Annotated in this window: 69 protein-coding genes and 1 pseudogene (1 of these 70 running past the window's edge); 40 read left to right on the forward strand and 30 right to left on the reverse strand. The window is 73.8% G+C overall.

The annotated features are described in order from the left end of the window. The 5 genes from AC067U_RS17260 to AC067U_RS17280 all read left to right on the forward strand — a co-directional run. Positions 1–384, forward strand: partial view of an AMP-binding protein gene (locus AC067U_RS17260; protein WP_478830518.1) — the 3' end only. 1,245 nt of this gene lie to the left of the window's left edge; 384 of the gene's 1,629 nt are visible here — the last part of the coding sequence; its start codon lies beyond the left edge, outside the window; the stop codon is at positions 382–384. 118 nt (positions 385–502) lie between these two features. Continuing rightward, a complete protein-coding gene (locus tag AC067U_RS17265; protein WP_478830519.1) occupies positions 503–1,396 on the forward strand; it encodes a hypothetical protein in 894 nt (297 codons plus the stop codon). 789 nt (positions 1,397–2,185) lie between these two features. Further along, the gene (locus AC067U_RS17270; protein WP_478830520.1) at positions 2,186–3,478 is read left to right on the forward strand and encodes a cytochrome P450; all 1,293 of its coding nucleotides are present in this window, start codon (positions 2,186–2,188) and stop codon (positions 3,476–3,478) included. 187 nt (positions 3,479–3,665) lie between these two features. Next, complete coding sequence (locus AC067U_RS17275) at positions 3,666–4,052, forward strand: HIT family protein (protein ID WP_478830521.1); 387 nt, start codon at positions 3,666–3,668, stop codon at positions 4,050–4,052. A 105-nt stretch (positions 4,053–4,157) separates the two neighbouring features. Next, positions 4,158–4,811, forward strand: a complete 654-nt coding sequence (locus AC067U_RS17280; protein WP_478830522.1) for a dihydrofolate reductase family protein — start codon at positions 4,158–4,160, stop codon at positions 4,809–4,811. A gap of 1,382 nt (positions 4,812–6,193) precedes the next feature. Here the strand turns inward: AC067U_RS17280 and AC067U_RS17285 are convergent. Continuing rightward, a complete protein-coding gene (locus AC067U_RS17285) occupies positions 6,194–6,913 on the reverse strand; it encodes a hypothetical protein (RefSeq protein ID WP_478830523.1) in 720 nt (239 codons plus the stop codon). Beyond that, the gene (locus AC067U_RS17290) at positions 6,910–9,210 is read right to left on the reverse strand and encodes an MMPL family transporter (protein ID WP_478830524.1); all 2,301 of its coding nucleotides are present in this window, start codon (positions 9,208–9,210) and stop codon (positions 6,910–6,912) included. Before AC067U_RS17290 ends, AC067U_RS17285 begins: the two co-directional genes overlap by 4 nt. Before the next feature lie 243 nt (positions 9,211–9,453). On the opposite strand from AC067U_RS17290, the gene AC067U_RS17295 reads away from it, so the two are divergent. The 3 genes from AC067U_RS17295 to AC067U_RS17305 all read left to right on the forward strand — a co-directional run bounded on the left by AC067U_RS17295 (position 9,454) and on the right by AC067U_RS17305 (position 13,066). Beyond that, the gene (locus tag AC067U_RS17295) at positions 9,454–10,146 is read left to right on the forward strand and encodes a response regulator transcription factor (protein WP_478830525.1); all 693 of its coding nucleotides are present in this window, start codon (positions 9,454–9,456) and stop codon (positions 10,144–10,146) included. Beyond that, positions 10,143–11,681 (forward strand): sensor histidine kinase, encoded by a 1,539-nt coding sequence (locus tag AC067U_RS17300; protein WP_478830526.1) that lies wholly within the window; start codon positions 10,143–10,145, stop codon positions 11,679–11,681. Before AC067U_RS17295 ends, AC067U_RS17300 begins: the two co-directional genes overlap by 4 nt. 146 nt (positions 11,682–11,827) lie before the next feature. Next, positions 11,828–13,066, forward strand: coding sequence for an FAD-dependent monooxygenase (locus tag AC067U_RS17305; RefSeq protein WP_478830611.1), 1,239 nt, complete (start codon positions 11,828–11,830; stop codon positions 13,064–13,066). A gap of 91 nt (positions 13,067–13,157) precedes the next feature. On the opposite strand, the gene AC067U_RS17310 is transcribed toward AC067U_RS17305, so the two are convergent. Further along, positions 13,158–13,553 carry a hypothetical protein gene (locus AC067U_RS17310; RefSeq protein WP_478830527.1) on the reverse strand — a complete coding sequence of 132 codons (396 nt, stop codon included), beginning with the start codon at positions 13,551–13,553 and terminating at the stop codon, positions 13,158–13,160. Positions 13,554–13,847: 294 nt separating this feature from the next. On the opposite strand from AC067U_RS17310, the gene AC067U_RS17315 reads away from it, so the two are divergent. Beyond that, on the forward strand, positions 13,848–17,666 hold the full coding sequence (locus tag AC067U_RS17315) for an nSTAND1 domain-containing NTPase (RefSeq protein ID WP_478830528.1): 3,819 nt from the start codon (positions 13,848–13,850) through the stop codon (positions 17,664–17,666). 39 nt (positions 17,667–17,705) lie between these two features. After that, on the forward strand, positions 17,706–18,104 hold the full coding sequence (locus AC067U_RS17320) for a DnaJ family domain-containing protein (RefSeq protein ID WP_478830529.1): 399 nt from the start codon (positions 17,706–17,708) through the stop codon (positions 18,102–18,104). Between the two features lie 22 nt (positions 18,105–18,126). Here the strand turns inward: AC067U_RS17320 and AC067U_RS17325 are convergent, their stop codons facing one another. After that, positions 18,127–19,752, reverse strand: coding sequence for an amidohydrolase (locus AC067U_RS17325; RefSeq protein ID WP_478830530.1), 1,626 nt, complete (start codon positions 19,750–19,752; stop codon positions 18,127–18,129). A gap of 72 nt (positions 19,753–19,824) precedes the next feature. Beyond that, positions 19,825–20,487 (reverse strand): TetR/AcrR family transcriptional regulator, encoded by a 663-nt coding sequence (locus AC067U_RS17330; RefSeq protein ID WP_478830531.1) that lies wholly within the window; start codon positions 20,485–20,487, stop codon positions 19,825–19,827. 80 nt (positions 20,488–20,567) lie between these two features. Between AC067U_RS17330 and AC067U_RS17335 the strand changes: the two genes are divergently transcribed. Then, entirely contained in the window at positions 20,568–22,040 is a 1,473-nt protein-coding gene (locus AC067U_RS17335) for a purine-cytosine permease family protein (protein ID WP_478830532.1), read from the forward strand. Positions 22,041–22,090: 50 nt separating this feature from the next. Here the strand turns inward: AC067U_RS17335 and AC067U_RS17340 are convergent, their stop codons facing one another. From AC067U_RS17340 to AC067U_RS17350, 3 genes are read right to left on the reverse strand one after another with little or no spacing between them, the layout of a single operon-like run. Then, positions 22,091–23,470, reverse strand: coding sequence for a cryptochrome/photolyase family protein (locus AC067U_RS17340; RefSeq protein WP_478830533.1), 1,380 nt, complete (start codon positions 23,468–23,470; stop codon positions 22,091–22,093). A 36-nt stretch (positions 23,471–23,506) separates the two neighbouring features. After that, positions 23,507–24,553: a DUF6745 domain-containing protein gene (locus tag AC067U_RS17345; protein WP_478830534.1), complete on the reverse strand. Its 1,047-nt coding sequence runs from the start codon at positions 24,551–24,553 to the stop codon at positions 23,507–23,509. A gap of 51 nt (positions 24,554–24,604) precedes the next feature. Next, a complete protein-coding gene (locus AC067U_RS17350) occupies positions 24,605–24,931 on the reverse strand; it encodes a hypothetical protein (RefSeq protein WP_478830535.1) in 327 nt (108 codons plus the stop codon). A gap of 231 nt (positions 24,932–25,162) precedes the next feature. On the opposite strand from AC067U_RS17350, the gene AC067U_RS17355 reads away from it, so the two are divergent. The 6 genes from AC067U_RS17355 to AC067U_RS17380 all read left to right on the forward strand — a co-directional run bounded on the left by AC067U_RS17355 (position 25,163) and on the right by AC067U_RS17380 (position 31,612). Further along, on the forward strand, positions 25,163–26,125 hold the full coding sequence (locus AC067U_RS17355; protein WP_478830536.1) for an STM4015 family protein: 963 nt from the start codon (positions 25,163–25,165) through the stop codon (positions 26,123–26,125). Positions 26,126–26,277: 152 nt separating this feature from the next. Continuing rightward, entirely contained in the window at positions 26,278–27,240 is a 963-nt protein-coding gene (locus AC067U_RS17360; RefSeq protein WP_478830537.1) for an STM4015 family protein, read from the forward strand. A gap of 10 nt (positions 27,241–27,250) precedes the next feature. Beyond that, positions 27,251–28,375 carry an STM4014 family protein gene (locus AC067U_RS17365; RefSeq protein ID WP_478830538.1) on the forward strand — a complete coding sequence of 375 codons (1,125 nt, stop codon included), beginning with the start codon at positions 27,251–27,253 and terminating at the stop codon, positions 28,373–28,375. A gap of 112 nt (positions 28,376–28,487) precedes the next feature. Continuing rightward, entirely contained in the window at positions 28,488–29,294 is an 807-nt protein-coding gene (locus tag AC067U_RS17370; RefSeq protein ID WP_478830612.1) for an STM4013/SEN3800 family hydrolase, read from the forward strand. Then, on the forward strand, positions 29,291–30,673 hold the full coding sequence (locus AC067U_RS17375) for an STM4012 family radical SAM protein (protein WP_478830539.1): 1,383 nt from the start codon (positions 29,291–29,293) through the stop codon (positions 30,671–30,673). Before AC067U_RS17370 ends, AC067U_RS17375 begins: the two co-directional genes overlap by 4 nt. 6 nt (positions 30,674–30,679) lie before the next feature. Then, a complete protein-coding gene (locus AC067U_RS17380) occupies positions 30,680–31,612 on the forward strand; it encodes an STM4011 family radical SAM protein (protein WP_478830540.1) in 933 nt (310 codons plus the stop codon). Here AC067U_RS17380 and AC067U_RS17385 read toward each other — a convergent pair. Continuing rightward, positions 31,563–32,189: a TetR/AcrR family transcriptional regulator gene (locus tag AC067U_RS17385; protein WP_478830541.1), complete on the reverse strand. Its 627-nt coding sequence runs from the start codon at positions 32,187–32,189 to the stop codon at positions 31,563–31,565. The two genes, AC067U_RS17380 and AC067U_RS17385, sit on opposite strands and share 50 nt — an antisense overlap. A 79-nt stretch (positions 32,190–32,268) precedes the next feature. On the opposite strand from AC067U_RS17385, the gene AC067U_RS17390 reads away from it, so the two are divergent. Next, positions 32,269–33,474, forward strand: a complete 1,206-nt coding sequence (locus tag AC067U_RS17390; RefSeq protein ID WP_478830542.1) for an FAD-dependent monooxygenase — start codon at positions 32,269–32,271, stop codon at positions 33,472–33,474. An 18-nt stretch (positions 33,475–33,492) separates the two neighbouring features. On the opposite strand, the gene AC067U_RS17395 is transcribed toward AC067U_RS17390, so the two are convergent. Beyond that, positions 33,493–34,125, reverse strand: coding sequence for a TetR/AcrR family transcriptional regulator (locus tag AC067U_RS17395; RefSeq protein WP_478830543.1), 633 nt, complete (start codon positions 34,123–34,125; stop codon positions 33,493–33,495). Positions 34,126–34,217: 92 nt separating this feature from the next. Beyond that, the gene (locus tag AC067U_RS17400) at positions 34,218–36,281 is read right to left on the reverse strand and encodes a galactose-binding domain-containing protein (RefSeq protein WP_478830544.1); all 2,064 of its coding nucleotides are present in this window, start codon (positions 36,279–36,281) and stop codon (positions 34,218–34,220) included. Between the two features lie 511 nt (positions 36,282–36,792). On the opposite strand from AC067U_RS17400, the gene AC067U_RS17405 reads away from it, so the two are divergent. Continuing rightward, positions 36,793–37,296: a hypothetical protein gene (locus AC067U_RS17405; RefSeq protein ID WP_478830545.1), complete on the forward strand. Its 504-nt coding sequence runs from the start codon at positions 36,793–36,795 to the stop codon at positions 37,294–37,296. Between the two features lie 48 nt (positions 37,297–37,344). On the opposite strand, the gene AC067U_RS17410 is transcribed toward AC067U_RS17405, so the two are convergent. Beyond that, entirely contained in the window at positions 37,345–37,860 is a 516-nt protein-coding gene (locus tag AC067U_RS17410; protein WP_478830546.1) for an N-acetyltransferase family protein, read from the reverse strand. A gap of 88 nt (positions 37,861–37,948) precedes the next feature. Between AC067U_RS17410 and AC067U_RS17415 the strand changes: the two genes are divergently transcribed. Beyond that, on the forward strand, positions 37,949–39,238 hold the full coding sequence (locus tag AC067U_RS17415; RefSeq protein WP_478830547.1) for an Nramp family divalent metal transporter: 1,290 nt from the start codon (positions 37,949–37,951) through the stop codon (positions 39,236–39,238). 64 nt (positions 39,239–39,302) lie between these two features. On the opposite strand, the gene AC067U_RS17420 is transcribed toward AC067U_RS17415, so the two are convergent. The 3 genes from AC067U_RS17420 to AC067U_RS17430 form a co-directional block, all read right to left on the reverse strand. Beyond that, the gene (locus tag AC067U_RS17420; RefSeq protein WP_478830548.1) at positions 39,303–40,511 is read right to left on the reverse strand and encodes an FUSC family protein; all 1,209 of its coding nucleotides are present in this window, start codon (positions 40,509–40,511) and stop codon (positions 39,303–39,305) included. A gap of 115 nt (positions 40,512–40,626) precedes the next feature. After that, positions 40,627–40,944 carry a hypothetical protein gene (locus AC067U_RS17425; RefSeq protein WP_478830549.1) on the reverse strand — a complete coding sequence of 106 codons (318 nt, stop codon included), beginning with the start codon at positions 40,942–40,944 and terminating at the stop codon, positions 40,627–40,629. A gap of 59 nt (positions 40,945–41,003) precedes the next feature. Beyond that, a complete protein-coding gene (locus AC067U_RS17430; RefSeq protein WP_478830550.1) occupies positions 41,004–41,513 on the reverse strand; it encodes an HPP family protein in 510 nt (169 codons plus the stop codon). A gap of 503 nt (positions 41,514–42,016) precedes the next feature. Between AC067U_RS17430 and AC067U_RS17435 the strand changes: the two genes are divergently transcribed. Continuing rightward, positions 42,017–42,931: a tyrosine-protein phosphatase gene (locus tag AC067U_RS17435; RefSeq protein WP_478830551.1), complete on the forward strand. Its 915-nt coding sequence runs from the start codon at positions 42,017–42,019 to the stop codon at positions 42,929–42,931. A 72-nt stretch (positions 42,932–43,003) separates the two neighbouring features. Here the strand turns inward: AC067U_RS17435 and AC067U_RS17440 are convergent, their stop codons facing one another. Then, positions 43,004–43,507: a hypothetical protein gene (locus tag AC067U_RS17440; protein ID WP_478830552.1), complete on the reverse strand. Its 504-nt coding sequence runs from the start codon at positions 43,505–43,507 to the stop codon at positions 43,004–43,006. A 167-nt stretch (positions 43,508–43,674) separates the two neighbouring features. Here AC067U_RS17440 and AC067U_RS17445 point away from each other — a divergent pair, with 167 nt between their 5' ends. Beyond that, on the forward strand, positions 43,675–45,504 hold the full coding sequence (locus AC067U_RS17445; RefSeq protein WP_478830553.1) for a glycoside hydrolase family 15 protein: 1,830 nt from the start codon (positions 43,675–43,677) through the stop codon (positions 45,502–45,504). Positions 45,505–45,676: 172 nt separating this feature from the next. Beyond that, positions 45,677–46,648: an aldo/keto reductase gene (locus tag AC067U_RS17450; RefSeq protein ID WP_478830554.1), complete on the forward strand. Its 972-nt coding sequence runs from the start codon at positions 45,677–45,679 to the stop codon at positions 46,646–46,648. A 27-nt stretch (positions 46,649–46,675) separates the two neighbouring features. Here the strand turns inward: AC067U_RS17450 and AC067U_RS17455 are convergent, their stop codons facing one another. The 3 genes from AC067U_RS17455 to AC067U_RS17465 form a co-directional block, all read right to left on the reverse strand. Beyond that, positions 46,676–48,007 carry an LCP family protein gene (locus AC067U_RS17455; protein WP_478830555.1) on the reverse strand — a complete coding sequence of 444 codons (1,332 nt, stop codon included), beginning with the start codon at positions 48,005–48,007 and terminating at the stop codon, positions 46,676–46,678. A gap of 147 nt (positions 48,008–48,154) precedes the next feature. Beyond that, positions 48,155–49,825, reverse strand: a complete 1,671-nt coding sequence (locus tag AC067U_RS17460) for a N,N-dimethylformamidase beta subunit family domain-containing protein (protein WP_478830556.1) — start codon at positions 49,823–49,825, stop codon at positions 48,155–48,157. Positions 49,826–50,019: 194 nt separating this feature from the next. Continuing rightward, positions 50,020–51,039 carry an ArsR/SmtB family transcription factor gene (locus tag AC067U_RS17465; protein ID WP_478830557.1) on the reverse strand — a complete coding sequence of 340 codons (1,020 nt, stop codon included), beginning with the start codon at positions 51,037–51,039 and terminating at the stop codon, positions 50,020–50,022. Positions 51,040–51,094: 55 nt separating this feature from the next. On the opposite strand from AC067U_RS17465, the gene AC067U_RS17470 reads away from it, so the two are divergent. Then, a complete protein-coding gene (locus tag AC067U_RS17470) occupies positions 51,095–52,375 on the forward strand; it encodes an MFS transporter (protein WP_478830558.1) in 1,281 nt (426 codons plus the stop codon). Positions 52,376–52,385: 10 nt separating this feature from the next. Here AC067U_RS17470 and AC067U_RS17475 read toward each other — a convergent pair whose 3' ends face one another. Then, positions 52,386–53,414: an ArsR/SmtB family transcription factor gene (locus AC067U_RS17475; protein WP_478830559.1), complete on the reverse strand. Its 1,029-nt coding sequence runs from the start codon at positions 53,412–53,414 to the stop codon at positions 52,386–52,388. A gap of 59 nt (positions 53,415–53,473) precedes the next feature. Here AC067U_RS17475 and AC067U_RS17480 point away from each other — a divergent pair, with 59 nt between their 5' ends. Then, positions 53,474–54,727 carry an alpha/beta hydrolase family protein gene (locus AC067U_RS17480; protein ID WP_478830560.1) on the forward strand — a complete coding sequence of 418 codons (1,254 nt, stop codon included), beginning with the start codon at positions 53,474–53,476 and terminating at the stop codon, positions 54,725–54,727. A gap of 46 nt (positions 54,728–54,773) precedes the next feature. Here AC067U_RS17480 and AC067U_RS17485 read toward each other — a convergent pair whose 3' ends face one another. The 3 genes from AC067U_RS17485 to AC067U_RS17495 all read right to left on the reverse strand — a co-directional run bounded on the left by AC067U_RS17485 (position 54,774) and on the right by AC067U_RS17495 (position 58,505). Beyond that, positions 54,774–55,022, reverse strand: coding sequence for a hypothetical protein (locus tag AC067U_RS17485; protein WP_478830561.1), 249 nt, complete (start codon positions 55,020–55,022; stop codon positions 54,774–54,776). Positions 55,023–55,623: 601 nt separating this feature from the next. Continuing rightward, the gene (locus tag AC067U_RS17490) at positions 55,624–56,505 is read right to left on the reverse strand and encodes an MBL fold metallo-hydrolase (protein WP_478830562.1); all 882 of its coding nucleotides are present in this window, start codon (positions 56,503–56,505) and stop codon (positions 55,624–55,626) included. Next, the gene (locus AC067U_RS17495; RefSeq protein WP_478830563.1) at positions 56,505–58,505 is read right to left on the reverse strand and encodes a serine/threonine-protein kinase; all 2,001 of its coding nucleotides are present in this window, start codon (positions 58,503–58,505) and stop codon (positions 56,505–56,507) included. The genes AC067U_RS17490 and AC067U_RS17495 overlap by 1 nt, the downstream gene beginning before the upstream one ends. 236 nt (positions 58,506–58,741) lie before the next feature. On the opposite strand from AC067U_RS17495, the gene AC067U_RS17500 reads away from it, so the two are divergent. The 3 genes from AC067U_RS17500 to AC067U_RS17510 are packed head-to-tail and all read left to right on the forward strand — an operon-like array spanning position 58,742 to position 64,886. Then, positions 58,742–61,741 (forward strand): peroxidase family protein, encoded by a 3,000-nt coding sequence (locus tag AC067U_RS17500; RefSeq protein ID WP_478830564.1) that lies wholly within the window; start codon positions 58,742–58,744, stop codon positions 61,739–61,741. A 14-nt stretch (positions 61,742–61,755) separates the two neighbouring features. Next, on the forward strand, positions 61,756–63,174 hold the full coding sequence (locus AC067U_RS17505) for a hypothetical protein (RefSeq protein WP_478830565.1): 1,419 nt from the start codon (positions 61,756–61,758) through the stop codon (positions 63,172–63,174). Next, positions 63,171–64,886: a thiamine pyrophosphate-binding protein gene (locus tag AC067U_RS17510; RefSeq protein WP_478830566.1), complete on the forward strand. Its 1,716-nt coding sequence runs from the start codon at positions 63,171–63,173 to the stop codon at positions 64,884–64,886. The genes AC067U_RS17505 and AC067U_RS17510 overlap by 4 nt, the downstream gene beginning before the upstream one ends. A gap of 8 nt (positions 64,887–64,894) precedes the next feature. Here AC067U_RS17510 and AC067U_RS17515 read toward each other — a convergent pair whose 3' ends face one another. From AC067U_RS17515 to AC067U_RS17525, 3 genes are all read right to left on the reverse strand, one after another. After that, on the reverse strand, positions 64,895–67,000 hold the full coding sequence (locus AC067U_RS17515) for a xanthine dehydrogenase family protein molybdopterin-binding subunit (protein ID WP_478830567.1): 2,106 nt from the start codon (positions 66,998–67,000) through the stop codon (positions 64,895–64,897). Between the two features lie 83 nt (positions 67,001–67,083). Then, on the reverse strand, positions 67,084–68,076 hold the full coding sequence (locus tag AC067U_RS17520) for an FAD binding domain-containing protein (RefSeq protein ID WP_478830568.1): 993 nt from the start codon (positions 68,074–68,076) through the stop codon (positions 67,084–67,086). Further along, positions 68,073–68,585: a (2Fe-2S)-binding protein gene (locus AC067U_RS17525; RefSeq protein WP_478830569.1), complete on the reverse strand. Its 513-nt coding sequence runs from the start codon at positions 68,583–68,585 to the stop codon at positions 68,073–68,075. Before AC067U_RS17525 ends, AC067U_RS17520 begins: the two co-directional genes overlap by 4 nt. Positions 68,586–68,731: 146 nt before the next feature. Here AC067U_RS17525 and AC067U_RS17530 point away from each other — a divergent pair, with 146 nt between their 5' ends. Further along, positions 68,732–70,534, forward strand: coding sequence for a serine/threonine-protein kinase (locus tag AC067U_RS17530; RefSeq protein ID WP_478830570.1), 1,803 nt, complete (start codon positions 68,732–68,734; stop codon positions 70,532–70,534). Between the two features lie 97 nt (positions 70,535–70,631). On the opposite strand, the gene AC067U_RS17535 is transcribed toward AC067U_RS17530, so the two are convergent. Then, positions 70,632–71,093: a MarR family winged helix-turn-helix transcriptional regulator gene (locus AC067U_RS17535; protein WP_478830571.1), complete on the reverse strand. Its 462-nt coding sequence runs from the start codon at positions 71,091–71,093 to the stop codon at positions 70,632–70,634. 107 nt (positions 71,094–71,200) lie between these two features. Here AC067U_RS17535 and AC067U_RS17540 point away from each other — a divergent pair, with 107 nt between their 5' ends. The 9 genes from AC067U_RS17540 (at position 71,201) to dacB (ending at position 78,772) form a co-directional block, all read left to right on the forward strand. Next, a complete protein-coding gene (locus AC067U_RS17540) occupies positions 71,201–71,752 on the forward strand; it encodes an SgcJ/EcaC family oxidoreductase (protein ID WP_478830572.1) in 552 nt (183 codons plus the stop codon). A 59-nt stretch (positions 71,753–71,811) separates the two neighbouring features. Next, a complete protein-coding gene (locus tag AC067U_RS17545; RefSeq protein WP_478830573.1) occupies positions 71,812–72,339 on the forward strand; it encodes an SgcJ/EcaC family oxidoreductase in 528 nt (175 codons plus the stop codon). Positions 72,340–72,351: 12 nt separating this feature from the next. Next, complete coding sequence (locus AC067U_RS17550) at positions 72,352–72,498, forward strand: hypothetical protein (protein WP_478830574.1); 147 nt, start codon at positions 72,352–72,354, stop codon at positions 72,496–72,498. A gap of 267 nt (positions 72,499–72,765) precedes the next feature. Beyond that, positions 72,766–73,746, forward strand: coding sequence for a GNAT family N-acetyltransferase (locus AC067U_RS17555; protein ID WP_478830575.1), 981 nt, complete (start codon positions 72,766–72,768; stop codon positions 73,744–73,746). After that, complete coding sequence (locus AC067U_RS17560; protein WP_478830576.1) at positions 73,743–74,333, forward strand: GNAT family N-acetyltransferase; 591 nt, start codon at positions 73,743–73,745, stop codon at positions 74,331–74,333. Before AC067U_RS17555 ends, AC067U_RS17560 begins: the two co-directional genes overlap by 4 nt. Next, complete coding sequence (locus AC067U_RS17565) at positions 74,317–74,574, forward strand: hypothetical protein (protein WP_478830577.1); 258 nt, start codon at positions 74,317–74,319, stop codon at positions 74,572–74,574. Before AC067U_RS17560 ends, AC067U_RS17565 begins: the two co-directional genes overlap by 17 nt. A 32-nt stretch (positions 74,575–74,606) precedes the next feature. Then, on the forward strand, positions 74,607–75,848 hold the full coding sequence (locus tag AC067U_RS17570) for a GNAT family N-acetyltransferase (RefSeq protein WP_478830578.1): 1,242 nt from the start codon (positions 74,607–74,609) through the stop codon (positions 75,846–75,848). Between the two features lie 68 nt (positions 75,849–75,916). Continuing rightward, entirely contained in the window at positions 75,917–76,930 is a 1,014-nt protein-coding gene (locus tag AC067U_RS17575; protein WP_478830579.1) for a hypothetical protein, read from the forward strand. Between the two features lie 168 nt (positions 76,931–77,098). Then, positions 77,099–78,772, forward strand: coding sequence for a D-alanyl-D-alanine carboxypeptidase/D-alanyl-D-alanine endopeptidase (gene dacB, locus AC067U_RS17580; RefSeq protein ID WP_478830580.1), 1,674 nt, complete (start codon positions 77,099–77,101; stop codon positions 78,770–78,772). A gap of 22 nt (positions 78,773–78,794) precedes the next feature. Here the strand turns inward: dacB and AC067U_RS17585 are convergent, their stop codons facing one another. Continuing rightward, entirely contained in the window at positions 78,795–79,073 is a 279-nt protein-coding gene (locus AC067U_RS17585; RefSeq protein WP_478830581.1) for a hypothetical protein, read from the reverse strand. 171 nt (positions 79,074–79,244) lie between these two features. Further along, positions 79,245–81,392 (reverse strand): hypothetical protein, encoded by a 2,148-nt coding sequence (locus AC067U_RS17590; protein ID WP_478830582.1) that lies wholly within the window; start codon positions 81,390–81,392, stop codon positions 79,245–79,247. On the opposite strand from AC067U_RS17590, the gene AC067U_RS17595 reads away from it, so the two are divergent. Continuing rightward, positions 81,391–81,816, forward strand: coding sequence for a hypothetical protein (locus tag AC067U_RS17595; protein WP_478830583.1), 426 nt, complete (start codon positions 81,391–81,393; stop codon positions 81,814–81,816). The two genes, AC067U_RS17590 and AC067U_RS17595, sit on opposite strands and share 2 nt — an antisense overlap. Before the next feature lie 153 nt (positions 81,817–81,969). On the opposite strand, the gene AC067U_RS17600 is transcribed toward AC067U_RS17595, so the two are convergent. Continuing rightward, positions 81,970–82,452: a DedA family protein gene (locus AC067U_RS17600; protein WP_478830584.1), complete on the reverse strand. Its 483-nt coding sequence runs from the start codon at positions 82,450–82,452 to the stop codon at positions 81,970–81,972. A gap of 485 nt (positions 82,453–82,937) precedes the next feature. Between AC067U_RS17600 and AC067U_RS17605 the strand changes: the two are divergent. Continuing rightward, positions 82,938–83,216 (forward strand): annotated as a pseudogene (locus tag AC067U_RS17605) (transposase); the annotation flags it as partial. Positions 83,217–83,387 lie beyond the last annotated feature (171 nt).

An 83,387-nucleotide genomic window follows, 5' to 3' on the forward strand; every position in this document is an offset into this window, starting at 1 on the left:
GGCGACCTCGCCGTGATGGACGAGGACGGCTACGTCAGCATCACCGGGCGCATCAAGGACATGGTCATCCGCGGCGGCGAGAACCTCTACCCGCGCGAGATCGAGGAGTTCCTCCACACCCACCCCGATGTCCTGGACGTCCAGGTCATCGGGGTCCCGGACGCCAAGTACGGCGAGGAACTGATGGCCTGGCTCCGCATGCGGGACGGCGCGGACCCCCTCACCGCGGACTCCGTCCGCGCCTACTGTGCAGGCCGCCTCGCCCACTTCAAGATCCCCCGCTACGTGCACGTGGTCGACGCCTTCCCGATGACCGTCACCGGCAAGATCCGCAAGGTCGAGATGCGCGAAATGGCCTCCCGCCTCCTCGCGGACGGGGCCTGACGGACGGCGGACAGCACGTCCCGGCGCCGGCGGGGGCATCGTTTGACGCCGTCGTCCGATGTGCCGGCCGCGCCGGTCCGGTCTGCGGGAATCGGGCGGAGGGGGCACAGTGGCGGGCGTGGACAGGGATCTCGACGCGGTCGCGGAGGAGCTCTACGGGCTGCCGCCCGCGGAGTTCACGGCGGCGCGGAACATCCGCGCCGCCCGTGCCCGGACGGCCGGTGAGCGCGAGCTCGCCGCGGGTATCGCGGGGCTGCGGAAGCCGTCGGTCGCGGCGTGGGCGGCCGGGCAGCTGCCCAGGAAGCGGCCCGAGGAAACCCGGCGGCTGCTCAGCCTCGGCGAGGCACTGAGGGAGGCCCACCGCACCCTGGACGGCGTACGGCTGCGGAAGCTCTCGCACGACCAGCACCGCGTCATCGGCGCGCTGGCGCGGACCGCGGGGGACCTGGCCGCGGCGGCGGGCCGGCCGGTCAGCGGGGCCGTGGTGCAGGAGGTCGAGCAGATCCTGCACGCGGTGCTGGCCGACGAGGCCGTCGCCGCGGAGTGGGCGGCCGGCCGGCTGGCGCAGCGTCCCGAGACGGCCCTGGGCTTCGCGGGCTTGGAACCGGCCCCCGGAGCCACCCCGTCCCCGGCGCCACCGCCCGCCCGCCCGGAGCCGCGGACCCGGCGGGAGAAGTCGCAGCCGCGGAAGGCGCAAGAGCGGGAGAGCCAGCGGAGGCTGCGGGCGGCGCAGGCGCAGGCGGAGCTCGTTCGGGCGCGGGCAGAGGCCGAGAAGCTGGAATCCGGCCTGGCCGCACACGAGGAGCGGCTACGGAGCACCCGCGAGGCGGTCTCCGCGGCCGAGCGGGAGCTGCGGGCCGCGACCGACCGACTGGACGCGGCCCGCGCCGCACACGCCGAAGCGGCCAGCCGCTACGACGAAGCGGCCGGCGAAGCCACGCGTGCGCGTGCTCGCGCCGAAGCCGCCGCCCGGAAGGCCGAAGCCGAGGAGATCCGTGACACGGATGAGTGAGGGTGGGGGAGGGGTGACGCCGCGGTGAGGGCGCGGGGAGAGGGCCCGCCGCTCCGTGCTACCGGCCGCCGAACGTGCCGTGGCACAGCCGGGTGATCGCCGGGTCGGTGACCCCGTGGGACGACCGGCACAGCTGGGCCATGTCGACACGTCCGGTACGGGGCGCCGGGGCCTGACGCCTGGGCTTGGGCTTGGCTTTGGCTTTGGCCTCGGTTTTGGCCTTGGGTTTCGCCGCCTTCGGCTTCGACCGGTGCTCGTGTCCATGCTCGTGTCCGTGTCCGTGCTTGTACCGGTGGTCGTGTCCCGACCGCGGAGCCTCCGGAGGCTGGTGGGAGAGGCGTTTCCGGGGCGCGGGACGAGCGCGTTCGCCCTGGGCCTCGGTCCCGGACGGGAAGGCACCGGCACCCTCACCGGTACCGTCACCTTGCGGGACCGGCCCGCCGGCGCCGACAGGCCCGGTCGCCGAGGCCGGCCTGCCCGGCGCCGGCAGCCGCGTCAGCGGCCAGGATCCGTCCGAGGCCGGATCCGTACCCGGTGCGGGCCGGGCCGCAGGCGGTCTGCCGGCCTCGACGCCGGACCCGACACCGGACACGGAGACGCACCCCGAAGCGGCCAACAGGGCGGACAGCAGCAGGAGAAGAGCGGGGCGGCGCATGCGCACACTCTGCCCCAACCGGACCGTACGCCGGGCACCGGTCGCGCAGCGATCACCACCCAGGGTGACCGGGCGGCCGGATGCTGACACCCCGCCCCGGGTGTGCGGGGGCGGCCGCCGGGTAGGCGCAGCCCATGCACCCGACCAAGGTCGACGGCACTGTCCTCCTGCTGGCCGAGGGGTACACCTGGGCCCCCGGCCTGCTCCGGCGCGCGGGCGGCGACGCCGTCCACACGCGTTTGATGGGCCGGCCCGCCGTCCTGCTCCACGGCCCCGAAGCGGTGCGCTTCTTCTACGACGAGCACCACGTACTGCGCCAGGGCGCGCTGCCGGGCCCGGTCCTCGACACGCTCTTCGGCCGAGGCGCGGTCCACACCCTGGACGGCTCCGAGCACCGGGCCCGCAAGCAGTTGTTCGTGACGCAACTGATGTCGGCCGGGAGGGTGGCCGCGCTCACCGAGCGCTTCGGGGCCGCCTGGACCGGCGCGATACCGGGCTGGGCCGGACGCCGGGTGGTGCTGTTCGACGAGGTGGGCACCGTACTCGCGCAAGCCGTCTGCGACTGGGTCGGCCTGCCCGTCCCCGACGACGCGGCACGGGAGGTCGCCGAGGACTGCGTGGCCATGGTCGACGGCTTCGCCACCGCCGGATCCCGGCACTGGCGGGCCCGGCACGCCCGCCGTCGCCAGGAACAGGCCCTCGCCCGTGCCGTCCAGGACATCCGCGGATACGGGAACCACGCCGACGGCCCCTTCGCACCCTCCCGGCACCAGGGCGTCGACCGGGCCGCGCTGACCGCGGTCGCCCTCCACCGCGAAGCGGACGGCACGCTCCTGCCCCCGCACACCGCGGCCGTCGAGCTCCTCAACATCATCCGGCCGACGGTGGCCCTCGCCTGGTACGCCGCCTTCGCCGCCCACGCCCTCCACCGCGACCCCGCACAGCGCGACCGCCTCCGCGCGGAGGGGTTCGCGTATGCGCGGGCCTTCGCCCACGAGGTGCGCCGCTTCTACCCGTTCGTGCCCTTCGTCGGCGGACTCGCCGCCCGGGACCTGCGGTTCGGCCGGGCCGAGATCCCGGAGGGCAGCCTGGTGCTGCTCGACGTGTACGGGCACCACCACGACCCCGCGCTGTGGGAGCGGCCGAACCGCTTCGACCCCGAGCGCTTCCTCGGCCGCGTGCCCGGTCCCGCCGAACTCATCCCCCAGGGCGCCGGCGACGCACGTACCGGGCACCGCTGCCCCGGCGAGGACATCGCCCTCGCCCTGCTCACCGTGCTCGCACAGACCCTGGCACACCTGGACTTCGCCGTCCCGGAACAGGACCTGTCGATACCGCTGCACCGCATCCCCACCCGTCCGCGCAGCGGCTTCCTGATGGACGACGCCCACCCGTCCCGCACCCACGCCGGGCCCGTCGCGGCATGATGGAGGTCCGACGACGGCTCGTGCATGGGGGGTTCGCATGTCCGACAGCACCGGGACTGGTACTGGCACTGGTACCGGGACCGTAACCGAGGATGGCGATGGCGCCGGCGGTTGTCTCGCCTGCGACCTGACGACCGGGGCGGCGCCCCTGCCGGGAGGCGCGATCCACCGCACCACGCACTGGGTCGTGGAACACTGCGTCGGGCCGCTGGGCGTGGGCACGGTGGTGGTCAAACCCCTGCGCCACGTCGTGCACGTGGCCGGGCTGACCCCCGACGAGTCCGCCGAACTCGGCCCCCTGCTGCAACGCGTCAGCGACGCCGTGACCGCCGTGACCGAACCCGAGCAGGTGTACGTCTGCCTCTGGTCGCACGCCGGTGCGGTGCCCGGCCACATCCACTTCGTGGTACAGCCCGCCCGCGCGCGGGACCTGGCCGAGTACGACGCGCACGGCCCGGCTCTGCAGGTGGCCATGTTCCGTGCCGACCGCCGTCCGGCCGAGGCGGAGGTGAGTGCCGTGTGCGACCGCCTGCGCGCCGTGCTCGACTCGTCGGTGCGCCGTCCTCTTGGATGAGTTCATGAGTTCCGGGTCGTTGTCGTAGTCGTACCCGTGGCCGTAGCCGTAGCCGTAGCCGTAGCCGTACGGCGGTACAACAGCACCGCATTCGAGGGAGTCGGCATGAGGAAGATCAAGTCGCAGCTGTTCATCTCGCTCGACGGCGTCGTCGAGGCACCCGACCAGTGGCACTTCCCCTATTTCAACGACGAGATGGGGGCGGCCGTCGACGCCACCCTCGGACGCGCCGACACCCTGCTGCTGGGCCGCCGGACCTACGACAGTTTCGCCGGTGCCTGGCCCGGACGGGAGGCAGCAGGCGGGGAGGACGCCCCGTTCGCCAAGCTGCTCGGCGACGCCCGGAAGATCGTCGTTTCCCGCAGTCGGCTGGACTTCACCTGGCGGAACTCGGAGCAGCTCGACGGCGAGCTCACCGGGGCGGTCGCCGCCCTGAAGGAAGAGCCGGGATCGCCCGTTTGGATCAGCGGCTCGGTCTCCGTGGTCCGGCACCTGCTTGCGGCCGGACTCCTGGACGAACTGAACCTCCTCGTCCACCCGATCGCCGTCCGCAAGGGCATGCGCCTCTTCGAGGGGTCCGACGGCTCCGACGGCTCCGACGGGTCCGACGGTGACGTGATGACACCCATTCCGTTGGAACTGGTGTCCTGTGACACCTTCGCGACCGGTGTCCTGAACCTCGTCTACGCCCCCGCTGCGGCCCCCGGCGGAGCCACCTACGAGGACGCCAAGACCCACCTGCCCCAGCGGGAGGGCTGAACCCCGGAGGGCGGGGATCCCGTCCCGCAAGACTCCGCCTCGCCTTCGGAGCCCACTCCGGCTGGGCGGCGTCTGGGAGGTGCCCGGGGGCTGCCCGTCAGTCCCAGTGTCATTACGTGCCGGCCGCCGGCGTCAAGGGCGCTCCCGTTGGTCGCGTCGGCAAGCCGATGGCCCTTCGGGCCACCCTTGACGCCGACGACCGTCACGCAACGACAAGGACTGTCGGGCGGCCCCCGGGGGATGGCATGGGAGGAGCCTTCGGATCCTTGCGCTGTGGCGTTGGCGGGCACGAGCAGCGGCTGCCGCTCGGCCGGCCGCCCTCCGGGCGGGGCGCGGTGGTGAAGTGGATCAGATCTACGTAATCCAGGGCGGTCCAGGCGCACCAAATCGCTACGCGCTCCTGTTGATCAGCGGATTCGGGCCGCCGAGGGTTGAACATAGGCCGCCCACGATCTCCGCACCCTCCTGCGGGCATGGCGGCCGACAGGCCGTCCGTGGCAGAGACGATCAAAGGGGAGAGGCGTCGGTGCCGCCGTCCCGGCGGGAGCACGTAGCGATCGCAGGCGCTTCACCCAGCCCCCGGCGGCCCGCATCCGCCGTCCGGCGGGAGCGCGTAGCGATCCGTGGCGGTCTATGTCCGGCCACCGGCGGGCCGCATCCGCCGTCCGGCAGGAGCGCGTAGCGATTTGGTGCGCCTGGACCGCCCTGGATTACGTAGATCTGATCCACTTCACCACCGCGCCCCGCCCGGAGGGCGGCCGGCCGAGCGGCAGCCGCTGCTCGTGCCCGCCAACGCCACAGCGCAAGGATCCGAAGGCTCCTCCCATGCCATCCCCCGGGGGCCGCCCGACAGTCCTTGTCGTTGCGTGACGGCCGTCGGCGTCAAGGGTGGCCCGAAGGGCCATCGGCTTGCCGACGCGACCAACGGGAGCGCCCTTGACGCCGGCGGCCGGCACGTAATGACACTGGGACTGACGGGCAGCCCCCGGGTGCTCCCTGATTCCGTCCGGGCGAAGCCTCCGCAGACCCAGGCCCCGCTCCGCCAACCGCTCCAGCTCGGGCGGGAGGTGGCTGATGCCCCGGCCCCGCCCCGCTTCATCGTCCGGCTCGGCACGGCGGTGCCCGGGGGCGGGTGGGCAACCCCCGTCCAGGCCCGGCGCAGCTCGGGGGGTGGAGCGGGCCGCAGGGCGCGGCCGGGTGAACCGCTAGGGCGGGGCGCGGTGGTGAAGTGGATCAGATCTACGTAATTTGGGCCGGTCCGGGCGCGCCAGATCGCTACGTGCTCCTGTCGGACGGCGGATCCGGCCGCCGGGGGCTGAGCACCATTCCGGCCGCTTCTGCGCCTTGGCGTCCTCGGCCGTCGGCCTTCCGGGGCCGGGCTGTCAGGCGGTGGCCGGCTGTGCGCCGAGGCGGACGTTCTCGCCCCGGAGCGTGATGTCCAGGCCCTCCTCCGTGACGCGGGCCGATTCCGCGGTCAGGCCGGGGAGGGAGGCCGTGTCGGGGTCCGCCGCCGACTGCTGCCGGCGGGCGGCAAGCCCTTCCTGCACGGCCGCGACCAGGCGTTCGGGAGCCGGGCGGCCCAGCAGCCTGGCCTCGGCGACCGTGAACGACAGCCGCCCGTCCTGCAGTTCGGGCCGCAGCAGCACCGTCGCCGCACCGCCCGGACCCATGTCGAGACGGAGCGTGCCCGAGGCCGGGTCCGTGGACACGGCGGTCACCGGCAGGGCGCGGTCGCCCTCCGTCAGGGAGGCGCGCACGGCGTTCACCGGGACCGTGATCCGGCCTTCGATCGAGTCGACGGTGCCCCTGCCGTCCTCGCCCGTGGCGATCCCGTCGAGGGTCAGGCGTACCGACGCGCCCGTGACCCGGCCGAACGACGCCTCGTCACCCCTGACCTCGGCCGTTCCGACCCGCCCCCGGGCCACCGCGACCAGCCCCGATCCGGACAGGTCCACCTCGGTGTCCCCGAGCCGTGGACGCAGTGCGTCCGCGATCCGGCCCTCGACCACCAGGTCCGCGCCGTACTCGGCGCAGCCGGTGAGCAGGACCGTTCCCATGGTGGTGCCGACGGCACCCAGGGCGAGCTTTCCGCGGCGCCTCACGCGTGCACCTCCGTCGTGCGCGGCACCTGCTTCGTCTCCGTCGCGCCGAGCCGCCCGGTCGAAGCGGCGTCCCCGCCCTCCGGGTCGAGGTGCGGCAGCAGCCGGTCCAGCCAGGCCGGGATCCACCAGTTGGCCCGTCCCATCAGGTGCATCGTCGCGGGCACCAGCAGCAGCCGCACCACCGTGGCGTCCAGGACCACACTCACCCCGAGGCCCAGTGCCAGCATCTTCACCACCGGGTCCTCCGACAGCAGGAACGCCAGGAACACGCTGGTCATGATGAGTGCGGCACAGGTGATGACCCGGGCGGTCGAGGCCAGCCCGGCCGCGACGCTCTGCTGGTCCCCGTGCCCGGCCAGCCAGTGCTCCCGGATCCGCGACAGCAGGAACACCTCGTAGTCCATGGACAGGCCGAAGACGATCGCGAACATCATCATCGGCACGTACGACTCCACCGGCACGGGCTCGTCCACCCCGAGCAGCGAACCGCCCCAGCCCCACTGGAACACCGCCACCACCACACCGAACGAGGCGCCGATCGACAGCAGGTTCAGCAGGCCCGCCTTCAGGGCGACCAGCGGACTGCGGAACACGATCAGCAGCAGCGTGAAGGCGGCGGCCACCACCAGCCCGACGACCAGCGGCAGCCGGTCCGCGAGCACGTCCCGGAAGGTCTGCTGTGCCGCGACCTGCCCGGTCAGATAGCCCGTGGCGCCGTACGGGCCGAGGGTGTCGGGCAGCGTACGGTCGGCCAGCCGGTGCACCAGGTCTCCGGTGGACCGGTCCTGCGGGGTACCGGTCGGCACCACCGTCGACACCAGGAGTGCCCCGTCGGCGGTCGGCGCGGGTAGGGTCGCCGAGGCCACGCCCGGCGTGCGCGCGAGCGCACCTTGCAGGCTCCGCGCGATCTCCGTCCGCCGCTGCGGGGTCGTCCCGTCCTTGCCGAGGGTGACCACGACGGTGAGCGGCCCGTTCGCGCCCGGCCCGAACCCGTCGGTGACCAGGTCGTACGCCCGGCGCTCGGTGGAGCCGGCGGGCGCGGCGCCCGCGTCCACGTGGCCGAGGTGCATCGACGCGGCCGGCACGGCGAGCACGCCGAGCAGCAGCGCCCCGGCCAGCAGGGCGGTCCACGGGCGGCGTCCCACCGTCGCCGCCCAGCGGTGCCACACGTCGCCGTCCCCGTCGGGTTCGTCGACGGGCCTGCGGACGTGGAAGCGGTCGATGCGGCGGCCCGCCAGGCCCAGCAGCGCGGGGGTCAGGGTGAGCGCGGCCAGGGCACCGGTGAGCACGGTCGTGGCGGCGGCGACGCCCAGCATGCCGATGAAGCCCACACCGGAGGCGAACAGTCCGGCCAGCGCCACCGTCACGGTCAGCGCCGCGACGAGCACGGCCCGGCCGCTGGTGGCCACCGCCCGGCCGGCCGCGTCCGCCGGACCGGCGCCGTCGCGCAGCAGCCGGCGGTGCCGGGTCACCAGGAACAGCGAGTAGTCCAGACCCACGCCCAGGCCCATCATCACGGCCAGGGTGGGGGAGACGGCGGCGAGACTGACCTGGGCGGCGATCAGCCCGAGCGCAGCCAGCCCCGCCAACAGCCCTATCACAGCGCTGACCAGGGGGAACGCGGCCGCGGCCACACTGCCGAAGCCGATCAGCAGGACGAGCACGGCGGTGGCGATGCCGATGACCTCCGAGGCGCGGTCCGCGCCGCCGGACCGGGCCAGCTGCCCCAGCGGGCCGCCGTACTCGACGCCGACCCCGTCCGCGCGCAGCGGGGCGACCGCCTCGTCGACCCGGTCGGCGTACGACTTCTCGAACCGGGCGGGGTTCGACTCGAACCGGACGGTGAAGTAGCCGGTGCGGCCGTCCCGGGTGAGGGCACCGGGTGTGGAGAGGGGATCGGCGACCGAGATCACCTCGGGCAGCGCCGCCAGATTCGTCCGGGCCGCCTCGACCTCCGTGCGGTGCGCGCCGAGACCGCCTGCCGTGCCGTTCCCCCGGTCGCCGGTCGACAGGACGATCTGCGCGGGGACGCCCCGGGCCGCCGGGCCCCCGTGGGCGTCGAGCAGGTCGGCGCCGGTCTGCACGGAGGTGCCGGGCAGGCTGAAGTCGTCCTCGTACGTCCCGCCGAAGGCCCGGTCCGCACCGACGGCGGCGAGCAGGACGAGCAGCCAGACGGCGATCACCAGCCACGGGCGGCGCGCGCAGCCCCGTCCGGTGCGGAACAGCAGCCCCGGGCGGGTCTGGTGGCCGGGGTGCGGTCCGGCCTCCTGCCGTCCGGCGCGGTCGGTACGTGTCATCAGGGGAAGTCCTTGGAGGGAGGGGACACGGGACGTCGCGCGTGCCTGGCCGGTGACCCGGAGCGCGCTCGTCACAGATCCTCCGCGCCGAGTGCCAGGAGATCATGAGCGGATTGTTAGGGCTCGGTAAGGATCCACCGGCACCGCTCCGCGATCCGCCGCTCGCCCGTTCCCGCTGACTAGCATGGACGGCACCCGCCCGACCCGCGGCTCCGTACCGCGCGCACTTCCCCCGGAGCCGTCATGCACCCCCACAAGGGACTCGTCCTGATCGTGGAGGACGACCGGAACATCGCCGCGCTCCAGCGCCTGTACCTGGAGCGGGACGGCTACCGCACCGAGGTGGCCGAGGACGGCCCCGCGGGCTTCGACGCGGTGCGGCGGCTCGCCCCGGCTGCGGTCGTCCTGGACATCGGGCTGCCCGGCATGGACGGGGTGACGTTCTGCCGACGCATGCGCGAACGCGGCGACTGGACGCCCGTGCTGCTGGTGACCGCCCGGGGTGAGGAATCGGACCGGATCCTGGGGCTGGAACTGGGCGCCGACGACTACCTGACGAAGCCCTTCTCGCCCGGCGAACTGGTCGCCCGCGTCAACGCGGTGCTGCGGCGCTCGGCAGGACCGGCCCGGGGCACCCCCGTCGTCCACACCCGGGGGCCGCTGCGGGTCGACCCGGGCCGCCGTACGGTCCACGTGGACGGCGTACCGGTGGAGTTCACCGCGCTGGAACTCGACCTGCTCAGTCATCTGCTCGAACACCGCGGCCAGGTGTTCACCCGCCTGCAGCTGCTGGACCAGGTCTGGGGCGACTCGGCGCACCGCGACCCGCGGGTGGTGGACGTGTTCGTCTCCCAGATCCGCGGCAAGCTCGGCGGCGCCAGCCCGATCCGCACGGTCCGCGGCGTGGGCTACAGCGCGACCGGGGACGACGCGTGACATGCGGCCGGCGCACCCTCGCCCGCGAACTCGTCCTGTTCGCGGCCTTCGTGGCGCTGGTCGCCGTCCTGCTCAGCGGAGTCACCGCCTGGTACACGGCCCGTGGCAACGCGGAGGCACAGGAGCGCGACCGGCTGGCCCGCCAGGCCACCGTGCTGAGCAGGATCCCCAGACTGTCCGCGGTGCTCGTGGAGGGCGAGCAACTGATCGCCGGCTCCAACGGGGTGGAACTCGCGGTCCTCGAACCCGCCGGCGCCCTCCGCGGCCCGGCCGCCCCGGCCGTCTCGAACGCGCAGCGTGACCTGCTGCTCGCGCGCAAGCCCCTGTCGGCGACCGGGACGCTGGACGGACGGGAGGTCATCATCGAGGGCCGGGCGCACCGCGCGGGCGGAGTGATCCTCACCAAGTCCACCACCGAGGTGGACGCGGCCGCCGCGCGAATCCGCCGCAACCTCGCCCTGCCGCTGTGCGCCGGGCTGCTCGGGGCGGGGCTCGCCGGGCTGCTCCTCGCGCGGCGCATCGCCCGCCCGCTGACCCGCGCGGCCGCCCTGGCGGGGCGCCTCGCCGCCGGAGAGCGGGGGATCGCGGGGTCCGGCGGGTCCGGTGTGTCCAGTGGGTCTGGCGACAGTAGCGAGACCGCTGAGCCCGGTGAGACGGGGGTGACCCGTGAGTCGCGTGAATCGGGCGGGTCCCGTACGTCGACCCCGTCGTCCGCGCCCGCGCCCACGCCCGCGGACACCCGCACCGGGTACGGATCCGGCCCCCTCGAAGTGGCCGAGGTGACCCGTGCCCTGGCCGTCCTGGACCGGGCCCTGACCCGCAGCGAACAACGCCGCCGTGACTTCCTGCTCTCGGTCTCCCACGAGATCCGCACCCCGCTGACCACCCTGCGCGGCTACGCCGAGGCCCTCGCCGACGGCGTGATCCCCGCCGAACGCGTCCCCGAGATCGGCGGCGTGCTCGGCGCCGAGGCGGAGCGTCTGGACCGGTTCCTCCGCGACCTGCTGGACCTGGCCCGGCTGGAGGCGGACGCCGGGGACTTCCGCATCGACCTCACCGCCACCGACCTGTCGGCCCTCGTGGCCCGCGCGGCCGCGTCCTGGCGCGAACGCTGCGCCCGCCACGGGGTCGAATTCCGCCTGGAGGAGCCCGAGCCCGGATCCGGCCCCGTCATGGTCCGCACCGACGGCTTCCGGGTCCGGCAGCTGGTCGACTGCCTGCTGGAGAACGCGCTACGGGTCACCCCCGAGGGCCGGCCGGTCGTCCTGGCCCTCGCCGCACCGCCCGAGGGCGGCGGCGCACGCCTCCAGGTCCGCGACGGCGGACCGGGCCTCACCGGCCGGGACGTCGAGGTCGCCTTCGAACGTGGCGCGCTGCACGACCGCTACCGCGGCGAGCGCCAGGTCGGCAGCGGCCTCGGCCTGGCCATCGCGCACCGCCTCGCGACCCGGCTCGCCGGCACCCTCACCGTGGTCGGCCACGGGCCGGAGGGCGGCGCCGCCTTCACCCTGGACCTCCCGGCGGATCACCCGTAAGGCGCAGTGACCGTCAATTCCCGGCCTCTTCCGGCCCATTCGGGGGTCATCTTCCGCCCGCCCCGCGCATTCCCGGTACGCCGCTCCCGACAATGGTTCGGCAGGACGGAACCCAGGGCACGTCCGGAGGGAGACACCAGGTGGCGATGCGGGGCGGAACGGTCGCGGTGGTCGGCGGGAGCATCGCGGGCTGCGCGTTCGCCTCGGCCGCGGCGCGCGCGGGCGCGGACGGGGTCGTGGTCATCGAACGCACCGGCGGCCGCCTGGCGGACCGCGGCGTGGGGCTGTGCATCCACAACGACCGGGCCGCCGAACTCGCGGCCGTCGGTACCCTGCCCCCCGGTATCGCCGCACACCGGCTGACCCGCCGCAGGTGGGTGGTCCGCGACGGCGCGGACCAGGCCGGGAGGCTGTTCTGGGAGCAGCCGTTCCCCTTCCACTCGTACCACTGGGGCCTGCTCTGGCAGGGGCTGCGCGAGGCGACGCCCGCCTCGGTGGTCTACCGGCAGGGCACGGCGGTCACCGGCGTGTCCGCCCCGCCGGCTGATCGGTCCGATGGGTCCGAACAGGCGGAGGTGGTACTGGCGGACGGCACCACCGAGCGCCACGACCTGGTCATCGGTGCCGACGGCTACCGCTCGGTGGTCCGGGAGGCACTCAGCCCCGGTTCCCGGCCGCACTACGCCGGCTACGTCTGCTGGCGCGGCAACTTCGACGCCCGCCGGCTGGACGCCGTCGGCGAGGGCCCGTGGCCCTCCGACGCGGGCGTCACCGTCTGCTGGCCCGGCGGCAGTTGCGTCATCTACCGCATTCCGGGACCTGACGGCACTCGGGTCAACTGGGTGTTGTACGCCGTTCCCCCGCAGGACGGCACCCTGCGCCTCGACGACCCGACGAGCTTCCCGCCGGGCGCCCTCACGGCCGAGCTCGCCGACCGCCTCGCCGACCTGCTCGCCCGGGAGTTCCCGCCGTACTGGGCGCAGGTGCTCGCGCTGACCGCCCCCGAGGACACCTTCGTCCAGCCCATCTACGACCTCGAGGTGACCCGTACCGCCGTCGGGCGCCTCCTGCTGGCCGGGGACGCCGCAACCGTGGTGCGCCCGCACAACACCAGCGGGGCGGCCAAGGCCATGCAGGACGCGACCGCCTTCGAAGCAGCCTGGCGGGAGGCCGCGTCCTGGGACCGCCTGACGGACGCGTACCAGGCCGTACGGGGCCCGGTCGGCCGGGAGCTGGTCGCCCTGGCCCGCCGCCTCGGCCGGGCCCAGGTGGAGCAGACCCCGGACTGGTCCGCGATGGACCGGCAGGCCGCCGAGACCTGGTGGCAGGGCCAGCTCGGCGGCGCCGCGGGCATCGGCGGCCAGGCCCTGACCACCAGGCCCTGACCACCAGGCCCTGACCGCCAGGTACTCACCGGTGCCGATGCCGGTGCCGGTACCCGCGAGCAGGGTGCCGGCACCGGCATCGGGCGGTGGGTCAGCTCTTCCAGCCGGAGCAGCCCTTGTGGTCCTCGCAGACCCGGAAGCGCTTGACGTCCACCGGGGCGTAGGTGTGGTTGCCGACGGCGTCGCTTCCGGTGCCGTCCCAGAGCCGGTTCCCGGTCTGTCCGTTCACCAGGTCGTACTCGGCGTACACGCCGTTGCCGTCACGCTCGCCGTCGAACACGTACACGTAGGTGCCGTTGACGTAGGCGTAGTCGTCGCCGTGGGCCTTGGACCCCACCACCGCCGACGCGGGGGCCGTGGCCAGGACGGCCGAAGCGCACGCACCGAGCACGACGAACGCCAGCCGCGTCCGGGCCCGCCTCGTCCTGCGGCCCGGAGCGGTGGCGGTCGAGCCGGCGGATGCGGTGGACCTCAGCAGCATGGACATGTTGATCCCTTCGTGGATGGTCGATGACCCTCCGGCTCCGGGGAGCCGGCGAGCCGCCGGAGCCGGAGGGCGGGCCGTCCCCCCGTGACGAACGGCCCGCACCGACTGCTGTCCGGCAGCAGGACCAGCTTTCGCGGCCGGTCCGTTGTTGCGCAGCCCAGGTCAGAGCACGAAACAATCCGTCCCGGGCGCACCGTGCCGACCGGGTCGGCGTGAAACGACCTTGTCCTCCTCCGGCCCGGAACGATTGGGTCGCCCTCGGCACGGTCCGTACCGAGGGCACGGGGGGCATGGGTGGGGCGTCAGGAAAAGCCGCTGGATCCAGCAGCGGGCCCGGTGGCGGAGTTCGCCTTCGCACTGCGCGAGCTGCGCCGGGAGGCGGGCGGCCCGACGTACGCCGCCATGGCCGGACGCGGGCCCTACTCGGTCGCCACGCTGTCCCGGGCGGCGGCCGGCGACCAGCTCCCCACCCTCCCCGTGCTCCTGGCCTACGTCGCCGCGTGCGGCGGCGACCCCGCCGACTGGGAGGGCCGCTGGCAGGAGGCCGCGGAGCGGCTCGCCGCCCAGGACGCGGAACACGAGGAAGCCTCCCCGTACCGGGGCCTGGCCCGTTTCGAACCCGCCGACGCGCAGCTGTTCTTCGGCCGGGACCGGCTCGTCGACGACCTCGCGTCGCTCGTTGCCGGACACCGGATCGTCACCGTGTTCGGCCCCTCCGGCAGCGGCAAGTCCTCCCTGCTCCGCGCGGGCCTGGTCCCCCGCCTCCGCCAACTCCCCGAACCGCCGGCGGCGATCCGCCTGCTCACACCGGGCCGCGATCCACTGACCGGGCACGCCGGAATCCTGCGACCGGCGGCCGGGAACGGTGACACCTGGCTCGTCGTCGACCAGTTCGAGGAGGTCTTCACCCTCGGCCACGACGCGGGCGGCCGGGCCGCGTTCATCGACGCGCTCCTCGCGGCCGGGGACCCGGACCGCCGGCTGCGCGTGGTGCTCGGCATCCGCGCGGATTTCTACGCCCGCTGCCTGGAGCATCCCGGCCTCGCCGCCGCCGTCCGGGACGCGAGCCTGCCCGTCGGCCGGATGACCTCCGCCGAACTCCGCCAGGTGATCACCAAGCCGGCGGCGGCCCGGGGGCTCACCGTCGAACGGGCGCTCACCACCCTGCTGCTGGAGGAGGCGGCGGCCCAGACCAGCGGCCTTCCGCTGCTCTCCCACGTGCTGCTGGAGACCTGGCGGCGGCGTCGGGGCCGTGCCCTGACCCTGGAGGCGTACGAACGGGCCGGCGGCATCCGCGGGGCCATCGCGCAGACCGCCGAAGCCGCCTACGGTCCACTGGATCCGGCACAGGCCGAGACCGCCCGCCGGATCATGCTCAGGCTGATCGCCCCGGGAGACGGTGCCCCGGACACCCGCCGCCCGACCCGGCGTGCGGAACTCGAAGGCATCGGCACGGGTGGCGTTGCTCCGGCCGCCGTGCTGGAACTCCTCGCCCGCGCCCGGCTGATCACCCTCGACGGGGACACCGTGGAGCTCGCCCATGAAGCCCTCATCACCGCCTGGCCGCGGCTGCGGGCATGGATCGAGGAGGACCGGGAGCAGCTCCGCCTGCACCGCTGGCTGACCGAAGCCGCCGGCGCCTGGGACGCGCTGGGACGCGACCCCGGCGTACTCGCCCCGGCGGTCCGCCTGGCCATGCTCCGCGCGTTCGCCACGGGTGGCCGACGGTCGGAACTCACCACCCTCGAAGCCGAGTTCCTCGACGCGAGTGCCGCGGCACAGAACCGTTCGCGGCGCGGCCGTCGGACCGTACGGGCGGTGGTGTCGCTGCTGGCCGTGCTGGCCGTCCTCGCGGGATCGGCCGCCTGGCAGCAGAGCCGTTCCGAGGCCCAGCGGCGGCTGGTCGGCGCCGCCCTGCGCGCCGCGGCCCTCGCCGACAGCCTGCGCGACACCGACCCCGTCACCGCCGAGCAGCTCAGCATCGCAGCCTGGGACCTGGCCCCGACGACGGAGACCCGGGCCGCTCTGCTGGGTTCGCTGCTGCCCCGGCCCCGGGTGCGGTTCAACCCCGTCGAGGGCGACACCCGGGGCTACGGCGCGACGCTCGGCCAGGACGGCCGGACGCTCACCCTGCAGAAGGGAGACCGCCTGGAGCGGTGGGACGTCGACACCGGCCGTCGCACGGCCTCCCACGTGCTGCCGGGGGCACCCGGGGCACCACCCCGCAACGCCGACGGAACGGTCAGCTCCCCGTCGTCCTGGCTCCGGGCCAGCCCTGACGGGCGGCGCGCCGCCGTCCCCGTCAACAGTGAGATGAAGCACGACGGAACGGTGGTGCCGGGGAAGGTACGCGTCTGGGACGTCGCCACGGGCGAGCAGCGCACGCTGAGCCCCGGCCCCGAGAGCGTGAACTTCCACAGCCTGACCTGGGGTGCCGACAGCCGGTGGCTGGCATGGAACCTCGACGGCACCGCCGAGCTGTGGGACACCGTCAGCGGGCTTCGGGTGTTCGCGGCGGAGGGCCATCCCGAGGCGCGTGCGGCGGCCGTCAGCCCGGACGGGAGCCGGATCGCACTGTGTGGACGGGACGGCAGGATCGAGGTCTGGTCCGTGGCCGAGCGGAAGAAGCTGCCTTGGAACGGGCGGCCGGACAGGAGCGCCGAAGGCCGCCCGGACGGCAGGCCGGACATCGACCGGCAGGCATGCGGTGAAGACCGGCTGGCCTTCAGCCCCAACGGGCAGATGCTCGCGGCACGAACGGACTCGGGGATCCTCGTCATCGACCTGACCGTCGGCAGTTCCGGCATGGCCCATGAGCAGGGACTGACCGAGTTCGCGTTCAGCGGCGACTCGGCGTTCGTCGCCGCCGTGCGGAAGGGCGCGGTGTCGGTGTGGCGGACCGACGGGCTCATCACCAGGAACGCCCAACGGTACGACGCGCCCGTCCACGTGGAGGAGCTGCCGAACGAGAACCCGACCGGCGTGGCCTTCGAGACAGCCGGCCGCTCGCTCCGTTACCTGGGTTCCGACGCGCTCACGGTCCACTCCATGGACCTCGGCCCGGTGCTGGATGCGGCCTGGACCCGGGAGCCGAACGACCTCGACCGCATCAGCCCGGACGGGCGGCACATCGTCCGTTGGAAGGAGGGCGGGGGCAGGATCGAGTTCACCCTGCACGATGTCCGGAGCGGTACGGAGCCGGCCACGCTGCCCGCTCTGGAGCCGGAGCCGGACGCGCCCGCCGAGGTGGCCGGCGCGTTCAGCCCGGACGGCCGGCTCTTCGCATACGCGCTCGCCCTCCCGCGGCGGGACAAGGGCACCGTCCATGTCTGGGACGTCATCGAGCGCCGTCCCGTCGCTGATCTCCCCCTTCCCGAAGACGGTCTCTCACTGCTGGATCTCGTGCCGTACCGGCAGGACGGTCCTTTGCGCGTGTACGCCCTCACCAACAGCCATCTGTGGGAGCTGACTTCGGGCACGAAGCGCGAAGTCGGCGACGAGGCTTGGCGGATTGCGGTCCACCCGGCAGGTCCGTTGGCCGTCCTCGGTGACGGATCCGTACGGATCCTGCCTTCCTTGAACCCCGTGACAACGCTGAAGGACCACAGCATCGGTGAGTTGGTGTTCAGCCATGACGGCGAGTTGCTCGTGACCGCCGACGCCATCGGACGCGTGACGGTGTGGAACGGTGCGACGCAGCGCCGCCTGGGCGTCATCTCGCCGGCACCGGTGGCCGCCCTCGCGGGCGGGTCCGCCATGGTCCAGGCGTTGGCCTTCTCCCCGGACGGGCGCACGCTCGCGACCGGTGACGAGCTCGGCCAGGTACGGCTGTGGGACGTCGAGACCCTCAAACCCCTCGGCGGAAGCCTGCCGGCACCCGGCGATCCGGTGCGCGCCCTTGCCTTCGGTGACGACGGCCTGACTCTGTGGCGGCTGGGGCAACACACCCCGGTGCGGGCGTACGACCTGCGGCCCGAGTCGATCGTCGCGACCTTGTGCGCACGCGCCGGCGGCCCGCTGTCGCGCGACGACTGGCACGACCGGATACCCGACGTTCCGTACCGCGCGACCTGCGGCGCCCAGGCCGGGCCAGCCGGGCGGGAGGGCCGCTGAGCCCGCCGCAGGCATTCGGCCCTTCGGTACGCTGGACGTATGACCGAGCGCAAACCTCCCGGTGTCAGCTTCGAGTCATTCGTGGAGAAGCAGATCCGCGAGGCCGAGGAGCGCGGCGACTTCCGGAAGCTGTCCGGCTTCGGCAAGCCGCTCCCCGACGACACCGCTCCCTACGACGACCTGTGGTGGGTCCGGCAGAAGCTGCACCGCGAGGGAGTTTCCGTGCTCCCGCCCGCCCTGGCCCTGCGCAAGGAGGCGGAGGACGCCGTCGAGGCGGTGGCGGAGGCCCGAACCGAGGCCAAGGTGCGGGAGATCCTCACCGCCGTCAACGAGAAGATCGCCGCCGCGGTCCGCCGGCCGCCGCCCGGGCCGCCGCTCAAGCTGAAGCCGTTCGACGTGGAGGCGATGGTGCGGGAGTGGCGCGCTTCCCACACCTGACGGCCGCCCGCCCGACGGCCGGCTACAGCTCCTGGGCCCGGTGCGTGGGCCGTCCGTCCACCACGGTGAGCAGGACCGGCACCCCGGGCAGGTCGGTCGCGGAGACCGACAGGGGGTCCTCGGCGAGGACCGTGAGGTCGCAGCGGTATCCGACGGCGATGCGGCCGGCCTCCTGTTCCTCGCCCGCCGCCCAGGCCGCGTTGACGGTCATACCGCGGAGCGCGTCGAGCGCGCCGAGGGCCTGCTCCGGGCCGTGCGGCGGCTGGGTGAGGTCACGGCCGGGGCGGCGGTGCCGGGCACCCGCCATGACGCCCAGCGGCGGGTAGGGGGCGATGGGCCAGTCGGAGCCGAGGACCACCGTGGCACCGGAGTCCACCAGGTCGCGGCAGCGCCAGGCGCGCGCGGCCCGTTCCTCGCCGAGGCGCTGCGACCAGTTGTCGGTGTGGTCGGCCCGGGTGAAGTCGCAGCAGTGCGTGGGCTGCATGGACGCGGCGACGCCGAGACGGGCGAACCGGTGCAGGGTGTCGTCGGGCACGGTCTCGATGTGCTCGATCCGGTGCCGTACCCCGTTCCGGGTTCCCGCCTGGGCCTGCTCGACGGCGTCGAGTGCGTGCCGTACGGCCGCGTCGCCGATCGCGTGGGTGGCGGTGGGCACACCCGCCCGGTGGAGCTCGGCGATGATCCGCGTGTACGCGTCGGGGTCCGGCCAGAAGGCCTGGACGGACTGGCCGTCCCGGTCGGGACGTTCCAGCCAGGCGGTGCCGTTGTCGATGGTGCCGTCCATGAACAGCTTGACGCCGTCGGTCCGCCACAGCCGGCCGCCGGTTCCCTGCAGCTCGATCAGCGCGCGTACGGCGTCGGCGTCGGCGCCGGGCTGGCACCAGGGGGCCACCCGCAGCCGCAGTGGCAGCTGCCCGGCGAGGTCGAGCTCGGCGTAGAAGGCCAGGCTGTCACCGTTCGCGTCCATGACGTGCCCGCCGGTGAGCCCGGCGGCCGCCATCGCCCGCAGGGCCTCGGCGAGCAGGAACCGCCGCGCGGCGCGCGTGGGCTGCGGGGCGACCCGCTCCACGAGGTCACAGGCGGCGTCCTCCAGCAGCAGCCCGGTGGGCCGCCCCGCGTCGTCGCACACCACCTCGGCGCTGGCCTGCTCGAAGCTCCGCGGTCCGTCGACGCCGGCGAGCTCCAGGGCCCGCTCGCTGGCCAGCAGGGAATGGGCGTCGAACAGCAGCAGCACGGCCGGTACGCCGTCCAGCACCGGGGAGAGGGCGGCGGCCTCGACCGGGCGGTCGCCGAACACGTTCGGGTCCAGTCCCCAGCCGCGCAGCCACGCTCCGGGCCGCAGGCCCCGTACCTCCCGCGCCAGTGCCTCGCGTACGGACGCGAGATCGGTGCAGCCCGACAGGTCCAGCCCGTGGGTCAGCTCGGCGCCGGAGACGGGGTGCAGGTGTCCGTCGGTCAGCCCCGGGGTGACCACGGCCCCCTTGAGGTCGATCACCGTGGTGTCGGAGTCCGCGCGGGCGCGCATCTCCCGGTCGTCCCCCAGCGCGAGGATGCGGCCCCCGCCGGCCGCCAGGGCGGTCTGCGGCAGGAACCCACCGGTGGAGGGATCGAGCAGGCGGGCGGAGAGCAGGACGAGCCGGTTGCGCACGGGGTTCCTCCAGGGAGGCGGGACAGGAAGGGAGTGGGGGTGGGGTGGGGCGGAGGATGGGGGCGCGGCGGGTCAGGCATCGGGTCCGGCGTCCGCTGACCCTTCCACGGCTGCGGCCAGGGAGCCGGGCGCCAGGCCGAGTTCACGTTCCGCCGTGGTCACGGCCATCAGGGTGACGGCGGCGGGCCGGCCGGAGGTGTCGGTGTTGGCGTGGGCGCCGAGGCCGTCCAGCACCACGAGGATCTGGATGGCGGTCACCCGCGGGTCGGCGGTGCGGAACCGGCCCCGTGCCACGCCCTCGCGGATCAGTTCCTCCAGCCGTCCGCGCCAGGCGGCCTCCTGCTCGCCGACCCGGTCGCGGAGCACCGGCCGGTAGCGGCTGAGGTGCCGCGCGTTGATCCACAGCCGGCTGATGTCGTCGTAGGCCGGACCCGTCGCACGCGCGAAGAACCGGGCCAGATAGCGCTCCGCCGTGTCCTCGGCGCGGTCGGCCGGCAGCAGGGTTTCGAGTTCGGCGGTCGCCGCGCTGCCGAACGCCTCGGCGACAAGATCCTCCACCGCGGGGAAGTAATGGCTGATCAGACCCGGTCGGACGGTGAGCTCTTCGGCGATCCGGCGCAGGGTGACGCACTCCAGTCCCTCGGTGAGGGCGACCGCGGTGGCGGTTTCGACGATCTCCGCCCGGCGGGCCTCGGGAGATTTGCGAACTCGTTTGCGTTCCATGCTTGACGACATGCCGGTGATGTTATTGAGTGTGCGACCAATAAGCAAGCAGGCGGGTAAGAGCAGCACCGACCAGCACTCCGGAGGGCACCATGGCGTCCACGAACCCCCACCCGCAGCCGGACCCCTGGCCGGGCCCCCACCCGGCCCCGGCGACACCGGCCGGCCCGGCCCCGGACACCCCCGGCCGCATCGAGGCCCACGGCATCGACCACATCACCGACGCCGAACGGCACGGCCGCCCCCGCGAGCTCTTCGCCGTCTGGGCCGCGGCCAACGTCAACTACCTCAGCCTGGTGATCGGCGGCGCGCTCGTCCTGATGGGTCTGAGCCTGTGGCAGGCCCTCGCCGTGATCGTGATCGGCAACCTGTTCTGGCTGTTCACCGGCCTCCTCGCGGTCTCGGGCCCAGCCTCCGGCACCCCCAGCGAAGTGATCACCCGGGCGATGTACGGGATCCGCGGCAACCGCGTGAACAACGCCGTCACCGGCTGGGTGATCTCCGTCTGCTACTTCGCCCTCAACCTGGCGGCCGCCGCGACCGCCGCCTCCGCCCTGATCGAGAAGGCCGGCCTCCCGCCCGGCACCGGCACCAAGGCCGCCGTGGTGGTGGTGATCGCCGTCCTCACCCTGGCCATCAGCGTCTACGGCCACGCCACGATCGTGCGGCTCTACCTGCCGATCACCCTGGTGCTCACCGCCGTGTTCGCCGTGCTCGCGGCCGCCGTGCTCGCCCGCACCGACTTCGCGTACGCCCCGGCCGAACCGCTCACCGGCACCGAGCTGTGGGCCACCCTCCTCGCGGGCGTCACCCTCATCGCCGCCGGCCCGCTCTCCTACACCACCAGCGCCGACTTCTCCCGCTACCTGCCGCGCACCACACCCCCGGCCGCGACCGCCGGCTGGACCGCCCTGGGCGGTTTCCTGCCCGGCATCATCGTCTGCTCCCTCGGAGCCTTCGCCGCCACCGCCCTCGACATGGGCGACCCGCAGACCGCGCTGGAAGGGATCCTGCCGTCCTGGTTCGGTCCCGTCTTCCTGCTCGCACTGGTCCTGGGCACCATCGCGAACAACGCCATGACCGCCTACAGCGCGGGCCTCGCCCTGCAGGCCGTCGGACTCCGCGTCCGCCGCTCGCTCAGCGTGATCGTCGACGGGGTGGTCGGCGGGTCCCTCACCCTGTACGCCCTGCTCGTCTCCGACTTCCTCGACACCGTCAGCGACGTCCTCCAGCTGACCGTCGTCCTGCTCGGCCCCGCCACGGCCGTCTACGCCACCGACCTCCTGCTGCGCCGCGGCCGCTACGACGGGCCGGCCCTCACCGACGAGCGTCCCGGCAGCCCTTTCTGGTACACGGCGGGCGTCAACCCGGCCGGTGCCGCCGCCCTCCTGGCCGGCGCAGCCGCGGCCGCACTGTGCGTCAACACCCTCTACACCGGCCCGCTCGCCGACGCCCTCGGAGGCATCGACCTCTCCCTCCCCGCCGGCCTCCTCGTCTCGTCGGCCGTCTACGCCCTGCTGTTCCGCCGCACGCCGGTCGCGGGGCCCTCGGCGGCGGGGGCCTGACCGGCGGGCACCCGGCCCGGGGGCCCCGCGACCGGCGCGTTCCTCCGGCGTCAGCCCGTCTCGCCGCCGCGGGCCCGCCGGAACCGGTCGAGGCCCTCGGCGAGGTCCACGACCGGGTCCGGGTAGTCGTACGCCGCCCGGTCCGCGCCCCGCAGCCGCCAGGGCTCGTGCACCGCGGGCCCGCGCAGTTCCGCCAGTTCGGGCACCCAGCGGCGCACGTAGGCACCGTCCGGGTCGTACCGCTTGCCCTGGAGCACCGGGTTGAGGACCCGGTTGGGGCGGGTATCGGTCCCCGTCCCCGCCACCCACTGCCAGTTGAGCTGGTTGTTGGCGAGGTCCCCGTCCACCAGCAGCGCGAGGAAGTGCCGGGCGCCCTCCCGCCAGTCGATGTACAGGGTCTTGGTGAGGAAGGACGCGGTGAGCAGCCGCCCCCGGTTGTGCATCCAGCCCTCGTGGGCCAGCTGCCGCATGGCGGCGTCCACCACCGGGTACCCGGTCCGGCCCTCCCGCCAGGCGGTCAGGTCCGCCTCGGCCGCCCGGCCGTGCCGCCACCGGTCGTGCCGGGGGCGGTAGTCCTCCACCGCGACCCGGGGGCGCGCGGCGAGCACCTGGTGGTGGAAGTCCCGCCAGCACAGCTGCCGTACGAAGGCGTCCGCGCCCGCCCCGCCCCGGGCCCGGGCCCGCTGCACGGCCTCCGTCGCCGACACCGCGCCGAAGTGCAGATAGGGGGAGAGGCGCGAGGTGGCGTCACCCGCCAGGTCGTCATGGCGCTCGCGGTACGCGTCGGCGTGCCGGGACAGCCAGCCCGTCAGCAGCTCGCGACCCACCCTCTCCCCGCCCTCCGCCAGCCCGGGGGAGACGGCGCCGGCGGCCGCCCGGCCGGGCACCTTCTCGGAGGCGGTGTCCGGCGGAACGGGCACGTGCCGGGGTGCCGCGAGGGGCGCGCGCAGCGGGGCGTCCGCCCACCGCCGGTGGTAGGGCGTGAAGACGGCGTAGTGGTCGGACCCGGCCGGGGTGACCTCCCCGGGCGGCACCGCGGTGACCACGCCGTCGTGCACGCGCAGGCCGCGCCCGTCGGCCGCCAGGGCCCGGCGCAGCCGCTCCTCCCGGGCGCGGGCGAACCCGCTGTACCCCGCCGCCACGTGGACCTCGCCGGCCCCCGCCTGCCGGGCCACCGCGCACACCTCGGCCACGGTGTCACCGGACCGCACGACCAGCCGCCCGCCGCGGGCCCGCAGCCCGGCATCGAGGTCGGCCAGGCAGTCGGCGAGGAAGGCGAGCCGGTTGGGCGCCGCGAACCCGGCCCGGTCCACGGCCGGATCCCGGACGAACAGCGGTACCACCTCGCCGCCCGGTTCCAACGCGGCACGAAGCGGCGGATGGTCGTGCACCCGCAGATCGGAGGTGAACAGGACGACGGAGACACTCATACCGCCCATCCTGGCCCCCGACGCCCCCTCGGCCCGTCAGGTCTCCCGCAGCGGCGCGTACTCGTCGGCGCCGAGCCCGAACGTCCACGCCACGCCCTGCCTGGCCGTTCCCGTGCTCGGCGGCACCCGCAGCCAGTACGTGCGGCTCGTGCCGTCCGGCTCGGGCGTGGAGTTGACGACCTCCACCATCACCACGTCCTCGTCGTCCGGCAGCGGTATCCGCCACAGCACGCCCGTCCCGTCCCGGTGGACCGGCTCGGCCTCCGATTCGCGCAGGTAGCGCTCGTAGCCGTAGTACTCCAGCATCACCCGGCGCAGCTCCGCATTCTCCTCCTCCCGGATCCGCCGCGGCGTCAGCGAGCCCAGCCCGTCCACGAACTCGGCCGGCACCGGCATGCCCCGCCACGCGTGCAGCGCGAAGCCGTCCGGGAAGGCGAGGGCCGGGCCGTCACCGCGGTCCAGCCGGCCCGCCTCGTCCCGGTGCAGCTCCACCGGGCGCTCGCACACCACGGCCAACCGCTCGAAGGGCCACCACCAGCCGGCCGAGCGGGCCACCTCGGCGACCCCGTGCAGCGGCGTGCCGGGCCCGGTGTCGAACGCGCACAGCCAGGCCGCGTCGTGCTGCCCGAGCACCGCGTCGAGCAGCAGGAGGCGTATCTCCGCCTCCTCGGCCCGGTCCTCCGCCAACTCCGCGAGCCCGGCCCGGATCCTGGCCGTCAGCCGCTCCGTGCCCGTCCACAGCCGGCCGCCCGTGGTGTGCCATCTCCGCCCCCAGCCCCGCGGGCCGAGCCGCCCCTGCAGCCGGTCCCGCTCGGCCGCCCAGGGTGCGCTGCGCACGGCCTCCCGCACGCTGTGGCCGCGCGCCGACGTGCCCCACGGCCCCTCGGTGTCGAGCAGCAGACCCACCGCCGCACGGGGCGAGTCCGCCCAGACGATCAGCTCCGGTTCCGGCAGCCCCGCCGCGTGGTAGGCGAGGCGCACACCGGCCTCCGCCTCCGGCCGGTTCGCCGGTCCGGTGGCCGCGGCAGCCCGCCGCCACGCGTCGATGCCGTTCTCGTCCAGGGTCTCGTTCGGGCTGTTCATTGCGTTCCTCCCCCTCGATGTTCCGTTCACTGGCTCCTCGCCGCGGGTCCGTCAGTCCGCCACGAGCCGCACCGAGCCCGGCACGTACTCCCGCTGCCGGACCACCCGGTACCAGCCCTTCGGCAGCGGTATCGCGGCGTGCTCCTCGTGCACCACCCGCCCCCCGTCCGGGAGGTGCAGCAGCAGCCCGCCGGGCCGGCCCGGGGCGCGCACCAGCCTGCCCGGCCCCGGCACCGCGTGCGCGTGCCCGGTGACCTCGCCCAGCGCCAGCACCATCCGCCCGCGGGCGTCCCGCGGTTCCTCCTGCCCGTCGCCTACGTGCAACGGCAGCGCCGACGCGTCGATCGGCACGATGAGCACGTCCCCTTGCCGGAACACAGGTGTCCCCCTTCCCACGCGTCGGCCCGGCGCCCCGCGTTGATCCCGAAGGTAGGGGCAGGGTCTGACAACGGCCCCGAGACCCGTGGACCCGCCCGTTGAGGTGTCGCGCATGCATGGGGCAGCCCCTGCCCGAGGGGCCGTCAGTGGCGCTTGCTACAACTTGCAGCGCATCGGACGCGGCACGGCGGCGCCGCGCAACGGACACCAGAGACGAGGAAGGGCGGAGAAATGACGTACGCGAGGAACCACCTGAAGGAGTTCCACGGGCTCCCCGTCTTCGACTTCCACGGGCCGGACGGCGGGGGGAAGACCCCGCTGCCCGAGGCGGACGCCGTGGCGTGGCGGATCTCCTCCGACACCTACGACGCGGAGGAGACCTGGCCCGAGGCGTTCGCCCGGTTCGTCGCCGCCGTCGACACCACCCGGGTCCGTGCGATCGTCGTCGGCGCGTGGGAGGAGGCGTACGACAGCGGCCCCGAGGAGATCATCGCCGCACTCCTCGCCGCGCGCCCCCGGATCCCCGCCCTGCGCGCCCTGTTCCTCGGCGACATGGAGTCCGAGCAATGCGAGATCTCGTGGATCAACCAAGGGGACATCGGCCCGCTCCTCGACGGTTTCCCGGAGCTGGAGGAGATCGGCGTTCGGGGCGGTACGGGCCTGGTCATCCCTCCGTTCAGGCACCGGCGGCTGCGCTCCCTCACCGTCCAGACCGGCGGGATGCCCGCCTCGGCCGTCCGGAACGTGGCCGCCAGTGCCCTGCCCGCGCTGGAACACCTCGACCTCTGGCTCGGCACGGCGAACTACGGCGGAGACTGCGAGCTCACCGACGTCGAGCCCATCCTCGAAGGGGACCGCCTGCCGAAGCTGCGTCACCTGGGCCTGCGCAACTCCGACATACAGGACGAGATCGCCGCCGCGGTGGCCTCCGCGCCCGTCGTGGCCCGCCTGGAGACCCTGGACCTGTCCATGGGCGTGCTCACCGACGAGGGCGGGACCGCTCTGCTCGGCGGCCAGCCGCTCACCCACCTCAAGTCCCTCGACCTGCACCACAACTACCTCAGCGGGCCGGTGCAGCAGCGTTTCCGCGATGTGCTGGAGAGCGCCGGGGTGACCCTCGACCTGGACCGGGGCCACGCCGACGAGGACGAATGGGACGGCCGCGTCTGGCGCTACGTCGCCGTCGGGGAGTAGCGGGCAGCCGGCCCTCGGGCCATGACGTGTTGCCCAGGGGCGGCGCGAGGGGTCGGCCACGGCCCCACGCCGCCACTGCCACGGGCACTGTCAGTGCCGCTTGTTACAACTGCAGGCACATCGGACGAGACAGGCGAGGAACGGCGGAACCCATGAGCTACCCGAGGCACCTGACGGCGTCGTACGGACTGCCCGTCTTCGACTTCCCGCAGCTGGGGGAGGAGGTCAAGGCCCCGCTGCCGGAGGCGGACGCGGTCGCCTGGCGGATCTCGGCCGACACCTGCCACGCCCCGGAGTACTGGCCCCAGGCCTTCGCCCGCTTCACCGAGGCCGTCGACACCACCCGCGTCCGCTCCCTCATCGTCGGCGTCTGGCGCCACACCGTCGAGTGCGGCCCCGAGCACATCATCGCCACCCTGCTCGACGCACGTGACCGGCTCCCCGCCCTCCGCGCTCTGTTCCTCGGCGACATGCAGTTCAACGAGTGCGAGATCTCCCGGATACACCAGGACGACGTCGGCCCGCTCCTCGAAGGCTTCCCGGAGCTGGAGGAGTTCGGCGTCCGCGGTGGCAGCGCCCTGGTCTTCCCCGAACTCGCCCACCACAGCCTGCGCTCCCTGGTCATCGAGACCGGCGGCATGCCGGCCGGGGCCGTCCGCGGCATCGCCGGCAGCGACCTGCCGGCCCTGGAACACCTCGACCTGTGGCTCGGCACGGACGAGTACGGCGGGGACGCGGTGATCGCCGACGTGGCACCCATCCTCGACGGCCTCCGCCTGCCGCGCCTGCGCCACCTGGGCCTGCGCAACAGCGACATCCAGGACGCCATCGCCGTCGCCATCGCCTCCGCGCCCCTGGTCGCCCGGCTGGAGACCCTCGACCTGTCCTTGGGCGTGCTCACCGACGCGGGCGGGACCGCGCTGCTCACCGGCCAACCGCTCACCCACCTCAAGCGGCTCGACCTCCACCACAACTACCTCGGCGAGCAGCTGCGGGAGCGCCTCCGGGACGTCCTGTCCGCCGCCGGGGTCGACCTGGACGTCGACCCGGACGGTGCCTCCGCGTACGACCGGGGCGACGGCGAGATCTTGCGCCACGTCGCCGTAGGGGAGTAGCGGGACGACGATGGCAGAACACCCGCCGCCCCGCTGGGCGGTCGTCGGCAACCCGGAGAACCGCCGCGCCGGCCTGTTCACCCGGGCCGTCCGCGACGCCGGCCTGCCCGCGCCCCGCGTGGTGCCCTGGGCCGCCGTGCTGCGCGACGGCGGCGCCGCGTTCGCCCCCGACGAGCTCGTACGGCTCGACTCACCCGGCGAGAACGCCGAGGTCGACCTGGCCCTGCGCGGCCTGGACGCCCCGACCCGGGTGGAGGGCGGCGCCCGCTGGTATGCCCGGTTCACCGCCGCCGTCCGCACGCTCCGCGGCGGAATCCGCCTCGACGACCCGGACGAGCTGGCCGTCCTCTTCGACAAGCGCCACTGCCACCGCACCCTCGACCGGGCCGGTGTGCCGGTGCCGCAGTCGCCCACGTCCGGCGCCGCCGTACCGGTGCGCGGCTGGGACGACGTACGGTCCCTCATGTCCGTGCACGGGATGCCGCGCGTGTTCGTGAAACCCGCCCACGGATCCTCCGCCTCCGGCGTCATCGCCGTCGAAACCGCCGGCCGGGGCCGGATCAGGGCGACCACCTCCGTGGAGACCGCCGGGGACGGCAGCCTCCACAACTCGCTGCGGCTGCGCCGGATCACCGGCGAGCCGGAGCTCGCCGCCCTGGTCGACGCCCTCGCCCCGGACGGACTCCACCTCGAACGGTGGTGGCCCAAGGCCTCCCTCGACGGCTCGGCGACGGACCTCCGCGTGGTCGTCGTCGCGGGGAAGGCCACCCACGCGGTCCTCCGCACCAGCCGCTCGCCCATGACCAACCTCCACCTCGGCGGACGGCGCGGCGACCTGGCCGCGGCGGTCGAGGCGGCGGGCCCGCACTGGGCCGACGCCCTGGAGACCTGCGAACGGGCCGCGGCCTGCTTCCCGGGCACCCTGTGCGTCGGGGTCGACCTGCTGCCCGCCGTCGGCTGGCGGCGGTTCGCCGTGGCCGAGGTGAACGCCTTCGGCGACCTGCTGCCCGGCCTGACGGGGCTCCCGGGGAGTGGTGCCGAGGGCCTCGACACCTACGCGGCCCAGGTCGCAGCCGCACCCGAATACGCTCAGCAGCTCCACGCGAGGAAACACCGTGCACCAGCACCCAGATGACCAGCCGTCCCCGGACGAGCCCGCCACCCACGAGCCCGCCGCGAACGGACCAGGCGCCGACCGACCCGGCGCCGACCGACCCGGCGCCGACGGGCCCGTCGACGGGCCCGACATGAACGAGGTCGTCGGCCGCGACGACCTCCTGCTGCTCACCCTCGACACCCTCCGCTTCGACGTCGCCGCCGAACTCGCCGCCGCCGGACGCATCCCGAACCTGGCCCGCCACCTGCCCGGCGGCGCCTGGGAGAAGAGGCACGCCCCGGGCAGCTTCACCTACGCCTCCCACCAGGCGATGTTCGCCGGCTTCCTGCCCACCCCCGCCACACCGGGACCGCATCCCCGGCTGTTCGCGGCCCGCTTCGCCGGCAGCGAGACCACCGCCCGGCGCACCCACGTCTTCGACACGCCCGACCTGGTCTCCGGCCTCGCCGCCGCCGGCTACCGCACCGTGTGCGTCGGCGGCGTCGGCTTCTTCAACAAGCAGGGCGCGCTGGGCGACGTACTGCCCGGCATGTTCCAGGAGAGCCACTGGGAGCCCGGATTCGGGGTGGCCTCGCCCACCTCCTTCGAGGCGCAGGTCGAGCGGGCCGAGCAGGTCGTCGCCGGTCTGCCCGCGGACCAGCGGCTGTTCCTCTTCCTCAACGCCTCGGCCCTGCACCAGCCCAACTGGTTCCACCTCGCCGGCGCCACCCGCGAGGCCGGGGACACCCGCGCCAGCCACGCCGCGGCCCTGGAGTACATCGACCGGCACATCGGCCGGCTGTTCACCGCGATGAGCTCCCGCCGCCGCTGCTTCGCCATCGTCTGCTCCGACCACGGCACCACCTACGGCGACGACGGCTACACCGGCCACCGCCTGGCCCACGAGGCCGTGTGGACCGTGCCGTACGCCCACTTCTTCCTGGAGCCGTCCGCATGACCGCCACCGCAGTGGACACGGCAGCCGCCCCGGACGCGCCGCACGTCCGCCCGTACCGGAGCTACGTCTACGCCTACCCGCACAAGACCGCGTACCGTCCGCTCCCCGACCGGCCCGCCCTCCGCGACCTGTGGCGCGGGGAACGCAAGGACGCCCTCTCCCTCTACCTCCACATCCCCTTCTGCGAGGTCCGCTGCGGCTTCTGCAACCTCTTCACCCGGATCGGCGCGCCCGAGGGGCTCACCGGCCGCTACCTCGACGCGCTCGACCGCCAGGCCGCCGCCGTCCGTGAGGCCCTCGGCGACGACGGCCCGGTCCGCTTCGCCAACGCCGCCTTCGGCGGCGGTACCCCGACGTTCCTCACGGCCGACGAGCTGACCCGGCTGTGCGATATCGCCGAGCACCGCATGGGGGCCGACCTGCGCGCCGTCCCGCTCTCCGTCGAGGCCTCGCCGGCCACCGCGACCGCCGACCGGCTCGCCGTCCTCGCCGATCGCGGCACGACCCGCCTCAGCATCGGGGTGCAGAGCTTCGTCGACGAAGAGGCCCGCGCGGCCGTGCGCCCCCAGCGGCGCGCCGAGGTCGAGGCCGCGCTCGGGCGGATCCGTGACGCCCGCATCCCCGTCCTCAACATCGACCTCATCTACGGCATCGACGGCCAGACCCCCGCCACCTGGCGCGCCTCCCTGGACGCCGCCCTCGCCTGGCAGCCCGAGGAGCTCTACCTCTACCCGCTGTACGTCCGCCCCCTCACCGGCCTCGCCCGGCGCACCGCCCACACCGACCGGGACTGGGACGAACAGCGCCTGGACCTCTACCGGCGGGGCCGCGACCACCTCCTCGCGCACGGCTACGAACAGGTGTCGATGCGCATGTTCCGACGCGCCGGCACCGTGCCCCGGAGCCCCGACGACCACGCCTGCCAGACCGACGGCATGATCGGTCTCGGCTGCGGTGCCCGCTCCTACACCTCCGCCCTCCACTACTCCTTCGACTACGCCGTCGACATGGGCGAGATACGGGCGATCATCGACGACTACACGGCCGGCACCGGCGCCTCCTTCGGCAGGGCCGCGCACGGCCGGTACGTCGACGGCGACGAGGCCCGCCGCCGCCACCTCCTCCAGTCCCTCCTCCAGGCCCACGGCATGCGAACGGCCGACTACCGCGACCGCTTCGGCTCCGACCCGCACGAGGACTTCCCCGCCGAACTCGCGGCCTTCGCCGCCCACGGCTGGCTCGAAGGCCCCGACGACGGCTCCGGGGAGTCCGGGCTCCTGCGCCTCACCCCCGAGGGCCTCGCCCACTCCGACGCGCTCGGCCCCGAGCTGTTCTCGCCCGCCGTACGCGCGGCCATGGCCGCCTACGAACCCAAGTAGCCGGCCGTGGAGCTGACCATCCTGTACCGCGGCCCGCTCGCCTCCTGCGACTACGACTGCCCGTACTGCCCGTTCGCCAAGCGGCGCGACACCCCCGGGCAGCTCCGTGCCGACCGGGCGGCCCTGGAACGCTTCACTGCCTGGGCGGCCTCCCGTACGGAGGACCGGCTCTCCGTCCTCTTCACCCCCTGGGGCGAGGGACTGGTCCGGTCCTGGTACCGGCGGGCGCTGACCGAGCTGTCGCACCTGCCGCACGTCCGGCGCGTCGCCATCCAGACCAACCTCAGCTGCCGGACCGGCGCGCTGGCCGACGCCGACCCCGCCACCCTGGCCCTGTGGTGCACCTACCACCCCGGCCAGACGCCGTACGCGCGCTTCCTGGCGAAGCTGCGCGAACTCGACGGCCTGGGCATCCGGCACAGCGTCGGCATCGTCGGCCTGCCCGACAACCTGGAGCACGCCCGCCGGCTGCGCGCCGACCTGCCAGGCCACGTCTACCTGTGGGTCAACGCGGCCGAGGGGCACACCTATACCGACGCCGAGGCGGACACCTGGACCACCGTGGACCCGCTCTTCCCGTACAGCCGCCACCCGCACCGCTCGGCCGGACTGCCCTGCCGTACCGGGGAGTCGGTGATCTCGGTGGACGGGGAGGGCACGGTCCGCCGCTGCCACTTCGTCCGCGCCGAACTGGGCAACCTGTACGACGGCTCCTACCGGGCGGCGCTCGCCCCGCGCCCCTGCCCGCAGACGGTGTGCGACTGCCACATCGGGTACGTCCACCTCGAGACGCTACCGCTGTACGACGTGTTCGCGGGCGGCGTCCTCGAACGCGTCCCGGCGGCCCTCCCGGCCGCCCCGGGGCCGGCCGCCCGTGGGGCCCTGCCCCTCATCCCTCCGGGGCGGCGTCCAGGGCGGCGTCGAGCATCCGGCGGGTGACGGCGGCCAGTTCGGCCGGGTCGGGGGCGGGCCGGCTGCGGGCCGTGGCCCCCGCCAGCCGTTCGAACAGCATCCCCTCCGTCCAGGAGACCAGGAGGTCCGCCGAGACCCTGGCGTCCTTCGCGCCGAGCGCGGCCAGGATCGCGGACGCGCGGTCCCGTGAGGCCAGCCCGGCGCGGTGCAGTTCCGGTGCCAGTTCGGGGTTGCGGGCGGCCTCCAGGGTGAGCTCCCAGCGGGCCAGCTGACGCTCCCGGCCGACGGTGAGCCACCGGTAGAGCAGCGCCGCGAGGGCCGCTGCGGCCTCGTCCCGGCCGGTCGGCACCGGCGGGCCGCCGTCGGTGCCAGTGCCGGTGCCGGTGCCAGTGCCAGTGTTGAAGTCCGCCAGATCGAGCTCGGCCAGCCGCTGGTAGCAGGCGCCGATGAGCGCCGTACGCGTACGGAAGTAGTACGAGGTGCTGCCCGCGGGCAGTCCGGCGGCGGAGTCGACGGCGCGGTGCGTCAGCCCGCGCAGCCCGGCGGCGGCCACGGTGGCGATGGCGGTGTCGGCGATCAGGGTCCGGCGGTCTGGGGTGGACATAGCATCACTCTACAGCTGTAGAGTGATGCTCATGCGGCTCTACATGTGTAGAGCCGGGGGTTGAGGAGAGGAGCACGCCATGGGCAAGGACGCGAAGGGCCACGCGGTCATCGCGGGCGCGGGCATCGGCGGACTGACCGCTGCGGTCGCCCTGCACCGGGCCGGCTGGCGGGTCACCGTCTGCGAACGCGCCGCCGGACCGTCCGCCGCCGGGGCGGGCATCGTGCTCGCCCCCAACGCACTCCGGGCCTTCGAGGCCATCGGTTTCGACACCGACGGCTGGGCCGGTGACGCCGTCCCCGCCGGGATGGGGACCCGCAGCCCCGACGGCCGCTGGCTGATGCGGGCCGACACCGCCGCCCTGGCCGCCCGCTACGGCCGCCCGCCGCTGGCCGTGCACCGCGCGGCCCTCGCCGCCGCCCTGGCCGCCGCCCTCCCGGCGGAAACCCTCTGCTACGGAGCCGAGGTCACCGGCGTGGACCACGCCGACCCCGCCCCGCACACCGGACCGGCCGGGCGCAGGCCCATCGTGCGGACCACCGACGGGGACCTGACGGCCGATGTGGTGGTCGCCGCCGACGGCATCCACAGCCCGCTGCGCCGCCTGTTCTTCCCCGCCCACCCCGGTCTGCGCCACAGCGGCGAGACGGCCTGGCGCACCGTGGTCTCCGGGGAGGGACTGGACCCCTCGGCCGCCGGCGAGACCTGGGGCCGCGGCATGCGCTTCGGCGTGGTCCCGCTCGCCGACGGCCGCGTGTACGTGTACGCCACGGCCAGGCTCCCCGAGGGCACCCGCCCCGCCGACGTACGGGCCGAACTGGCGCGACGCTTCGCCGGCTGGCACGACCCGGTGCCCGCTCTGCTGGACCGGATCGACCCGGCCGCCGTACTCCAGCACGACCTGTACGAACTGGCCGCGCCGCTGCCCCGCTACCACCACGGCCGGATCGGCTGGCTCGGCGACGCCGCCCACGCGATGACCCCCAACCTGGGCCAGGGCGGCTGCCAGGCAGTCGAGGACGCCGCCGTGCTCGCCCACCTGCTGGCCGGGGCGCCGGACCCGGAGGCCGTACCGGCCGCGCTCGCCCGCTACACCGCGGCCCGCCACGCCCGGACCAACGCCATCCTGGTCCGGGCCCGCCGGGCCGGCAGCGTCGCCGGCCTCACCCACCCGGTGGCCGTGGCGCTGCGCGACGCCGCCCTCCGCGCCACACCCGGGCGGGTCGCCCACCGCGCGCTGGACGGTCTGTTCGCCGGGTTCCGGCTGCCCCCGGCCGCCGCGTGACGCGCCGTGCGGGGCCACTCACCGCGCGACCACCGGCGGCACGGCGGCCGCCCCGCCCCCCGCGAGCGCGGCCACCTGGTCGGTGACCATGTCGAGGAGGGCCGCCGCGGCCTCCGGTTCGTGGCCCAGCACCAGGAAGTTCAGCGTCAGGCCGTCCGTCACGGCGGCCAGGTAGCGGGCCAGCACCGGCGCCGGCACCCGCAGTTCGAGCACCGTCGTCGAGCCGAGCTGGTCGATGAGCTCCCGGTAGATCTCGGCGTACCGCTCGTACTGGCGGCGGGCCAGCGGTTCGAACCCGGGCGTGCGCAGGGCGTACTGGGTCAGCTCGTAGGTGAGCATGTGCTCGCCCGGGTGCGCGCACACGTGCTCCCAGTACGCGCCGAAGCCGGCCCGGACCGTCTCCCGCAAGGTGCCGCGAGGCCGCAGGGCCTCCTTCACCCGCCCCACGTAGTGCGCGTGGATCGTCTCCATCACGGCCTCGATCAGGGCCTGCTTGGAGTCGAAGCAGTAGTGGAAGACGCTGAGCGACACGCCGGCCTCGGCGGCGATGGACCGTGTGGTCGTCCTGGGCACGCCGTCCCGGGTCATGGCCCGGATCGCCGCCTCGGTGAGCTCGCGGCGCCGTTCGGCGAGCGGCTTGCGGATGGTCATCGCGTGGGTCGTTCCCTTCGTGCGCGAAGACGCCGCGTCCGCCCCGGCGGTCCCCTCGGACCGACCGCCGGGGCGGACGCACGGCCGTGCGGTCAGGCGCTGTACACCCCGACCTCGTGCAGTGAATAGCCCCACCCGGTGCCCCGGACGAGGCCGTGGACGCGGACGTACCGCGCCGTGGTGCCGGCGAAGGTGACGGTGTCCAGGCCGCCGTCACCGGCCGTGGTGGACCAGGCGGTCCGCCACGTGGATCCGTCGTCGGACAGCTCGATGCGGTACGACCTGCCGTACGCCCGCTCCCAGTCGAGGGTGACCTTGCCGACCCGCTGCGCCGAACCGAGGTCGATCCGGAGCCACTGGTCGTCGCTCCACTCGCTGGCCCACCGGGTGCTCCGGTCGCCGTCGACCGTCCGGCCGGAGGCGTAGGAGGTGAACGGGTTCCACCACTGGGTGGTCGAGGCCGCCGTGGGCCGGCCCGCGGCCAGGTTCACCCCGGCCCGGTGCGCCTCGGAGCCGCCCCAGGTGTTCAGATAGGACTCGGCGCCTCGGAACATGTCGTCCACCACGCCCTGGCCGCCGACGATCCGGATGTCCTCGATCCAGTCCGGGACCATGCCGTTGTGGGCGGCGCCGTCGGTATTGAGGTCCCAGGTCCGCTGTCCGGCGGTCAGCTTGTCGATCACCGAGCCGCCGTCGGTGCTGGTGAACGGGTAGCGGACCGGGTTGGGGGTGTTCGCGCCGCGCGGGCCGGGCCAGCCGCCGACGCCGTTCATGTCGGTGCCGTAGCCGTAGCCCACGTCGTACTTCTCGCGCAGCGCGTCGGTGCGCTTGGCTTCCGCGCTGAACCCTTCGGCGCCGTTCATGTACTGGGCGATGAACCCGCCGAGCTTGTAGACCCGCTCGGACCAGGCCATGTCCATCCAACTGTGCGAGGAGATCACACCCGGGTATTCCTGGGACTCCAGGATGTCGAGCGCGCGGGCCGTGGCCTTCACGCTCATGTGGTCGATCTCTAGCATCATCTTGCGCTGCATCATCCCCCGTACCGCGTACTCCCCGAGATCGGTGAGCCCTCGGGTGTTGCAGCGGGCGTCGGAGGCGTACGACGGCACGGCCACGCCGGCCGGGAGCTCTTTCTCCGCACTCGGCGCGGCGGCGAGCCCGATGGGGTTGTCCTGTTGCGGGCCGGGGCACCTCTCGGTCCGCCAGAACGTGCCGGTGGACAGGAACTGGCCCACGTTGATGGCGGTGCCCAGGGCCCCCGAGTCGAACCGGACCCCGCACAGCGCGTTGTCGAACTTGTGGCACAGGAACATGCTGCGCACGCCCAGCCGGTGCAGCTCGTCCAGGCCCTTGTCGATGTCGGCCCGGCTGCACTGCGCCACGTCGAGGATCATCTTGCAGCCGAAGGGCTCGGAGGTCTCCACACCGAGGACGACGGCCAGTTTGCCCTCCTCGACCACCTGCCGGGCCTGCGCGCTGTCGGTGACGATGCGGAACCAGCCCTTGCCCGGGCCCCCGTACATCTTGTCGATGTAGTCCTGCATCTCGTACGTCTTCTGGGCCTGGAGGCGGATCGAGGTCATCTCGTCGCAGCTGCGGTCCTTGAAGAAGTACACCGAGCAGATCACGCCGTTGGTGACCAGGTCGTTGACGAGGACGCGCTGGCCGCCGCGCCAGGCGCGCTCCACCCAGGCGTAGTAGTTCTGCTGGTGGGTCAGCGAGTCGTGGGCGGGCCAGTCCTTGAAGGTGGGCCAGCCGGTCGGGTCGTGCTTGCCGTCGCCGCCCTTGGTGATGTAGTCGAAGACGGCGAGCGTGGGGTGCTCGGGGCAGTCCTTGAGCGCGTCGGCGACGCCGAGCTCGGAGAACGTCTTGCCGCAGATGAGCCGGCCGCCGAAGGCCTCGTTGGACATCAGGTGGTTGTGCGCGTCGACGAAGCCGCGCACCTCGCCCTTGTCGTTGGTGCCCCTGAACGGCTCGCCGGTGACGTTCACGCCGGAGTCGGGGGAGGGGCGGGCCGTCGGGTTCCACCAGTCGCCGCCGGTGTCGGCGACCGAGCCGGGCACCGGCCCGAGCAGTGCGACCAGGGAGGCGAGGAGCAGGGACAGCACGGCGAGCGGCCCGCGGCGCCGCCGCTTGTGCCTGGTACGGGTCATGGACATCACCCACGTCTTCGGTGGTGGCGGACGGCGCATTCTTGACATGCTCCGCGCAAAAGTTGTGTCCGAGAATCCCTACTGGCGCGTACGGAGTCAAGGGTCCGGGACAACCGACCTGATGGACCGTCGGATTTCCCCGGCGCTCCCGGGGCGGCCCGGCCGGGGTGCGGGGAACCGGCCACGAGCCGGCCGAACGCGGAGAGCCGGCCGAACGTGAAGAACATGCCGAACACGAAGAACCGGCCGAACGCGGAGAACTGGCCGAACGCGGAGAACCGGCCAATCGCTTGTCCTGCACCTGACAACTCAACCGGCCTGTGCGACCCTCCCTCACGTCCGGGTCCACATCCCCGCCGCTCCGTCAGACGGCGGTCACCGACCCGGGCGCGCAAGCTCTCTCCCCCCGGCTGGCGCGGCGCGAACCCGTCGCGGTGCGGGCCGGGCGCACTCCCGCGGAGCCCGCAGGAGCTCCGCGTCACCCCACAAGGACGTGGCAAGGAGGAGCACCATGAACCCCATCCACCGCATGTCCGGCATCACCGTGCTGGCGGCCGCGCTGTTCACCGCCGGGACCGCCACTACGGCCGGCGCCGCCCCCGCCGCCGAGCAGAAGCTCGACGGCAGCATCGTGGTCGCGGGCCAGACCTGCACCTGGACCAACGCCCGCACCAGCGCCAACCCGCCCGCCGCCCTGACCGTCGACCGCACCAGCATCAACGCGCCCGGCGGCAACCTGGCCTGCACCGGCGGCATCACCGCCACCCTGAACAACAACCCGGCCTTCACCTTCGACGACGCGGCCGGCACGGCCCGCACCGACGCCATCGACATCACCGGCAAGCAGAGCTTCATCTCCTGCCGCTACAAGGCCGTGAACATCGCCTGGAACCGCGAGGGGGACACCCGCAAGTACGTCAACCAGGCCTTCACCGCGACCAAGACCTCGGGCAGCTTCCTCTGCCCCGGCTCCGTCACCACCCCCGCGGGCGGCGCGAGCATGCTCTTCCGCTGACCCGACCGGTACGGCCGGTCCGCGGGCACCCCCCACCCGCGGGCCGGCTCAGCCGTCCGCCTCCGGGACCAGGTCGAGGCGGAACGCGATCCGGTCGAGCCCCGGCCCGTCGTAGTCGGGCAGCAGGTCCGAGGCCGTGAACCCGAGCCGGGTGTGGAAGGCGCGCGAGCCCGCGTTGCCGGGGCTGGTGATACAGCCGACGTGCCGCACGCCGAGCAGGCGTACGCGCTCGAAGAACGCCTCGTACAGCCGGCGCCCCACCCCCTGCCCCTGCAGGGCGGGATCCACTCCGGCGAAATGCACGTACGCCGTGCCCGGATCGGTCTGGGAGACGAAGCCGACCAGGAAGCCCGCGAGCCGGCCATCGGCGTATTCGGCCAGCGAGCTGGTGGCGGTGAAGTGCTGGAAGTAGAGCCGCGGCAGCAACAGCGCTCGCTCGCGCGAGCCCTCCGCCCCCTTGAACCCGCCCCACCAGGCGTCCAGTACGGACAGCACACGGGCGTGGTCGGATTCCGCGGGCCTGCGGAACGTCAGAACGGGGCGGCTGTGGCTGTCCTGCATCATTCGTCCATTCTTTCCCTCTTGCGCGCCCGTCACCAAAGCCGTTTTGGTGATCACGTCAGATCGGGGGCGAACGGGAAGGCGGCCGACGTTGGCGGACAGCACCCAGACCGGAACCGCGGGGAACGAGCGGGAGAACCCCGCGCCCGTGCCCCGCAGGGCGAGTTGGCGGTCCATCGGACCGGGCATGGTCGTCGCGGCGACCGGCGTCGGCGCCGGTGACCTCATCGCCACCCTGATCGCGGGCGGCAGGTTCGGCTACACCCTGCTCTGGGCCGCGGTGATCGGCTGCCTCGTCAAGATCTCGCTCGCCGAGGCCGCCGGCCGCTGGCACCTCGCCACCCGCCGCACCCTCTTCCACGGCTGGCGCAGCCTCGGCCCCTGGACCACCGTCTACTTCGCCGGCTACGTCGTCGTCTGGGGCTTCGTGTACGGGGCCGCCGCCATGTCCTCCAGCGCGCTGCCGCTCGCCGCGCTCTTCCCCGACAGCATGGACCTGAAGGTATGGGCGATGCTCTGCGGCCTGTCAGGGCTGGTCTTCGTCTGGTTCAACCGGTACGCCGTCTTCGAGAAGGTCATGACGGTCCTGGTCGGGGTGATGTTCGTGGTCACCGTCTACCTCGCGGTCCGCGTCACGCCCCGGCTCGGCTCCGCCCTCGCCGGGCTGGCGCCCGTCCTGCCGGACGGCTCGCTGCTCTACACCCTCGGCCTGATCGGCGGCGTCGGAGGCACGATCACCCTCGCCGCCTACGGCTACTGGGTGAACGCCAAGGGGTGGACGGACACGGGATGGATGAAGGTGATGCGGCTCGACAACCGCGTCGCCTACGCGACCACGGGCATCTTCGTGGTCGCCATGCTCTTCGTGGGCGCCGAGCTGCTGCACTCCTCGGGCGTGGCCCTGGCCAAGGGCGACAAGGGGCTGCTCGACCTGAGCACGGTCCTGGAGGAGCGCTACGGACAGGTGACGGCCAAGCTCTTCCTGATCGGCTTCTTCGCCACCTCGTACACCTCGCTGATCGGCGTCTGGCACGGGGTGAGCCTGATGTTCGCCGACTTCGTCGGCGCGTTCCGGCCGTCCCTCACCGCCGGGGCGCCGAGCCCGGAGAAGTCCCGGCCCTTCCGGGCCTACCTGCTCTGGCTCACCTTCCCGCCGATCAGCCTGCTCTTCCTCGACCAGCCGTTCGGACTCGTCGTCGGCTACGGGGTGATCGGCGCGCTCTTCATGCCCTTCCTGGCACTCACCCTGCTGTGGCTGCTCAACTCCGCGCGGACGCCGCCCGAGTGGCGCAACGGGCTGCTGAGCAACGTGCTGCTCGGTGCCGCCGGCCTGCTGTTCGTGGTGCTCTGCGTACAGCAGCTGTGGGACCTGCTCCGGTAGGAGCCGACGGGTGTCGCCCGTGCCCCGTTCCACCTGCGGGGCGTGTGGGGCGTGTGGGACGGGGTCACTCGCGTGAGGCCGGCCGGGGGCGGAGCATGCCGCGCAGGGAGCGCGGCCGGCGGGTACGGGCGTGGCGGTCGAGTTCCTCCATCAGGCGCTGGGTCCGCTTGTCCACGCCCAGCTCGTCCAGGACCCGGTCGATCTCGGCCAGCAGGGCGCCGTACAGCTGCCACTGGGCCGGGGTCCGGCGGATCCGGGCGAGCAGCAGGTCGGCGAACCGGTCGCGGCTGGCCCTGGCCACGGCCAGTTCGCGGGTCAGGCGGGCTTCCGCCTCCTCGGCGTTGGCGCTCACCTGTGCCGTGATCAGCTGGGCGAAGCTCATCACCGCCAGGGCCGTGTGCTCCAGGACCTCCCGCAGGGCGGCCGTGACACCGTCATCAGGGGCGGCCGGCGCCGGCCCGTCGGCCCAGGCCTTGGCCAGGTCGGTCGCGGTGCGACAGGCGACCCGGAGCACCACGGCGCAGATTTCCAGGGTGTCCAGACCGGTGCGCAGCACCAGGCGGAACATCACCCCCTCCTTGACCCGCGGATTCAGCCGGAGGCTGTCCTCGGCCTGCCGGAGGGCCGCGTCGACGTGCGCGATGTCGTTGTCGAGACGGCGAGCCTCGTGCAGGCGGGCGGCGGCCCGTGCCACGTCGGTGTGTCCCAGGGGCGCCTCGCCGAGGTGGGTCAGCAGCCGGCTCATCCGGTCCGCGAGGTCGGTGATGGCGGTGCCCGCCGGACCGACCCACACCGGGGGAGCCACGACCAGGTTGACGAGCAGACCCACGGCGGCGCCGATGAGGGTCTCCAGGATCCGGTCCCAGGCGGTGTCGGCCACCTGGGTGACGCCGAGCACCAGCATGGCGCTGATGGCCACCTCGGGGACGAACTCGTCGACCCGGACCAGGTGCCCCACCACGAGCGAGGCGAGGATCAGCAGGCCCAGGCTCCACCAGCTCAGCCCGACGAGCGCGCTGAACCCGATCGCGATCAGCACCCCCGCGACCACCGAGTTCATCCGCCGGATGCCGGTGGTCAGCGTCGAGTAGAGGGTGACCTGGACGACGAGCAGCGCCGTCAGCGGGGCGGTCAGCGGCACCGGCTCGCTGCTCAGGCGGAGCGCGACGACGTAGGAGAGGACCGCCGCCGTGGTGGAGCGGAGCGCTTGGACGACCACGGGCTCGCGGTGGCGGCGGACCCATCGGACGAGGGTGTCGGTCACTCGTGCCATGAGTGATCGTCTGCCCGCCGTGGCGCCGGTGACACCACCCCGCCCGGTGACACCACCCCGCCCGGTCCGCTCATCCGCCGACCGGTACGGCTCCGCGGCGCGGAGGGTGTTTCCGTCACTCGACGTCGTCCCGGGCCAGCTGCAGTGCCAGGTCCTGGAGGATCGCCGCGACCGGAGGTTCGGCCCCGCCGTCGTCGTGGGCGTCCGCGACGGCCTGGAAGGCGAGGATGAAGCCGTCGACCAGCGCACTCAGCGGGTCCGACAGCTGTTCCAGCACCGCCAGGCCGGCTGCCTCGGGGCCGGCGTTGACGGGCACCGTGAACTCGGTGGGGATCACCTCGCCCAGTAGGTCCGAGACGAGTCGCTCGTCGACTCCGGCGCGCAGGGCGGTCAGCGCTGCGATGGCCTTGAGCTTGATCTCGTTCTCGGTCATGTGCCGAGGCTAGAGCCATTTGCTCCGGATCGGGCCGGTTCCACGCGGCCCGATCCGTGTCACCACCAGTAGACCGGGTACCTGGGGGCCGTACGGCGCGCCCGGGACGCGGCCCAGCCGGCCAGCACCAGCAGCAGGGTCGACCCGCCCAGCAGCGGGAGGAACCGTGCGGGGTCGGGGGATTGCAGCACGACGACCACGGTGGTGGCGGCGGCCGGGGAGTGCGGGGTGCGGGCCAGGGCCATGACGGCCAACGACACGCCGGCGGCGAGGGCGGCCGTCCAGGGCGAGCTGCCGAGCAGGTTCAGGGCCGCGTACCCCAGGCCGGCGCACAGCAGGTGTCCGGCGACGACGCTGCGGGGCTGTGCGAGCGGCAGGCCGGGCACGCTGTGCACGAGCGCGGCACTGGCGGCGAGCGGGGGTATCAGCACGGGCTCGTGGATCAGCGTGCCGATGCCGACGAGGGCCAGGAGGACCGCGGTGACGGCACTCACGTTGTGCAGGGCCGCCGCGGGGCTCGGCGGAGCGGGCGCCCGCCCGGCGAGGGGGCGCAGCAGCCGGGCTGCCACGGGCGCGGCCGGGAGGGTGGGGCGGCCCGCGCGCGGGGCGGCGCCCCGGCCGGCTCCCGGACCGGTTCCGAGGTCAGGTCCGAGGTCAGGTCCGAGGTCAGGGCTGGGGCCGGGTCTGCGCTCGGTTCTGCGGCCGGTTCTGCGGTCGGGGTGGCGGTGGATTCTGGGGGCACGGAGTGTCGTTCTCGGGCAGGGCCGGCCGGATGGCGGCCAGAGCGGGCAGGAGGGTCGATCCGGACCGCCGTGATCGACGGGATGGCCGACAGGGCCCGGTCTCGCCCTCCGGCCCGGTGGGGCCGGAGGAAGCGCTGCCCCGATCGTACGGAATCACCCGGTTCGCCCAGCAGCCGGGTCGCCCGGTGCCACGCGGCCGGGCGGAAGGGTGACATGGATTGCCATGTGTCAGTCGCTGACAATTTCTTGCGCGATCATCCCCCCAACACCTTCTGCTTCCAAGATCCACGCGTTACGTTCCCGCCCCCCGCTCACGGAAGGAACCCTGCGTGCGATCGATATCCCGCGCCCTCGGCGCGTCCGCCGTCGTCCTGGCCCTCGCCGCCCCCTTGGCTCCGGCGGCCGCTCATGCGGCGACCCCGGCCCCCGCGCCGTCCGCCTCCAGCACCGGCACCCCCAGCCGTGTCCTCACCGTCCCCGGCACGGTCAACGCCCGTGACATCGGCGGCTACACCACCTACGACGGGAAGCGCACCCGCTGGGGCGTCGTGTACCGCTCCGAATCCCTCTCGAAGCTCCCGCCGGAGGGCGTGGCCGCGCTCGGCCAGGTGGGGCTCGGCAGCGTCATCGACCTGCGCACCGCCCCCGAGGTGCAGGCCGACGGCACCGACCGCCTGCCGGCCGGCGTCGCCTCCATCGCCCAGCCGGTCGACGACACCAGCCTCTTCGCGCTCATCGGCCAGGTGGTGCGCAGCAAGGACCCCGTCTACCAGCAGGCGCAGCTGGGCGACGGCAAGGCGGAGGCGCGGATGACCGCCCTGTACCGCGGCTTCGTCACCAACCCGGCGAACCGTGCCGCGCTCGGGTCCGCGATCCGCGCCGTGGCCAACTCCCAGAAGCCCGTGCTGTTCCACTGCTCGGCGGGCAAGGACCGCACCGGCGTCCTCGCGGACACGATCCTGCGCGCGGTCGGCGTCCCGGCGGCCACCTCGGAGCAGGACTACCTGCTGTCCAACCAGCTGCGGGCCGCGTCCGACAAGGCCCTGCGGGACCAGGTGAAGGCCGCCGGCTACATGCAGAACCCCGACCTGCTGATCCCGCTCCAGGAGGTGCGCAGCGGCTACCTCGCCGCGTTCCGGGACCAGGCGGTCAGTGACTACGGCTCCTTCGGCGAGTTCCTGACCGACGGCCTGGGCCTCGACGCCGTCACGCTGGCCAAGCTGCGGTCGCGCACGGTCGGCTGACCCGGCAGTGAGTGAGGCCCCCGCCCGTGCCGGGGGCCTCGGCCTGTTCCGGTCCGGCCCGTCCCGGGCCCGTCAGTAGCGCACCGCCCGCTCCGTCTCCGCGACGACCGTGCCCGGCAGCCGGTGCGTGCTGCGCGCGGTGCCGCGCCCGGAGGACTTGCCGGCCACGTCCGTAATGGTCAGGACCGCCGTGTCCAGCCTGTTGCCGGTCTCGTCCTTGAAGTTCACCTGGACGGCGAAGGACTTCTTGGCGGAGTCGGTGTTCTGCACCGTCACGGGGACCTTGACGTACCCTTCGCTGTCGCTCGACGGCTCGCCGAGCGCCACGTCGTCCTTCGCCTCCACCCCGTTCTTGATCTGGTCCAGCTTGTCCTCGGCCACGCCTGCCGCCGACGACGCGGCGCCGGCCGCCTTGGACGCGGCGGCCGACACCTCCGCGCCCGCGGACTCCGCGGCCGAAGCCGCCTTCGACGCGGCGTCCGACGCCTTGTCCTGCGCGTCGGAACAGCCCGCCGCGCCCAGCGCCGCCATCGCCACCAGCGCCACGCCGGCCAGTCCGCGCCTCACCTTGTCCACGCCCACCGTGCCTCGCCTCTCGGATCTCGGATGTCTCGGAGTTCTCGGAAGTGCCGGAAGTCTCGGAGTTCGCGCCATTCCGACCAACTCCACACATAACCCCGAAACTGGAAATAACACCTTTCTCGTCCTGACGTGTGAACGTCCGTGGAGTCCGAGGAGACCGGATGCGCCGCTACCCGCCGATCGCCGAACACGGTCTGATCGGAAACCTGCAGACCTGCGCGCTCGTCTCCGCCGAGGGAGTGCTCAACTGGTTCTGCGCGCCCCGCTTCGATTCGCCGAGCGTCTTCGCGGGCCTCCTGGACCACGAGCGCGGCGGCCATTTCGCCGTCACCGCCGACGCCCCCGACCTCACCGCCCGCCAGCTCTACCTGGCCGACACCGCCGTCCTCCTCACCCGCTTCCTCACCCCGGAAGGCGTCGGGGAGGTCGTCGACTTCATGCCCGTCCCCGACCCGCACACCGCCACCGGCCGGCACCGCATCGTCCGGTTCCTCCGGACCGTCCGCGGCAGCGTCCGCTTCACCGCCGAGTGCCGCCCCCGCTTCGACTACGGCCGCGCCGCCCACACCCTCACCCTGTCCGGTGCCACCGCCCGCTTCGCCGGACCGGACATCACCGCGTACCTGCACGCCCTGGGCCCCGTCCCGATGGAGGCCGAGGGCCAGGACGTACGCGCCGAACTCACCCTGGACGCCGGCCAGAACGCGGCCTTCGTCCTCACCGTCGACACCGGACCGGCCCCGGCCCCGGCCCCGGACCCGCCCGCCGCGCCGACCGCGGCCGAGGCCTGGGAGATGTTCGCCGACGTCTACCGGTTCTGGCACGGCTGGATCGCGCGCTGCACCTACCGCGGCCGCTGGCAGCAGGTGGTCAACCGCTCCGCGATCACCCTCAAACTCCTCACCTACGCCCCCACCGGCGCGCCCATCGCCGCGCCCACCATGGGCCTGCCCGAGCAGGAGGGCGGCGAACGCAACTGGGACTACCGCTACACCTGGGTCCGCGACGCCTCCCTGTCCGTCCGGGCCATGCGCGACATCGGCTTCACCGAGGAGGCGGACGCCTTCCGACGCTGGCTCGGCCACCGCCTGCGCGAAGGCGGTGCGCCCCACGGCGAACCCCTCCAGATCATGTACCGGGTCGACGGCAGCCCCGACCTGGCCGAGGAGGTCCTCGGCCACCTGGAGGGCTGGCGGGGATCGGCCCCCGTCCGCGCCGGCAACGGCGCCGCCGGCCAGCTGCAGCTCGACATCTACGGCGAGTCGGTCTACGGCCTCGCCCAGACCGGCAACCTCACCGAGGCCATCGGACACGACGGCTGGCAGCACTTCGCCGGCCTGCTGGACTGGCTCAGCGAGCACTGGGACCGCCCCGACGAGGGGATCTGGGAGACCCGCGGCGGCCCCAAGGACTTCACCTACAGCCGCCTCATGTGCTGGGTGGCCTTCGACCGCGGCATCCGCCAGGCCCACGCCCTCGGCCGGCCCGCCGACCTCCCGCGCTGGACGGCGGCACGCGACGCCGTCTACCTGCAGATCATGGAGCGCGGCTGGAGCGACGACCGCCGCGCCTTCGTCCAGCACTACGACACGGACGTGCTGGACGCCTCGCTCCTCCTCATGCCCCTGGTCGGCTTCGTCACCCCCAAGGACCCGCGCTGGCTGGCCACCCTCGACGCCATCGACGCCGAACTCGTCGCCGACAGCCTCGTCCACCGATACGACCCCGCCGCCTCGCCCGACGGCCTGCGCGGCTCCGAGGGCACCTTCTCCCTGTGCAGCTTCCTGTACGTCCGCGCACTCGCGCAGGCGGGACGGCTGCACCAGGCCCGCTACGCCTTCTACAAGATGCTCACCTACGCCAACCACGTCGGCCTCTTCGCCGAGGAGATCGGCCCGACCGGCGAACAACTCGGCAACTTCCCCCAGGCCTTCACCCATCTGGCCCTGATCAGCGCGGCCCTCACCCTGGACGCCGAACTGGACCGGTGACCCTCCGGGAGGCTCGGGCACGGGCCGGCCGTCACGCCGGACCCGGCCGCGCGGCGATCAGGCTCTCGGCGGCCGCCGTACGGGCGCGGCGCACCGAGCGGCCCGCCCGATGCGCGCTGACCATTGGCCCGGCAGCCTGCAATGCGGAGATGATCACACCATGACCTCACCCATGACCTCACCCACAACCTCACCGACGACCGCGTCCACGACCGCGTCCACGGCCTCGTCCACTCGGACCGTCACCGCCACGGCAGCGGGCACCTGGAAGCTCGGCGACCTGGAGGTCAACCGGGTCGGATTCGGCGCGATGCGCCTGCCGCAGACCGGGGGCGCCCTCGTTCCCCGGGCCGTGCCCCGGGACCGGGACCAGGCCATCGCGGTGCTGCGCCGCGCCGTGGAACTCGGCGTGAACCACATCGACACCGCCGCGTTCTACTTCTCGCCGCTGCGGTCCGCCAACGAACTCATCAACCGGGCCCTCGCCCACCGCTTCGACGACCTCGTCATCGCCACCAAGGTCGGTCCGGCCCGCGACGTCCACGGGGAGTGGGCCGCCGACGCCGGGCCCCGGGAACTGCGCGGCCAGGTCGAGGAGAACCTCCGGCAGCTCGGCCGCGACCACCTCGACGTGGTCAACCTCCGTGTCGTCGGAAGGGCTTCGCTCGCCGAGCGCTTCGGCGCCCTGGCCGAGCTCCGCGAGGCCGGCCTCATCCGCCACCTCGGCGTCTCCAACGTCACCCCCGAACAGCTCGCCGAGGCCCGGGCGATCGCACCGGTGGTGTGCGTGCAGAACCCGTACGGCATCGGAGTCCGGCCCGAGCAGCGGGAGTTCGTCCGGTACTGCGGGGAGCAGGGCATCGCCTTCGTGCCCTTCTACGCGATCGCCGCCGCGGGCCGCGAGGGAGGCACCGGCGCCGCCGGCACCGAAGCCGAGGAGATCCGCGCCGTCGCCGCCGCCCACGGCGCGACCCCGGCCCAGATACGCCTGGCCTGGACCCTCCACCAGGGCCCGCACGTCCTGGCGATCCCCGGCACCGGGGACCCCGCCCACCTGGACGCCAACGTGGCCGCCGGCGCCCTCCGGCTCTCCGACGCGGACCTGGCACTCCTGGACTCCCTGCACCACCGCACCGAGGGCTGACCGGCAGGCCCCTGCCCGTCCGGGGCCCTACGCGTGCCCGGCCGGGGCCGCGCAGCCGAGGCGGTCACCGGTCACCGGGGCGCCTTCGGCGAGGTTGCGGTCGTAGCTGACCGTCCGGACCTTGACCGGTCGGGTGCCGACGGCCACGTCGAAGTCCGCGTCGTGCCCCGGGACGGCCTCCAGGCGTGCGCCCGGCAGGGCGGCCGCCAGGGTGGCGGCGTTCTCCTCCTGTCCCGGGGCGTAGCGGATGACCGGCGGGCCCTCCGGACGCGCCGCGGGCGCCGCGGCCGAGGTGTCGGTGACCTCGAACTTCTCATGGCGCAGGGCGGCCGCGACGGTGGCGTCGTCCACGCGGACAGTGATCCCGGCCGGGTTGGTGGTGACCGGGGTCTTCGGGGCGGGCTGGATCCGGGTGTCGCCGGTGATCGGACGGTCCGCGGCCAGGGCCTCCCACAGCGCGGCGGACCGCTTCTCGTGCCACACCAGGGTGGAGCCCACGCCCGGCACCCGGTTGTCGAACAGCCGGATCGGCACGGTCGCGAACTCGGTCCGGTCCCGGCCCAGCCGGCCCAGCACCAGTCCGATCCGGACGAGGTCGAGGATGTTCGTCCCGGCATCGGTCCGCACGGACCTCAGCAGGGTCCGGGCCGTGCGTGCGGCCCGCACCGGGTCGGACAGGGCGCCCTCGGCGGTGAGCCGGGCCAGCAGGTCCGTCACCATGCGCTGCTGGCGCCGCACCCGGCCGAGGTCTCCGGGACGGTTGCTGACGTGCCGGGCCCGGACGTAGCGCAGGGTGTCGTTGCCGTCCGTGCGGTGCACGCCGGCCGTGATGTCCAGCCCGGAGTTCTCGTCCTGGAGCGCCTTGTCGGTGCAGACCGTCGCTCCGCCCAGCCCGTCGACGGCCTGCTCGAAGCCGGTGAACCCGGTCTCCAGGTAGTGGTCGATGTGCAGCCCCGTCGCCTTCTCGACGGTCTTCACCGTCATCGGCCCGCCACCGATCGCGTACGCGCCGTTGATCTTGCCGAGGCGGCCGGTGGCGGCGCCGGTGCCATCCGCGTACTCGACGTAGGAATCCCGGGGCAGGGAGACCACGCTCGCCCGGCGCCCGTCCTCGGACAGGTGCAGGAGCATCATCACATCGGTGCAGTTGCACCCCTTGCCGCCCACGTGCAGCCGCCGCTTCTCGGCGGCGGACAGTCCGGCCCGGCTGTCGATGCCGACGACCAGGACGTTCGTACCGCGGCCGCCGGCCGCGCGGCCCGGCGGTCCGCCCTCGCCGGGCTCGGCCCGCGCACTGCCCAGGAACGTACCGGAGGCGAGGGTGGCCAGCAGGGTCAGGGCAACGGTGAGACGACGCAACGCACATCCCCAAATCGTCCGAGAACTGCCTGGAGTCGGGAGCAGCAAGCCGGCAGGGAGCAGGGAGCCGGAGGGAGAAGCGAAGAGGGAGGGAAGAGGGAGGGAACCTGCAGCGGACCGTAACCCTTCCGGTCGGGCCCGCCACGCCTACACGCCGGACCGGCCCGCCGGTGCCGGGGCCGCCTCCCCGTAATGGGCGAGCACGTTGTCGCGGGCGGGCCGGTCCCGCCCGGCCGGACCCCGCGCGAACGCCCGCAGCACGTTCTCCGTGACCACACGCGTGAACCGGCCCGCGTCGCCGCCCAGCCCGTGGTTCCGCTTGCCGCCCGACGGGCCGCTCGCCTCCAGCGCCTCGACCCACCGCATGGTGCCCGTCGCGAACACGCCCGCACCGCCCGGCAGCGAGGCGTAGGCCGTGTCCGCGAACGAGGACCGGCCCTTGCAGACCACGGGCGAGTGCGCCAGGATCTCGACCGGCCGCGGGGTGGGGTACTTCGTGTTCACCCGGTCGTACTCGATGCCCACCAGGTGCGCGAACGCATCGCCCGCCCGGGCCCCGGTCCCCGCGAGCAGCCAGTGCCCGGGGTTCGACACCACGTACGGCGCGTCCACCGGATAGCCGTCGTAGATCACCCCGAGCAGTCTGCTCTCCGGATCGGGTGCCGGTTTCCGCCGGAAGTCGTTCGTGGGCGGCAGGCCCCGGCGGTACCCCGCATCCGCCGCGTAGTCGTCCTTGTAGCAGACCACCACCCGGTCCACGCCCAGCTCCGAGGGCTCCAAACGCACCCGCCGGTAGCAGCAGTTGGCGCCGAACACGGCCAGGTTCGTCCCCGCGTCACGGACCTCGGTGACGTGGCGGCGCTGCTCGGGGGTCCAGTACTCGTCGTGCCCCGGGGAGAGCACGGCCAGCGCCCCGCGCAGGAGGTCCGGTTCCCGTGCCACGTCCACCCCGGTGACGTAGGCCAGCGGCAGCCCGAGCCGCTCGGCCAGCGCGACCAGCGGAAGCTCGAAGAGGAGGAACTGCCCGGCTCCCTGCCGGTTGGCGTACGGCCGGTCGAAGGTGACGGCGAGGGACCGCGACCCCTTCTTGCCGGTGGTGCCCTGGTACAGGTCGGCACCGCCCCACCGGTTGTACGCCTGCCAGGTGGCCACCGCGCCGACCAGGACCATACGGCCGGCCAGGGGAGCGGCCGGCCCGGTCGTCACGGCCGGGCCCGTCGTGCCCGCCGGGCCGCGGACGGTGATCGGCACGTACCGCTGGGCCCTGCCGTCGGAGGTGTCCAGCCGGAGCAGGTAGCAGCCCTCCGGCCAGCCGGAGGTGTCCACCGCCGCCGTCCGCCGCCACGGGGCGCGCACCATCCGGGTGCCGGCGTCGCGTACCGCCGCGGGCTGGCGCTCGCCCGGCAGCGCCGCCGAGCGCCACAGGAGACGCGCCCGGGCGCCTCCGTACCAGCCCATCCGGTAGGCGGAGACCGTGTACGCGGCTGCCGTCGTCGACACGTGCAGCCCGAAGACCTCCCCGGACCGCACACTGACCCGGTCCGCGAACCCCTCGATGGCACCGGCCGCACCGGCGCGCCGGATCCGCCAGTCGGGCGCGCCCGGCAGGGAGTTCTCCGCGCGCACGTCCAGCCCGTACGCGGACGCCGTTGCGTCCTGGGCCCGGTCCGTGCCCGCCGGATCCGCTGCGGCCGTACCCGACGGCACCTGCGAGGAGGCGAACGCGGCGGCGGCCAGCCCGAGGACCCGTCTGCGCGCCGGCCCCCGGGGCCGTGCGTCCGACTGCGGCGACCCGCCGGGAACTGCGCCGTCCACCATCACATCACCTCGGCCGCACGGGTTGGCTGCTGCGCTGCGGAAGGCCGGCCTCCGCCCATTGCCCTCCTGTGTAACCGACCTGCCGCGCCGAGCCCCGCACGCGGGGCGGGCCGGGCGTGCCGCGACACCGCCGTGGCACCGCGGTGCCACCGCCGTGCCACTCCGGCCCGCCGGCCGCCCCGCCCGCCGCCGTCCTACGCGTCCCCGCCGGCGAGCCCGTTCCCGAGCGGACTGCGCCGGTAGAGCACCTGCCGCCCCTGCCGGGCCCGCGTGACCAGCCCGGCGCCGTACAGCACGCGCAGGTGCTGGGAAACGGCGCTGGGCGTGACGCGCAGCCGGCGGGCGAGTTCAACGGTGGCCAGCGGCTCGGCCAGCAGCCCGAGGATCCGTGCGCGGGGAGCCCCGAGCAGCGGTACGAGCGCGGCCCCGCCGGGCGACCCGGCGCGCCCGGCCGGGGGAGGCTCCGGAGTCCACAGGGTCGCCACCCCCCGGCTCGGATAGAGCAGCGCCGGCGGTTCCTCCGGGCCGACCGGGGGAGCGACCTTGTGCGCGAACACGGAGGGCACCAGCAGCATGCCCCGGCCCCCGGCCCTGGCGTGGTACCCGTCCCCGATGGTCCCGTTCACGCACAGCACGCCCCGCGATCCGTCGTCCTTCCAGCGCAGCTGGGGGTGCATGTCGGCGAAGAGCAGCCGGGCGCCGCCCTTGGCCAGTTGCCGGGCCCGGTGGGTCATGTCGGTCTCGACCACCAGCCGGATCTCCGGCCACACCGGCCGGACGGCGATCTCCCAGTAACGGTGCAGGAGTTCGCAGATCCGGTCGCGGAGCGCGAGGACTCCTCCGTCCCCGTCGAGCTTCGCCGCGTGCAGCGGCTCGGGCAGCGGATCCGGTGCGTGCGCGGCCGACAGGTCCCGCCGCACCACCTCGGGCGGGGTCCGGCGAACGACGGCCAGCTCCTCCTCGAAGGCCGGCTCGAAGGCCCGCGGCCTGGGCGTCAGGAAGTCGGGCAGGGTGAGCCGGTCCGCCACCAGGGACATCAGCAGCCCGGTGTCCAGCCCGCCGAGCCGGCCGAGCACCGACCGGCGCCACGGCAGGTGCAGGGCGGACAGCCCGGGATCCCGCAGCACCCGCAGGCTCAGCACCGTCTCACCCAGTGGCGAGACGGCGAACCGGGTGAGCGCGAGGTCCTCGACACCGAGCTCGAAGCTGATCATTAAGCCGTACGCTACATCAATTGGCAGGGCCGGCCCGGTGCCGTGGACTTCCCCCATGACCTCCCCGAGCCCTCCCGGCCCGCCGAGCCCCCCGAGCCGTCCGAACCCCCGGGCTCTCCCGGCGTCCCGGCCGGCCGCCGACGGCGCCGGTCCGAGCCGCCGTCTGGTCCTGCTGCTGGCCGTCACCTGCGCGGTGGCGGTGGGCAACCTCTACTTCCCCCAGGCCATCGGCCCGCTGATCGCCGAGGGACTGCACGTCCCGGCCGACACGGCCGGCCTGGTCGTGACCGCCACCCAGATCGGCTACACCGCGGGCATGGTCTTCCTCGTCCCCCTCGGCGACCGCTTCCGGCACCGCACGCTCCTGGTCACCGTGCTCGCCCTCACCGGCCTCGCCCTGCTCGGCGCGGGCTGCGCCCCGGGCCTGCCGCCCCTGGCCGCCGCGAGCGCCCTGGTCGGACTGACCACGGTGGCCGCGCAGATCATCGGCCCGATGGCGGCCGGCCTGGCATCGCCCCGCCACCGTGGCCAGGTGCTCGGCACCCTCCTCAGCGGCTCGACCGCGGGCATGCTGCTGGCCCGCACGTTCAGCGGCGTGCTGGGCGAGTGGTTGGGCTGGCGGGCCCCCTACCTCGCCGCCTCGGTCGTGGCCCTGGTCCTCGCGGCCGTCATGGCGTACGCCGTACCGGCCACCACCCCGACGCCGTCCGCCACCCGCCGTCCGTACGCCGACTTCCTCGCCCAACCGCTGCGGCTGCTGCGCGCCGAACCGGAGCTGCGCCGCTCCTGCTGGTACCAGGCAGCCGTCTTCGGCGGCTTCTCGGCCGCCTGGACCAGCGTCGCCCTGCTCCTCACCGGCCCGGAGTACGGCCTGGGCGCCGAGGCCGTCGGCCTGCTCGCCCTGGTCGGCGGCGTCACCCTCCTGTGCACCCCGTACGCCGGCCGGCTGGTCGACCGCCACGGTCCCGGCCCGGTGAACCTGGTCTGCCTGCTCGGCGTCCTGCTCGCGGCCGCGGTCCTCGCCGGGGGTGCCCTGGGAGGCCCGGCCGGCCTGGCCGCACTGACCGCGGGCACCCTGCTCCTGGACGTCTCCATGCAGTCCGGCATGGTCGCCAACCAGACCCGCGTCTACGCCCTCCGCCCGGACGCCCGCAGCAGGCTCAACACCGCCTACATGACCTGCGCCTACCTCGGCGGTACCGCCGGCTCCTGGCTCGGCGTCCGCGCCCACACCGCCTACGGATGGCCGGCGGTCTGCGCCCTGATCGCCCTCCTGGCCGCCACGGCCCTGGCCCGCCACCTGATCCCCCGCCGCCGGCCCATCCCCCGGGGGTAGGGGCCCTTCCTCAGTGCCGGTTCGCGGTCCGGTCGCCGTCGGCGAGGAGCAGGGTGCCGAGGGCGGTGCGGCGGTGCAGGACGGCTTTGCCGGAGCGGGCGGTCGAGACGAGTCCGGCGTCGCGGAGGGCCGACGTGTGGGCGGAGACCGTGGCGGCACTGATGCCGAGCCGGCGGGCGAGGCCGGTCGTGGTGTGGTCCTCGTCGAGCAGGCACAGGAGTTCGGCGCGGGTGTGCCCGATCACCCTGGCCAGTGCCCCCGCGCCGACCGAGCCGTCGGGCTGGGGAGGGATGCCCGGACCCGCCGCGTACGTGACCGCGACCGCGCGCCCCGGGAGGTCGGACAACAGCGGATCGCCGGACCAGTGGAAGCTCGGCAGCAGGAGCAGCCCGCGCCCGCCGAGGTGTACCTCCCGCGGCCCGCCCGGCAGTTCCCAGACCGAGCCGCGCAGCCGGGCACCGGGCAGCAGCCCGGCCAGCAGCGCGCCCGCACCCCCTTCGGCCAGCTGAACGGCCCGGCGCAGGAACTCGGCGCGGTGCAGGTCCTGCACCTGCCCCCAGACCGGACCGAGCAGGGCATCGAACGCCGACCGCTGGGCGCGGTGGAGCAGTTGCCGGGGGCCCGCCCCACCTCGGCGCAGGTCATGGACCCACGCCGGTGCGGGTGTCCGCTCGGGTGCGTAGACGCGCTCCAGCTCGGCGCGGAGCACGTCCACGGGGACCGAGCGCAGCTGCTCCAGCGCCTCCGGGAGGGCGTCGGCGAACACGTCCAGGAAGACCGGTGCCCGACCGCCCGGCACGAGGTCCGCGAGCGGGTGGACCGCCTTGGGCAGGGCCCGCAGCACCCGGCGCCGCCAGACACCGTGGAGCAGTTCGCCGTCCCGGCGGCACATCATCGACAACGCCGCGTTGAGTTCCTGCAGGGGCACCGGCCTGGGGGCGAGGGTGATCCGGGCGAAGTCGTCCGGCGTGAAGTGGATCCGCGGCACCTCTGCCTGCTCCTCCTCCGGCGTGGCACCTGGCGGTGTCCACGGCGCCATCCTTGAGTCCTCAACCTAAACGATCGTGCGGGCCGGGAACGCGGCACAGCATGGGGCGCATGACAGACCACCACCTCTCCCTCCCCGTCAGCCGACGCGGCGTCACCGGGTGGGCCCTGCTGGGCTCCGCCGCCTTGTTGCTCGGATCGGGCGGTCGCGCCCGGGCTGCCGGGCGTGCCGCCCCTGCCTCGCCGCTCGCCACGGGCGATGTCGTCCTCACCCTGCCCGCGCCGACCGGGCCCCATCGTGTGGGGTGCCGGCCGGTCCACCTCGTCGACGGCTCGCGTCCGGACCCGTGGGCACCCGGAATCCCGGTGCGGGAACTGATGCTGACGGTCTTCCACCCGGCCCGGCCGCAGGCCGGTGCCGACCCGGCCCCGACCGCCCCGCAGCTGCCGCCGCAGGCCGCGTACCGGTTCGGACAGATCGTCCCGCACACCCCGCTGGGGCTCCCCGGGGCGGGCGTGGACTGGGGGGCCACCCTCTCCCACTCGGTGCCGGGCGCGCCGGCCCTGCCCGGCCGGAGGCCGGTGCTGCTGTACAGCCCCGGTGGCGGTGACCCGCGCGGCACGGGCACCTCCCTGGCCGAGGAACTCGCCAGTCACGGCGCCGTGGTCATCACGGTCGACCACCCGGGGGACGCCATCGCGGTGGAGTTCCCCGGCACCACGCCGTTCCGTCAGGACCCGGTCCGGGAAACGGTCCTCCGCGGCGATCCGAGGGACCGGCCCGCCCTCTACCGCACCCTCCGCGCCACCCGGATCGCCGACCTGCACTTCGTCCTCGGCCGGCTCCGGCAGCCAGACGGTCTGCAGCTGCCCCGCGCGCTCACCGACACCTTCGACCTCCGGCGCATCGGGGTCTACGGCCACTCGGCCGGAGGGAGCACCGTCAGCCAGGTGCTCCACGAGGATCCCCGGATCCGGGCGGGGATCAACCTGGAGGGGCACCTCGACCATCCGCCCACCGCGCCGGGCGGAGCCCCCGAGCCGTTCCCGGTCACGGCGGAGGGAGTGGACCGCCCGCTGCTCCTGCTGGGCACCGAAGGTTTCGCCCGCCGGCACGAACTGGAGCGGTCCTGGTCGCTCCTGGCAGCCCGCTCCGGGAGGTGGGTCCGCCGGGCGAGCCTCGCCGACGCGAACCACTGGACCCTCACCGACCATGCCGCGATGGTGCCGCAGCTCCAGGCGGCCGGGCTGATGTCGGCGACGGCGCGGGACGGACTGGTCGGTACCGTCGCCCCGGCCGTCTCGGTGCCGGAGGTCCGCCGTGCGGTGCGCGGGTTCTTCGCCCGGCACCTGGGCGTCCGCTGATCCCGGGCGGGACGGCAGAGGCCGACTCCGGCCGACTCCGGCCGGTTCAGGCCGGGTCGGCGCAGATGACCCAGGCCTGCAGGTCACCGGCCGTCTGCCCGGTGTTCTGGGCCGAGACGACCCAGCCCGTGGGCGGCTGCACGGCGGGCATCCGGCTGTCGTAGATCTGCCACGTGGTCCGGAGGTCCAGGGAGATGCCACCCCCCGTGGCGACCTTCCCCTCCGGGCACTCGGCGAACGCGGAGTCGAACTCCGTCGGCTCGATGGACACGGCGGGCGAGGTCCTGAACTCCACCCCGGTCAGTCCACCGCCCGACCCGGAGGAACCCGTCGCACCGGTCGCACCGGTCGCACCGGCGGGTCCTGTCGCGCCGGTCGGTCCGGCGGGGCCACTGGCCCCGGTGGCCCCGGTGGCGCCGTCCGACCCGGTGAGTCCGGTCGCCCCGGTGGGTCCCGCCGCACCGGTCGGTCCGGTCGAGCCACTCGCCCCGGCGGCACCCGTCGCCCCCGTGGCACCGGAAGCCCCCGAAGTCCCGGGGGCCCCGTCCGCACCAGCGGGTCCCTCGGGCCCGGTCGGGCCGGTGGGCCCGGCAGCCCCGGCAGGACCCGTCGCTCCGGGGGATCCCGTGGAGCCGGCCGGCCCCGGAGGTCCCGGCGGGCCCTCCGGGGCCGGCGGGCCCCGTGGGTCCAGCCACACCGCCCGGGCAGCCTCCGTCACCGCCCGCCGAGGGCTTCGTACCGGATGCGCCCGCAGCGCGGGTCGTGCCGGACGGGCCCGTCGTACCGGACGCGTCGGGCGCCTCTGGCTCCTTGAGAGCCTTCCCGTAAGATCAGCGGATTGGCGTACGAATGTCCTGTGGTCGTCGCGGCGCCGGGCCGGCGCGGGTCAGCGCCGGTCAGTCGGGGCAGAGGATGAACTCGGCGCCGGCGTACCGGCGCGGCTCGTCGCCCAGCTCCGTGATCGCCGCGCGGATCGCGTGCAGATGGCCGGTGGTCAGCTCCAGCGGTGGCTCGTCGGGCTGGTACGTCGTCCGGACGGGGTAGTCCACGCCCGGCTCGCGGGTCATCTCGATGTGGCAGCCGAGCACATGGGTGACGCGCCGGCGTGCCGAGAACTCGATCAGGCGGTCGATGGTGCGGGCGAACGCCGCCCAGTCCTGGATGTAGAGCCGGCCCGGGTAGACCGTGTCGCCGGTCAGCAGGAATCCGGTCCACGGGTCGTGGAAGGTCACGGCGGTCTCGTGGTGGCCCGGCGTGGCCAGGCATTCCAGGACCCGCCCGCCCAGGTCGACCCGCGCCACGGCGTCCGGATCCCCGCCGAAGCCGAAGTACTCCCAGGCCGTGGCCAGTCCGGCGCCGACGACCGTCGTGGCGGGCCGGTCGGTGAACTGCGCGTCGCCCGCGACGTGGTCGCCGTGCGCATGGGTGTGCAGCACCAGCAGCCCGTACCCGTCCCGGGGGTGTCGGCTGAGCCAGTCCTCGACCAGGCCGTCGACCACCCGGCGCAACGGGAAGAACTCGGCGGACTCGGTGGCGCCGGTGTCGATCAGTACCGCCCGCTCGTTCCCGAACAGCAGGAACAGGAACGGCCCCTCGTAGTTGACCGCCATGTTCTGCCGCAGGACGTACGTGTGCTCGTCGTACGCGTAGACCTGGATGTCCGGATCGGTGTTGTGCTTCGCCGACGGTGAGCCGTGGATCCACCGGACGTCCAGCCCGCGGGACTGGGGTGGGGCGGAGAAGTCGATCGGGGACGCGCCGGTGCCGTTCTCCGCCATCAGTTCCCCGATCCCGAGCCGGCCGCGTTGCGCCACACGGTCACGTCCAGCGTCATGTACGTGCTGGGCGAGTCCTGGGAGGACAGGCCCTGGACGGTGACCAGGGCCAGGTGCCCCGATCCCGTGGTGACGCAGAGCTGCCGCCCCTTGGACAGCTTGTTGACGTAGACGTTCTGGGTGAAGCGGGTGTCCGCACGGCAGGCGGCGAGCGATCCCTGCTGCCCAGGATCGAGCAGCACCAGGCTCCCGCCCTGGCTCTCCGAGTCGAGATAGCCGCCGGTGTCGTAGGAGAGCTCGTACCCGCCGTCCTCGCCCGACTGCGGCCGCACCTGGTCGTCGCCGAGTGTCAGGTGGTAGCCGGCGGTGAGGTTGACGCCCTTGAACTCGGCCGGCTTCGGATCGGCCTTCGCGCCCGAGCCGGTCGACTTGCCCCCGCCGCCCTGCTGACCGCCCTGTGACGGGCTGCCTCCCTGAGTGGCGCCACCGCCCTGGGTCTGCCGGTCCTGGTCCTTCTCCTTGAGCAGCGAGTAGACCGCGGCCCCGCCGGCGACGCCCAGCACCACGGCGGCGACGAGGGCGATGAGCAGGCCCCGCCTGCCGGAGCGCTGCGGCGGCAGGTTCGCGGGCGGCATGGTGTGGCCCGGATACCCCTGGGAGACCGGATACCCCTGGGGGACCGGATACCCCTGGGGGACCGGATGCCCCTGTGCCTGGAAGCCGGGGTACGTCGGCCCCGACGCGGGGAACGGGGCCGGAGCGGGGCCCGAGCCCGGGGGCGGGGTCGGTGCCGAGAACCGGGTGGGCGCCTGCGCGACGCCGTGCGCCGGAGGAGGCGCCTGCGGCGGTGCCTGTGCGGGTGCCTGCGCCACGGGCCTGGCGGCCTGGGTCGGAGCGCCGGCCGCCGGACCGTACTGCGGGTGTGGCGGCGCGGAGGGGTTCACCGTGGTGGGGCCGTGGGCCGGCGGCGGGGTGGCCGGGGCCGTCGGCGCACAGACGGCGGGCGGGCCGGCCGGAGGGGCGGAAGGCGCGGTCGGGGCGGCCGTCGGCGGCGGCGGGACCTGCGCCGGAGCCGGGGCCGCCGCACGTCCGCCGATGTCGGCGGCGACCGCGGCCGGCAGCCAGTCCTCGGCCCGGCGCAGCACCGTCCCCTCGTTCGCGGACTGGCACAGGCCGATGATCTCGGCGATGGAGGGCCGGTCCGCGGGCTCCTTGGCCAGACAGCGGGTGACCAGTTCCCTCAGCCGCTCCGGCACCCCTGCGAGGTCGGGCTCCTCGTGGACGATCCGGTACAGGACCCCGTGCGAGGTCCCCTCGCCGAAGGCCGGCGAACCGGCCGCGGCATAGGCCGCGACCTGGCCGAGCGCGAACACGTCGGTGGCCGGTGTCACCCTGCGCGCCGCGGCCTGCTCGGGCGCCATGAAGGACGGCGTTCCGATGGTCACGCCACTGCCGGTCAGCGAGGTCGCGTCGGCGGCGTGGGCGATGCCGAAGTCGATGACCCGCGGCCCGTCCGAGGCGAGCAGCACGTTGGACGGTTTGAGGTCGCGGTGCACGATGCCGGCGCCGTGGATGACCTGCAGCGCCTCGGCCATGCCCGCGACCAGCAGCAGCACCGCGTCGACCGGCAGGGGACCGTGCGCGACGACGGCGTCCGCGAGCGAGGGCCCCGGCACGTACGCGGTGGCCAGCCACGGCTGCGCGCCGTCGGTGTCCGCGTCGATGACCGGTGCGGTGAACAGCCCCTGCACGCGCTGCGCGGACTGCACCTCCTGGGCGAACCGGCGGCGGAACTCGGCGTCCTCCGCGAACTCGGGGCGGATCACCTTGATGGCCACGGGCCGCCCGCCCGGCGTGTACGAGAGGTACACCTTGCCCATGCCGCCCGCACCGAGCCGCGCGGCCAGCCGGTAGCCGGCGATGGTCGTCGGGTCCTCCGCGGCGAGGGGCCGGAAGACCTGGAGGGGACCGCTCCGGTCCCCCTGCTGATCGCTCGTCACCATCGCCGCTCCCCGTGCTGCCCGCCGACTTCCGCCGAGTTCGAACGGCACCCTACCCAAGAACGGCCGAACGGCGCCCGGGCCCTCGCCCGGCACCCCGCCCGGCCCCCGTTCGGGCGGCGGCGGCCCGGATCGCATGAAGCGCATGGGCCGTATGGCCCGCTCTCCGCGCGCCCGCACCGGGTGACGGTCCACAGTGGCGAACTGTGAAGAGGACCCCTGCGCGCGAAGAGGGACGTATGCACCAGGCCAGGCAGTACGAGCGGTACGTCGGGGGCAGCCCGGAGGCGGAGCGGCGGGCGTTCCGGCCGCTGGTCGACGACCTCCTGCGGGTGCAGCTCAAGCTGATGAAGCGCAGCAGCGCCGCATCCGTCGAACGGACGTTCCACGCCAAGGGGGTCCTCGGCGTCAACAACGCCAGGCTGCGGTTCCACGATGACCTTCCCGAGCCCCTGCGCGGCGGGTTCGCCAGACCCGGGGCCGAATACCCGGTGACCGTCCGGCTGTCCAACGCGAGCGGTGTCCGCCGGCCCGACTTCGTGCCCGATCTGCGCGGGGCCGCGCTGCGCGTCCACACCGGCCCCGGCGAGGTCCATGACCTGCTGATGACGAGCTTCCCGGTGTCCCACGCCCGTTCGGCACGCGAGTTCGTCGCGTTCGCCAAGGTCATGGCCGGCGCCGATTCGCGGATCCGCCAGGGCGCCGCCCTGTTCCTCGAACTGCCCCTCGCGGTCGGCTGGTCCACGGCGGCCCGGATGCGCCGCAACGTGCTGGCGGGCACCCGCCGCCCCGTCAGCAGCCTGGCCCTGGAGACCTACTGGAGCCGCGGCGCCATCCTGTGGGGCGACGCCGGGCCCGTACGCTACCGGCTGCGGCCCGCCTCCGGCACCGACGGGGCCGCCGCGCCGGCCCTGGTTCCCGCCCCGGACCCGTCCGGCACCGACCCCGACCACCTCGAACGCGAACTCGCCCGCCGGCTGCGCGACTCCGACGTGCGGTTCGAACTCTGCGTGCAGCGCTACGTCGACGGCCGGCGCACCCCCATCGAGGACGGCGCCGCCGAGTGGAAGGACCAGGACGCGCCCGTCATCCCGGTGGCCACCCTGACCATCCCGCGCCAGGACCTCCGCAGCGCCGAAGCCCGCGCCGTGGCCGCCCGGGTGGACCGGACGGAGTTCAACCCGTGGCACACCACGGACGGGTTCCGCCCCCTCGGCAACCTCAACCGGGTCCGCAAACTCGCCTACGAGGCGAGCAGCGCCCACCGCCAGGGCCACCGCTTCGTGACCGTCCCGCCCCGGCGCAACACCCTGCTCGGGGTCCCGCTGCGGGCCGGGTTCCGCGTGGTGAACCGTGTCGTGCCCTGGCACCGGCTGCCCACCCAGCCCGGCCTGCTCAACCTCATGGCCTTCCGGCAGGAGCTGCGCAGCGACAACCTCATCGACACCGACGTGCACGAAGCCCCGCCCACGGCCCGGCCGGCCCCGCCGCCGCCCGTCGACGAGGAACTGCGGGTCCGCCGCAGCTACGACGGCTCGTACAACGACCTGTCGGCCCCGAGGATGGGCGCGGTCGGCGCCGTCTTCGGCCGCAACCTCAGGCCCGTACACCGGCCCGACCTGCACGACACGCCCAACCCGGTGACCGTCAGCCGGGAACTGCTGCACCGCGACGCGTTCATCCCGGCGCGTTCCCTGAACGTCCTCGCGGCCGCATGGATCCAGTTCCAGGTGCACGACTGGGTCAACCACCGCCGCTACCCGGCCGGAGGCCGGACCGTGGAGGTGCCGCTGCCGCCCGGTGTCAGCTGGCGCAACACGCCGGGCGGGCCGCTGGAGAAGACCATGCGGTTCGCCGACAACGAGGAGGTCCGGCTGCCCGGAGGCGCCCCGCAAGCGCTGCTCTTCGAGAGCGCCGTCTCCCACTGGTGGGACGGATCGGAGGTCTACGGCGGCGACGAAACCGCCGCGAGGTCCCTGCGTGTGCCGGGAGGCGGAGCCGACCTCCGCCTGGAGGACGGCCACCTGCCGTACGCCAACGGCGCGAACGGAGCCGGTGCCGCCGCCGGCGCGAACGGCCTGCCCCTGACCGGGTTCAACGAGAGCTGGTGGCTCGGACTGAGCGCCATGCACACCCTCTTCGCCCGCGAGCACAACGCGGTGTGCGCGGCGCTGCGCGCCGCATACCCCGCCATGGACGAGGACCGCGTCTACCACACCGCACGGCTGGTCGTCTCCGCGCTGATCGCCAAGATCCACACCGTCGAGTGGACCCCCGCCATCCTCGCCACCGAGACGATCGACATCGCCCTGAAGACCAACTGGCAGGGGCCGCCGCGGACCTGGCTCAGCCGACTGGGCCTGTGGCTGTTCGAGGAGCACGGCCTGGAGGGGATCCCCGGCACCCTCCCCGACCACCACGGGGTCCCGTACTCCCTCACCGAGGACTTCGTCACCGTCTACCGGATGCACCCGCTCATCCCCGACGAGTACGAGCTCCTCGACCACCGCTTCGGCCGCCGCCTCGACACCGTGACCTTCAACGACCTACAGGGCCCGGCCGCGGAGCCGCTCATCCGCAAGACAGGTCTGGTCAACACCCTGTACTCGCTGGGCATCGCCAACCCGGGAGCGATCACCCTGCACAACTTCCCTCGCGCCCTGCAGGAGTTCGAGCGCGACGGCGAGGTCATCGACCTCTCCGTGGTCGACCTCGTACGCACCCGGCGGCGCGGCGTCCCGCGCTACAACGACTTCCGGGCGGGACTGCACAAACCGCGGATCCGGCGCTTCGAGGACCTCTCCACCGACCCGGAGACCCTGGCCCGGCTGAAGGGCGTGTACGGATCGGTCGACGAGATCGACACCATGGTGGGGCTGTTCGCCGAGAACCCGCCCGAGGGCTTCGGCTTCAGCGACACGGCCTTCCGCATCTTCATCCTGATGGCGAGCCGGCGGCTGCAGAGCGACCGCTTCCTCACCGTCGACTTCCGGCCCGAGATCTACACGCCGCTCGGCATGGACTGGATCGCACGCAACGGCATGACGAGCGTCATCCTGCGCCACTGCCCCGAACTGGCCGGGGTACTGCCCCGCACCGGCAGCGCCTTCGCGCCCTGGCGCACGGTCCCGCCCGTGGGCAACGGCAACGGGAACGGCAACGGGAAGGGGAAGGGCAACGGCAGCGGAGTGGCCGGCGGAGACGGCGGCGCAAGCGGCAACAGCAGCGGCCACCGCTGAGCCGGAGGAAGTCCGTGTCCGCATCCGCGTCGCCGCCCGGCGGCCCCGACGCCCGCCCCACCGACCCCCGCCACCCCGGCCTGGAGGCACTCCTCTCCCGCCCCCTCTGGGAGACGGTCTTCAAGCGCCGCACCCACCGGGTCAGCCGCGGCGCCTCGGTGCCCGCCGGTTCCATGAGCTACCGCTCCCCGCACCCCCCGCAGCCGCTCGGCGAACTGGAGGAGGCGGTCCTCATCGCCCTCACCGGCAGCTCCGGGCTCACCATGCCCGACCGGCCCTTCGAGGACCCGCGGGACGGCAAGCCCATCATGGCCAAGCCCAACCTGACCATGACGGGACGTACGGCGGGCAGCCCCGACAACGCCCAGGCCACCCACTTCTTCATGATCAACGACAGCGGCACCTACTACCTCAGGAAGCTGCCGCCCACCCCGGTACCCGCCTTCGACCCCGACACGCTCCTCGACCGGGCCCGGCGGTCGAAGGTGCGCGTGCTGGACCACCGCCTCGACGTCGCCGAGGGCCTGCGCGACTTCCCCGCCTACCTCGACTCCAACCGCTTCCTGTCCAACCTCGACGGCACCACGCTCTTCCTGCCCGTCGTCGACCTCTCCCACCAGTACATCAACGCCCTGATGTACCTCCTCACCCAGCCCGAGGGCGCCCGCCCCACCCTCGTCGACGACCGGAACTTCTTCCGCCCCGCCGGGGTCCGCAAATGGATCAGGAACGGATTCCTCAACCCCGACATCAAGCTGCCGCTCGGCGCCCTCGGCCCCATGCGCACCCAGATCGAGGCCGACCTCCTCCTCCAGAACATGATGCTCGTCGCGGACGCCATGGGCCTGGGCGCCTGGATCCACGCCACGATCGGCCCCCAGATCCTGCTGGGCGACCCGAAGTTCACCCGCACCTACGGCCGCATGCTCGGCTTCGACTTCGTCACCCCCCGCTTCCGGCCCGCCGACGTGCTGCGCTGGCACGTCCCGCTGCCCCGGTACGCCCGGCTCCGCTCCCACCCGGTCGGCCTGCGCGTCGACGGCGAACACCTCATCAAGGCCGCCTGCCCGCCCAACCACCCCTCGATGGAGGACGCCGTCGACGAGGTCGTCCGCGCCAAGTTCGGCGAGGGCGGCGTCTACACCGACAGATCCGTCTTCGCCCGCATCTACAAGGACGACTACGCCCAGCGCTACCTCGCCGAGGCCGGCGCCTACGACCAGGACGTCATCGACTGCGCCCGCGACATCTGCGTCTACGTCCACGCCACCCACGGCCGCTTCCCGGCCCACACCGACGCCGTCCACGTGCCCGGAGTCTGGCTCCAGACCCACCACGTCGAAACCGAGTACTACGAGCGCTTCTTCACGGCCGGCCTGACCGACGCCCACCGCCGCCACACCGCACTCTGGGAAGGAGGGGAGACACCGTGAGGGTCTACGAAGCCATCGTCAAGGGGCTGGAAGGCATCGGCGTACGCGCCGCCTTCGGCGGTGCCGGGGAGAACGCGGCCGGTCTGCTGGTCGCCCTGAAGCACTCCAAGCTGATCCGGCCCGTCATCACCCGCCACGAACAGGCCGCCTCCTTCATGGCCTGCGGATACGCCATGTACACGAACCGGCTGGGATTCTGCTTCGCCACGGCCGGCCCCGGCGCGTTCAACCTCTTCTCCGGGCTGGCCGTCGCCCTGTCCGACTCCTATCCCGTCCTCGCCGTCTCCGGCTACGCCTCGCGGGAATGGCGGGGCTGGGGCTCGCTCAACGAGACCTCCGGCCTGGCCGGCACCCCCGACTCACAGGCCATGTTCGCCGCCACCACCAAGAAGTCCTTCCTGCTCACCGACATCGCCGACACCTGCGACGTCCTGGAGGAAGCGGTCAACACCGCCTTCGAGGGCAGGCCCGGCCCCGTCCACATCCACGTGCCCGAGGACCTGACCCACCGGGGCGTCGAACTCACGGACTTCCGGCCGATCCGGCTCGACGTGGCCCCGGTCCTGCCCGACCCCGCCCAGGTGGAGAAGATCGCCTCCGTGCTCGCCGAGGCCATCGAACGGCGGCAGCGGATCGTGCTGCTCGCCGGCTTCGGCGCGGTCCGCAGCGGCGCCGGCCCGGAGATCAAGCGGCTGGTCGAACGCTTCCAGGTACCGCTGCTGACCACCCTCGACGGCAAGGGCATCGTCTCCGAGCGGCACCCCCTCTCCCTGGGCGTGTTCGCCGACAGCGGCCACTCCAGTGCCTGGAAGGCCTTCCGCGAGGCCGACGTCGTCCTGTGCGTCGGCAACTCCCTCAACCAGCACGCCACCTTCGACTACCGCGCGGACCTGTTCGAGAACAAGGTGCTCATCCACGTCAACATCGCCGAACGGGAGTTCCACAAGGCCTACCGGCCCGACCACGCCCTGCTCTCCGACGCGCGCCCGGCCGTGGCCGCCCTCACCGACGCCCTGGCGGAGAAGGTCACCGGCGAGGTGCCGCCGGCCGAGGTCGAGGGCCGCGACTACGAAGCCCGGCACATCACCCACCTCACCGGGAAGATCCATCCCGGCGAACTCGCCCAGACGATCGGCCGGATGCTGCCCCCGCGGGCCGTGCTGCTCGCCGACGCGGGCGCCCACCTGGCCTGGCTCGGCTACTACGCGGAACTGGAGGAGGGGCAGAACTTCCGCAAGGCCGGCTCCTTCGGACCCATGGCCGGCCACGTCAACGGAGCCATCGGGCTGAAGGCGGCCCACCCCGACCGGACCGTGGTGGTCGGCTGCGGTGACGGCTGCTACGCCCTTTCCGGGTTCGAGCTGATGACCGCCGTCGAGAACGACCTCCCCGTCATCTGGGTCATCTTCAACGACGGCGAGTTCAAGCTGATCAAACTCTTCCAGCTGGTCACCTACGGCGAGTCCGCCCTGGTGGACTTCCGGAACCCGGACTACGCCGCGTACGCCCGCGCCTGCGGTGCCGACGGCCACCGGGTCGAGACCCTGGAGGAGTTCGAGGAGGCCTTCCGCGCGGCCCTGGCCTCCGGACGTCCCACGATCATCGACGCCCGGATCACGCGCTGGGCCGTCCCGCACTACAGCCCGTCCCCGGACGGCGTGATCGCCGGGCTGGTCGAGACCATCGAGGACCGTCTCCGCGGCGAGGACTGAAACGGCACTCACCCCAGGGCGGCCAGGACCCGGTCGGGGGTGAGCGGCAGCTCGCGGATCCGCCGGCCCGTCGCATGGTGGAAGGCGTTCCCGACCGCCGCTGCCGTGCCGACGATCCCGATCTCCCCGATGCCCTTGCCGCCCACCGGGTTCAGGTGCTTGTCGTGTTCGTCGAGCCAGTGCACCTCGATGTCGGGCACGTCGGCGTGCGCCGGGACGTGGTACGAGGCCAGGTCGCTCTCCGCGAAGTCGCCGAAGGCGGGGTCCACGCCGCTGTGTTCGGTGAGGGCCATGCCCAGTCCCATCACCATCCCCCCGACCAGCTGCGACCGCGCGGTCAGCGGGTTGAGGATGCGCCCGGCGGCGAAGACGCCCAGCATCCGCCGCACCCGGACCTCACCCGTGACCGTGTCCACCTGCACCTCCGCGAACTGGGCGCCGAAGGCGTGCCGGGCGTACGGGGACCGCTGCCGCGCGGAGGCCGTCGTATCGGCCGTCACGGTCAGCCCGGCCTCCGGCAGCGGACCCTCGTGACGCTCCAGCAGTCCCGCCAGGTCCCTGCAGGCGTGGTGCACGGCCCAGCCCCAGGACGCGGTGCCCGCCGATCCTCCGGCCACCGACCCCGCCGGCAGCCCGCTGTGCCCGATCTCCACCTCCACCCGGTTCCCGGGCGCCCGCAGCGCGTCCGCCGCGATCTGCCAGAGCACGGTGCGCGCCCCCGTCCCGAGGTCGGTGGCATTGACCTGGACCAGGTACGTGCCGTCCGGCCGGACCCACGCCCGGGCCGACGACGGGGCCACCCACACCGGATAGGTGGAGGCCGCCACACCGGTGCCGATCAGCAGCTGGCCCTCCCGCCGGGGCGTGCGCCGCTCCGCCCAGCCGAACCGGGCGGCTCCGTCGCGCAGGCACTCCACCAGGTGGCGGCTGCTGAACGGCCGGTCGCTGTCGGGTTCGACGGCCGGCTCGTTGCGGACGCGCAGCTCCACCGGGTCCAGGCCGAGCGCGTCCGCCAGTTCGTCCATCGCCGATTCGAGGGCGTACATGCCGGGGGTCTCCCCGGGCGCCCGCATCCAGGACGGCGTGGGCACGTCGAGGGCGACCACCCGGTGCGTGGTGAGCAGGTCGGGGGCCGCGTACATGACGCGCGCGGGCACGGCGGCCTGCTCGACGAACTCCCGGATGCGCGAGGTGTGACTCATGGTCTCGTGGGCGACGGCGGTGAGCGCCCCGTCCGTGCGGGCGCCCAGGCGGACCCGGTGCAGGGTGGGGGGCCGGTGGCCGACGACGGCCGCCAGCTGCCGGCGCGGCAGGGCGAGGGTGACGGGGCGGCCGGTGTGGAGGGACGCCATCACCGCCAGTACCACGTGCGGGCGCGGGGTCCCCTTGCAGCCGAACGCGCCCCCGACGTGCTCGGAGACCACGGTGACCCGGTCCTGCGGGAGCCTGAACAGGCCGGCCAGGGTGGCGCGGACCAGCCCGGACCCCTGGCTGGAGTCGTACACGGTGAGGGTGTCCGCGTCCGCGTCCCAGTGCGCCGTCGCGGCGTGCGGCTCCATCGGGTGGTTGTGCAGCGGCGGCACCACGTAGTCGCAGTCCACGCGGATCTCGGCCGCCTCGAACGCGGCGCCCGCGTCTCCCCGTTCGCGGTGCGCCGGATAGCCGCCGTTCGCCTGCTCGGGGGTGTACATCCGGGGATGGTCGGCCGAGAGGACCGTGTCGTGCGGGTCCACGGCGTAGTCCACGCGTACGGCGGCGGCAGCCTCCCGTGCCGCCTCCGGCGTGGCCGCCACGGCGAGCGCCACGTACCAGCCGCGGTGCGGAACCCCGGGGTCCTGCAGGACGCGGAGCGTGGGATCGTCGGAGGGGCCCAGCCGCGGGGCGTTCTCGTGGGTGAGCACGGCGAGGCAGCCGGGCAGCGCGAGCGCCTCCGCGGTGTCGACGGAGCCGACCCGCCCCCGGGCCACCGTCGCGGGCACCGGCCAGGCGTACGCCCGGCCGGGCGGGGCGTGCTCGGCGGCGTAGCGGGCCGCTCCGGTGACCTTGTCCCGGCCCTCACGGCGCGGGGCGGGTGAGCCGACGGCGGCCACCCGGTCGGCGCGGCTCGGCTTCATGGCGGTTCTCCTCATCCGGGGGACGGTGCCCGGGCCGTGCCCGGGAGAAGTGTGTGCGCAGGGGCGGGGGAGGGGAGGCGGCGTCAGGGGCGGGCGCTACGGGCGAGGGAGTTCAGCACGTCGCAGGCGAGGTTCCGGGCGAGCGGCACCTTGAAGGCGTTGTCCCGGAGCGGCTCCGCCCCGGCCAGCTCCGCCTCGACCGCCGCCCGTACGGCCTCCTCGGTCGGCGCGGCACCCGTCAGCCGTTCCTCGGCCGCGGCGGCCCGCCACGGCCGGTGCGCCAGCCCGCCGAACGCGAGCGCGACCTGCCTCACCCGACCCTCGTGGACGTCGAGCACGGCGGCGACGGACGCCAGCGCGAACGCGTACGAGGCACGGTCCCGCGCCTTCCGGTACAGCGAGGGCAGGCCCGCGGGCCCCGGCGGCAGCACCACGGCCGTCACGATCTCGCCGGGTCCCACGACCGTGTCCCGTTCGGGGTGCGCACCCGGAAGCCGGTGGAAGGCGGTCACGGGCACGGTCCGCGCGTCCTCCGGGCCCTGGAGCTCGACGACCGCGTCCAGCGCCGCGAGGGCCACCGCCAAGTCGGAGGGGTGCGTGGCGATGCACTCCGGGGAGTGGCCGAGCACCGCGTGGTCGCGGTGGATCCCGTCACGGGCACCGCAGCCCGAGCCCGGCGACCGCTTGTTGCAGGGCTTGGACACGTCCTGGAAGTAGGGGCACCGGGTCCGCTGCAGCAGGTTCCCGCCCGTGGTGGCGGCGTTCCTCAACTGCCCGGAGGCCCCGGCCAGCACCGCCTGCGCCAGCACCGGGTACCGGTCCCGGACGAGCGGGTGGCCGGCCAGCGCGCTGTTGCGGACACCGGCACCGATCCGCAGCCCGCCTTCCGCGGTCCCGGCCACGGAGTCCAGGGGCAGCCCGGTGAGGTCGACCAGGGTGTCGGGGACCTCCACGCCGAGCTTCATCAGGTCCACGAGGTTCGTCCCGCCGCCGAGGTAGCGGGAACCGGGCCGTCCGCCGTGCGCGGCGATGGCCTCGGCCACGTCCGTGGCCCGCACGTACGCGAAGGGTTTCACGCGCCCACCCCGCGACCGGTGGCGGCGGCGACCTCCCGGACGGCGTCCACGATGCGCGGGTACGCGCCGCACCGGCACAGATTGCCGCTCATCCCCTCGGCGATCGCCTCCCGGCTCAGGTCACCGCCCTCGGCCAGCAGCCCGACGGCGGAGCACAGCTGCCCCGGTGTGCAGTAGCCGCACTGGAAGGCGTCCCGCTCCACGAACGCCGCCTGCAGGGGATGCAGCCTTCCGTCCGGCTCCGCGAGACCCTCCACGGTGGTGACCTCGGCCCCGTCGCAGGCGACCGCGAACAGCAGACAGCTGTTGAGCCGCTGCCCGCCGACCAGCACGGTGCAGGCTCCGCACTGCCCGTGGTCGCACCCCTTCTTCGTCCCGGTCAGCGCCAGGTGCTCACGCAACAGGTCAAGGACCGTGACCCGGTGGTCCACGTCGGCCTCGTACTGCTCCCCATTGACACGGATCCGGACGACGGACCGCGTCACCCCGGTCGGACTCACCACAGCCACCCCTTACACGGATGAACACCAGGAACCTGTCGAATACGTACGAACACCGCATAACCGCTCACCCCGCATTTCACACGCCCCCGCCCGGGTCAACCACGGACGTCCCTTAGGGTGGCCCGCAACGGCCAGCAGAAGCGGGGGAGTCGGTGGAGTCTCTGCAGCCCGGCGATCCGCCGGAGATCGGCGGGTACCGCCTGCTGTCCCGCCTGGGCGCGGGAGGCATGGGTGAGGTGTTCCTCGCGCGCACGCCCTCCGGCCGCCCGCTGGCCCTGAAGACCGTGCACCGGGAGCTGAGCCTGGACCCGGGCTTCGCGGAGCGGTTCGCCCGGGAGATACGCACCAACGACCGGGTCCGCTCCCCGTGGACGGTCTCGGTGGTGGACTTCAGCCCGCCGGGCGCCGCACCGCAGTGGCTGGCCACCGAGTACGTCCCCGCCCCCTCGCTGGGCGACTGGGTACGGGACCACGGCCCGCTGCCGGAAGCGGCCGTACGCTGCCTGGCCCGGGAACTGGCCGCCGCGCTCGTCACCGTACGCGCGGCGGGGGTCGTCCACCGCGACATCAAGCCGGCGAACGTCCTGCTGGGCGCCGAGCGGCCCTTCCTCATCGACTTCGGCATCGCCCGGGCCGTCCTCGACCCGCGCCGCACGCAGACGGGGACCGTCATCGGCACCCCCGGTTACCTGGCGCCCGAGCAGGCGACCGGTGCCGTGGCCGCGGCGCCGGCGGACGTGTTCTCGCTGGCCGCGGTCCTCGTCCACGCGTCCACCGGGCGCGGCCCCTTCCTCGGCCCCGGGGAGGAGCCCGGGCTGCCGGCCCTGCTGTACCGGATCGTCCACGACGAGCCCGTGCTCGACGGCGTGCCGGAATCCCTCCTGCCGCTCGTGCGGGAGTGCCTGGCCAAGGATCCGGAGCTGCGTCCGGCCGCGGAGGACGTACGGGCGGCACTCGGCGGCGAGGACGGGCCGGACTGGAGCGCCGCGGTGCCGCCGGCCCTGCTCGCGGACGCCGAACGGCGCCGGACGCGGCTCCGGCAGATCCTCGAGGCCCCGCAGGCTCCGGCGGCCGTCACCGCAGCCTCGGGGCCTCCGGCGGCTGCGGGCACGGCGTCCGCACCCGGGGCTGCTGCCCCCGGGGCGTCCGCGCCTGTGGTTCCCGCGCTCGGGGTTCCCGTGCCTGCGGGTCCCGTGCCTGCGGGTCCTGTGCCGGCGGGTCCTGTGTCGGCCGGTCCTGTGCCGGCGGCGCCCGTACTCGCCGCCGCGCCCGTGCCCGAAGCCTTCGGGCCGCCGGCCCTCGCGCCCCGCGGCTACGCTCCCCAGGGCGTCGTCACCCCGCCCCTGTACCCGGCTCATGCGGCGGCCGGGCCCGCCGCCGCGGGCCGGGGCCGGAACCGGCTGATCGCCGCGGCCGCCGGTGCCCTCGTGCTGGCCGGCGCCGCCGCGCTGCTGCTCCGGTTCACCGGAGCCGGTGACGGCGATACGGCCCGGCCCCCCGCCACCCCGTCGGCGGCGTCGCCCTCCGCCTCCGCGTCCGCCTCCGCCTCCGCGTCCTCGCTCCCGGCGCCATGGGTCGGTACGTGGTCGGGCGTGGGCCCGGGGACGCCCGACGCGGACGGCGTCTCACGGGCCAGGACCAAGGACTTCGCCGTCACCGTCACCCTGCACGCCGGGGCCGTGGGGGACCTGGTGGGCCGCCAGGTCAGTGACCTCAAGGAGATCTCCACCGGGCGGAACGTGGGCTGCACGGAGGCCCTGGAGCTGCGCCAGATCCGCGGGAACTCGGTGGTCCTCAAGGCGGCGACCAGCCATCCGACCGACCGGGAATCCTCCCTAGTCTGCCCCCAGGGCAACCTCTACGTGGTGACCCTGGCGGCGCCGGACCGTATGACCCTGGAGTCGGAGGGGGCGCAGTCGGCCGGCGCGCCCTCGTCGCTGAACCGCCGGAGCTGACCCGCGCCGCGGCGCCCGGCACCGCAGCGTCCCGTGCCGGACCGTCCCGTGCCGCAGTGCTCCGTGCCGCAGTGCGCCGTGCCGCGGTGACCTGTCGTCAGCGGGCGTCCTCGGCGCGCAGTTCGTCGGCGGCCTCCTGGTAGGCGGCGGCGGCACGGCCGAAGTAGTCGAAGAGGACTTCGAGCTGCTCGGGGGAGTAGCCGCCGAGGATCTCGCCGATCTTCCGGCGGGCGGGCGCCATGACCGCATCGAGGTCGGCAGGTTTGCCGACGGGCTCGACGATGACCTTGCGCCGGTCGTCGGGCGACGGGGCGCGGCGTACGTAGCCCGCCTGCTCCAGGCGGTCGATGAGCCGGGTGGTCGGTCCGGTGGTGAGGCCGGTACGGGTGCCCAGTTCGCCCGGGGTCATGGGACCGGTCAGCAGCAGGATGTTCAGCGCGTACAGGTCGGTGGCGCCGAGATCGCACGCCCTGGCGCTGGCGTGGCCGTGCAGCAGCACGGCGCTGAGGTAGCGGCGGTAGATCCGGCCGGCATCGGGGCGCATGGCAGGCGTTGACACGGGCTTCCCCACTCCCTAATCTCTTCCTCGGCGAAGAGAAATCTCCAAAGAAGAGAAATCTTTGACGAAGAAACTTCTTCGAAGAAGTTATCATGGAGGGGGAGCCCATGAACACCGCCACCACCAGCGAGAACACTCCCGCGGGCACTGCCGCGAAGGTCACCGAAGCCCGGGAAGGGACCGCGGCGACCGCCGGGTCCCGCCCCTCACGCCGCCGCACCGTCACACGCGTCCTGGGCATCGCCACCCTGACCCTCGCGGTCACCGCAGTCGGCGGTTACTTCTGGCTCGATGCCACCTCCGAGGTCAAGGACCTCGGCCAGAGCGATTGCACGGCCGTCATCCCCGTCCTCACCGTCGCCCCCGCAGGTGCCCCGACCGCCGCCGACCACCGCGCCGTCTGCGACACCCTGCACGCCCTCACCGAGGCCTGGGGCCACGGCGACGCCACCGCCTACGGCGAGCGGTTCACCGCCGACGCGACCTACACCACGTACGTCGGCACCCACTACCAGGGCCGCCAGGACATCACCGAGGGGCACCGCGCGCTCTACGACGGCTTCGTCAAGGGCACCATGCTCGCCGACTCCTTCCTGGCCATCCGTTTCCACGGCTCCTTCCTCTGGGACCCGGCGACCAGGCCGGCGGCCGAGAAGTGACAGGACCAGTGGCAATGGCAGCCGTCCCGCAGCACCGGAGCCGTACGGAGGAGCCCACCATGACCGGGACCGCGCCCGAGAGCGCACCCGAGGCCGCACCCGAAGCCGCATCCGGGAACCGCCCGGCCGACACCGCAGCCGTCCGAGCCCTGCTGGAACGCGGCTGTGCGGCCTGGGCGGACGGCGACGGCGCCGCGTACGGCGAACAGTTCACCGCGGACGCCACCGACGTCACCTACGCCGGCACCGTCTACCGCGGCGCCGACGAGATCGGCCGCGCCCACCAGGCCCTGTTCGACGGCCTCCTCAAGAACACCCGGCTGATCGTCGAGATCACCGACCTGCGCTTCCTCGGCCCGGACACCGCGGTGGCCGTCACCCGCGGCGACGTACGCAAGGGCAGGGCGAAAACCCCTGAGGCCGCGGGCCCGCTCGGCAAGCTCGCCACGTACACGCTGGTCCGCGGGACCGACGGCGCATGGCGCATCGCCGCCGTCCAGAAGACGCGGCACAAGCGGCTGATGGAGGAGCTCTCCTTCCGCGTCCAGCCCGCCACACGTCCCGCCGCCCGTCCCGCCCCGAGCTGAGGGGCACCGGGCATGCCCACCCGCGACCGTCCCACCGCCCTGGTCCGGCCCCCGGCCGAGGTGGTCACCACCGCCCTCACCGCACTCCGCCGCCGAACCCGCCCCACGGTCGTCTCGGGCACTGGCAACTGCCTCCTGGCCGCCCTCGCCCGCGCCTGACGCCGCAAATCCAGTGGCACGCGCCCACCGTCATGGACTACCAAAGTCCCTGATGAAGTCTCACCTCACCCTTCACCGGGTCAGCCTGGGCGCGAGTGAGTTCCGCGTGATCCGCCCCCGCCAACCCGCCGCCCCGCCGCCGGTACCGCGACCAGCGGACCCCTGAGGTCGGCGGGCCGGCACCGCACCGCCCGCCCGACCGCCCGGCCGTCAGATCGCCTGAATCACCGGCCGACACCTCCCGTTCCCCCACAGACAAGGCTCCACGTGACATCCGTACGCACCGCCCGCCCCGATGAACTCCCCGCACTGGTCGAGCATCCCGGCGACGCCGAGCGGAACGCCGCGACCCGCGCGTACCTCGCCCAGCTCCTGGAGAGCGGCTGCACCCGCCCCGAGTGGTGTCTGGTCGCCGAGGGACCCGACGGCCGGCCCGTCGGCAGCGCGGTGCTGTGGACGATACCCGGGCACGCGGTCCCGCTCGCCGTCGTCCTCTTCGAGGCCCCCGCGGACTCACCGGGCACCGGGACCGCGCTGCTCGGCGCGGCGGCCGCCAAGGCCGAGGAGCTCGGCGCGGACGAACTGGAGCACGTCGTCGACTCCCCGGCCCAGGCCCCGCAGTTCCAGCGGGACCCCGAGCACCGGTACGAGCTGCTGCGCCAGGCCGGCTTCCGGCCGATCCGCGACGGCCGTCGGTTCGGCATCCGGATCACCACCGAAACCCTCGCGGCGCTCCCCGCGGACGACCCCCGCCTCACCTTCCGTACGCTCGCCGACCTCGGCCCCGCCCCGTTCGTCGCCCTGCTGGAGGAGCTCCTCACCGACACGGCGGACGCCCGCCTCACCGCCGACGTACGACAGCACGGTGCGCGGCGCGCGGCCGAGCTGCTCTTCGAGGAGACGGCCGGGCTGAAGCACGACCCCGAGTGGTGGGAGATCGGCTTCGATGCGGACGGCACCCCGGCGGTGATCAGCCTGCCCGCGGAGAACCCGAGCGTGCCCGTGATCGGTTTCGTCGGCGTCGCCCCCGCCCACCGCGGCAAGGGCTACGCCACCTCCGTCGTCGTACGCGGCACCCGCGTGCTGGCCGCGAACGGAGCCACCGAAATCCGGGGGGACTGCGACGCGGCCAACCCGGCGATGGCCAAGGCCTTCGCCCGGGCGGGCTACGAGAACTTCGCGGCCCGCCTGGAGTTCGTCCGCCCCCTCACCGGTGGTGACAGCGGTCACGGGGCGGGGCAGGCATGACGGCCGAACTGCGGACCGAACGCCTCCTCCTCCGCGCGTGGCGGGAATCCGACCTCGACCCGTGGGCGGCGATGAACGCCGACCCGGAGGTCCGGGCGTACTTCCCCGAGGTGCTCACGCGGGAGCAGAGCGAGGCGTCGGCGGCCCGCTTCCAGGCCGATCTCGACCGGCGGGGCTGGGGATGGTGGGCGCTGGAAGTCAGGGCCACCGGCGAGTTCATCGGCTTCGCGGGCCTCGATCCCGTGGACGACGGCATGCCGTTCACGGGCGTCGAGGCAGGCTGGCGGTTGGCCCGTACGGCCTGGGGGCACGGCCATGCCACCGAGGCCGCCCGGGCCGTACTCGCCCATGGCTTCGAACACCTCGGCCTGCCGGAGATCCTCGCGGTGACCGCGGTGGGCAACCTCCGCTCCCGGGCGGTGATGGAGCGCCTCGGTATGACCCGCGACCCGGCCGAGGACTTCGACGACCCGACCGTGCCCGCAGGCCCCCTGCGCCGGAGCGTGGTCTTCCGCCTCCGGGCCGAGGACCATCGACAGCACCCGTCCGGAGGCGGTGACACGTGTGGACATGACGACCCTTCCTGAGAAGCGGGCGAGCCCGTTCTCCCGCATCAAGGTCCACACCCTCGCCCGAGAGGAGCTGGACGAACTGCCTGACGGCAGCCACGAGGTCGGCGTCATCGAGTGGGTCGACTACCGCAAGACCGGTGATCTCCCGCTCTTCCCGCCCATCGGCTCTGCCCTGGCCGCGCTGCCCGAGCCCCGCGCCACCGTCGGCGACGCCGCCCTGGACGCGGTCACGGACGACAACTACACCTGGGTGTGACCCGAGGGCGGCGCTGAGGAGGCCGGATACCGGTGGACGCAGAGCACGCAGAGCACGCAGAGCACGCAGAGCACGCCGAGCACGCCGAGCACGCCGAGCGCGTCGAGTACGTCGAGGAAGCCGGCGGGGTGGTGCGGGGGATGCCGATGCGGCGGTGTCGTCTGCGGACGCCGGCCGGCGAGCCGGTCGCCGAGCTGGAAGTGCTGTCCTTCCGGCAGCGGTTCGGCTCGGTGGCCGTGGCGGCGGAAGGCATCGGCGGGGTGGAGACGCAGCCACGGTTCCGCCGCCAGGGCCATATGGGCCGGCTCCTGCGGGAGGCGCTGCGCGGGATGCGGCACAGGGTGGACGTCGCGTTCGTGTCCGACGGCATCGAAGGCGTCTACGAGCGGTTCGGCTTCGTCAACGCCGTCGGCGAAGGGCAGTTGACCGTTTCCGTCCGCGCCGTGGAACGAGCCACGGGAAGAGATCCCGGAGCGGCCGCAGCCGCAGCCGGCGCCGCCTCAGGCTCCGTCGCCGGTGTCCGGGACGGCGTGGCGGCGACCGACCTGCCCGCCATGGTCCGCCTCTACAACCGCGTCCACGCCGGACGGCCCTGGACGCACGACCGCCCGGCCGACTGGGACCGCCTCGTCCCCACCACCACCTGGCGCCCGGGCTCGCAGACGCTCGTCACGACCACCGGTGACGGGCTCACCGGGTACGCCGTGCTGCGCGGCCGCCCCTTCGGGGATCCGGTGGGGTCGGTGACCGTGGACGAGCTGACCGCCGAAGACACCGGCGCGGCACGCCGACTGCTCGCCGCGGTGGCCCGGCTGTGCTGGCGGGCACGCCTCGCCGAGTTCCGCGTGAGCGAGCCCCCGGACAGTGCGGCCGGACTCGCGGCCCGCGCGATGGGCTGCACGTACGAGCAGCGGTTCCCGGTTTCCGGCGGAATGATGGCCGCGGTCCTGAACCGGGACGGCCTGGTGCGCAGGCTCGCGCCCGAACTCCTCCGGCGCGCCGAGGGCCGGCGCGCCGACGGGCGGCCCCGCGCCGAGCCCGCGTACCGGGCGGCGCTCGACGCCCTCCGCAGCGGGGAACTGCTCGCGGACGACACGGTGCTCGTCCGCCTGCTGCTCGGCCACTGGTCGGCCACGGACGCCTTCGCGCTGCACGACACGCCGTCCGGCACGGGTGTCCCACCGGCCCATCGGGAGCTGTGCACCGCCTGGTTCCCCGGAGGCGGGACCCCCGCCCTGCCCCTGCCGTACGCGCACCGCCTGGACCGGTACTGAGACAGGGAGCTCCGCGACCGTTCCCGCACCGGCACCGGCTGTCGGTGGCGCGTGCTTACATACGGCCCATGACCCGTACGACACCGCCCCGGCCGCTGGACATCACGCGGTACTTCCCGGAGTTGGCCGCTCTGGCCCGCACGGCGACCCGCCTGCATCCGCGCCCGGGTTCCCCGGGTGTCGGGGACAGCTCCGTCGGCGGGCCGCTGCTGTGGCCGGCGGACGAGCCGTGGCCGGTGTGCGAGGACCGGCACGAGGCGTACAGGCCGGTCGCGCTGGAGGACGTGCACACCGTGCGCCGGATCCTGACCGCGGGCTGGGCGCGGCCGCACGAGCCGGGCACGGACTTCCTGACGCCCGAGGAACGCCAGACCGTCCGGCGTGTCCACGACGGTCGCCACCCGGGCGAGGTGCCCCACGGGCCCACGCCGCTGATCCCCGTGGCGCAGCTCCACGCCCGCGACATCCCCGACCTGTTCTGTCCGGACGGCACGGATCTGCTCCAGGTCCTGTGGTGCCCCTTCGACCACGGCGACGACCACGCCCCCGCGGTGCACATCCGTTGGCGCCGCGCCGCCGAAGTCGAGGACGTGCTCACCGACCCTCCGCGACCCGCCCTGGTCTCCTCGGACGGCTATGTCCCCGAGCCCTGCGTGCTCCACCCCGAGCGGGTCGTCGAGTACCCGGCGTACGACGACCTTCCCGACGGGCTCCGCGAACGCATCCACGCCTGGGTGGACGAGGCCGGCGACGACCAGGGCAGCCGCTATCAGTACGAGCTGTCCGTGGCACAGGGGTGGAAGGCCGGGGGGTGGCCGGCCTGGTGGACCTTCACCGACCCGTACCCCTTCCCGCTGACGTGCCGGTGCGGCGCGCCCGTCGAACCGGTCCTCACCGTCGACAGCGGCGAATGGGACGGCTTCGGCAGCTGGCGCCCCGTCGAGGACGCACCCGGCCCCGCCGACCCGCCCTATCCCTCGCCCGGCAATCCGACCCAGGTGACCGTCGGCCGCGGCTACACGCTCCAGGTCTACCGCTGCACGACCTCGCCCGAGCACGGGCCGGTGACCCACATGCAGTGATGCCGCTCCCGACGTCGCAGGATCCGGCTCGCCCGCTCGGCCCGTCACTCCGCGCCCCGGGAGGTGGCGTTCGGGTGACATGCGTGGCCCATCCGGCTGTGCCAGGCTGTTCACAGGTGTCCGACCTCGGCCTTCGGGAGCAGGCAGCCGCGACGAACGGAGCGCGCTGTGGGAGTTCCGATCCGTTTCGCGGCGCTGCGGCGCCGCGTGGCCGCCTGCTGCGCGGCCCTGCTGCTGGTGGGGCTCGCCCCGGGGAGCTGGGCCGGCGCGGCCCAGCCGCCATCGCCATCGCCACCCCCCTCCCCCTCCCCCTCCCCCTTCCCCTCCCCCTCACCGTGGCCCCTGCCGTCCGGCGTGGGCGATCCGGGACGGCTCGATCCGCGCATCACGGAGATCATGCGCAAACCCGACTACCGGAACGCGCAGTGGGGGCTGCTGCAGACCGAACCGGCCGACGGGCGCGTGCTGCACAGCCTGTTCCCCGGCCAGTTCTTCATCCCCGGGTCCACCGCCAAGCTCTTCGCCGTCTCCGGCACCTGGCGGACCCTCGGCGGCGACCACCGCTTCGTGACCCCCGTCTACGCGGTGGGGGAGCGCAACGGCTCCACGCTCACCGGCGACCTCGACCTCGTCGCCCAGGGCGACCTCACCCTCGGCGGCCGGACGCGTCCCGACGGCACCGTCGCCTACACCGACCTCGACCACACCTACGCAAACGACTTCCCCGGCGCGACCCTCACCCCGGAGAACCCCCTCGCCGGGATCGACGACCTCGCCCGCCAGATCCGCGCGTCCGGCATCACCCGCGTCGAGGGCGACGTGATCGTCGACAGCCGACTCTTCGCCCCCGACCCGGTCCTCGACCCCACCCCCACCCCGCTGATCGTCAACGACAACCTCATCGACCTGCTGACCAAGCCCGGAGACCGCGCCGGCACGGACGCCCGGCTCGACTGGCGGCCGAAGGTCGCCCCGTACCGGGTCACCTCCACCGTGCGGACCGTCGGGGCCGGCCGGCCGACGGACATCACGGTGACCGCCACCGACGGTGGCACCCGGATCCGGCTGTCCGGCACGATCGCGGTCGACGCCCGGCCGCTGCTGCGCACCTCGCCCGTCACCGACCCGGCCGCGTTCGGCCGGACCGCGCTGATCGAGGCGCTCGCCCGGGCCGGCGTGACGGTCACCGCCGCCCCCGCCGGCCCCAACCCGGTCACCCGCCTGCCCCGTGGCTACGACGGCCGGCCGAGGGTGGCCGCGTACACCTCGCCCCCGTACGAGCAGTACGCCAAGCTGATCCTGAAGGTCAGCCACAACCTCGGCGCCAATCTGGGCATCTGCCTGATGGCCGTCACCACCGGCAGCCGGCAGTGTGAGGACGGCTTCCCGGTGCTCGCCGGTTTCCTGGACCGGGCGGGCGTCGACCGCGAGCAGGTGCAGCTCATGGACGGCCGGGGCGGCAACCCCGCCGACCGGGCAACGCCGCGGGCGCTGGTGCAGATGCTGGCCTACTGGCAGCGCACCCCGGACGCGAAGCGCTTCCGGGAGGCCCTGCCCGTCCTGGGCGTCGACGGTCTGCTGGCCGAGAACTGCCGGACCTGCCCGGCGCGCGGAAAGGTGTTCGCGAAGACGGGCGCGGCCGTCGGCGGTGACTCCCTCAACGACCGGCTGGCCGTCGGTGCCATCACCATCGCCGGTTACCTGGACAAGGGCGGCGACCGCTTCGACACCTTCTACGCGGGCGTCACCGGGGCATCCACACCGACCACCGACCCGGCCGGCGTCCTCGCCATCGCCAACGACCTCGCGCTGATCGCGGCCTACCTCCAGGAGTCGCCCTGACGCGACCTGCCGGGCGCCCCGGTCACGCCACCTCCTTCGGGTCCGCGCCCTCCGGCACCGCCTCCCGCACCGCCCGCTCCGTACGACCGCGTGCGGCACGGCGCAGCTCGACGCCCCGGGTCCGCCAGTCGGCCGGACCGGCCCAGTAGGGGTGGGTGTACAGACGCCCGGACAGGACGATCAGCCGACGCCGCAGCACGGTCGTACCGGAGGCGGCCGGCGTCCGGGCCAGCTCGGCGTAGGTGTGCAGCCAGGCGGTTTGCAGGGCGATCAGGTCCTCGGGAAAGCGCAACGATGTCACCCGGCCATTGCAACACATGTTCGATTTTCTGTGCGAACGAACCGCCCCGGGCGTCTCCCATGCTCGTGTGACCGAGCGCTGTGGTTGGCCCGTCCGGCCAACCGCAGCGCTCATGACTGCGGAAGGAGTGGTGTGTTTCGGATGTTGCGGCGGCCGATGGTGCCAGGCAAGTCAGGGAGCCGTAGCGTCCGTGAAGGCCGTGAGGAGCGCCCGGGCATGTTTTCGCACGGCTTCGTCCTGGTAGATGATGCGGTCGGCGACGCCAGAGCGGACGACACGGGCGTCGCCGTCGGCGAGGGCGGCGAGCCGGCGCAGGTGGTCGCCTGTCATGGCGGTGGCGCCGAGGGCTTCCAGAGCCTCGCAGGCCCCTGCGGGATCGGCGTCCGATTCGGCGGACCGCAATGCGGCTGCGGCGAGTGCGGTGTGGTCCAGGGTTGCGGGCGCCGCTACCGCCGCTAGGGCCACCACGGCGGCCGGCGCTTGCGCCGGGTCGTCGAGGGCGGCTTCCAATCGGGCGGTGAGAGGGCGTCCCGCCGGGCCGAGGAGTGCTGTCGTGCGGGCGGCCCGCACCACCGACCACCGGGTCCATTCGTTCTGTTCGGCGCGGGCGAAGACGGAGTCCAGAACGGCGACTGCCTCGTCCGTGTCATCCGTGATGCGCCACAGAGCCTCGGCGATGGCCGTGTCCGTGTCCAGCGCCGGCGTGGTGGTCCCGGCGGCGCCCGTCAGTGCCGCGCGCAAAGTCGGCGCCAGGGCCGCTCCCCGGGGCCCGAGCGCTCCAGCGGTGCCCGCGGCGTCCCTGACCTGACCGGCACCACGCCGGAGTTCCTGTTCGAGGCAGTGCAGCAAGGGCGCGAGCTCGCCATCGAGGTCGTACAGGGCCTTCGCCGCGGGGAGGACTCCCTGCTCTGCGGCCACCCGCAGCGAGGTGATGGCCCGGACGCGTTCGCGCGGGCCGCAGCCGGCGGCGACGAAAGCGATGGCCCGAGCGGCCTGGCTTGCATGGTGCGGAAGGGCCGCGCAGAGTTCGGGCAAAGCCGGCGCCGCGCCGACGCCCCACCCGGCCAGCAGCTGCACCAGCTGCCACGGTTCGTTGCCCCTCAGGGCCTCGGGCCGAGAGAGTCGGTCGCGGACAGCGTTGAGGAGACCCTCGTCGAAGGGGAGGACATGGTCGGCCGGGTTCCGGAGCCCGGCCGCTGCGTCCAGGGCCCGTGGACGCCGTCCGAGGGCCGCAGCCAGGAAGGGAACCGCCTGTGCGGGCGCGACGCGTACGAGCGCGGCCAGGGCGCGGTCCGCATGGTCGTCTTCTCGGTCCGGGTTTCGTGCGGCGAGCGGGGCGAGGATGTCCGCAGCCGGTTCGGCGACGCCGCCCAGGCGGCCGAGGAGGGACGCCATGTCGATCACCGACGTCTCGTCGACGGCAGCTGCTCGCAAGTTCCACACCAGTCGCCGCGGGGCTCTGCGGGAGAGCATGCAGGCGCGGTCGGCCGCCCGGAGGCCTTCGGCTCGCACCTCGGCCCGGTCGTCGTGCAGCGCTGCGTCGATCAGGGCGAAGGCAACCTTGCGCTCTGTGTGTCGGCCCCGGCTCAGGAGGGCCTCGACGACGGCGGCCAGTGGCTCGCCGCGTTCGAGGTCGAGGTCGGAGCGCAGGGAGTCCGCGGGCAGAAGGGAGAGCATCGTGGTGTGCATGGCCTCGGTCCACGGAGCGCCGGCGTCGAGGCGGGCGAAAACGGCTGCCATGCGTACCTCGGCGGGCTGGGACGGCTCCAGGACGGCGGCGGCCGCCGCCGCTGCGGCCTGCGGGTCGAGCCGGGCGATCCCGGTCAGCAGCTCGGCACGTGCGGCGGGTTCGGATTCCTCGTCCCAGCGCGCGCGGAAGGCGGGGAGCGCGATCGCGGTGGCGCGGGTGTGGGACACCGCCCATGCCGCGGCCCGGCGGACTTCCGGATCAGGAGCGGCCAGCAGGGGCAGCAGCAGCGGGAGCCGGTCTGCCACTGCCGCTCGGACCGCACCCGGTTCGATGCCGTACTCGTCCTCGCTTTCGGCCAGGCCGCCGAGCAGCGTCAATACGTCTGCCGTGCGGTGGCCGGCAGCTGCGATCGCGGCCAGGAAGGGCACCACCTGCGCGCTGGCGGCGTAGACCGTTCCCTGGTGGAGAACGCTCCCGTACAGCTCGGACAGTGCCTCGTCCGCCGCGTCCGCGTCAGCACCGGCCAGAGCCTGGAGCAGTTCGGGGAGGTCCTCTGCGCTGCCGTACGCGTGTGAGAAGGACGACCAGGGGTGGGTGTCCAGACCATCGAGCGGGTGTGCGATTTCCATGCGAAGCATCGTGCCATCCACCACCGACAGCAGCTTTGAGCGGCGGCTGGTCGGCCTTCCGGCCTGTGTGATGGCGCTACCCGCGGACTTCGAACTGCTCGCGGAGCCGTATCCGCCTCTGCTCTTCGGTGACTGCGCGTCTTTTCGTACGCCGGCGCCCGGCGCGGAAGAGGCGTGGGCCGAGGCCGGCGTCGAGGAGCGGGAGGATGTGGCCGACCTCGTCGATGTCGATGGCCTCGGCGGCGTCCTGCCCGTGTACCCGGCCCCAGGCGGTCTGATGATCTGGGGTGCTTCACTCCACGGCGACACTTTCCTCTGGGCCACGGCAGGCGTGGGCCCGGATGAGTGGAAGGTGACCGTCGCCTCCCACAGCGGAGACTGGTGGACCACACGGCCGGTGCGGTTCAGTTCACGGCTGACCTGATCTCGGGGGCTCTTGAGCCCTGGGGCCTCCCCGCGGTCCACCCCGAGGTCGTCGCAGTCGGCGAGTACGGAGGCTGAACGCAGGTTTCCCGACCGCCGGGCGCTCGGCTGTCGGCCGCGCCGAGCACGATGCACCTGCCCTCGCAGGACGAGCTCAGGAATCCTCGGCCACGGCGTTGCCGGAAGACGGGGCCGCCCTTCTTCTGCGGTACAGCACCACCCCGCACAGCGCGAGGAGGAGGACGGCCATGGCGGACACCCCGAGGGCCGTCCGCTCGGCGAAGAGCCTTGCCAGTACTTCGAGCACGCCGAGCCCCGCGGTCGCGTAGATCAGCGCCCAGGCCGCTCCGCCCAAGAAAAGGGCGGGAAGGTAGCGCGGCAACGGCATGCGCATGCTGCCCGCGAGGAAGTTGGCGGCGGTCTGGAAACCGACGGTCAGGAACGAGATGGCAACCACCGGCGCGCCCCACCGCTGGATCGCCCGCTCGGCGCGCAGGAACTTCGCCGAGGAGATCCGCTCGGAGAACCTGCTGCGCCGGGCACCGGCGCCGGCGAGCCACCCGACGGCGAACGTCCCCCCGGCGCGGAGCAGGACGATGACGTACAGGGCTCCGGCCGTGAGCGCGATCTTATCCACGATGCCTCGTCCCGGGCGCCGAGCCGGAACCCGAGTACCCCGTCACCTGCATGGGCGTCCCGCCCGAGCGGGCGCGCGACGTGCACAAGCCCGATCACCGCCTCTCACCTACGCCCCACCTCTGCCTGCTCCGCCCTCGGGCTCCCACCTGGGCACCGGAACCCGAACTGCACGCCCGGGTTCGCACGCCAGGCAAGGTCAGCCTAACCGAACGTGCTTGCGGCGGATACAGAGCCGTGGGCTACCCGTGGAACGACAGGCGCGCTCAGGGGATCCGCTCGGCCGATGACGGGGCCTCCTCCAGTCCGCCGGGACCCGTGGATTCCAGGCATCGAGGTTGCGGGTCGCCGGGGCCGCAGGTGGCGGCGATGGCCACCTGATCGAGGCGGGCCACCCGTCGTGCTCAGGCGCGGAGCCCCTCAGATCGGTGACCTCGCCGGAGTTCGAGCAGCACGTCATCGCCGCCTGCAACGCCCATCCGCTCACGCCGCGGACCCCGGCGCCGGAGGCCGGAGAAGCTGCATGCGGACAAGGGCTACGACTATGACCATCTGCGCCGGCGGGGGATCCGTCACCGCATCGCCCGCAAGGGCGTCGAGTCCTCACAGCGGCTGGGCCGGCATCGGTGGGTGGTCGAGAGAACCGTGTCCTGGCTGGCCGGCTGCCGCAGGCTCCACCGGCGGTACGAGCGCAAGGCCGAACACTTCCTTGCCTTCGTCGGCATAGCCGCAGTCCTCATCGGCTACCGCCGGTTGATCCGGTGAGCCGGTCGGCCGGGAGCGACAGTCGGCCAGCACCGGTGGTGTCAGTGACAGCTCGTAGGGTGCGCTGGGATTCGATGAGGAGGTTCCATGGGCTTTTCCGGTCATCTGGTCTTTGCGCGCAGTGAGCGCCCACTGCTGGAAGCACCCCTGTTCGGTAGCACTGGTCCAGGG

The organism is Streptomyces sp. NPDC043853, from assembly GCF_056436025.1.

Coding starts and splice junctions, on each gene's coding strand:
- AC067U_RS17270 (WP_478830520.1), top strand. CDS start 2,186: ATGCACCCGACCAAGGTCGACGGCACTGTCCTCCTGCTGGCCGAGGGG.
- AC067U_RS17280 (WP_478830522.1), top strand. CDS start 4,158: ATGAGGAAGATCAAGTCGCAGCTGTTCATCTCGCTCGACGGCGTCGTC.
- AC067U_RS17290 (WP_478830524.1), bottom strand. CDS start 9,210: ATGACACGTACCGACCGCGCCGGACGGCAGGAGGCCGGACCGCACCCC.
- AC067U_RS17295 (WP_478830525.1), top strand. CDS start 9,454: ATGCACCCCCACAAGGGACTCGTCCTGATCGTGGAGGACGACCGGAAC.
- AC067U_RS17305 (WP_478830611.1), top strand. CDS start 11,828: ATGCGGGGCGGAACGGTCGCGGTGGTCGGCGGGAGCATCGCGGGCTGC.
- AC067U_RS17310 (WP_478830527.1), bottom strand. CDS start 13,553: ATGTCCATGCTGCTGAGGTCCACCGCATCCGCCGGCTCGACCGCCACC.
- AC067U_RS17320 (WP_478830529.1), top strand. CDS start 17,706: ATGACCGAGCGCAAACCTCCCGGTGTCAGCTTCGAGTCATTCGTGGAG.
- AC067U_RS17330 (WP_478830531.1), bottom strand. CDS start 20,487: ATGTCGTCAAGCATGGAACGCAAACGAGTTCGCAAATCTCCCGAGGCC.
- AC067U_RS17335 (WP_478830532.1), top strand. CDS start 20,568: ATGGCGTCCACGAACCCCCACCCGCAGCCGGACCCCTGGCCGGGCCCC.
- AC067U_RS17340 (WP_478830533.1), bottom strand. CDS start 23,470: ATGAGTGTCTCCGTCGTCCTGTTCACCTCCGATCTGCGGGTGCACGAC.
- AC067U_RS17345 (WP_478830534.1), bottom strand. CDS start 24,553: ATGAACAGCCCGAACGAGACCCTGGACGAGAACGGCATCGACGCGTGG.
- AC067U_RS17355 (WP_478830536.1), top strand. CDS start 25,163: ATGACGTACGCGAGGAACCACCTGAAGGAGTTCCACGGGCTCCCCGTC.
- AC067U_RS17360 (WP_478830537.1), top strand. CDS start 26,278: ATGAGCTACCCGAGGCACCTGACGGCGTCGTACGGACTGCCCGTCTTC.
- AC067U_RS17365 (WP_478830538.1), top strand. CDS start 27,251: ATGGCAGAACACCCGCCGCCCCGCTGGGCGGTCGTCGGCAACCCGGAG.
- AC067U_RS17370 (WP_478830612.1), top strand. CDS start 28,488: ATGAACGAGGTCGTCGGCCGCGACGACCTCCTGCTGCTCACCCTCGAC.
- AC067U_RS17375 (WP_478830539.1), top strand. CDS start 29,291: ATGACCGCCACCGCAGTGGACACGGCAGCCGCCCCGGACGCGCCGCAC.
- AC067U_RS17385 (WP_478830541.1), bottom strand. CDS start 32,189: ATGTCCACCCCAGACCGCCGGACCCTGATCGCCGACACCGCCATCGCC.
- AC067U_RS17390 (WP_478830542.1), top strand. CDS start 32,269: ATGGGCAAGGACGCGAAGGGCCACGCGGTCATCGCGGGCGCGGGCATC.
- AC067U_RS17395 (WP_478830543.1), bottom strand. CDS start 34,125: ATGACCATCCGCAAGCCGCTCGCCGAACGGCGCCGCGAGCTCACCGAG.
- AC067U_RS17400 (WP_478830544.1), bottom strand. CDS start 36,281: ATGACCCGTACCAGGCACAAGCGGCGGCGCCGCGGGCCGCTCGCCGTG.
- AC067U_RS17405 (WP_478830545.1), top strand. CDS start 36,793: ATGAACCCCATCCACCGCATGTCCGGCATCACCGTGCTGGCGGCCGCG.
- AC067U_RS17410 (WP_478830546.1), bottom strand. CDS start 37,860: ATGATGCAGGACAGCCACAGCCGCCCCGTTCTGACGTTCCGCAGGCCC.
- AC067U_RS17420 (WP_478830548.1), bottom strand. CDS start 40,511: ATGGCACGAGTGACCGACACCCTCGTCCGATGGGTCCGCCGCCACCGC.
- AC067U_RS17425 (WP_478830549.1), bottom strand. CDS start 40,944: ATGACCGAGAACGAGATCAAGCTCAAGGCCATCGCAGCGCTGACCGCC.
- AC067U_RS17445 (WP_478830553.1), top strand. CDS start 43,675: ATGCGCCGCTACCCGCCGATCGCCGAACACGGTCTGATCGGAAACCTG.
- AC067U_RS17450 (WP_478830554.1), top strand. CDS start 45,677: ATGACCTCACCCACAACCTCACCGACGACCGCGTCCACGACCGCGTCC.
- AC067U_RS17460 (WP_478830556.1), bottom strand. CDS start 49,825: ATGGTGGACGGCGCAGTTCCCGGCGGGTCGCCGCAGTCGGACGCACGG.
- AC067U_RS17465 (WP_478830557.1), bottom strand. CDS start 51,039: ATGATCAGCTTCGAGCTCGGTGTCGAGGACCTCGCGCTCACCCGGTTC.
- AC067U_RS17470 (WP_478830558.1), top strand. CDS start 51,095: ATGACCTCCCCGAGCCCTCCCGGCCCGCCGAGCCCCCCGAGCCGTCCG.
- AC067U_RS17475 (WP_478830559.1), bottom strand. CDS start 53,414: ATGGCGCCGTGGACACCGCCAGGTGCCACGCCGGAGGAGGAGCAGGCA.
- AC067U_RS17480 (WP_478830560.1), top strand. CDS start 53,474: ATGACAGACCACCACCTCTCCCTCCCCGTCAGCCGACGCGGCGTCACC.
- AC067U_RS17490 (WP_478830562.1), bottom strand. CDS start 56,505: ATGGCGGAGAACGGCACCGGCGCGTCCCCGATCGACTTCTCCGCCCCA.
- AC067U_RS17495 (WP_478830563.1), bottom strand. CDS start 58,505: ATGGTGACGAGCGATCAGCAGGGGGACCGGAGCGGTCCCCTCCAGGTC.
- AC067U_RS17500 (WP_478830564.1), top strand. CDS start 58,742: ATGCACCAGGCCAGGCAGTACGAGCGGTACGTCGGGGGCAGCCCGGAG.
- AC067U_RS17515 (WP_478830567.1), bottom strand. CDS start 67,000: ATGAAGCCGAGCCGCGCCGACCGGGTGGCCGCCGTCGGCTCACCCGCC.
- AC067U_RS17540 (WP_478830572.1), top strand. CDS start 71,201: ATGAACACCGCCACCACCAGCGAGAACACTCCCGCGGGCACTGCCGCG.
- AC067U_RS17545 (WP_478830573.1), top strand. CDS start 71,812: ATGACCGGGACCGCGCCCGAGAGCGCACCCGAGGCCGCACCCGAAGCC.
- AC067U_RS17550 (WP_478830574.1), top strand. CDS start 72,352: ATGCCCACCCGCGACCGTCCCACCGCCCTGGTCCGGCCCCCGGCCGAG.
- AC067U_RS17560 (WP_478830576.1), top strand. CDS start 73,743: ATGACGGCCGAACTGCGGACCGAACGCCTCCTCCTCCGCGCGTGGCGG.
- AC067U_RS17565 (WP_478830577.1), top strand. CDS start 74,317: ATGACGACCCTTCCTGAGAAGCGGGCGAGCCCGTTCTCCCGCATCAAG.
- AC067U_RS17575 (WP_478830579.1), top strand. CDS start 75,917: ATGACCCGTACGACACCGCCCCGGCCGCTGGACATCACGCGGTACTTC.
- AC067U_RS17595 (WP_478830583.1), top strand. CDS start 81,391: ATGCGAAGCATCGTGCCATCCACCACCGACAGCAGCTTTGAGCGGCGG.
- AC067U_RS17590 (WP_478830582.1), bottom strand. CDS start 81,392: ATGGAAATCGCACACCCGCTCGATGGTCTGGACACCCACCCCTGGTCG.